This window comes from Rhodothermales bacterium (genome assembly GCA_040221055.1).
Taxonomy (GTDB): Bacteria; Bacteroidota; Rhodothermia; order Rhodothermales; family UBA10348; genus 1-14-0-65-60-17.
Window position 1 is genome coordinate 115,001 of record JAVJVN010000014.1, and the last position, 115,343, is coordinate 230,343.

The window sequence follows — 115,343 nt, forward strand, 5'->3', positions numbered from 1 at the left end:
AGTTCCGACCTGCACGAATGGTGTAACGACTTGAGCACTGTCTCAACCGCGAGCTCGGTGAAATTGTGGTACCGGTGAAGACGCCGGTTACCCGCAGCGGGACGGAAAGACCCCGTGCACCTTTACTGCAGCTTGACATTGACTTCGTCCAAGGAGTGTGTAGGATAGGCGGGAGACTGCGAAGCATAGGCGCCAGCTTGTGTGGAGTCACCCTTGAAATACCGCCCTCTTCTTGGTTGAAGCCTAACCTTCTACCGTTATCCGGTAGAGGAACAGTGTCAGGTGGGTAGTTTGACTGGGGCGGTCGCCTCCTAAAGAGTAACGGAGGCTCCCAAAGGTGTCCTCAGCATGGTCGGTAATCATGCGTAGAGCGTAAAGGCATAAGGACGCTTAACTGCGAGACATACAGGTCGAGCAGGTGCGAAAGCAGGGCTTAGTGATCCGGCGGTTCCGAATGGAAGGGCCGTCGCTCAAAGGATAAAAGGTACGCCGGGGATAACAGGCTAATCTCCCCCAAGAGTTCACATCGACGGGGAGGTTTGGCACCTCGATGTCGGCTCGTCGCATCCTGGGGCTGGAGAAGGTCCCAAGGGTTGGGCTGTTCGCCCATTAAAGCGGCACGCGAGCTGGGTTCAGAACGTCGTGAGACAGTTCGGTCCCTATCTGCTGCGGGCGCAGGAAACTTGCGCAAATCTATTCCTAGTACGAGAGGACCGGAATGGACAAACCTCTAGTGTACCTGTTGTGGCGCCAGCTGCATCGCAGGGTAGCTATGTTTGGAAGGGATAAGCGCTGAAGGCATCTAAGCACGAAGCCCATTGCAAGATTAGGTTTCCCTTACGGGTCGTTATAGATGATGACGTTGATAGGCGGTAGGTGTAATCATGGTGACATGTTCAGCCGAGCCGTACTAATTACCCGTTAGTCTTGAATCCCACTTTTTTACATGTAACGCCTCATGTCGAGGCGCTCGAACGGCCGATATAGGCACAATAGCGCTGCGCTACGGAACGAACATCACGTCAATGACGGGTAACCGTCAACATATTGATCTCGGTGATTATTGCGCAGGGGGTCCACCTCTTCCCATTCCGAACAGAGAAGTTAAGCCCTGCCGCGCCGATGGTACTGCCCTTAGGTGGAAGAGTAGGTCGTCGCCGAGATCTTTTTATTGAGCCCCGCACTCGTCAGAGTGTGGGGCTCTTTTTATTTCAGCGACGCTGGAATACCAGTACGGTTTCTGCGTTGGAGAGGGTCAAGCGTCCCTGCACGAGTGACCAGGAAACGACTTCATCCGTGGGTTCGGCCGAATCGTTCAGTACCAGCTCGGTGCCCTGGGCAGCCCACGTACCGGTGGCGTTGTCTGTTACCGTTTCATTGGATCCGTCAAACTGCGTCTGGATCGTAATGTCGAAGGAGTAGGCTGTGGACGTGAAGACGACGGATCCCACGACAACAAACGTTACGGTTACGGGCTGTCCGCTACCGAAATTGACGGTCACGGGATTGGGCACGCCGGCCAACAAGGTCCTGTCCGGCTGGGATGTGATGTCTCCCGTGATATCCCTGATGGACACCAGGTCGTAGCTGCCAACAAGTTGGGAGCGCCCGGAGGTAGCTCCCGAGTCTGTGTCATCACTGGAAATGTCACACGCAGACAGGAATACTACGGAGACGAGCAGGATCAGAACCGCCAGAGGTTGAGACGGATGGAAGCGGGGCGTCGGCGTCATGTTCTCGGCATCGGTTCGTTTGATTCTTTACGAAGGTGCTGCCGGGGTAGCCGTATATTGGGGATCATCCCAAACACAGACGGAGCAGCCCGTGCACCAAGAGCCTGAAGTTACGCTTGAACTCGCACGCGATCACGGATTGACGGACGAAGAGTATGGATGGATCCTGGAAAAGCTGGGACGGACACCCACGTTCGTGGAGTTGGGCATCTACTCGGTGATGTGGAGTGAGCATTGCTCGTACAAGAATTCCATTGCTGAGTTGAAGAAGCTCCCCCGTGAAGGCAAGACCCTTCTGGTCGAGGCTGGTGAAGAGAATGCCGGCCTGGTGGATATCGGTGACGGACTGGCTGTAGCGTTCAAGATTGAATCGCACAACCACCCATCGGCCGTTGAGCCGTATCAGGGCGCGGCTACCGGCGTGGGCGGCATCCAGCGCGACATATTTACGATGGGTGCGCGACCCATCTGCTCCTTGAACTCCCTGCGATTCGGCTCTCTCGAGAATCCGCGCGTCCGGTACCTGTTCGACGGCGTCGTGCGTGGAATCGGCGACTACGGCAATTCGTTCGGCGTGCCCACCGTTGCAGGCGAGGTGTGTTTTGACCCCTCGTACGAAGGCAACCCGCTTGTCAACGCCATGAGTGTGGGAATCGTGAAAGTCGGGGAGACGGCGTCGGCCATTGCCACGGGTGCAGGCAACAAGGTGTATATCGTGGGGTCTGCGACCGGAAGGGACGGCATCCATGGAGCAACGTTCGCCTCCGAGGAGATTTCCGAGGCCAGCGAAGCCAAGCGGCCGAGTGTACAGGTCGGGGATCCCTTCACGGAAAAACTGCTGCTCGAAGCCACCCTGGAAGTCATTGCCAGCGGAGCCGTCGTGGGCATCCAGGACATGGGAGCCGCAGGCATTACCTGCTCGACGTGCGAAATGAGCGCAAAGGGTGAGTCGGGAATGATTGTCCATGCCGACCGGGTGCCCATGCGCGAAGAAGGGATGACACCCTACGAAGTGCTCCTTTCAGAGAGCCAGGAGCGCATGTTGATTGTATGCAAGCCGGGCCGGGAGGCCGAGCTGGAGTCGATTTTCGACAAGTGGGACCTGCATGCCGTCGCCATCGGAGAGGTGACGGATGAGCCGCGGGTCCGGATCTTCTGGCACGGGGAGGAAGTCGCCAACGTGCCTGCGGAACACCTGGTGCTGGGCGGCGGAGCCCCGGTCTATATCCGGGAGACGAAACGTCCCGCGTATCTGGACGAAACCTTCGCAACAGACCTGAATGCATTGCCTGACCTGACTGCTGACATGGCAGAGGCTGCGTTGCTCGATCTGCTCGCATCACCCAACATTGCCTCGAAACGATGGGTGTTCGAGCAGTACGACACGATGGTCCGAACGAATACGGTCGTGGGCCCGGGACCCTCGGATGCTGCGGTAGTCCGCATCAAGGACACGAACCGGGGTTTGGCGGTGAAAACGGATTGCAACGGTCGATACGTCTACCTGAATCCCCGGAAAGGTGGACAGATCGCCGTGGCTGAGGCCGCCCGGAATGTTGTTTGCGCCGGCGGACTTCCTGTTGCCGTGACCAACTGCCTCAATTTCGGCAACCCGTACAAGCCCGAGCAATACTGGGTGTTCAAGGAAGCCGTGGGCGGCATGGGGGATGCCTGCCGGGTATTGACGACCCCCGTGACCGGCGGCAACGTATCATTCTACAATGAAAATCCGACGGGCGCCGTATTTCCGACGCCAACCATCGGTATGCTCGGCATCGTGGACGATGTCGAAGCCCATGCCACGACGTTTGATTTCAAGCAGGAGGGCGACGTGGTTGTGCTGCTGAGTCCGACCGGACAGCCCCCGGGTGGTATAGAAGCGAGTGAGCACCTCTCCGTCCGGCATGGCATGACGGCAGGAGACGCACCCGTATTCGATCTGGCCAGCGAGTTGGCCGTGCAAAAGGCCTGTCTTTCCATGATCCGGACGGGTCGTGTCCACAGCGCCCACGACGCTTCGGACGGAGGACTGGCCGTATGTCTTGCGGAGTCGGTACTGGCATCCCGTGGCCCGGAAGGGGACACGCTGGGCGTGGAAGTCGAACTGTCCGGCTTGGCGCATGATCGGCTCGATGCATTGCTCTTCGGAGAGGCGCAGTCGCGCATTGTGGTATCCTGTCGACCAGCCCATGCAGAAGTTCTCCGTGAAATCGCGGTCCGGGAAGGCGTGGAGTGGACCCGACTCGGAACCGTGAAGGGGGACCGGCTCGTTGTTGACGGGTGGATATCCCTTTCCGGCCACCGCCTCAAGGAGGTGTATGAGAATGCCATTCCGGCGCTTATGGGCCGATCGTAACATTTTCAAGAGCAGGGTCACCAAAAGACCATTATCAACATCAAAGGAGAAAGTCATGGCACATGACGCCAAATACGTAACGCTGACGGACGCAAACTTCAAGTCGGAGGTCGTCGATTCGGACGTGCCCGTCCTGGTCGATTTCTGGGCAGCCTGGTGCGGTCCCTGCCGGATCATTGCACCGATCATCGAGGAACTCGCGGCCGAATTCGAAGGTCGGGCCAAGGTTGCCAAGATGGATGTCGATCACAATCCGCAGATTCCGATGTCCTTCGGCATCCGCTCCATCCCGACGCTGTTGTTCTTCAAGGATGGCCAGGTCGTGGACCAGCTTGTGGGTACGGCCCCCAAGAAAGTCCTTGCAGAACGACTGGAAAACCTTGCCAAACAGACGGTCTGACCGGATTCGGTCAAGAACGAGGGTGCATCATGGAAAACGTGGACTTCTCTGCCGCCGAACACCGGCGCGTGGTGATCATAGGAACAGGGCCGGCGGGGTTGACCGCGGCCCTCTATACGGCCCGGGCGAACCTCGAACCGCTGGTCCTGCAGGGGCCGGAACCGGGTGGACAGCTCATTACGACCACTGATGTCGAGAATTTTCCGGGGTTTCCGGACGGCATCATGGGTCCGGAAATGATGCAGAAGTTCGAGCAGCAGGCCACCCGTTTCGGAGCCGAGCTCCGTTGGGGCACGGTGACGGCCGTCGATTTCAGCCAACGTCCTTTCCGGATGCTGGTTGACGACGACAAGCCATTGCTCGCCGACGCCGTTATCATCTCCACGGGTGCATCGGCGAAATACCTCGGGTTGGAAAGCGAGCGGCGTTTGCTGGGCCATGGTGTATCGGCCTGTGCCACGTGTGACGGAGCCTTTTTCCGGAACCAGGATGTGGCCATTGTCGGGGGCGGGGACACGGCGATGGAAGAGGCGCTCTTCCTCACACGGTTTGCGAACAAGGTGTATCTCATCCACCGGCGTGATTCATTCCGGGCCTCGCAGATCATGCAGGACCGGGTCATGGCCCATGACAAGATCGAAATCATCTGGAATACGGTCGTGGAAGACATCCACGGGGAAAAGGAGGTGGAGTCCATCACCATCCGCAACGTGGACACCGGAGACGTGCGTAACGTGCCCGTGCAAGGGTTCTTCGTGGCCATTGGGCACAAGCCGAACACCGACATTTTCGCCGGACAGATTGACCGGGATGAAACGGGCTATATCCAGACGAAGCCCGATTCGACCTACACGAACATTGAAGGGGTTTATGCCTGTGGCGATGCCCAGGATCACGTCTACCGCCAGGCGGTGACGGCAGCAGGAACCGGGTGTATGGCGGCCATAGATGCTGAGCGGTGGTTGGCCGAACAGGAGGCCATGGTCGGCGCGTAAAAGGATCAGCGCTTGAACAGGTTCTTCAGGATGAACCACACGTTTTCCTTGCGCTCCCGGAGTCGCCGGGAAAAGTACGGCACCCATTTTGTCCCGAACGGCACATACACCCGCATGTTGTACCCTTCGTTCATGATGGCCAACTGGGTTTCCGGACGGATGCCGTAGAGCATCTGGAATTCGAAGTCCGATGCAGGGATGTTGTTTTCCTGGACGAACGTTTTCGTCTCGGCCATCAGGATGTCATCATGCGTCGCAATGCCCGGGTATCGCCCATGCGTGATCAATTGCTGCATGTAGGCCAGGTAGTGCTCGCGGATGGTCGGCATGTCCTGCCAAGCGAGTGAGGCCGGTTCCTTGTACGCTCCTTTGCACAAGCGGACGCGCGCGTTCAGCTCGCACATGCGGGTCACGTCCTCGGCGGTTCGTTTCAGGTAAGCCTGAAGTACGACGCCCACGTTGTCCCGGTAATCCGGATAGACCTTTTCGAACATATCCAGCGTCAGGTCCGTGACGTCCGTGCCTTCCATGTCCAGCCGGACAAAGGTGCCGGTCTCCTTGGCCACCGACAACAACTCCAGCAGGTTGTCCATGCAGAATGACGGGTCGATTTTCTGACCCAGCATGGAAAGCTTGATTGAGATGTTCCGGTCGATGGCCAGATCGGTCTCGTCGACGGCCCGGATGAGATCGATGTAGGACTTCTTGGCTTCGAGCGCGAGTTTCGGGTCCTTGATGTATTCGCCGAGCAGATCGAGTGTGACCAGCAGGCCTTGCTGTTTCAAATCGGCGGCAACGGGCAGCATACCGCCTATGGTTTCGGCGGCGACGAACCGTTTTGCGAGGAAGAAAGGCAGGCGCATGCACGTCTCGGAAATTGATCCGGCGAAGTTAAAACGCCTGCCGGCGGGCAGCAAGGTCAAGCCAGTATGCGATCGAGATCTTCACGGAGATCGTCCACGTGCTCCAGTCCGATGGATAAGCGGATGAGGTCGGCCGGCGTGCGCGAACCTTCACCCTCCACGGACCTTCGGTGTTCAATCAGACTCTCGGTTCCACCGAGGCTCGTGGCGCGCGTAAAGACACGCGCACGCCCGACCCTCGCGAGCGTTTCGTCACCGCTCCGGCCCGTACGAATGGACAGCATGGCTCCGAAGCCGGTCATCTGTCGTGCCGCAACAGCATGCCCCGGGTGATGCGCGAGTCCGGGATAGTGCACGGCCGAAACCCTCGGATCGTCTGAAAGCCAGTCGGCCAGGATCCCGGCCGATTCGGTCTGCACACGCATGCGGGCCGGGAGGGAGCGCAGACCACGCAGGGTCAGCCAGCAGGAAAACGGATCCAGAATGGCACCTGCGGACTGCTGGATGGCGTGAACGGCATGGGTCAGTTCATTGTCGGTCCGGAAGACGAGCGCACCGCCGAGTACGTCGGAGTGTCCGCTCAGATACTTGGTGACGGAATGCAGAACCACATCGGCGCCGAGTTCGAGCGGTCGTTGCAAAAGAGGGGTTGTCCAGGTGCCGTCGACAACGAGGGCAGCGCCGTGCTCCTGGCAGCACGCTGCGACCGCCGCGATGTCGGTAATACGCAACAGGGGGTTGGAGGGGGTCTCAATCCAGACAAGCTTCGTGGCGGGTACCAGGGCAGCGCGAATGGCCTGGACAGCCGCAGATTCGGCACCGGAGTCGGTATCCGCACAGGACGTGTCCACCTCCGAATACGTAAGCAAGCCCCGGCCCGCCATGCCGTGGACCAGGTTGCGCACACCGAAATACAGGTCGTCACCCAGGATGACATGGTCTCCGGCATGCAAGGTCTGCAGAAGCGCGTTGGCCGCGGCCATACCGGTGGCGAATACCCGTGCCGAAGCCGCCCCTTCCAGTCGGGCCAGCGTGTCTTCCAACCGGTCCCGGGTGGGATTGGCGAGGCGACCGTATACGTATCCCGATTCGTACGTCCCATCCTCACTCCGTTCGAACGTACTGGCCATGTGCACCGGAGGCGTGGCGCCGCCAAGATCCGAATCGGGCTGGCAGCCGGCTTTTGCGAGCAGGGTTTCGGGATGGATGTGGGATCGCTGGGGCATGGCGGAACGAGGGAATAGGGGTATGATCACGGGCATGCCTGCATTTGTGCCCTGCCTGCAGCGCAACGAATGCCAGGAAATCCCATCTACCTGTAACTATCGAAAGAAGGCATCCGTAGTGCACCGTGCGTCTTCCGATGAATGGCCATGGGGACATCGATCCGGAGCAGTTCCTGCTTCAAGTCGGTGTCCCCTGGTCATTTTCGTATCTTAAGGAATGCGTCGCTCTTCCCCACAGTCCCTTGGCGAAATTCTGAAGTCCGTCACGAAATCGATGGGACTGGACTCCCGTATGGCGGAAGGACAGGTCATTGCCGCTTGGGAAGACATGCAGGGGGAGCAAATGCGACGCCAGATCAAGCGTACCTGGCTCCAGAAGGATGTGCTGTTCGTCGAGATTGCTTCGCCAGCCTGGCGACACGAACTGCATTTGAACCGAAAAGCGTGGCGTGATCGCCTGAACAATGAGTTGGGCCGTGAGGCGGTCCGGGAAATCGTGTTCAGGTAGCGCCTATCCGGCGTACTCGCCGAACACCACGCTGGTATTGTGACCGCCGAAGCCGAACGCGTTGCTGACCGCAATCTTGACGTCGCGATCAATCGGCTCGTTGAACGTGTAGTTCAAGTCACACTCCTCGTCGGCATGGGCAAAATTGATGGTCGGAGGAATCCTCTTGTGCACAATGGCCCCGATGGCAGCGATGGCTTCCACGGCACCGGCCGCACCCAGAAGGTGTCCGGTCATGCTCTTGGTGGACGACACGTTCATCCGATAGGCGTGATCCCCGAATACCTTCTTGATGGCATTGGTTTCGGCAATATCACCGAGCCCCGTGGATGTACCATGCATGTTCAGGTAGTCGACGTCCGTCGGCTGAAGGCCTGCATCGCGTAGCGACGCCTTCATGGCATTGCGGGCACCCAGACCTTCCGGGTCAGGCGCCGTGATGTGATACGCGTCTCCGCTCATACCGATGCCCAGCAGTTCCGCATAGATCCGGGCGCCACGGGCCTTGGCATGCTCCAATTCTTCGAGGTAAAGCGCACCTGCGCCCTCCCCGAGAACGAATCCGTCCCGCGTCTTGTCGAAAGGACGGGATGCCGTGGCCGGCTCGTCGTTGCGGGTGGACAGGGCCTTGAGGGCATTGAATCCACCGATTCCGAGTTCCGTCACACTGGCTTCTGAACCACCTGTGATCGCAGCATCCATGTGACCTAGCTTGATCAGCATGAAGGCATCGCCAATGTTGTTGTTGCCTGTCGCACACGCAGAGACCACCGAGTAATTCGGCCCACGCAGGCCGTACTTGATGGAAATCTGGCCGGCCGCAATGTCCGGAATGAGCATGGGAATGAAGAACGGGGAAATCCGGCGCGGACCGTGCTGGATGAGCACCTCCGTCTGCTTGTGGAATTCCTGCATGCCTCCGATGCCGCTTCCGAATATGACGCCTATCCGTTCCTGCTCCTCCGTGGAGAGCTTGTCGGGATCAATACCGGCATCGGCCAGGGCTTGCCCGGCAACGACCATGGCGTACTGGCAGAACGGATCCATCCGACGCGCCTCCTTCTTCTCGAGGAAGTCGTGGATGTCGAATCCTTTCAGTTCACAAGCGAACGTGGTCGAATACGGCTCCGTATCGAAATACGTAATGGGTGCAGCGCCGCTCTGGCAGGCCATCATGCCCTGCCAGAACGACTCATGATCCAGGCCGATGGGGGTCAATGCCCCCATTCCGGTAACTACTACTCTGCGTCCGCTCATGGGGAACCGGTTCAGCCGGCCTTTTCGGTCAGGTAGGTGACGGCGTCTCCGACAGTCGCGATCTTTTCGGCATCCTCATCCGGGATGGTCAGATCGAATTCCTTTTCGAACTCCATGATGAGTTCCACGGTGTCCAGGGAATCGGCGCCGAGATCGTTGGTAAACGAAGCATCGTCCGTGATGTCGCTTTCATCCACTCCGAGCTTTTCGACGATGATCGATTTTACCTTGGCTGCGAGATCGGACATATGGGTTCCTTCAGGGTAATTGTAAAGTGACAGGCTAAATTACGTCGACAGGCAGGGGAAATCAATTTCTGCACGATTGTTTGATGAACGGGAGTATGTCGTGTCTGCCAGTGCCGAATCATTCAGCAGGAACGGTCGTTCGTATCCGCTGACCATTTCGAGTTTTCAATCTTCATATCCCATGCCTTACCTCTTCACGTCCGAGTCCGTTTCTGAGGGCCACCCGGACAAAGTTGCCGATCAGATTTCCGACGCAGTCCTGGACGCCATGCTGGCCCAGGATCCCCACAGCCGCGTAGCCGTGGAGACGCTGGTCACCACCGGTCTCGTGGTCCTGTCGGGCGAAGTCACCACCAATGCCTACGTGGACGTGCAGGAGATTGCCCGCAACGTCATCCGCGAAATCGGCTACACGAACCCGGATCTCCGGTTCGACGCCGATTCGTGCGGGGTGCTCAGCGCCATCCACGAGCAGAGCCCGGACATTGCCCAGGGCGTGGACGAGAAGGATGGAGAGCAAGGCGCGGGAGATCAGGGCATGATGTTCGGTTATGCCTGCCGGGAGACGGAACACTACATGCCGATGGCCCTGGCGTACTCTCACGGATTGGTCCGCGAATTGGCCGATATCCGGAAGAATTCGGACATCATGCCGTACCTCCGTCCGGATTCCAAGAGTCAGGTCACGGTGGAGTACAATGAGGATGGGAAGACCGTGAAGCGTATCCACACCATCGTGGTATCGACGCAGCACGACGAAGACGTGTCGCTGGAGAAGATCAAGGCGGATATCCGGACGCATCTTCTTCCGCGCGTCATTGATTCGGCCCTTCTGGATGATGATCTCATCCTGCACGTGAACCCGACCGGGAAATTCGTGATTGGCGGACCACATGGAGACACCGGGCTCACCGGCCGGAAGATCATTGTCGATACGTACGGCGGCAAAGGAGCCCATGGAGGCGGCGCCTTTTCCGGCAAGGATGCGTCGAAAGTGGACCGCAGCGCGGCCTATGCAGCCCGCCACGTGGCCAAGAACCTGGTTGCTGCAGGCGCCGCCGATGAAGTACTGGTGCAAGTGGCGTACGCCATTGGCGTAGCCCACCCGTTGTCGGTTTTTGTGGACAGTTTCGGGACCGGTCGTGTATCCGATACGGTGCTCGTTGACATCGTGAAACAGTTGTTCGACCTGCGTCCCAAAGCGATTGTCCGGGACCTGGACCTGCTTTCGCCCGGTTTCCGGAAGACAGCGGCATACGGCCACTTCGGCCGTGACGAATTCACGTGGGAACGATTGGACAAGGTGCAGGAAATCCAGGAAGCATTGGCGGCACTCCCGGCTTGACCATGCGCTGGATATTCCGTGCTCTTGTCGTCCTGGTTCTTTTCGGCGTCGCTGCAACACCGGTGCTTGGACAACAGGAGCGTGGACCCATTGAAAACGCGCTGTTTCCGGATGTGAAGCCCCGGAAGGGGCCTGCTTCGGCTGCGGCTTCGGCTTCGGCTGCGGCTGCCCGGAGCCTGGCACTGGACGACGAGCACCGAGTGGTGGCGGGCCGGGTGCAAACACTGCGCACGTCCCATACGACGTACCGGCAGGTTTATGCCGGTTTGCCGGTGGTCGGTCGCTGGGCGAGGGTAAGCACGGATCTGAGGGGCCGGATCCGGTTCGTATCCAGTGGTTTCGCCAAGCCGTCGAAGGACGACGACACGTTCGATGCCTTCCCGGTTGTTTCGGGGGCTGAGGCTGAACAGTCCGCCCGTATGCACATCTCGCCGGGTGGAGCAACGACAGGGACGGCGGTCTTGTCCGTATTCCTGCCTGGGACGGGCGGTGCCGCAGGTGCATCCGGTGAACCCGTGTTGGTGTGGGACGTGCTGGTCTGGCCGGATCATGAACCGGCGGAGTGGCAGGTCCTGGTCGATGCACGCACGGGTCGCGTCCTCCTGGCCGAGGACCGGGCGCTCCGGCACAAATCGACGGACCACGGTTCCACCACAAGTCGGTCGACGGCCGATGGCGTCGGGACGGTTTTTGATCCCAACCCGCTCGTAACATCCGGAGCCTCCTACGGCGCGCCCTGGGTGGATGCGTCCGATGCGGCAAATCCGTTCCTGGACGGCGAATTGCGGGAGGTTGTCCTGAGGGATCTGTCCACCAATGCGGAGGGCAAATACGTTCTGGAAGGCCCGTACGTACGAATCGACGGTTCGCAGACGGGCGGCGGTATGGCCTACACGCCTCCGGCGCTGAGCAACCCGACGGGATTCCGGTATACGCGTTCGGACGAGCACTTTGAAGCCGTCATGGCCTACTACCACCTGGATGCGAATCAGCGCTATCTGCAGTCGCTGGGGTTCATGGATCGGCAGAATGCCCCCCTTTCCGTTCATCCGCGTGCCGTAACACGGGACGACTCCTTTTATTTGCCATCACTCAACAGGTTGATGTTCGGGCTCGGCGGTGTGGACGACGCCGAGGATGCGACGGTTATCTGGCACGAGTACGGACACGCCCTGCTCGAGGCGGCCGCACCGGGTCTCAGCGCGACGCTGGAAGGCATTGCGGTCCATGAGGGCTGGTCGGACTACTGGACGGCCTCCCAGGCCCGCGCACTGGTGGAAAGTGGTGCCGCGGCACGCCAGGATTGGCGACGGTTGTTCAAATGGGACAGTGGAGACGGCACCATCTGGTCCGGCCGGACCATGGACCACGCCGGTACCTATCCGGCCGATACGTGTTCAGACAACGTGTCCCCCGGCTCATGCAGCCCGCACAACGACGGACGCCTGCTGGCTACGACACTCATGGAGGTCCAGGACGTGCTCGGGCGCGATGTCACCGATCGACTGGTATTGCATTCGCACGCCTATCTGACCGCACCGCTCACGTTTGCCCAGGCTGCGGAAGCCATTCTGCAGGCGGATGTGGATTTTTTCGATGCGGCGCACGTGGGTGTCCTTCTTTCGATTTTTGACCCCAGAGGTCTCGTGGATGCGTCGTCGTGGGGCCCGGTGTTGCAACACGAGGCGGTTCCGAATACCGAGGTGGGGACACCGTCTGTTGACGTGGTCCTGGATGTGATTACGGGGGCCAGCGCGCCACAGTCTGTGGTACTCATGGCTTCGGGCACACGGCTCGGCGAGCAGCAGCTGGATATGGGGTCCGACGGCACCGGATCGTACCGCGTCGAACTGGGCCTGCCCACCGAATCGGATACCATCCAGTATTGGTTCCGGGTAACCGATGCCGCAGGGGGTGTTTCCACGCTGCCCGCCTCGGCGCCAAGCGAGCAGTTCTCGTTCCTGGTGGGTGTTGATACGACTCCACCGACATTGCAGCACACGCCGCTCACGTCGGGCAATCTGGTGTCCTGGCCTGAGGTCGTGAACGTTTCGGCCAGCGACCTTTTCGGAGTGGATCGGGTTGAAGTGGAATACACCATCGCAGCGGCAGAGGGAACGCCGCTGGCGGAGGGCAGCTTCCTTCTCGTCGAAGACGGTGTCCATTGGTCCGCTGCTTTTCCGGTGCCCTTCTCTGTCATGCGCAAGGATGCCGTCGTCTCCTACCGTGTCACGGCGTGGGACCGGGCGGCCAGTCCGAACAAGTCCGAGACTCCGTGGCACTCGTTCTCCATCAGTGCGTCGGGCCTCTTGCGCCGTATTGGACTCGTCGCCCCGACCGTGACGACCACAGGTGCATGGACCCTTGAATCGGCGAATGCGGTACCGTTTGTTGTTCCGGAAGAAGGGACAGTTGGCTCATGGACGTATGGGATACCGTCGACCGACGTGGCCGGGTTGCATGCATTGACCCTTCCATCCATCCGGCTGGACCGTGTTGAGGAGGCTTGGCTTACGTACTGGTACAGGGTCGATGCCGAAGCGTCGGGCCCGATTGACCCCCTCACGGGTGGCCCCGGACAAGCCTTCGATGGGCTGCAGGTGCAGGCAGCCCGTGGCGACGGGCCATGGGAGACGTCGACCCCGGCCGAAGGCTACCCCACCGTGGTTGCATCGGGAACGGGAAATCCGCTGGGCGGCCAGCCATCCTTCGGGGGTTCCACCCATGGTTGGCGGTTTGCGGCGCATCCGGTTCCGACCGGTTCCGACGTCCGGGTAAAGTTCGTGGTCGGAACCGACAACGGGAATTCGGAACCGGTCCCTGATGGATTCCGGGTGACCGACGTCCGGTTCTGGTCGGAACTCCCCGCAGATGCCGTCCCTCCCGAAGTGACCACCTGGTCCGTGCCCGAACGGATTGGATTGATGGATGGGGCCCTCATTACGCCCATCATCACGCTGGTCGCGCGCGACGACGCAGGTGTCACGGATGCCTATATGGATGTTCGGCAGGGTGGGGCCCTGACCTCCCACCGATTGTGGCAGGATCCCGCATCCCTCGTCGGTTTCTCGGCCCCGCTGGTCCTGGCAACAACGCCTGAGCCTGGAGAGCGGGTGGATATCCGTTTGCGTCTGCAGGATCCCTGGGGGAACGAGACCGTCATCCCATCGGTGGATTCCTGGATTACTTCAACCGTGGTGTTGCAGCAGGAGCGGCCACTCCTGGCGGCTGCAGCGGCATTCTCCGGATGGTCAGAGGCGGAAAACGGTACATGGGTCGTCCGCGGACGAGACGTGGCCGGAGATCGGGCCTCGCTGAACATCATGCCCATTCTGGTTCCGTCCAACAGTGGCGCATCGGAACTGCGGCTGGAGCACGCCCATGACTTCCCGGCGGGTTCGGGTGGCGTGGTACAGGTATCGCTGGATGACGGAATGACGTGGACACCGCTGGTACCGGAAGGGGGATATCCCGGGCCCATGCGTCTGTCCGAGGCCCATCCTCTGTCCGGTATGTCCGGTTATCGGGGCATCCGCCCCAGCAGCGAAGATCGGTTTGATATGACACAGTATCCGGGACAGCGGGTCTGGATCCGGTTCCTGTATGTTGAGGACGCGCAGGACGCTCCTTCGACGTCGGAGTGGTACGTACGCGCACTGACGCTGGTGGCCGAAACGGAAGAGGCTGAGTTCGAGCTTCCAACTGCATTCGCACTGGACACGGCGTACCCGAATCCGTTCAGGACCGCAGCGGAAATCACCTGGTCCCTGGACACGGATGTCGATACCAGGGTTGCCGTTTATGACATGCTGGGCCGGCGGGTCATGATCCTTGCGGACGGCCCGTTTCCGGCGGGGACGCACCGGGCCACGCTGGATGGCAGTCGCCTGGCGTCCGGCGTTTATGTTGTCCGTTTGGAGGCCGAAGGCCGATTCCTGACCCGGACCATCGTCCGTCAATGACCGGCTTATGTGGAGGGGTCGGGAACGTCAGGACCGCAAATCCCGTACAATCATATGTTTAGGTTGTACCAGAATACGGAGGAACGGTCAGATGGCCTTATATCAGCACCAGGACGCACAACTCGGGGACATTGAAGGGACAGGATATCTGTTCCGGAAAAGGACGGCTTTCGGCGATCAATACCAAGGTGTATTTTTCGCGGCAGAGGATGCGTCTGAGAAGCTGGAAGAGCTCCACGCCGCCGATTCAGTCACATTCAGCGGAACGGCATACAAGAAGAACCGGTCCGGGAAGGTTTCGGCGAACGAAGTGGAGTTCGAGGTCGATGTCAAAAGCCTGACCTCGGTCGCCATGGGCGAGCGCGCACTGCTCGAAGTGGTCGACGAAGATTGATCAGTCGTCGGATTCCCACGTCAGGATATCCTGCTCCGACTTCTCACGTGTGGCCCACTCTTCGGCATCGGGGAGTGGGTCTTTCTTTTCCGTGATATTCTTGCCGAGATCGGCCCATTGTTTAGAGAGGTAGGCGTTCCACTCCGTGTAGTGGCTCATTTCCTCTGGAAGCTCATCGTCCGCGTAAATAGCCTCGACCGGACAGACCGGTACGCACGCATTGCAGTCAATGCACTCATCCGGGTGGATGACGAGGAAGTTCGGTCCCTCGTAAAAACAATCCACCGGGCAGACTTCAACACAATCCGTGTGTTTGCAGTTGATGCAGGCTTCAGTTACGACGTAAGGCATGTGCGTGGGCGTTTACGGTGACAGGATGCGGTGCAATATAGGAAGCATGTTCGGGTCCGCCAACACGACGGGCAACCGTGTGTCGGTGCAGGACCGCTTGAATGAGCGGCTGTTCTGTTGTTTCTTCCTTTCATGAAAACACGTACCGAACGAGGTCAGATCCTGGAGGCAGGCCTGTGGCTGGCAGGACTGACCCTCATGGCAGCTTCCGACCCATGGGCACCGGCGTGGTTGGACCTGTGCCTGATCGATGCCCTCGGATTCCCGTTCTGTCCAGGTGAGGGGCTCGGTCATGCCATCGGTTTCCTTGCCCGCGGCGAGTGGCTGCTGGCAATCGCTTCGCACTGGGCATCGCCTTTCGTGGTTTCCGGGTTGCTGGTCCGGAGTGGTTCACTCATTCACAATGTATACCGAACGACATGTCCAAAGTAATCAAGTATCTGCCCGAGTTGGATGGGGATGAGCAGGTTACCGTGGCACGGCTCCTGACCGACATGACAGAAGAGCAGGCCGAACACTTTGCCCACGTGTATCGGCAACGCAGGAAGGACGAATCGACGACCCTGCTGTTGACTGCCGTGGCCTTCATTGGTGTGGCGGGCCTCAACCGGTTCTATCTCGGGCAGATCGGAATGGGCTTTCTGTACCTGGTGACCGTCGGGTTCTGTTTGATTGGCCCCATCATCGATATTTTCAATTACAAATCGCTGGTTGGCAAGCACAACAGTGCAAAAGCCTTCGAGACGGCCGAACTCATCCGGGGCGCGTTTCCTGAACTGGCGCCGGCAAAACCCGGCGTGCTCGAGTCACGGACACCCAGGACGGATTGACGTCACCATGCCTCTGCCTTCGGTGCGTCTTCAGCGCAGGACGGTAATCCGACGCGTGGTCTGGTAGTCGGGTCCGGAAATACGAATGAACCAGGTTCCGGTCGACCAGGAGCCACCGTGGATGGTGGCGATGTTCCGTCCGGCTTCCAGGTACCCCAGTGAGGACCGGTCGTGGACACGGCCCAGGATATCGACCAGGTCGACGCGGTAAACACCGGGCGATTGAACGGGCAGGCTGATGTTGATGGAGGCCCCTGCCGACACGGGATTCGGCCAAATGGCCAGGTCGGACGGTGGCACCGGGGTATGTTCCACGTCTGTCACGATGGTGGACGGACGGGTCCAGAGGGCTTCGAATTCGATCTGGTCACCCGGGACGGCTTCCGGGTTCAAGTGCGAAAAAATGGCGGTAACGGACGCGTACACGCCGGGGAAATCCTGGAAGCCCGTGCCCGGCATGACATCCTGGAACGCCAGCGGACCGCCATCCATGGGTTCGAAAACGAGCCGCACGCGATTCCTTGCATAAAGGGTTTCACGTTGCTGCTGTTGGAACGGCCCCGGAAAACCACGCCAGCCCGGGGTTTCGAACGTGAATGAAAAGTCGGCCACGTCTGCCCACCTGAAATAACGGACGGCTCCCGAGTTGACGGACTGACCGCTGCTTACGGTGCCCGGAGCCCCTTCGCCGTTCACGATGTTGGGATTCTCACCGTCAATGACCTGGTCGGCCAATGAAATCCGGAGGGCCGATCGGCCCGGCTCGGCGTATCCGAAGCGCTCCCCCAGGGAGCGGTCGTTGAACAGATTGGCGGCGTGGTAATCCTGGAGGGCATTGGCAAACGAATCGCCGTGCATCGTGAGGACAGAATCAATGCCTTTCGGTCCCTTCATGTTGGGACCCTTCAGCATCTGGCCGACCCCGTCCGGACCCACCAGGTTGGCCAGGTAGGTAACGAACAGCCCGGCCCGCTCGTAGTCCACGGCGCCCGGACCGCCTCCGTCGCGCCAGTCCATGAGCGTCCGTTGGTATTCCGTTTGCTGGTTCAGAAACGTGATGTTGCGCCAGAAATACCCGTTCATGACCATGGCATACTCGGCGTATCCCTCGTTCAGGAACGTGGTGTCCCAGCCGTAGGAAAGATGGACAAGATGCGTGTACTCATGGGCGGCAATGGCGGCGAGGGTGGTCAGGTTGGCCGTTCCCCGGTCGGAATCCAGATACAGGATATCCCGGCCGTTTCCCACGCCCGGTGGGGCATCCGGATTAACGTCGGCGCTGTGGACATATCCCAGCGTATTGGAGGGGCCCCGCCCGATGTCGTACACCAAAATATCCACCAGGCCGTCACCGTCCACATTCGGCGGAAGCCCGAACCGACTGTGGATGTTCTCCAAAATGCCCTGCCCGGGCTCGACACTTCCGGACGGCGTCGACTCCAACAGGTGGCCGCGCAGCGCCACGATTTCCTCATTCGTGACGTTCCCGTTGTCGAGTTCCTCCGTCTCCACCCACAGCACGTACGCGGCCGTGATGTCGACGGCCTGGAAGGTGAGGGACATCCAGTTGTCCGACTCGAATACGCGGAAGTCCTGCTCCGCCCCAACGTCAGGAGGCGATCCCGACTTGAAGAGCGGCACGGACGGGCCACGGACTGCCCGCGCCGTCAGGAACGACCGGACGTGCGCGTGAGCGGCGTCCGAGTGGGAGTCGGTGCCGCAGAAGTGGTCCTGCGCAGCGACGATGGCGGGCAGGGTAGACAACTGAACGGAGGCGGCCTGCACCGACCAGGTTGACACAAACCCGAGCACAAGCAGGGCTGCCGTACGGAACGCCCGGCCGGATACGGCACGGAACGCCCGGTTGAACACCGGACGGAGCTCTACGTTGGATGCACTACACTTCTTCGTGACCCGTATCATGCGTGGGTTGTCCTTTTTATCCATCCTTCCGACCATGAATCGCTTCTACACGATACCGATCCTGATGGTTCTTCTGGCAACAGGCGTGTTCTTCCAGTCCGGCTGCGTTCAATCCAGATCCGCATCGGGAGCGCAGGGCTCAAGTCAGCACTCCGGTCCTGAAATCACCGTGGAGGGGATGGTCAACTCGTTCGGAGCAGAACCGTTCGCAGCGGTCATACTGAACTCGGACGAACGCAACTCCTGGGTGCTTGAACTGTCCGCGGAGGACCGCGACCGGTTGATGATGCCCGCGCGTGTCCGGGCAACGGGCACGGTTTACGCCGCCGACTGGCAGGGACGCCTCCGGGCCCACATGCGGGTCCGGGAGCTGATCCTACTTGACCAATAACATCCGGCGCGTCTGGCGGGACGTCGGGGTTTCCAGCGTGTAGAGATACAGGCCACTCGCTTCAGCCGATGCGTCGAAGCGGACCTGATGGAGCCCGGCCGGGCGGACACCATCCACCAGGACGGCCACTTCGCGGCCCAGCAGATCGTGTACGGTCAATCGGACGGGCCCGCTCTGTGCGAGCTCAAAGGAGATGGCCGTTGTGGGATTGAACGGGTTGGGCCAGTTCTGATCCAGGACGGCCGTGGACGGCAGTTCGGACGGCGAATGGTCGGTGGATACCGAGAAGGGTCGGTCCGAGAACCGGGCGCGGATGGGGGCCACCAAGTGGCCCAGCGTCTGCCCATTACCGATGTTGATGTCCTGGAATCGGGACCAAGCGTATGGATTCTCCGGACCGTTGAACGGGAAGAATAGCACGCCGGGGTTGTCGTCACCGGAATAGCTGCTCATCCCCACGTAGATGTCATTGTCATCCGTACCGGCATTCTCGATTCCTACGAAAAACGTCGCCCCCAGGTCTTTCAGCGCGACTTCGTACTGTTCGTCCGACAGGGTGACCCGGTGGAACGTAAAGGTGGTGGATTCCGGTACGGACGTATCGGTCACATCCAGGGACAACACTTCGTCACCCGGGTAAATACGCCCGTCCACGGGCGGCCGGGCCTTGAACAGGCGAAGCCTGAAATTCCGGATTGTTGAAGACGTTGCTTCAAACATGTCCTTGTACCAAACCCCGACGTCCACACTTTCCAGGCGCATATCGGCTGGCGTTTCGAAGCGATTGGCAATCCGTGAATCGACCGGAAACGTGGTTCCGAGGGTGAAGTACCCCACGTCAGTGGTCCTCGATCCCGTATCGTACAGGCTTTCCGTGAACGAAAACTCGCTGGACATGTCCTGCCAGGATGCGTTCACCGTCCAATCCACTGAAGCGCTTGACGTGAGGTCGACATGGGGAAGCACGAGCAGCACCTCGGAGAAATTCCCGGCCTCGAAAATTCCCTCGCTGTTGGCTTCGGTCTCGGCAATACGGGTGGAGCCGTCCTGGTCCAGGAAGAGGACCAAGGGTGCCAGTCGGGTGGCCTGACTGCCGGTCGCGGCCTGGACTTCAAGGGTGAAATCGCCCACGTCGGTCCAGCGGAAGTAACGAACGCCACCCGGATTCAGGGAACCCGTCAAGCCGGTCGAACTGTTCGTGGTCTGTCCGTCCACGGTCTGGATTCCGTCGGCACGGACGGCCGCATACTGGGTTTCAGCATGGCCGTAATCCGGGGAGATCGTCAGATCGTTGACCGCGTTCGCAACGTGGAAGCCCTGCACGAACAGTCGCAACGTCTGTGCACCTGCACCGCCTGTCAGTGCATTCAACTCGGTGACGTACTTGCCCACGCCCTGCCCGGACGAACGGGAGAACCGGCCGGTGGCCGTGACGCCAATGCGTTCGCTCAGGTAGTTGGTAAACAGTCCGGCCCGTTGGTAATCGTTCTGGTTGGGCCCCCCACCCGGCAAGCGCCAGTTCAGCATGGACTGGTTCCATTCCGTGGCGGTGGACAGATAGGTAATGGAACGGGCAGTGTACCCGTTCTGGACCTCGGCCCATTCGGCGAGCCCCTCGTCGATGAACGTCTCATTTGCCGAGGTCTGGGCGCTGTAGAAAATCAGGTGCTGGAATTCGTGGGCGAGGGTTTGCTGGACCTGCGTCTGGGGTCGGGGGGCGCCGGTAGCCGAGTACATGGCCGGCATGACATCCAGGTGGACGATGTCACGGAAATTGTATCTGGACAGATCATTCGGGTCGAAATACCCGAAAACAGCGCTGGATCCGCTCACGTTCGGATCGTAGCTGTCCAGAACGTCGTGGAGCAGGATATCCGTCTTTCCGTCGCCGTCTACATTCGGCGGCAAGCCGAAAATGGCCTGGTTGTTGGTCATGATGCCTGCGTCGGGATTGAACGATCCCGCTGGCGTTTCAGAGCCGATGGCGCGTGCAAGTGCATCCAGGTCGGTCTGCTGGACGGGGCCTGAGGGTGCCAGCTGGGCGGTTTCCACCCACAGGTTGAACAGCGCCTCCGCGTGCGTGAGTGTAAAATCAACCGAAACCGTCTGGTTGTCCGTGAGTCGTCTGACAATGAACGTCTGGACCTGACCCACAGAGGCGGACGAGCCGCCGGACTTGCGGAGCGTCTGGAATCCCGACTCCTGCATGTCCCGGAATGCCTGCAGGGCCGCCTGGCCCTCCGGCGACCGGATGAGAGCATCGGTGACGTGCAGGGGGGTCGGTTGCGACTGTGCCTGGGCAGGAATGGCGATCGCAAAGCTGATGGTCAGCAGGACAAGAGATAGAAATCGATGCATTCGGGACTCAAATTGATAGAGGCAGAGCGAAATTCCGAGTGTGGTGTTCCCTGCGGGTTCCAGCAAGAACCGATCCAATTCCGGACCATTCCGTGTGATGGGGCTGATCTGGTTGGGGCTGACCGAGGTGGAGAACTATGCGGTCAGGAATCCTTCGTTCCCCGAACGGGTTTGCATTCCACGCCAACGAACAAGAGCGGCCATGAGCAAAAACGACTGGAATGCACTGAACGCAGAGGAAGAACGCGTCATCGTTCATGCGGGAACGGAGCGGCCCTATTCCGGCCGGTTCTACGAGCACAGGGACGCCGGGACATACGTATGTCGCCGGTGCAATGCCGCGCTGTACCGGTCACAGGACAAGTTTGACTCCGGCTGTGGATGGCCCAGCTTCGATGACGAAGTGCCTGGTGCCATCGTCCACCGGGCCGATCCCGATGGACGACGCACCGAAATCGTGTGTGCCGGTTGTGGCGGGCACCTCGGGCATGTTTTCAAAGGAGAACGGTTCACCCCGAAGAACGTCCGGCACTGCGTCAATTCCGTCTCCCTGGATTTCGCACCGGCCGACCATGCTCACGATACGAAGACGCCTCCTGACGCCGAATGAACCATCAACGCGCCATTTTTGCCTCCGGCTGTTTCTGGGGCACTGAATTTTACATGATGCAACACCCGGGCGTCCTTCGGACGACGGTCGGGTATACGGGTGGGTCGGTGCCGAACCCTTCGTACCGGGAAGTGTGTGGCGGTCGGACCGGTCATGCCGAAGCCGTCGAGGTGGTGTACGATCCGTCAAGAACGTCGTATGAAGCACTGGCCCGCCTGTTTTTCGAGACGCATGACCCAACGCAGGTGAATCGGCAGGGGCCCGACATCGGAACGCAGTACCGATCCGAGATTTTCTGGCTGGATGAGGAGCAGCGCGAAACGGCCGAGCGGTTGATCCGCGAACTGCGGGTGAACGGACTCGACGTGGCCACGCGGGTTACCGAGGCAGGGCCCTTCTGGGAAGCCGAGGCGTATCATCAGGATTACTATGCCAAGTCCGGCGGTACGCCGTATTGCCACGTCTATACGAAGCGGTTCTGACCCCCTGGCTCAGCGGATCTGCGCGACCCATACCTGCCCCGGGAGATCATCGGAGGTCTGGCCCAGGAAAATGATGCGGCCTTCCATTTCCACGGCGGTCGCGAAGGAGGAGCGGCCCACATCGATGACCTGGCTCTGCGTCCAGTCCCTCTCCTGTGTCTCCGTGAACACGTACGCGATGCGGTCAATATTGACATCCAACTCGAGCTGTTCATCGTAGCCGACGGCTACCAGGCGTTGCTCGCCCAACTGGACCAGCGTTCCGAATGCGCCATGCGGGAACGGCGTGCGGGGCAGCACGGTCGATTGCACGTACCAGGTACTGTCCGGGCGTCGCTGCAGGATCCGGACGCGCCCCGATCCATTCGGGCCACCCCGGTTTTCGCCGATCGCCAACCGGTCACCGTGCAGGTCGATGGAGGGAAAAAACGCATCGACCCCCCGGATGACCCCGGATTCCTCCCACGTGCCGGTGGCCGAGCGCTCGTAGAGGCTCACGATTCCTGGACGATCTCCGGCATAGGACGATCCTGCGATGGCCATGTGGTCACCATCCAGGGCGACTTCCGATCCTGAAATGGCCACACTCGGCGGAACGCGGGGACGTACGGTATGGGCCAGGCGGAAATCTCCTGTGGCGTCTTCCTCGTACACATGAACGACACCGCTGTATGCACCGGTGGACGTGTCGCCGGATGTCGAGACAACCAGTCGGCCGGCGTCCAATGCGAGCGACGTGCCGAAGACGCCCGACCCGTCTCCGTCGGGCTGCCGGATGTGCTGGACAGGTCGCCAATAGCCGTCCGGTCCGGGACGGAATACATGCACCGTATTCGAGGTGGCCGCGCTGAAGAAGGGGCGGTAGGATACCACGACTGCGACGCTGTCGGAAATGGCCACACGCTTGCCGAAGAAATGTCCGGGCTGGCATTCGGAAGGCGCGAGTGCCTGCAGCAGGGTCCATGTACCGTCCGATTGGCGCGAATACAGATAGGCCGCGCCGGAATTCTCACCGCAAACGGCACTCCCCGGGGCTCCGATGACCGCCAGCGACCCGTCGAGACCGATGGACGAACCGAAATGGTTGGCGCGCGACGTATCGGGTGGCGCCAGGCGGCTCATCTGGGCTTGGGTGACAGCCGGGCAGAGGGCCAGGACCGCGAGCATGGCCGCGAGCCGGGGCACAGAGCGCATCATCCCCTGAAGAGAACGATCGTCACGACGACACGGCCCGCGCTGAAATTTCCTCTGCCACATCTTCCCAAACCTCGTACAATGGTTTCAACTCAGCCTGGACCCGCTCATAGGTCGCCATGAGCGACTTGCCTTTCGCGGCATCGGCGAACAGGGAGGGATCGGCCAGTGCTGCCTCCAATTCCTCCTTGCGCGCTTCGAGGGCCATGATCTGTTTTTCGAGTTCGTCGTGGCGTTTCTGGAGTTGATAGTCGTTGAGGCCGGCCGACTTCGAGCCCTTCCGCTTGCGTGCATCGGCTTCGCGCTGTCGGGCTTCGGCTTCCAACCGCTTCTGCTCCTTGGTCTTCGGGCCTCCGCCGGTTGATGCGGGTTTTCCCGAGCCCGGGGATCCCGATTGGGCGGCCGTTCGGGATGCCGCCTGGGCTGCGGCACGGTTCCGATCGGCCTGGTCCTGCGTCCTGTCCGCTGCCGCGGCGAGGGCACGCCGCTGCTCCATTTTCCATTCGAAATCGGCATACGATCCGTCGTATTGTTCGATGTGGCCGTCTTCCACGCGCCAGACGGTGGATGCTACGGCGTCAAGGAAGTGACGGTCGTGCGAAATGAGCACGAACGTGCCGGAATATTGCCGAAGTGCCTCGATCAGGACCTGGATGGACTGGAGGTCAAGGTGGTTGGTGGGCTCATCGAGCACCAGCAGGTTGGCGGGTGATGTGAGCGTGCGGGCCAGTGCAATCCGGCTCCGTTCGCCTCCCGAAAGCACGCGGACGGGCTTGAACACGTCGTCCCCGCGGAACAGGAAGGCGCCGAGGATGGAGCGCAGTTCCGTCTCGCTCCGATCGTAGGCGATTTCCCGCAGGGAATCGAGCGCCGACAGGGACGGATTCAGGGACTCGGCCTGGTGCTGCGCGAAGAAGGTGGTTTCCACGTTGTGTCCGACCGTGCGCTCGCCATCGAACGGCTCCTTCCCGAGGATCATGCGGGCCAGCGTGGATTTTCCGGCTCCGTTGCGGCCTATGAGGGCAATCTTCTGTCCCCGCTCGATCGCGAAGCCCTCGGCGTTGCGGAAGACCTCCACGGCGCCCTGATCGGATTGGTAGGTCTTCGAGAAACGGGACAGCGTAAGTACGATCTTGCCGGAACGGGGGGCCGTCGGAAACCGGAACTGGATGTGTGCCTCGTCGGGTGGCGGTGGCGGAATCCGTTCCAGTTTTTCCAGTGACTTGACCCGGCTCTGGACCTGCGTTGCCTTGCTGGCCTTTGACCGGAAGCGCTCAATGAACCGCTCCGTGTCCTGGATGAATTTCTGTTGGTTCTCGTACGCCGCCCGCTGGTGCTCCCGCCGGATGGCGCGCTCGCCCAGGTAGTACGTGTAATTGCCGGCGTATTCGGTGAGGTGCCCCTGCGACAATTCCACGGTCCAGTCCGTCATCCGGTCCAGGAACCGACGGTCGTGGGAAACCAGGATGACTGTGCCCGGATAGGTTTTCAGGTAGACTTCGAGCCAGGCGATGCTCTCGATGTCCAGGTGGTTCGTGGGTTCGTCCAGCAGCAGCACGTCGGGCTGGTCCAGGAGCAGTCGGGCCAGGGCCACGCGCATGCGCCACCCGCCGGAGAACGTATTCAGCGGCCGGTCGAAATCCTCCTCGGAGAATCCCAGACCCGACAGCACCGATTCCGTGCGGGGTCGGATCATGTGGACATCCCGGGCGACCAATTCCTCATGGACGCGATTGAAGGCCTCCATGGCGCGGATGTAGGCGTCGCTGGTGTGGTCGGACAGGTCTTCCAGACGCTGAAGCAGACGGTGCTCCTCATCCTCCAGCTTCTGGATGGCCTGGAAGGCCTGGAGTGCTTCCTCAATGACCGTGCGCTCGGCCGGGCGCTCCTCGGTGTCCTGGCGGAGATACCCCACTCGCCAGCCACCGTACGACAGGGAGCCGCCATCGGGCGCGATTTCCCCCGAAATCAGACGGAGCAATGTGGTCTTGCCGGCACCATTGGGGCCGACGAGGCCAATCAGGCGTCGCTCCCGGACCGACCAGGACACTTCATCGAGGATGGTGCGGCCGCCGAAGGCCAGGAATATGTTCTGGAGCTGGATCAATATGCGTTCTCGTGGACAAAGCCCTTCCAGACGGTCATCAGCATGATTTTGATGTCGAGCCGGAGGGACCAGTGCTGGATGTAGTACAGATCGAATTCAATGCGCTTCTCGATGGACGTGTCGCCCCGCCATCCGTTCACCTGGGCCCAACCCGTGATGCCGGCCTTCATCTTGTGTCGGAGCATGTACCGCGGAACCTGGTCCCGGAACTCGTTGATGAACACCGGGCGTTCCGGGCGCGGCCCGACCACCGACATGTCTCCTTTGAGCACGTTGATGAACTGGGGGAGTTCGTCCAACGATGTCCGACGGAGGAAGGCTCCGACCGGTGTGGCCCGCTTTTCACCGGGGGAGGCCCAGACCGCCCCGGTTTTCTGCTCGGCGTCGACGGGCATGGAGCGGAATTTCAGCATGTTGAAGGTCTTCCCGTTCAGCCCCATGCGTTCCTGGCGGTAGAATACGGGACCCGGTGAGGTCAACTTCACGGCCAGGGCAATCAGGATGAGCAGGGGCGACAGGAGCACGAGGACCAACAGCGAAAACGCCATGTCGATCATGCGCTTGACCGCACGACGGAATTCCATCGGGCCCTCGTCCATCAGGTGGATGACCGGCATGCCATGGATGTCGGTCACACGGCTGTTCAGGATGTCGAATTCGAAGATGTCCGGCACCAGGCAGACATGGGAAAGCCGCGTCGACGTGTGGTTGAGGACATCCTCGATCTTTTCTGTCGCCGTAAGCGGAAGGGCTACATACACATACTGGATGGGTGCGCCGGCGGTCTCGGCGTCGTCCAACAGGCGGGGCAGGTCGGCGACCGTGCCGGCGATGTCCGGCCCCGTTTTCTCGTCGTCCAGGTACCCTACGGTCTCGAAGCCCATCCACGGGTACTGTTCGAACGCATCCCGGAGGCGCCGTCCTACGCGCCCGGCACCGACGATCAACACCCGTCGCAGGTATTTGCCGTGACGCCGACCGGAGCGCAGGACCAGGTACAGGGTAAGGCGGATGCCCACGACGAACAGGGGAACGTACAGGCCGAAAAGCGCGAGCGTCAGCCGCGAGAAGTAGAGTTCACGATAGAACGAGAGCGTGGCCGCCACGGCCAGGACGCCCAGGATGATGGCCTTCACGACCGAGTAGATGAGCGTCGTCGCCCGTTGGGCCCGGTCCGGCACATACAGTCCCGATGCCCAGAACACGCTCATGGTCACGATGAGCACCCAGGGGATGAAGCTCATGTACCTGCCGGGCGGTAACCACTCCGGAAGCGGAAAGATATCCAGCATCGGAAAGAGCTCGAACCGGGTGTAATACGCCAACACCCAGCTCGCCGTCACGAGGACCGCGTCCGCAAAGAACAGCAGGCGTTGGAACAGACGGCTTTGCTCCTGGAGCATGGAGGTATCGGTTGGATCTCGGAAGGGCTCGTGGTATTGCAGCTCACGGCACAGGAACAGATGTGTACGATGCTCCCGGCCGGCGGTTCATGCAGCGCGTGTCAACTCTCTGTGGACGCCGTTCGGGTTCGCAGCAGGAGCGATATGTCCAGGGCACGCACGGAGTGGGTCAGCGCACCCACCGAAATGAAGTCCACGCCGGTCTCCGCGATCGGGCGGACCGTGTCCAGATCCACATTGCCGGAAGCCTCCGTCTCGGGGCGCGGGCCGCCGTGTCGTTCAGCGTACCGGTCCATCCAAGCAATGGCTTCGCGGAGCCGGGCGGTGTCGACACCATCCGGGGTTCGGGTCGCAAAATTGTCCAGCATGATGCGATCGGCACCGCCATGCTCCAGGACCTCGGTCAGTTCGTCGAGGGACGTGACTTCGATTTCGATGGCGGGTGCAGACATGGCGCCAGCCGATGCGTTGGCGACGGCCTGCCGCGCCGCCTGCGCGCGGTCCAGGGCGGGACCTATGCCCCCGGCCGCCAGGATGTGGTTCTCCTTGATGAGGAACATGTCGAACAGACCGACCCGGTGATTTTGTCCACCGCCAAGGAGGACGGCCCATTTGTCCAGTTTCCGGAGTCCCGGTACTGTTTTCCGCGTGTCGAGCAGCGCCGCACCCGTCCCGGCTATCCGGTCCACGAAGCGGCCCGTCGCGGTGGCCGTGCCGCTCATGCGCTGCAGGATGTTGAGGACGAGCCGTTCGCCCTCGAGGATGGGAATGGCCGGGCCTTCAATCCGGCCGAACGGCGTACCTGGAAGCGTGTCACCGTCAGCAACGGGCTGGCCTGTCGGGGTCTCCCAGACGATATGGATGTCCGGGGAGAGGTGGGTGAACACGCGCTCCGCCACGGCCAGGCCGGCCAACGTACCGGGCTCCTTGGCGACGAATTGTCCGGTCGCACGGGTGCCCGGGGGCACGGTGGCGCGCGTGGTGATATCACCGCTGCCCACGTCCTCCGCCAGCGCGCGACCAATCAGGTCATCGATTTCTTCGATGGACAGGTACGGGGGCAGATTCATGGCGTCGCGACGAGGTCGACGAGTTCCTGAGGGGCGCGGACGGGACGTCCGCGCCCCGCATCCACGAAACACAGCGTGACGTGACCGCCAATGCAGATGGTTTCGTCGCCTGACCGTCGGACGCGGTAGTCGAAACGGATGCGCGTACGGGAATCATTCAGCGTCCACATTACATCCACTTCTATGAGATCGTCGTAGTACAACGGCCGGAGATAGGATGCACCCAGGTCCAGGACCGGCATGCTGGTGCCGCCGTCCTGCATTTCCCGGTAGGTCCGGCCCAACGTGCGCAACCCCTCGGTGCGGGCGGCCTCGAACCAGTCAATGCAATGCGCATGATAGACCACGCCCATGGGATCACATTCCCGGAAGCGCACGCGGTGTTGGTGGGTATGATCCACACGCGCCAGTGGAGCGCTGAGTGGATTTGCAGGCGGACGGTCAGCGGGCATGGCAGGCACAGGTCAAGCGGGCTTGTACACGCCCATGGCATCGAACTTTGCCAGTCGGTCCCCGATCAACTCGGACGGATCCTTCCCGGACAGATGCGCCAGGTTGGCCGCAATGGCCGTACCGACGGACTGGAACGTGGCGGCCGGGTCGCGATGCGCACCGCCGCGGGGTTCCTTGATGATCTCATCGATCACCCCGACCTGGATGAGGTCGGCCGCGGTCAGCTTGAGCGCTCGGGCGGCCTCTTCCTTGTAGTCCCACGACCGCCACAGGATGGATGAACAGCTCTCGGGGGAAATGACGGAATACCAGGCGTTCTCGAGCATGAGGATCCGGTTTCCGACACCAATGCCCAATGCGCCGCCCGACGCACCCTCGCCGATGACGACGACGACGACGGGGACCGGCAAGCGGGCCATTTCCAGGAGATTCCGGGCGATGGCTTCGGCCTGTCCGCGTTCCTCGGCCTCCATGCCCGGGAAGGCACCCGGCGTATCGAGCAGCGTGATGACCGGCTTGTTGAACTTGGCCGCCATTTTCATGAGCCGGAGCGCCTTGCGGTAGCCTTCCGGATTCGGCATGCCGAATCGGCGGTATTTGCGGCTCTTCGTATCCCGACCCTTCTGGTGGCCCAGGATGACCACGGATTGGTCCTCCCCCTGGTATCGACTGCCCTTGAATGTGGCGAATCCGCCGACGAGTGCGGGATCGTCACCGAACAACCGGTCCCCGTGGAGTTCAACGAATCCGTCCGTGAGGGCTTCAATGTAGTCCAGGGTATAGGGACGTTCCGGATGCCGGGCGATCTGCACCCGCTGCCAGCGGGTCAGGTTCTCGTAGATGGAGGTGCGGAGCTCGTCCACGCGTGCTTCCAGCGCCGAGATGGTTGCGGCCAGGTCTGCCGGCGCATCCTCGTTGCGCAGCATGCGCATTTCCTGGAGTTTCTGTTCCAGTTCGGCGAGCGGCTTCTCGAAATCGAGGAGGACGGTATCCTTCTTGGATTTGGGCATGGTCAAGCAGTGGGTGGGTGATATCGCAGGTGCGAGCCGATGATCTCCAGATCGAGGGCAATGGATGCGTGGGTCACATAATACCAGTACGCACGCAAGCGTTCGTCCGGTTCCAACTCCCGGCTTGCGCTCGTGTTCATGACGGGAAACAGGGCGCAGGCCACGTCCCAGTTCCGGGGGATGCGATCGGCGTCAATCGGGGCGCACCCGACCAGCGCCAGACGGCCCCGGACCACATCCACCAATCCGGACCGGAGGCCGACCAGGCGGCGCAGCGGGGACGAGCGGGGGGCGAGGCGGGCGACCGGCCACAACAGCGGCCAGACGGCCAACACGCCGAGCCCCATCAGCCGGTGGCGGAGTCGCCGCGCGCGCGCCGACGGCAGGGATACCACTTCCGGCATGGTGCCCTGGAGGGAGGCGAGGGAGACGTGTGCGACCGAGGACTTGCCGACGACATGTTCGTCGCCCTCATTCAACATGCGCACGTGGACCCGCAGGTCATGGAGGTTGCGCATGGCCGTGAAAATGGCCTGGTTGGAGGTGTCCCGGGCCGCGAACACGATGTCCGTATATCCGCGCAGCCGGACCAGGTCCCGGAGTTGGGACATCCCGCCCAGCAGGGGCAGCGCCGGGGACACGGGACGCGTTTCCTCCAGGTCCGTTTCTCCCGAACGGTCATCGGACACATACCCTTCCAACCGGAAGGGCGGGCTCGGGTGGCTGGCCAGCATGCGCCGCAAACGTTCCGCCTCGCCCGCCCCACCCACCAAAAGGGCCTTTCGCGATCCACGTTGTCGGGCGGCCCGGACCACCCGGCCGGCCACCAGGATGGCGGCGGCGACCGGAAGGGACAGGGCCACGACCCACCGGGAGAACGCGATGTCCTGGATGAAGAACGAGAGCGTACCCACAATCAGGAAGCCGAGTACGGTTCCGAGGAACGCGGCCCGCAGGTGGTTCCGGCTGCGCGCGTCGTATCCGCCAAGCAGCAGGATACCGGCGACCGTCGCCAATGCGTAGGCCGGCGCAATCGTCAGGAAGAAGCGGACGGCAAACGACGTATCGGTCATCCAGAACCGGAGGGCGCCGACCGCCGACACGATCACGATCACCAGGGCGGCGTCGGCCAATGGAGCGGAAAGTCGCCGCATGGTATTGCCGCACAACGTCATGCCGGCGCGGATCATGATGCCGGCCTTCAGCAGCAGGGCCAGGGGCCGGGATCCGCGCCCGGTCATGTGCTTGTCCATGAACAGGAGCATGGCCCCGTAGAACAGCCTCACATAGCGGAAGTCCCCCTTCTTGGTGCTCTCGCCCTTGTAATGGATGATCTGGGTGTCGGGCGTATAGACAATGCGCCAACCGGCTTTCTGGATGCGGAAACACAGATCCAGGTCTTCCCCGTACATGAAAAAGTCCTCGTCGAACGCACCGGCCTGCCGGATGGCCTCCCGGCGCACCATCATGCAACTGCCGCTGAGTGCATCGACGTCCGTGACCTGATCCCGGGGAACGTGCGTCAGGTTGTATCGCCCGAATCGCGGACTGCGCGGAAAAAGCCGGCTCAGCCCGGTCATCCTGTAGAAGGCGGTCGCCGGGGTGGGGAAGGAGCGGCGGCTTTCCGGGGCGAAGGTCCCGTCCGGATTCAGGATCTGGCAGCCTGCCGCGCCGGTCTCCGGATGCGCGTCCATGAAGGCAACCAGAGCGGTCAGGGTATCCTCCTGCAGGATGGTGTCCGGATTCAGGATGAGGATATAGCGGCCCGCGGAGGCATGGATGGCCTGGTTGTTTGCGGCGCCGAATCCCACGTTTTCCCGGTTGGCAATGACGTGCACCCGCGGGAAATCCTCGCGAAGCATGTCGACACTGCCGTCAATGGAGTTGTTGTCCACTACCCAGGTCTCGACGGACAGGTCCCGGCTGGCCGTCTGCACGGACCGTACGGCCTGCGACAGGAAGTCCCGGACGTTGTAATTGACAATGACAACGGATACATCCGGATCGGGCACGTCCGGTGGCAGGGAATCAGGGATGGGTCCGGCGCTCATGCAGGCAGGGCAGGCTCATGAAGACAGGGTGGATGTCGCGTCGCAAGATACGGCGCGGTCGGTCGTAGGCTCCGCATGCCGTATTATCCGTGCCATGCGTCGTCTGTCCCCCTACCGAAAGGAAATCCCGGCCACATTGGCCCTGGCCATCCCCATCGTGGTCACGCAGCTGGCCCACATTTCCATGAGTTTCGTGGATACGGTGATGGTGGGGCGCCTGGGGGCCGAGGCGCTCGCGGGCGTGGCGCTCGGCAATACGGTGTTCTTCAACATCATGATTTTCTGCATGGGCATCCTGATGGCGGTCGGTCCCATGGTTTCCCAGGCGTTTGGCGCCGACGACGCGGATCCCATCGGGCGGAGCGTCCGGCAGGGACTGTGGTTGGCCGGAATCCTGGGTGTGGTGTCCTCTTTCATCATCTGGCATGCTGATGTCCTGCTGGGATGGCTGGGGCAGTCGCCGGAGAACATTGGTCGCGCCATCTCCTATCTGCGGGCCATCATGTGGGGCATTTTCCCGTTCCTGGGGTTCGTTGCCCTGCGGAGTTTCATGGAGGCGGTGTCCCGGCCCCGGACCGTGACCGTCATCGCCCTCGTCGGCGTCGTGCTCAACGTCGGGCTCAACATGGTGCTCATGTACGGTCACCTCGGGTTTCCGGCCATGGGCCTGGTCGGAACCGGATGGGCCTCCACCGGCGTCTTCTGGATCAATTTTCTGGTCCTGCTCGGTGTGGTCGCCCGGGAAAAGGGGTTTGCATCCTACCGGATTTTCTCGCGGCTCGGCCGCCCCGATCCGTCTTATTTCAAGGAATTGTTCCGGATTGGCTGGCCGATCGGCGCGTCCATGGGGGTAGAAACAAGCCTCTTCATGGCCACGGTCATGATGATGGGATGGATATCCACAACGGCGTTGGCCGCCCATCAGGTGGCCATCCAGTGTGCGGCCTTCACCTTCATGGTCCCTCTGGGCATTGGAATGGCCTCGTCCGTCCGCGTGGGCCAGGCGGTGGGGCGCCGGGATCGGGACGGCATGGTCCGGGCCGGCCTGACGGGCATGGTGCTCAGTACGGTGTTCATGAGCGGAGCCGCCCTCGTGTTCTGGATCATTCCCCGTCCCGTGGTCGGGCTGTACCTGGATCTCTCGGCTCCCGCCAATTTCGACGTGGTGACCGTGGCCGTTTCGCTGCTGGCCGTGGCTGCGGTCTTCCAGGTGGTCGACGGCATCCAGGTCTCGGCCATGGGGGCCCTGCGGGGATTGAAGGACACGCGGATGCCCATGATCATTTCCGTCATATCGTATTGGGGCATCGGCTTGACGTCCGGATATGTGCTCGCTTTTCCCATGGGATACGGCGAGCAGGGGCTGTGGGTCGGGCTCGTCCTCGGCCTGGCCAGCGCTGCCATCCTGTTGACCTTCCGTTTTTTCCGACACGCGCGTGTCGCTCCCGAGCCCATCGCGGGCATCCGCGACACCTTTTAGATGAAATTCAATCTTTCAGTCGTCGCGTCGTTTCCATTTATTTGGTAGGTTAGCCAGACTGAAGATCCTCGTACCCCGAGTAACCCCACCCATCGTACCTGCATGGCGCAGATTTTCAACCGCAAGGCAAACGTATTGCCGACCCTGTCACTCGTTGGCGCGCTCGGCGGTGGCGTATTCGCCATTCTTGCAATCTGGTATTTCTTTTCCCCTGAGTACACGGACGTCGGCTACGCGCCGGAGCAGCCCGTTGCATTCAGTCATCGCTTGCACGCCGGGCAGGTCGGGCTGGATTGCCAATACTGTCATACGCAGGTCAAGGATGCTGCGCATGCCAACGTGCCGGCCACCCAGACCTGCATGAACTGTCACAGCCAGATCCGCACGGAGTCGCCCAAGCTGCTTCCGGTCCGCGAAAGCTGGGCCACCGGAAACAGCATTGAGTGGGTCAAGGTGCACCAACTGCCTGACTACGCCCGGTTCAGTCACGCCATCCACACGAACAACGGTGTCGGGTGCGAGTCGTGCCATGGCCGGATTGATCAGATGGAGGTTGTATCGCTGCAAGAACCCCTGTCCATGAGCTGGTGTCTGGAGTGCCATCGTCAGCCGGAGCTGTTCCTGCGCCCCGACTCGGAAATCACCACGATGGGGTACGAGTACCCGGATGATTACGTCCAGAAGAACCTGCAGCGGGTATTGGATGAGAACATCGTGCCGCCGACCAACTGCTCCGCCTGTCACTATTAATGTCCCGTACCATGATTGAGCTACCTGTTGTAGATGCGTCCGCGACCGGGGATGCCGGAGACCATGCACCCCGCGCGCGGTTCTGGCGCAGTGTCAGCCAACTCGAGAAAACGTCCGATTTCAAGGAAATCGCGGCCAACGAGTTCGTGCCCGGAGCGTCCGAGACGCCAGGCGGTGCCTCCCGTCGTCAGTTCCTGCAGGTCATGGGCGCTTCCATGGCACTGGCCGGCCTGACGGCGTGCCGCAAACCGGTCGAGACCATTGTGCCGTTTGCCCGTCGGCCCGAGGACATGATCCCCGGGGTGCCGGTGAACTACGCGACCTCCATGCCCTTCCGGGGTTCGATTCGGCCGTTGTTGGTGGAGAGCACGGACGGTCGCCCCACGAAAGTTGAAGGCAATCCGGACCACCCGGAAGTCATGGGCGCCTCATCGGTTTTCGAGCAGGCATCCTTGCTCGGGCTGTACGACCCGGACCGCTCGCAGGTTGTTTTGAAGGACGGCGCGGTCTCTTCCTGGACGGAGTTCAAGCGCCACCTCGGCAGCCTTCCCACCTCAACGCGCATTGCCGTTGTGGCGGAGCCCACGTCCTCCATGACGTTTGCCTCCCTGCGGCGTCAGATCGAAGGCCGTTTTGCTCAGGTCCGGTTCGTGAACTACGAACACCTGACAGCCAACCGCGCGACGCGCGGATACCAGGCCGCATTCGGCCGAACGGTGCGACCCTCCTGGAACATGGAGGAAGCCCAGGTCATCCTCTCCCTGGATGCAGACTTCCTGTCGGCTGCGGCCGACGACACGATTGCCAACACGCGGGGATTTGCCCGCAGCCGCCGGATTGAAGAGACGGGCTCCATGAGTCGCCTCTATGCCGTTGAAAGCGGCTATTCCATTACGGGTGGCATGGCGGACCATCGGCTCCGTTTGAAGTCGGGCGCCGTCGGAGCATTTGCAGCGTCCCTAGCGGGTGCCTTGGGTCTCCATTCCTCATCCGTGCCTGCATTCGACGGCCATGTCTGGATCCAGGCGCTCGCGGACGATCTGACCCGCGCGGGTTCGCGGGCTTTGGTCATAGCGGGCGACAACCAACCGGAAGCCGTCCATACCCTGGCCGCCGCCATCAACGCCTCGTTGGGAGCCATCGGTACCACGGTGTCGCTTATGGATGTACCGGGCGAGTCGGTGAATGATATCCAGGCGGATGTCCGGGCACTGGTCGCTGATCTGCAGTCCGGGTCTGTGGATGTCCTCGTCACGCTGGGTGTGAACCCCGTGTATGACCACCCCGGCCTGGCGGATGCGTTCGCCCGCGCTGGAGAACGGATCCACGTCGGCATGTACGTGGATGAGACGGCGCGTGGTGCCTCTTGGCACGTGCCTCAGGCCCACTATCTGGAAGCTTGGGGCGACGGGCGCTCCCGCACCGGGCATGCGGCCATCATCCAGCCCCTGATTTCGCCTCTTTATGACGACGCCCACTCCGACCTGGAGGTGCTGGGTCTGCTGGCAACAGGGCAGGAGCAATTCGGATACGACCTGGTCCGCGATACGTGGCGGGGCATGCTACCGGGATCCTTTGAAGACGCCTGGCGGAAGGTGGTTCACGATGGATTCCTGGCCGACAGCAGCTATCCGACTGTCAGTGCCGGCGTGTCCGGCGCGGCCGTATCCGCAGCTGTGTCGACGGTGTCGGAAGGGGGCGTTGCCGAGCTCGAAGTGGTCATCAACCTGGACGGCAAGGTTCTGGACGGTCGCTACGCCAACAACGCGTGGCTCCAGGAACTGCCCGATGCGACCACAAAGGTGGTCTGGGACAACGTGGCAGCCATGAATCCGGCCACGGCCGAGCGCCTGGGACTCCAGTCCCGACTGGATGGCGGCAAGTATCTCACGGATACGGTCACCATCACGGTGGGTGAGGCATCGGTCGATCTGCCGGTGTGGATCCAGCCTGGCATGGCCGACGATTCCATCCATGTCACGACCGGTTACGGGCGGGACATCCAATCGAATCGTCCGTTCCGGGAAACGAATCTGTTCGATCTGGACGACTACACGGACGTGTACGGATCGGGCGCTGTTTCATCCGGTGTCGGTACCAGCGTCTCGATGCTCATGCAGCGCGGTTCACGGATTGTGTCAGCCGCTTCGGTGACCAAGTCCGGATCGGACTACATGGTGGCCTCCACCCAGGATCACGGCGCCATGGAAGAGGAGGGCCAGGAGGTCCAGAAACGAGGCCTGTTCCGGATGGCCACGGTGGCGGAGTACCAGGCCAACCCGGATTTCGTAAAAGGCGGCGAGCCGGCACCACTCCGGGAAGACTGGGGGGACTATCCGAGCCTGTGGGAGGACAGCCACCCCAAGAATGCCGAGGAAATCACAACGAGCCGCTACAACGTGAACCAGTGGGGCATGGTCATTGACCTGAACACCTGCACCGGTTGCAACGCATGTGTGGTGGCCTGCCAGTCCGAAAACAACATCCAGGTGGTCGGCAAGGAGGAAGTCTCCCGTGGTCGGGAAATGCACTGGATCCGGATGGACCGGTATTTCGTGAGCGGGGATGGGGCCAGTTTCGAAGAACCGCAGATGGTGCTTCAGCCCATTCCGTGCATGCACTGCGAGAACGCACCTTGCGAGCAGGTCTGTCCCGTGGCCGCAACCGTCCACTCACCGGACGGCACCAACCAGATGATCTACAACCGGTGCATCGGGACCCGGTACTGCGCCAACAACTGCCCGTACAAGGTGCGTCGGTTCAATTTCTTCAATTGGACGAAGCATCTTCCGACGTCGGTCCGGATGGCGCAGAATCCGAACGTCACGGTCCGCTCACGCGGTGTGATGGAAAAGTGCTCCTACTGCATCCAGCGCATCCGCGAGGTCAACAAGACCACGAACATCGAAAACCGCCCCATCCGGGACGGAGAAGTCGTTACGGCATGTCAGCAGGCCTGTCCTGCCCAGGCCATCACGTTCGGTGACCTGGCGCTGGCCGACAGTGCCGTTTCCAAGAAGCGCCAATCCAACCGGCGTTACGAATTGCTGGCCGAGCTCTCGGTCAAGCCCCGTACCAGTTATCTGGGACGGATCCGCAATCCGAATCCATCTCTGCAACCAAACGATAACGCGTGACGCCCGTGAGTACGGACAACAGGGAAAAGACACTTTCGGGTACGGCAGATTTCCACGGCGAGGAACCCCTCGTCAAGGGAAACCTGACGTTTCACGACATCACCGATATCGTGTCGGCCCACACTGAAAAAAAGACCCCACTGGCCTGGTGGGGCGCGTTCTCGCTCGCCAATGCCGGCCTGCTGCTGCTGGTCGTCATGATCGCCTACCTGTTCTGGAACGGGACGGGCGTGTGGGGACTCAACAACCCGGTCGGTTGGGGGTATGCCATCGTGAACTTCGTGTTCTGGGTCGGCATCGGTCATGCCGGAACACTGATTTCGGCCATCCTCTTCCTGTTCCGGCAGCAATGGCGTACAGCCATCAACCGGTCGGCTGAGGCCATGACCATTTTTGCTGTCATGTGCGCCCTGGTCTTTCCGACCATCCACGTGGGTCGGGTCTGGGCCATCTATTGGACGCTTCCGCTGCCGAACCAGATGGGCATGTGGCCCCAGTTCAAGAGCCCGCTGCTGTGGGATGTGTTCGCCGTGTCGGTGTACTTCACGGTTTCCCTGGTTTTCTGGTACGTAGGTCTCATTCCGGACATCGCCACGTTGCGCGACCGCGCTACGACGAAGGTCCGCCGCATGGTGACGGGTATCCTGTCCATGGGCTGGACCGGGGCAAACCGCCACTGGCGCAACTACGAGAAAGCGTACCTGTTGCTGGCCGCCCTGGCCACGCCGCTCGTGCTGTCGGTCCACTCGGTCGTGTCCTTCGACTTCGCCGTGTCCATCGTGCCGGGTTGGCATACCACCATCTTCCCGCCGTACTTCGTGGCCGGTGCCATTTTCTCCGGGTTTGCCATGGTGGTCACACTGCTCGTGATTGCCCGGAAGATCTACGGCATCGAGAACATCATCACCATCAACCACCTCGAGAAGATGAACATCATCATTCTCCTGACCGGTACGATGGTGGGATTCGCCTACATCACGGAGTTCTTCATTGCGTGGTACTCGGGCGTCCAGTATGAGCAATACGCCTTCCTGAACCGGGCCTTCGGTCCGTATGCGTGGGCCTACTGGATCATGATGTCGTGCAACCTCTTCTTCCCGCAATTCTTCTGGTTCAAGAAGCTGCGCCGCTCCATCCCGTTCATGTTCGTGGTGTCCATCACGACCAACATCGGCATGTGGTTCGAGCGGTTCGTGATCACGGTCACATCGTTGCACCGGGACTACCTGCCGAGCTCGTGGGACTACTACACGCCGACGTTCGTGGACGTCCTGACGTTCGTGGGCACGTTCGGCCTGTTCTTCACGCTGTTCCTCCTGTTCCTCCGGTTCATCCCCATGGTGGCGATTTCCGAGGTGAAGGGGGTCATGCCGGAAGCCGACCCGCATTTTTACGACCACGAGGGTGACGGACATGGTGCAGCGCACGATGTCGTCGTACCCGATTCGAAGCACAACGCATAAGGTCGAGTCCATGCTCAAACAACTTGCGACGGAAATCAAGGCGACCATGGGGATCTATGAGCCCCGGACGGATGCCACATACGGGATGCTGGCCGAGTTTGCGCACCCGGGTGAGCTCGTGAAGGCGGCGAAGGCAGCCCGCGACGCCGGCTACAAGCAGTTCGATACCCACAGCCCCTTCCCCATCCACGGAATGGACAAGGCCATGGGTCTTCCAAACTCGAAGGTGGGTTTCATTACGCTTGGCGGTGGCATTGCCGGCCTCTCGCTGGCCATTTGGCTGCAGTGGTGGACGAGTGCGGTCGAATACCCCATCAACATCTCCGGGAAGCCGTTCTTCGCGTGGGAACCGTCCATTCCGATCATGTTCGAGTTGACGGTATTGTTCGCCGCCCTTGCAACCGTAGGAGGCATGTTGGCCATGAACGGCCTGCCACGCCCGTACAATCCCCTGTTCTATTCGGATAATTTCGCGCGCGTTACGGACGACGCCTTCTTTCTCCACATTGCCGCCAACGACTCCAAATTCGACCTGGAGGGAACCGAGCGTTTCCTGAAGCAGATCGGTGCCAGTCGGGTTGAGGTGGTTCACGACCGCGGAGACGCAGAATAATGATGAGACTTTTCGGCATATCGCTCATGCTCGTTCTGGTCCTGGCAGGTTGCCAAGGGGCCATTTCGGAAAAGCCTCCGGTTCACTTGAACCAGAACATGGATTTCCAGGAGAAATTCGAGGCCCAGGAAGCCAATGCGTTCTTCGCGGACGGCAGGGCCATGCGTCCGCCGGTTCCGGGTACCGTGGCTCGTGGTTTCCTGAAGGAAGACACGGCCTGGTGGACCGGCAAGGATGCCTCCGGAGATTATGTGGAGACGCCCGTCGAATTGACCATGCAGGTCATGGAGCGGGGACAGGACCGGTACAATATCTATTGCTCCGTGTGCCACGGTCTGGCGGGTGATGGAAACGGCATCATCATGACTGGCCGCTACGGATACGTGCCTGCTCCCACCTTTCATTCAGAGCTGCTCCGCGCCCGCGAAGACGGCTATTACTTTGATGTCATATCGCATGGAGTGCGCAGCATGCCCGCCTACGGGCAGCAGGTAGCCGTCGCGGACCGGTGGGCCATTGTCGCCTATGTCCGGGCCCTGCAACGCAGCCAGTACGCATCCAGTGCAGATGTCCCCGAAAATCAGCGATAGTATGGGTATCAAGAGAAGCAATCCATTGGTCTGGCTGGTTGACCCGCTTGCACCGACGTCTGCCGATGCGAAGGAAGCCTATCGGTTCTCCTGGTCCCAGATGGCCTGGCTCGTTCCGCTTGCCATCGGCATTGCCGGGCTGGCCGTGTCTGCCGTCGGTTGGGCTACCGATCCGAAGCAATTCTACTTCTCCTACCTGGTAGGATGGGTATTCTGCCTCTCTCTGGCGCTCGGGGGGCTCTTTTTCGTGCTCATCCAGCACCTTACCAAGGCCCGTTGGAGTGTCGTCGTGCGACGCATCCCCGAGGCGCTGTTGTGGTCCTTTCCCATGTTGGCCATTCTGGGTATCCCGGTCATCCTGGGCATGCACGACCTGTATCATTGGACGCACGCTGAGTTGTTCGACCCGACCAACCCGGCCTACGACAAGGTCATCGCCGGCAAGGAGCCGTACCTGAACACGCCATTCTTCCTGGGTCGCCTGGCATTCTACTTCATCGTATGGAGCATCGTGTCCTACAAGCTCTATACGCGGAGCATTGCCCAGGACCAGGACGCCGATCCGTCCATTCCCGCCAAGCAGCGGTTCACGGCCGCCTGGGGCCTGGCGCTGACGGCAATCACGGTGGCCTTCGGGTCGTTTGACATCCTGATGTCGCTCGATCCCCACTGGTTTTCCACCATCTTCGGCATCTATTTCTTCGCCGGTGCCTTCATGAGCATCATGGCGGTCACGGCATTCACGGCCATGATGCTCCAGCGCAAGGGCATGCTGAAGGGCGTGGTGACAGTGGAGCACTACCAGGACCTCGGTAAATTCCTGTTCGGGTTCGTGGTGTTCTGGGCCTATATCGCCTTCAGCCAGTACATGCTCATCTGGTACGCCAACCTGCCTGAGGAGACCCTGTTTTTCCGGCACCGGCTGGAGCACGGATGGGAATACCACAGTGCGGCACTGCTGCTCATGCACTTCATCCTCCCGTTCATGATCCTGATCGGGCGCTGGGCCAAGCGCTCATTGCCCATTCTCGGTTTCATGTGCATCTGGCTGCTCGTCATGCAGTGGTTCGATCTCCACTGGATTGCCATGCCCATCCTGCATGACCATCATGCCATGATCAGCCTGTACGATGTCGCTGCCTGGTTTGGCCTGACCGGTGTGTTTGTTGCCGCATTCATGTACCGGCTCAGTCGCCACGCGCTGGTTCCGCAAAACGATCCAAACCTTGGCGCATCCATCGCCTTCAAGAACTCCTGATATCATGTCTGAACATCATCATGAAGTCGGCGTCGAGCCCGAGGGCATAAGCGCAAGTGTCATCTTCGGAACCGTCATCCTGTCGGTGGTCGTCATTCTGGCACTCGTGATTTTCGGGTTCGCGTATTCGGGTCTGCACTTCAATGAGGCGGAACTGGCCTCGACCGAGTTCACCGGCTACCCCCTGAAGGCGGAAACCGCCATGAACGGAGCGGCACTGTTGGACGGATATGAGCAGGTGGATGCGGAGTCGAATATCTATCGAATCCCGATTGAGCGGGCCATGGAGCTCGTTGTAGCGGAATCCAATCAATAGCGTGTCGGTTCACCGGAATCCCCAATCATCTTTCCAACCCGGAATGCGCGGTCTGTTCGTCCTGCTGGTGCTCGCGATTGCGCTCCTGCCCGTGGCTTTCTCCGCCCGTGCCCAAACGGCTGCACCAAGTGCGCTGAAGGGTGTCGGGATCCAGGAGCAGCTTGGGTCTGTGCTTCCAATGGACGCAACGTTCCAGGATGAATCGGGGGAGACGGTGCCGCTGGCTTCGTTCTTTGGTTCGGGTCGCCCCGTCATCCTGAACTTCGTCTATCACGACTGCCCCATGCTCTGCAGTGTCCTGCTGGAGAGTTTCACGCAGACGATGAAGGAAATGGAGTTCACCGCCGGAATGGATTTCGATATCCTGACCGTCAGTTTTTCGGCGCTGGAGACACCGGACCTGGCGGCGCGACAGAAAGAGCGCTACCTGGGCTTGCTCGGGCGACCGGAAGCTGAGGACGGATGGCATTTCCTGACGGGCACGGAGGAGCAGATCGCTCAACTGACGGACGCCACGGGCTTCGACTTCAAGTGGGTCGCGTCGCGGAGCGAATTCGCCCACGCCGCCGCCCTGATTTTCGTCTCGCCGGACGGAACGATCACACGATATCTGCACGGTCTCTATTTTGAGCCCTCCAACGTGCGAAAGGCACTCGTGGAGGCCTCCGATGGCAAGGTCGGGTCGACCGTGGACCAGATCCTGTTGTACTGTTTCCAGTACGACCCGACGGCAAACTCGTATGTCCTCCATGCCACCAATCTCATGAAGCTGGGAGCGCTGCTCACCATCCTTTGTATTGGTTTCGGGATTTGGATGCTGCGTCGTCGCGAGCGCAGCAAGGTGGCTGCGCGACTCTCACATGTAAACTCTTAACCCCACTCCTATGGGCGAGAATGGAATTTGGCTGCCGGACGCATCATCCACCCTTGCGGGTGAGGTCGATGCGTTGTTCTGGTTCGTGTTCTGGGTGAGCACGATCATATTCGCAGCTGTCGTACTCACGAAACTCTGGTTCGTCTACACGCACAAGCGGAAATCCCAGTCCGAGGTCCCGCAGCCTGTTCATGAGAGCAAGTTACTGGAGGCCGTCTGGATCGTGCTGCCGACCATCCTGGTCCTCATCGTATTCACGTGGGGATTCAAGGTCTACGTGAAGCTTTACCAGGCCCCACCGGACTCCTATGAGATCACGGTCCGGGGCAAGCAGTGGGTATGGGAATATGAATATGCGGAAGGCGTATTGACCGCCGGGGATCTGTACGTTCCCGCGAACCGTCCCGTCAAACTGAACATGAGTTCCGTGGATGTCCTGCACAGTTTCTTTGTCCCGGCCTTCCGGGTCAAGATGGACGTTCTTCCCAACCGGTATACGTCGGTCTGGTTTGAGGCCAACGAGCCCGGGGAGTATCAGATCTATTGCACGGAGTATTGCGGAACGGCCCATTCCGGCATGCTGGGCAAGGTGATCGCCCTGAATGAGGAAGATTTCCAGGCCTGGATCCAGGAGCAGAGCCAGGATCTGCCGCCGGTTGAATTGGGCGCGCAGGTGTTCGGCGTCCAGTGCGCGGTCTGTCATGCCATTGACGGTACGCAGAAAATCGGCCCGGCCCTGAACGGCTTGTTCGAAAAAGAGCGGCGGTTCACGGACGGATCCACGGCCATTGCCGACGAAAACTACATCCGGAACTCGATTGTGAATCCGGCCAGCCAGGTGGTGGAGGGCTTCAACCCTGTCATGCCGCCGTTCAACACGCTCAGTGCGAAGCAGGTCGATGGTCTGGTCGCGTACATCAAGACGCTCGAATAACCTATGTCAGTCAACTACCTGAATCACGACAAGTCCATCAAGTCGTGGCTTCTGTCGCTCGATCACAAGCGCATTGGCATCATGTACCTGGTGGCCGTTGCCTTGTCGTTCCTGGGCGGTGGCATCCTGGCCATTCTGGTTCGTACGGAACTGTTGGCGCCGGGGCAGACCATCATGAGCGCCGATGCGTACAACCAGTCGTTCACGCTGCATGCCGTACTGATGATCTTTGCGTTCATCATTCCGGCGGTCCCGGCGGTCATGGGCAACTTCGTGCTGCCCATCCAACTCGGGGCCAAGGACGTGGCCTTCCCGCGACTGAACCTGGCCAGCTTCTACATCTACCTGGCCGGAGCCGCCATTGTGCTCTCCGCCCTGGCCGTTGGTCGGATTGACGGGGGATGGACGTTCTACGCGCCCTATTCCATGACCATCGGGGACAGCATCCTGTTCATAACGGCCGGTGTGTTCGTGATGGGCTTCTCGTCCATCCTGACGGGTTTGAACTTCATTGTGACCATCCACAAGATGCGGGCGCCAGGGCTCACCTGGAATCGCCTGCCCCTCTTCATCTGGTCCATTTACGCCACGTCGATCGTCCAGGTGCTGGCCACGCCGGTCATCGGTATCACCATGGTGCTGCTTTTCCTGGAGCGCCTGCTCGGCATCGGTATTTTTGACCCGGCTTTGGGTGGAGACCCGGTCCTGTTCCAGCACTTCTTCTGGTTCTACTCCCATCCGGCCGTGTACATCATGATCCTGCCCGCTTTCGGGATCATTTCCGACCTCATGGGGACGTTTTCCCGTCAGCAGGTTTCCGGATACAAATTCGTGGCTTTGTCTTCCGTCGCCATTGCGTTCCTCGGGTTCCTGGTCTGGGGTCATCACATGTTCGTGTCCGGCCAGTCGGCTGTCTCTTCGGTGGTGTTTTCATTGATTACGTACCTGATCGGCATTCCGACCGGTGTGAAGGTCATCAACTGGGTCCAGACCATGCACCGCGGCTCGGTATGGCTCCAGACGCCCATGTTGTATGCGCTCATGTTCCTGTTCACCTTTTCCATTGGTGGATTCACGGGCGTGATGCTGGGTGTGTTGGCCGTGGACGTTCATTTGCATGACACCTATTTCGTCGTGGCGCACTTCCATTACGTGATGATGGGCGGCAACGTGATTGCGGCTCTTGGCGGATTGCACTACTGGTGGCCGAAGATGACGGGCAAGATGTTCAACGAGACGCTTGGACGGATTGGTGCCGCCCTGGTATTCATCGGGTTCAATACCACGTTCTTCCCGCAGTTCATCATGGGCACCCAGGGCATGCCGCGGCGCTACTATGACTACCTTGAGCAGTTCACGAACCTGCATGTCCTGTCGACGATCGGTTCGTACATCCTGGCCGTCGGTCTTTTCCTGATTGCCGGATATCTGCTCCATTCGCTGTTCCGTGGTCGGAAGGCACCCGCCAATCCGTGGGGTGGCTTGACGCTGGAGTGGACGCATACGACCACGCCACCGCACCCCCACAACTTCGAGGAGACGCCTATTGTGACCCGTGGCCCGTACGACTATCATCTGGCTCCCGAGCTCTTCCAGAAGGGTGAGGGGGATGGATTCGGCAGTGAAGTCGTTTCCGTGACCCCTTCGTCCACCCACTCCGACTGACCAGACATCGCCGCCGGAAATCATCCTTACGCAGAACATGGCTTCACACGCTGACCATCCAGCCCACCTGCAGCACCATTTTGTGTCGTCCGAACAACAGTTCGACTCGGCCAAGATGGGAATGTGGTTGTTCCTGATCACGGAAATCCTGCTTTTCAGCGGAATGTTCGTGGCCTACACCGTTTACCGGGTATGGTACCCGGAAATGTTCGCTGGCATGGCGGAGTTGCTGGACTGGCGACTGGGCGGTCTCAACACGCTGGTGCTGCTCGCGTCGTCCTTCACGGTTGCGCTGGGCATCCACTACGCCCAGGTGGACAACAAGAAGGGACTGGTCACGAACCTGATCCTGACGTTCGTCTTTGCCTGTATCTTCCTCGTGGTCAAGTATTTCGAGTACTCGGCCAAGATTGAACACGGAATCGTGCTGGGAGACGGATTCGCTCCTCACGGTGTGTCCCACGGGGTGGACTATGCGTCGTTCGATGTCCCCATGGCCCAGCAATTCTTTTCCATCTACTACGTGATGACGGGCATCCATGGATTCCACGTGCTGGTCGGAATGGGCCTGTTTGCGTGGATTACGGTGCGTGCCATCAAGGGGGAGTTCTCCAGTGCGTATTACACACCGGTAGAGCTCTGCGGTCTCTACTGGCACCTTGTTGACATCATCTGGATCTTCCTTTTCCCACTTCTCTATCTCATTTGAGCGCCATGTCCCACGCAGAACATCACATTACACCCATCAAGACGCTCGTCCAGGTTATCCTGGCCCTGTTTGCGTTGACGGTGCTGACGGTTGTGACATCACGAATGGAGCTTGGCGCCCTGGATGTCCCGGTGGCCCTGGCCATTGCCCTGTTCAAGGCAGGACTGGTTGTCACGATCTTCATGGCGCTCAAATATGACAACAAGGTCAACTCGGTGGTTTTCGGCGTAGGTGCCTTGTTCGTGATCGTCTTTCTTTCGTTCACGTTGTTCGACACCATGTTCCGGGGCGATCTGTCCAATACGACCAAAGGGACCATCCTTGAACAGCAGGCTGCCGAAGAGGCCCTTCAGGCCCGCGAGCCCGACCCGTCTGCACTCCAGTTCAACCGGGTTATTGAATAGGGTTGGTAACCAAACGAAGGGCTTCGTCGTCTTACAGGTGTCCCTGAACACCAATCTGTCGATACGTCCCGGATGTGGACCCTATTCATTGTTACAGGCGCTTCCGTACTCTTCCTGATGATCGTTTGGGTGGTCGTCACGGCCATCCGGATCGTCAAGCCGGAGTCCGAAGTCCTGCATGACGACGATCGGCTTCGTTTCGTCCGTCTGCGCACCCGGTCCGGAGCCCGGGTTTCCGTTCGCTTCAGTGACATCCGCGCGCTGGAACGGGAGCGAGAACGGGCCCACGCAGGCACCCATGGGGAAGAGCATGCCTACACGTGGCTCGAAGGCGCATCCATGGGAATCCCCGTGGACTGGTATGCCGATCTGGAGGTGAGGAGGAACTGACCACGGTTCAACGCGAGACTTGGGTATGGCCTGGGTCCGCGTCAGTCGTTCGCTTTCAGCAACGCGGGCAGGCGTTCGTTCAGGAACTTCGAAAGTCCCTGGTACGAGGCATTGAGGGTCTTCCGCAGATTGGCATCCTCGACGCCCATGTGGCCTGAGACCACCTTCAGGATCTGGCACGGCGTGCCGTGAGTTGCCGCCACGTAGGCAACCGCATAGCCGGTCATATCGCTCATGTCGGCAATCCGCTGCCAGTAGCTGAGCTCGGACGCGCCCTGGACAGTGTGGTCCTGCGTTACCAGTGTGCCTTGCGCGAGGTGTTCGAAGGGCACCGAAAGCGGCATTCTGGGATACGTCGGGGCCGACAGCTCAATACGATCACCCTCAAAGACCTGGGAAACGGAAACCAGATCTCCTACGTTCAACTCGTTCGAGAGAGCCGTACACGTGCCGGCGTGGAGGATTTTGGATAACTTCGTGGACCGCAACAGGCGTTCCGTCCGGAGGGCCCCCTTGATTTTCCCGATGCCCGCTATGGCCACAAGGATGTCATCGTCATGGAAATGCTCTCCTTCCGAGAGGCCGTCGAAACGGCCGCGCTGCCAGGAGGCCAGGAAAGGTTGGGCTTCTTCAACCGTGGAAAAAACGATGCCTATCATTGAACAGCACTGCTGCTGGGAAGTACGCTTGGGAAAGGTTGTAAGAAACGAATATTCAGGCCGGTATGAAAGTCACGGAGCTGCTGGAAAAGGCCCAGGCGCCACAAATATCCTACGAGATCGTCCCTCCGCGCCGTGGGGGAACCGTAGCTGAAATACTGGAAATCGTGGATGGACTCAAGGAGTTCAATCCGCCATTCATAGACGTCACGTCCCATTCGGCCCAGGTGTACTACGAAGAACAGCCGGATGGCTCGTGGCGGCGGCATGTGAAACGCAAGCGGCCTGGCACGTTGGGTCTGTGTGCAGCCATCAAGGGACGGTTCGGGATCGAAACGGTGCCCCATCTGCTGTGCCGTGGATTCACCAGGGAGGAGAGTGAGGATGCGCTCATCGAACTGAACTACCTCGGGATCCACAATGTGATGGCACTGCGTGGGGATGACAGTGGCTTTCGCAAGCCCATCAGTGGGGACCGCACCCGGAATGAGTATGCGATTGAGCTGGTCAGTCAGATCATGGACATGAACCGTGGGGTCTATCTGGAAGAGCTCATCGGGGCGTCACCCACGGAGTTCTGTGTGGGTGTGGCGGGCTACCCGGAGAAGCATTTCGAAGCGCCCAACCTGTCCTGGGACATCCAGAATTTGAAAGCCAAGGTGGAAGCCGGCGCCGATTATGTGGTGTCACAGATGTTCTTCGACAACGCCGCCTTCCTGGAGTTCAACACCAAGTGTGATGAGGCCGGAATCCGCGTGCCCGTTGTGCCCGGGCTCAAGATCCTGACGAGCAAGCGCCAACTGAAATCCCTGCCGTCCACCTTCCACGTCCATATTCCGGAAGAGCTGGCTGCCGAAGTCATGGAGGCCAAGGATGAGCATGTCGCAGAAATCGGCATCCAGTGGGCGCTGCGGCAATCCGTCGAATTGTTGGAGGCCGGTGTGCCCTATCTGCACTTCTATATCATCCAGACGCCGGAACATGTCCGGAGAGTGGCGCAGGAATTGCATCGCCTGGCGTGAGGTAGCGATTCTCCAGGGCGGTCATCAGGCGGGAGCCCTCGGCCGTTGCATCGTCATGTCCGGCCAGGTGGAGCAGGCCGTGGACAATGTACCGGGCGACTTCCTGCCTGACCGTGGTGTTGAATTCTACACAGCGTTCCCGAGCAGTCTCCACATCCACGTAGACTTCGCCCTCCAACCCGGCCTCACTCTCTTCGACCACGAAGGACAGGACGTCGGTATCGTAGTCGTGGGACAGCCATATATTGTTCAGTTCCGTGACCAGTTCGTGCCCGGCGAGAATGATTCCTATGGACGCCCAGCGGACAGATTCACCGGCCATGACCCGTTCGACCAGCAGGAGGGTCTCCTCCTCGGTGGGCAGATCGTCCTGGTTCGGAACAACCACGTCGAAAAGGAACACCATCAGCCGAGATCCCCGAAAAGGTCTTCCGTTACCGACAGGGCCACCGTACTCATGATGAGTTCAGGGGGCAGTTGGGTAAAGTCGGTGGAGAACAGGGCCGTATCCACGTTCGCATACAACGAGCAGCCGGCCTCCCGTTCCACGACGAGGCCATTCGCGGTATCCCCGCTCCGGGCCACGAAGATCACTTCTCCCAATTCCTGGCTGGCCTTGAAACCCGTGCATCCCTGGATCTGGAGAAAAGAACTGGCTGCGTAGACGGAAACCAGGCTGGTGACCTCGCCATCCGGCAATACCACCGGATCGTGGATTTCAAGCGTGATCCGTCGTCCGCTCGAAGCGTCCGACAACTCGAAACGGGCCATATCATCCGTGCGCTTGCACGTGACGCCCAGCACCTGCTCAATCCGCTCGATGTCGGAGTTGGAAAACGAGTAAGCCATGATGGAATGGGGTCCCTTTTGGGTACAAATCAGAAGATAGACGCGGTCCGGCCCAAAAACAATGCGAAGCCGATTCGTGGCAGGACCCGTCGGGGAGCATGTCCGTATGGTACGCTTTCCACCCGACAGGTTGCAGACCGATGATGAACAACCGATTGAAAGCCATCCGCTGGGGCATGACCGGGGCGTTGCTGGCAGGCGCAGGCGTGGCATTGGGAGCGTTCGGCGCGCATACGCTGGCCGACGTCCTTTCCGTGGAACGCCTGGAAACCTATGGTACCGGTATCAGCTACCTCCAGTATCACGCACTGGCCATCCTGGTTGTGGCATGGCTTGCCGGGAGACAGGATCTCGCGGAGGCGTCCGTCCGGTTGCTCTTCCGTGCGGCCCAAGCATTCGCCCTGGGCATCCTGTTTTTCACGGGCAGTCTGGTCACCCTTTCCGTCACCGGCATCACCTGGCTGGGTGCGGTCGCACCTGTGGGTGGCGTCGCATTCATGACCGGGTGGGTGCTGACGGCCGTCGGGATCAGCCGATCTCGTCTTCTTCGAACAGAAGCGTGATGCTCGGGGACAGGTTGTGCTCCTCCGCCAGTTCCAGCAGGACGCGGGCCACCTTTTCGGGGTGGTCATACGTTCCGACTTCACGGCTGTCCACAGCAAGGGCATATCCGATATCATCGGCCGAGCCGGCTTCGTAGTCTTCCCATTCCGTGGCTTCTTCCAGCACGAACAGGCCGTCTTCCGGCGCGAACGAGGCCACGTAGCGCTCCTTGTGGGCGTGGGTATCGACCAGGCTCAGGTTTCCGAGCGCTTCATATTCCTCGTCGTAGAACAGGGTTTCGCCAATGAGGCGAAGGGCGAAGGCATTCAGATTGAATGTGGACATGGTCGTATACGGGCAAGAGTAGGGTGCGGTCGGTCAGCCAAGATACGCCGCCAGATACGCGTTCGCATCGCCGGGCTCCAGAATGCGCATGTCTGACGCGAAAATTGCACCAAAATGACGCGTAATCGCATCTTCCACGTCGGGCATGGCGATGGAATGGCCCAGTTCCGCAGCGAGGGAGGAGACGCCACGGTCTGTTATTCCGCACGGAACGATCATGTTGAAGTGCGCCAGGTTGGTGTTCACATTCAGGGCGAATCCGTGCATGGTCACCCAGCGGCTGCACCGGATGCCCATGGCGCAGAGCTTGCGTTCGTTGCCGGGAGGCTCCGTCATCCAGACACCGGTACGGCCTTCGACGCGGCCCGCCGTCAGGCCGAAGTCCGCGCAGGTACGGATGATCACGTCCTCGAGATCACGGAGATAGCGGTGGATGTCCGTGTAGTACCGGTCCAGGTCCAGGATGGGGTATCCGACGAGCTGTCCCGGCCCGTGATAGGTGATGTCGCCCCCCCGGTCAATGGGGACGAACGTCGCGCCCTCCGCGCTGAGCTCGTCGTCGGTTGCCAGCAGGTTGGCACGATCGCCACTCTTGCCCAGCGTGAAAACGGGGGGATGCTCCACAAGGAGCATGACATGATCGGGCCGGGTCGGTCGCGCCGACCGCTTGTCCGCGACGAGGTGGTTCTGGATGCGTCGCTGGAGATCCCACGCCGGTTCGTAGTCCATGCGGCCCATCCGGCAAACGACAATGCGCTCAGTTGGCGATGCTGACACGGATGTTGAATGTTCCGTTGATGTTGACGGAGGAGGGCTGGCGGGAGTCCTGGGAGTCGAACTTCTCGTACTTGAGCGTGAAGTTGGCCGAGATCCGGTTGGAGAATTGGTACCCGAGCGTGGGTGTGATGGTCGTGCGCGTGTGGGCGGTGACCAGGGAAATGTTATCCCCGGACAGGGCATCCTCCAGGACGAACTCCGGATCGGTAACGGCCTGCTCGAGTGCGCGCCGCAAGCGGAGCCGTTGGTCCGTGGTTTGCGAGCGAGCCAGGGACAGGCTGACATTGACCCGGTTTTCCAGACGTCTCCCTCGCATGAAGGGCAGTCGCAGCCCCGTTTTCTGGTACGAGAAGTTGACACTCAACTCATTCGTCCGGTTCTCACTGACCTCGAAGTTGGCCGTGGAGAGCGAGTAGGAGTTGCTCTTGTTCCATGCCATGTTCGTCTGGAACTGTTTCTTCCAGGTCAAATCCACGCCCACGAGCGGCGAAAACCGTTCGTTTATCCGCACGTTGCCGGTCTGGAACGGCGACGTCACGGCCTGGATGCGCTGTCCTCCGAGGTCGATGGTGGTCAACGAGTCCCCGCCGACGAATGCCGAGTTCGTGCGGTATTCGGACGAATAGTCCGAGCTGTAGCCGTGCCGTATGGATGCGTTCTGGACAAGCTTGCGGATGAGCGGCCACTTGCCGAACCCGCTGTACGTGACGGACCAACTCGGGCGGGGGAACGGCAGCAGGTCCCGGCTGTCCACCGTGTTCTTGTTGCGTACGAACGCATTCCGGAAATCCTGGACGACCGACGCATTGGTCAAGACGACGCGTCCGTTGCCGTCCGCGTCAGGCACGACCAGCGGGTTTTCCTCGCCGGTGGCCGCAAAGTCGCTGGCGAACGTGGACAACTGGGATGAGAACAGGTCCAGGTAATCGGCGCCGAAGGACCAGACGGTGGCCTTGTTGCTGCCCTGCTCGGAGAAGGTCGTATCCACGCCCAGGAAGGCGCCGGTCACGTCGTCGATCGACGGACGGAACGTGAACGTTTCCCCATTCTGGAATTCCAGGCTCCAGTTCAGGTTTATGGTCAGTGCCTGGGACGGGTTGAGCGTTGTACGCCCCTGGAAGCGATCCTGGTCACTGAGTTGGTCCGATACCTGCAGGGACGGGTCGATGATCCGGTTGGCAATGTCCAGCTGCCTGTCCAGACCCAATCGGTAAGCCATGGACGGCCCGTTTCCGCGGAAGGCGTCCAGAAGGCTGTATTTCGTGGCCACATCAATGACATTCCCGCCCTCATCCAGGACCGGGGTACCGACATTCGAAGACTGGGAAGACCGCGTGCCGGTGTATGTGACGTTGAAATCCCGCACGCCGGTTACGGCGAGGACGGTCTGGCGACCGAGGGAGGCCATGCGCGCGCCGAATCCACCGGGCCCGTCGTCCGCTGTCTCGGCGGCGGGTTCGTCCCGTCGATTACCCACTTCTTCCGGCATCTCGACGCCGGCTTCTTCGGCCTTCCTGCGTGCTTCCCGGGCTGCCTGTGCCTGCTCCCGTTCCCGTTGGCGTCGGGTCCGCTCGGCTGTTTTGGCCTGGATATAGGCTTTCTGTGCATTTTCCAGGTTCTCGTAGAACCCGAATTTCCGGAACAGCTCCTGGAATTTCAGCGAAATGCCACTGCGCAACGTCACATTGTTTCTGACCGACGCGCCCGTATTCCGTCCCATGGGACCGTTCTGCCAGTCGAATTGGGAGCCATAACTGATGTCCTGCAGCTGGATCCAGTTCAACATACCAATGCGTTGGAGGCGCGGGCGGAGCGAGACCGTGACGCTCTGACTGTGTCGTTCGGCCCGAGGATCGATGGCCCCCGAGAGGTAATCGCCGACGACGGTCGGGCCACTCAGCGGGGACAGGTTCGATACCTGGAATGCACTCAGGGCCTGGGTCGAATCGATGAGTCCGGCGGCCAAGGCCTGGTCAATGGTGAATCCGGCGAAGGAGGTATCGGACAGGACGACCGTGAACAGTGTATCGACTCCTGCCGCGTTCAGATTCTCATCCGTGGACAGGTCGAAACCGAGGTTCAGGAACGGGAACGGGTTGTATTGCAGTCCGAAGTCCCGTTTGGCGGTGAACGCGTGTTTTTCCCGGTCCGGGAATCGCACACGAAGCGGGGTGGACGAGGTGTCTGAGGCTGACAGCAGGGCGCGTTCGCGTGATTCGGTGAAGTTGCGACTGAACGTTGTCGATGCGGTCAGGGAGTTGGGGACGTAGTTGAACGCCAGCCCGCCCAGCTTGTTGAGGACCGGAATGGGATCCAGGAAGAAAAGGGGGCGGACCGTCCGCGGGCGGTTGGATCGGAACTGGTAAGATGCAGAACTGGCCCACCGCCACGCATCGTTTTTCACCTGCGTCGGTCCCCGGGCTTCTGCATCCGACTGGGAATAGGTCAAGGAAATCCCGTCCAGGGTATTCCTGAGCAACTTGTTGTCCGAGTTGGACTTGCTGAGCCGGGTGGAAATTGATTTGGTGAACGAGTGCGTCTGGGCCGACTCGATGGCGTTCCGCTTCTGGGATTCCTTTTCTTCTTCGGAGAGGTCTTCCCGGTCCTCGATCTGCGTCACGATTTCCTCGAGGCGCACGTCGCCGCGGGTGGGGGAGAACCGCGGCGTGGAGGTGTTGGACTGGACCTGGATGTTGACCGGTAACGTCCATCCGAACCGGTCCGGAATGACCTTGTTGGCGTTCAACTCCGTGGTCACGGTCCAATTGTCAATGTTGTTCTGTTCCCGCTCACCCAGTGTGGACGAGAGCGAGCCGAACCCGTCCGTCTGCCGATTGATACTGGCCTTGATCCGGCCCACGTCAGCCAGTTTGATGTCGGCGTTGGCCAGCGAGGCCCATCCGTTCGTTTCGTCGTATCCGGCCACACGCAATTCGTTCACCCAGACGGTGATGTCCTCCAGGATGTCCTCGTAGGCCGTGCTCGTCGAGTCGGCCGGATTCCGGATACCGATGACGATGGAGTTGATCTTGCCCAGGGAGGGTGTTCCCTTGATGCCAAGGCGGGTCCCGGGAGGAGCAAATTCGCTCGCATCCGGGACTTCCGCTGATCGGGGTTGCCCGTCCACGACGCTGTAAAAAATACTGTCAGGGGGGAACGCCAGGTTGTCACGCGCCACCTTCAATTGATTGAAGGCACTCAGGACGATGTTCATGGAGCCGAGATCCCTGAACTCGCCGTTGTAATCTACATTGGTCTGCCACAGGATGTCGGGCGAGCCGGCGGTCTCCGAACTCGGGGTCAGGGGCTGCTCGTACTCATAGTAGTCATTGGATTCGTTCGCACCCAGACGGACGAAGAGACGTGCCTTCGAACGTCCTTCCTCCAGCGGCAGTGTGGACAGGTCCCTGCCGTCCGCGAGCTGCCCGTGCATATGCACGAACATACGCAAGTTGGCGTATTTGAGCAGGTCCAATCCCTGGGCCTGCGTTTTGAAGATGCCCCGCTGGCTTCCGGGTTGCAGGTCTTCGACACGCAGCACAAGGGACTGCTCACGCGCATTCTGCACGCGTCCGCTGGCCATGCGCGACTGGCTGACGACCGCGCCGATGGGAGGCGTATAGATGTCCGCGTTCTCTTCGTTGTTGATGCTGGAAATGGTCAACCGTGTTTCAGAAAACGTCGTGTCGAATGGCGTATCGTGCTCCAGGGCAATCCGTTCGGACTTCTGCCACTGGCTGCCCACGAATTCCAGCGACGCCATCCGCATGGTAATCGGGACTTCGTGGCCCGTTGTCCACAGTCGGATGGATTCGATCAGCGAGAAGTCCTGGATGGATCCGACCTTCCGTGTGAACTGCTGGACCGGAATCCGGACCTGGTACCAGCCGGTGCCCTGACCGTCGGCTCCCGTGATTTCACCGACCACATAATCGTCCACGTTGGTCGGAGTGGCCAGGGAGTCCAGCGAGCGCTTGCTCAGCGGGATTTCATACTGGAAATAGCTGTTGTCGGTATCGACCGTGGAGTTCAGGTTCCGGTCTTCCGAGTCCGGAAAACGGGAGTTGCCACGGCGCACAGACGTGTTGTCAGCAAGCTTGGTCTGGGCTTCGAACGCGTTCAGCTCCTGGCCAGCGAAGTATCGGGTGAATCGCTGCTGGAACGTGGCTCCACCCGGGAAAAACTCGAGGTTGTCGAAGTATTGGCCGTTTCCGAAGTAGTGGTAATCGTCGCCGGACGGATCGGCCAGGGCCTTGGCCACCTCGGCCTTATACCTGGGATCACTGTCGCCCGTCGTGAGGCTGTTCAGGAAGTCCGAGAAATGGGACTGCTCGGTGGCGAATTCAGGGTAATCCGTTTCGTTCACGGAAGCCAGGCCGTCCAAACCCAAGTCCTCGGTGCGTCGCGTCGCATCGTCCAGGTCGACCACGCTGTTCTGTGTACCGTTGGGAATGCGGGCCCACTGCAGGATGCCGCCCAGGGAGATGTCGGACGTGGACAGTCCGTCCTCCGTGTTCAATTTCTCATCGGGGAGGACGTCCTCCGAGATGGATCCGAGGTCCACGTACAGTTTGGCGTCGCGTCCGGCATCCTCAGCACTGTTTTCGGCAAACGGACGGAAAATGAACTCGACGAAATCAATGTTCTTGAGACTGAAGTCGGTGAATCCCTCCGGTACCCGCTGGGTCATCCCGCCCCACGCATCCTTCGGGTTGTCGAGGAAGCCGCGGAGGTCGCGCGTGTAGTTGTAGGGCCCGCGTGACCGGGGATCGAAGTACAGGTCGAACGTCTCGAGGGACGGATCGATTTCTGCACGTGTGTCCCTGTTCGGAAATACCTCGTCAATCCGGAAAATCTTGACGGCGTCCGGGTTGAAGACCAGGATGGGTACTTCCTGCAGGATGTTCGCGTTAATGCGATACCACGCGAAGGAGCCCCTCCAGTTGGTCCGCAGGGAGTCGGCCCGGCTTCCGCTGGCAACGCCCATCCGGTCAACTGCGCCGACGGAGTCGGGCGCTGAGGACATACCCCACGAACCGGGCTGCATGAGCGAAAAGGTGTTCCGGAAGCCCTCGAAGTCGTCGATGTACGACGTTCCGGCGAGTTCGTCGCTGGCAAAATCACGACCGGCATCCCGCAGGTCCCGGCGCGTCCGTTCGAAAGCGATCGTTTCGGTGTGATTGGGGCGCAACTGGGCAAACTCACCTTTCAGGGATACCGAAGAGGGCTCCCGGGTCTGGAGCAGGGGGACCTTGTCAATAAAGCGGGTCATCCACCGGGGCTCAAGCTGGACGGCCCCATCGACACCCCAGATGGTGTTGGAAATGGGCTCTTCCCCGATCCGGAACTTGTCGATGGGAGACTTCTGGTTCAACCTCATGACCGTCGATCCGAACGAGAAGCGATCGTCCATGACGTAGTCCATCCGCAGGCCCAACAGCGTCTTCTTCTGCACATTGAAGAACGAGTTCTGCTCGAAGTCGATGCTGATATCGCGTCCGGCGGTAAGGAAGGCCGGATTCACGATGGTCACCGATCCCGTTCCGGAGTAGTCAGCGACGAAGTCCGTGCCCTCGGCCAGCGGCGTGCCTCCCGATTCGACGCGGATGGAGCCGGGAACGAGCCCCGAGAATGCCCGCAGGTCATAGAACGACTGTACGGCACCTTTATAGGATCCGCGTACCCGATACACGTCGTGCTGACTGTCGCGCTGGGCGTTCGCCTTTTTCTCGTTGTACAGGGAACGGAACACCAACAGGTCCTCGATCTGGGCCTTGGCATCGGGCGAACCCGGTCCGTTCTGGATGACGTTTCGGAGGCGGCTGCCGAACGGCTCCAGATAGGGGAAGATGAGCGTACCCTCGCCTGGATCGATGGTGTAGTTCACCAGGAAGTCGAACAAGTCGTCCGGCGTGAGGGCCTGGTTCTCATTGACCCGGTCAAGACCCAGGATCTGCAGTACGGTCTGGGTGCCTCCCACGCCCGGCAGCGTCTTGGACGCGGTCTGCCCCGGAGGCTCGTAGTAGATCTGCAGATCGAAGTCTGTCGGCTGGATACCCCGACCGGGCAGACGGTAGATGTTCCGCATTTCCAGGTACCATGCCGGCGGGTTGAAATTCGATTCCGGTGCGGGCTGGCGAAGCTGAACAGGGCGCAGCAGCTTCAGGACAATCTTTTCTTCGTTCTGCCCACCCGTCGACCCGCCCGTGTCGGTCGCGAAATCCCCGACCTGGAAGGTCTGCCCGTTGGCCCGGTAGCGGAAGGCGACGGCAAGCGCCTCGCTTTCCTGGACCCGCTGACGCATGGTGATGTAGCCCAGCACCTCGTCCACGTCGTAATCCCGGCCCCGTTCCAGACGCTTGAACTTGCCCACCTGGAAGTCAGACGAGGACAGATCCTTCACGGTCTCCAGGTAGGACCCCGGGGCGGCATCGCCATCCCGGAGCTCCGTATCGAGTTCTCCACCGGGGCTGTCGTCGTATTGGTCCCGATTGGCATTCGGAAGGACCTGGGCCGCATATTCGTCGGCTTGTTGCAGGATGTCTGCGGACTCTGCCAGGTCGACAACGGCAACCGCCTGACGCACGTTCTCCTCTTCCGGCCGTGTCGGCATGAGCTTCCAGACTTCGATTTCGGCGATCCGTTCGAATCCGTTGGCCACCCGGATGTTCGGAGGATCGGCAAGGGCATCCTCCCATCGGTTCCGGAAGTAGTAGCCGAGGAAGAAGTGGGTGGCTTCGTCGTAGTCGGTCGGGCGCAGGTCGAACTCCGTGGACTCCGAGCCACCTTCGATGTTCAGGTTGCTCGCCTGGCCCTCCTGTTGGGACATGACGGTAGTGAGCCGTACACCACCGACCTGCATTTCGGACTTGATGCCGAACAGGCTCTGACCGCCCCGGATGAGGGACGATGGGGTCTGCAAGTTTACGTTTCCGGCCTCGATTTTCTGGATGATCTCGTCCTCGTAACCGGTGTACTCCAGGCGGAGTTGGTTTTCGAAGTCGAACTGGTTCCGGGAGTCGTACTGCACATTGATCTGCAGCTTGTCCCCGATGGTGCCGGTAATGCCGAGGCTCAGGTCCTGCTTGAACTGGGGATCAAGCTGTGACGGCCGGCCGGTGACCGATACCTGTTGATCGCTCTTCCGGTAATCGAAGCCGGCGCTGATGTCGGCCGTGCCATTCACCCGAAGATCCACCGAGGGCTTGCCGAAGATGGTCGTGAACGCACTCTGCCGACCACCGGGAACCACCACATTGAAACCGAGACCACCGCGACTGGCCCGTTGCTGTGCTTGCTGCTGTCGAAGGATGAGCTCGGTCCACGTTTCATCCAGATCGCGATCCAGACGCGCATCCCGATAGGACTCGAAATCCAGCGTAACCGGGAAACGGGTTTCCGTCAGGCCGATTTTTTCCAGGGAGGTGTAATTGAGCGCCGTCGTGTCAAACACGATCTCGTGCTGCCACGAGCGCGGCAGCGGAGTGAAGAACGGCCGCGTCTTGCGCGGAAAGACCGACGCATACGGTTTGTCTTTCCGGCTCTGGATGTAATTGTAGACGCGTGCCGACTCGGGCCAGATAAGCACGATCGAGTCGGCGAGCAGGCTGTCCGCGAGCAGGCTGTCCAGGGTCACATGGACCGTGTCCGTGTCGGCGCGCGCAATCCGCATGCCACCTTCCCGCCAGTCCGAAACGTCCGCGTCGGTGGACGCTTGGCTGACCAGTACCATCGAAACGACGAATACGGCAACGACGCCGCCCAACAGGCGGCGAAGAGCGCGGGGTGAGTCAGAATGGACGCGAGGACCGTGCGGCGTATCGGACACAGGAAAGGGGATACCGCTGATGGCGAGCGGTTGGCTCCCCACCAGTCATTACTGGTTCAAATAACGTGGAATCCGTAACAAAAAAGACGATACGCGCTGAATTTGTTCGTGACAGACGGGACGTACACGGAAGATACCCCTTTGTTCTGAATGGAATACAGGGATGCACCGCGAGGTACCCAACCGGATTCAGGGCACAAATTCACGACTGTCGAATACGATCGGTCTCGTTCCCCACGGAAAACCACCTGTTTCCATGCTGTCATCCCGTGCCGATTCATCGCCCATCGTGGTCATAACCGGAGCCGACGGTCGGCTCGGACATCGATTGGTCGAGGGGTACCTGCGGCACGGGTATCGCGTGGTGGCGTTCACGCGGGGTGCCGCGGTCGATGGCGCTCATCAGATAACCGTCGACGTCACCGACGAGGCGTCCGTTGAGCGGGCCTTTGCCGAGGTCATCGACACCTTCGGCCGTGTGGATGTCTTCATCCAGACGGTCGGTGGATGGGGCATGGCCCCGTTCCGGGAGACATCGCTGGCGGTCTGGCGGTCCATGATGGAACTGAACCTGACCAGCACCTTCCTGTGCTTCCGGGAGGCGGCCCGTCACATGACCGAGGGCGCGGGGCGTCTGATAGCCATTGCGTCCCGGCAAGGGGCCGAGCGCGGCGTGGCCCAGCAGGCGGCCTACTCGGCCTCCAAAGCCGGGGTTGTCCGACTGATTGAAGCAGTGGCGGCCGAATTCGCACCGAACGGCCCAACGGCCCATGCCCTGGCGCCGTCTACCATCCTGTTCGACGACGACCGCGCGTCGGGAGATGGCGTCCCGGTGGCCGATCTCGTCGACACCTGTCTCTTCCTGTCCTCGGCGGCCGGGGCGTCCTTCAATGGAGCTACGCTGACGGCGTTCGGGCGGGGCGGGTGAGCGCCCTGCCCCGGGTTCAGCTCCACGTTTCCCGGATGGGAAGCCCTGCCTTGACGACGGCATTGTAGAACGCATCGATCGGTACAATCCGTTCTGGTGACGATACACCGCCCTTCTTGACGGCACCGGAGGCCAGCAACATGGCAATCGTGGCGGCTGTGATGCTGGTGCTGCGGCGCACCGCCGTCATTTCCCGGGTTTGGTCATACGTATCGATCATTTCATGGGTCAGACGCGCCCGTTTGCCGTCCTTCTCGCCTTCCATTTCAATGCGCAGGAGCACCGCATCCTCATAATCCCCGCCCAGCCGCTGCTTCATCCGGCGGGCGAGGATGTCCCGGTAGGTGAGATGGGTCTGGACATCGATGTTGCGGTCCTCGGCGAATCCGAGCGCCAGGAGGAACTGCATCTGCTCCGCATGACCCTTCCACCGGATGCTCTTGTGATCGAGCGTCTGCAGGGACGGGCCGGCAATTTCCCGGATGGGGGCGAGGACGCTGGCCGTGTGGAAGGCCTCCATCGCACCGAACGGCTTCGGGAATACGATTTCTTCGAGCCCGGTCAGTGGCTCGGCTTCGCAAGCCTCGCCGTCCACCACGCATTCCACAGGCATGGTGTAGTCATCCAGCAGTTTCTCGGCGGACCAGGAAATCCGGAAATTGAACGGAGGCTCCGGATGCAGGGGGACATAACCCACGCGGATCCGCGCTGAGAGGGGCACGTCGAATTGGCGCAGGCCGTTCAGGCAGAGCATGTTCACAAGGCCCGGGTCCAGGCCGCAGTTCGGAACGATCCAGAGGGCCTGGGCGACCGCCTCCTTGACCAGGCCGGAGCGGTTCCGGAGCAGATCGTTTCCACTTCCCAGGTCACAGAAATGGCTGCCCACGTGCAAGGCCGTACGGGCCAGCACCGGGTTCAGGGATGGGGACGAAGCCCCCACAATGCATTCGCTCCCGTCCAGGATGGAAGAAATGGCGCGTTCGTCCCGGGCATCCACCTGGAACGTGCGCAGTTTCGGGCTGTCGATGGTCGCTTCCAGTCGCTGGAGGGTCCGCGTGTGGGCATCGCAGATCTTGACCGTGGAAACGGCGTCGTGCTCCATGAGAACCTGGGCGATGGCCGAGCCCATGTGGCCGGCACCGACAATGGAAATGTTCATCAGTAGGTGGTTCGGTATTTCGCGGTAAGGAACGTCGCGGCGCCAATGAGGAGCATGAGGAAGACACTGTATGCGGCAGCCGCACCGAAGTCATACAGGCGCAATTGAGAAAGGATCTCGACGGAAATGGGACGATTGTCGAAAACGTAAAGCAAAATGGACGATACGAATTCCCCGAGCGCCGTGACGAAGGTGAGCAGCGTTCCTGCGACGATGCCAGGGGCGATGACAGGCAGGACGACCCGCCGGACGGTCGTGGCCGTCGATGCGCCGAGATCGGTGGATGCGTCCGTCAGACGGTCGTCAAACGATTCGAGGGCGGCCGTCGTGGAACGAACCACGAGCGGAATGTGCCGGATGAAATACGCGAGCGGAAGCAGCCACACCGTTCCGACCAGAACGCTTCCGCCCGTCAGCGCGGACGGCTCGGAGAACGTCACGATCAGGTTGATGGCAATCACGGTGCCTGGAATGGCGAACGGCAACGTTGCCAGGACCCGCACCAGGGTCCGCCCCGGGATGGTGCCTTTCACGATGAACAGCGCGGCGGTGACGCCGAAAATCAGGTTGGCGATCGTGGCGAGCGTGGCCATCCGGACAGAGTTCAGGACGGGGGCCAGGACATCCGGGTCCGCGAACAGACCGGTATAATTGGACACGGTGTACGCCTGGGGCAGGATCTGGTAGGTCCAGCTGCCTTCCTGGACGAACGAAATCAACACCACGGTGGCTACCGGGAGCAGGAGGAAGGTGAGCATGAGCAGGGCCCCGGACAGGGCCGCGTACCGCGCCCATACCGAGGTGACCGGGCGGGCCGGCACCGGGGTGCCCTTGCCGCTGCCCGGTCGGCTGCGGCGATTGCCGAATTCAATCAGGAACAGGAACAGCAGGCAGATGGCCGTCAGGAGCACGGACACCGCCGCCGACATGTCCAGGTTGCCGTTCATCTTGTAGTTGTAGATCTGCAGCGTCAGGAACTGCTCCGTACCGGCAAAAAGCAGGGGCGCCGTGAACGAGGCCATCGAAATCATGAACACGAGCAGTGCCGCACTGGTCATGGAGGGCCGAAGATGGGGCAGGATCACCGTCCGCAGAACGCCCCAACCGCCCGCGCCCAGGTCCTCCGCGGCTTCCACCTGGCTGCGGTCCAGGCTCTTGAGGGCCGATGCCGCGAACAGATAGAAGAACACGTACATCGAATAGACGTGCACGAGCCAGACAGCCCACAATCCCGAAAAGGCGAACGGGACGTTCTCCAATCCGAGGAGCGCTTGCAGACCACGCGGCAGGATGCCGCTCTCGCCGTACAGGAACAGGAAGGCCAACACCCCAACGAGCGGAGGCAGCGCCAGGGGCAGCGCCGCAACACCCACCAGCACGCGCCGCCCGGGGAAGTCGAACCGGTGCAGGAGGTACGCCAATGACGTACCCAGGACGCCCGCCCCGACCACGGTCCAGAGGGAAATCCATACGGAGTTGAACAGGGCCCGGCTGTTGGCGGAGGACGAACCCGGAAACAAGTTCTTCAGATTCGTGGGAGACAGACCGGTCCGGAAGACTTCCAGCGTCGGCCACAGGACGTACGCACCCAGGACGGCCAATACAATGACCAGCAGCAGGACATTGGCCCGTTTGGAGAACAGCATGGCTCAGGCCGATACGCGGGCTTCGAGGGCCCGGGCCAGCGTCGCTTCGTCCGTGAACTCCAGGTCACTTCCCATGGGCATACCGCGCGCCAGCCGGGACACCCGTACGTCGAAGGCCGAAAGGAGGCGTGTTACGTAGAAGGCCGTCGTATCGCCTTCCACCGTCGGGTTTACCGCCAGGATGACTTCGGTCACCGGCGTATCGCCCGCCGGCTCCGCCACACGGCCCACCAGTTCGCGGATTTTCAGGTCGTCGGGGCCCACACCATCCAACGGGGAAATCACCCCTCCAAGTACATGGTATACGCCATTGAACCCCTGGGTGCGCTCCAGTGCCATGACGTCATTGGGCTCTTCCACCACGCAGATCACGCTACGGTCGCGTTTCGCCGACGAGCAGATGGGGCACGGATCGCGGTCCGTCACATTGGAGCAGATCGTGCAGAAGCGCACCTTGTCCTTGACCGCCAGCAGGGCATCCGCCAGTTCCTGGACCTCCGGGCGCGGCATCTTCAGCACGTATGCAGCCAGGCGGCGGGCCGTTTTCCGGCCGATGGACGGCAGTTTTGAAAACTGCTCGACCAGATCCTCTACCGACTCGGACGTAAGGATCATGCTCAGAGTCCGAACTTGGACATGTCCATTCCCGGTGGAATGAGTCCGCCCGTCAATTTGGTCATTTCATTCTTGGCCAGCGCAGCCGCCTCTTCGAGCGCCTTGTTGACCCCGGCGATGACCAGGTCTTCCAGGAGTTCGACATCCTCCGGATCCACGACTTCCTTCTCGATCTTGATCGCCGTTACGCGCTGCTGACCGTTGGCCGTGACCTGCACCATGCCGCCTCCGGCCTCCGCAATTACCGTCTTGGCGGCCAACTGCTCCTGGACCTCAGCCATCTTGCGCTGCATGTCCATCACCTTGCCGAACATGTCGGCCATATTCATCCCGTCACTCATGGTGTCGCTCCTTGCTTGAAAAATCTACCATACGATCTCGCCGCCGAAACGCTCCACGAGGGACTGCACCGCCGGATTCTTTTCACACTGTTCCTTCAGGAAGGCACGGGCATCCTGTTCAGGGTCTTCTTCCTGCGCCTCCGGGGTCCGGTCGGCCACGACCCGGAAGGAAATGGCATCGATATGGATGTCCGAGGCGTCCGTCAGGCGGTGGGCCAGGCGCGCCCGGTCGGCGCGGAGGGTCTGTTCGTGGAAGGCATCGGGCACGATGATGGTGACCGTACGATCCTGGAATAATGCGATCTCGGTGTGCGTGAGCAGCGACCCCAGTTGCTTCTCGGTTTCCATGATGGACGATACGACGTCCGGCCATGCCGCCCGGAGACGGGCCATTTCGCCGGCCGGGGCTTCAGGCTCGTCGGCCACCAGCACATCATCCGCCACCATGACGGCAGCGGATGCGTCGCCGGACGGCTTCGGACGCCGCTTGATGGCGGGCGCCGGCTGGAACAGCGCCATCGGGGACTCCTGCTGCGGCGCCCCCCCAGAGGGACGGGATGGCGTTCCGGCGGGCGGAGTATGTGGGGTGGGCTCAGGTTCGCGCGCTACGACCGGTTCAGGCTCAGGCTCAGGTTGTGAAGCGGACTCTGCTTTGGACTCGGGCTTCGGCGGAGCGGCCGGGGCCGGGGCCGGGGCCGAGGGCGCCGCCGGGGTCTGACCCTGAGCCGGAGCCGCCGGTGCCTGCAACGTGAACGAAACGCTTCCCTTCGCCGCCATTTTCTCAATCCTGTCCAGCGTGGCCAGCGCCTCGCGGACATCCACGGACCGGGGCGTCGTAGCCATCCGGATGAGGGCCATTTCCAGCTTCAATCGAGGCTGGCGGCTGTTCCTGAGTGTATCGGCCACCTGACCGGCCTGATGGACCAGAGCCATGAGCGTCGATTCCGACAGACCCGCAGCGTGCTCCAGATAGCGTTTCCGCATGGCATCCGTGGCCTCGATCAATGCGGTATCGTTCAGGGTGGCGGCGACCAGCAGGTTACGGATGTGTTCGGTCAGGCCGTCCACGAACTCCTGCAGGTCATATCCGGATTTGACCACGCCATCCACGATCTGCACCATCCGGGCCGGGCTGGACTCCACAACGGCCCGGGTGACGTCGAAAAAAACGTCATCGTCCACCACGCCAAGGGCCTTGATGAGCTCCGGGTGGGTAATGGTCGTCCCGCACAACGATACGGCCTGGTCGAATACCGAGAGCGCATCGCGCAGCGCACCGTCCCCTTTGCGGGCAATGAGCACGAGCGACGCATCGTCCGCCGAAATCTGCTCCGTCTCGCAGATTTCCTTCAAGCGCACCACGATCTCCTCCACGGCAATCCGTCGGTAATCGAAACGCTGGCACCGGGACTGGATGGTGGGCAGGACTTTGTGGGGCTCCGTCGTCGCAAAAATGAACAGGGCGTGCGGCGGGGGTTCCTCGAGCGTCTTGAGCAGCGCGTTGAAGGCCGCGTTGGACAGCATGTGGACTTCATCGATGATGTAGACCTTCATGCGATTGCCCTGCGGAGGCACCCGGACCGTTTCGCGCAGGTCCCGGACGTCATCCACCTTGTTGTTGGATGCCGCGTCGATCTCGATGATGTTCATGTTGCGGCCCTCCTCGAAGGACCGGCATGAATCGCACGTGCGGCAGGGCTCTGCACCGTCCACGCGTTCGGAGAGCGGGGTCGTGCAGTTGATGGCCTTGGCCAGGATCCGCGCGCCCGTGGTTTTTCCGACGCCGCGCGGTCCCGTGAACAGATAGGCGTGTGCCAACCGGTCCAACCGGAGCGCGTTTTTCAGCGTGCCGGTCACGTGCTCCTGGGCGACGACATCGCCAAAGGTCTGGGGACGGTACTTGCGGGCGGTGACGAGGTACGTCGTGCTGGACATGTCGCGGGGCAGTTTCGTTCAGGTGTGGTATTCGCGGATGCCCCCGAGGATCCGCGCTACCTTTCCACACTCGCGGCAGGGAGCAGCGCGCCCACCAGATTGCCCAGCACGCGCATGCGGAGTTCGTCAAACCGGGCCAGCGTCAGTCCGGAGTGTTCCAGCGCCTGCATCCGCACCACATCCATGCGCGCGGCCGCCAGCCACTGCAGCTCCTCGCCCGTCAACTGGCCGGCAGACGCGAGGGTACCCCATCGGGCCACGTCGTCCTTGAGCGTGCCCAGCAAGGTGCGCGCGGCGTCAAGCCCGGCGGTGGACAGTTCGGGCATTTCGGCCTTCAGGGTGGCCACGACGGCATTGAGGAGCGTTTCAGACATGGGTTGTGGTAGTATACAGCTGATATACAGGTAATATATCAGGCCGCTGATGGGTGGTTCAGGGTTGGATCTTGCCGGACTCAAGACCGATGATGGCGTCGAAGGCCAGACCGGTCAGGCGTTTGGATTCTGCTATGAAGACGGGAGACAGTTGGCCGCGACGACGCCACTCGGCCAGGAATCCACCGAGCAGGTGGTGGTCGGGACTCCGCATGAGTGCCCACTGCCGCGTACTGTGTTCGTTGGCGGGACGGCCCTGGGCAAATTCCCAGGCGCGATCCAGGTCGCGTTCTACCGATTCAATGCGCCGGGCGTGCTCGGCGGCCGGGAATTCCGCGAGGTCCATCAGGCGGAGGGCGTCCACCTTCAGGTCGACGGCCAATTCATAGGCGGCAGGACTGTACGGGGCAATGCTCGGGGCGCAGCCGGAGGTGGCGACGACGAGCACGAACACGGTCCAGGGAAGAAGCCGCAGAACGTACTCGGTCAGGGTGAAGTGCGCGGGAATCCGGAATTCAAGCATTCAGGCAGACAGGTTGCACATATTGCATCTGTCTGCGTAAACGCAGAACATCGGTACCAAGCGTCACGCTCGGACTGTTCAGGCTCCGGCGTGGTCAGGGCATGAGCCAGGCGAGGGCCGGACTGACCTCCGCGGTCGAACCGCCTGCAAGCAGATTCACTGTAACCATGACCACGGCAACCGCGGCCAATACCAGAACGATGATGCAACCCAGGTACACGGAGACGAGCAGGATGAATTCCATCATGGGACGGATGAAGCGGGGCATGTCGTCGAGTGACGACGATCGGAGTGCCGGATCTTCAGGATTCCGTGGCACGGACTTCGGTGATTCAGACATGGGCAGGTGGGGGTGGGGTGGGATGCCTGCTGATCATGCAGATTTAGTGAAGAGCCTGGACCTATGCAAATGAATTCCGACATCCCGCGTGCCGCACGGAAAATCATCCATGTGGACATGGATGCGTTCTATGCGTCGGTGGAGCAGCGGGATTTCCCGGAGCTCCGCGGCAAGCCCGTGGCCGTTGGCGGGTCATCGGCCCGCGGCGTGGTGGCGGCGGCCAGCTATGAGGCTCGTGCGTACGGTGTGCATTCAGCCATGCCCTCCGTGACGGCGGCTCGGCGGTGCCCCGGGCTGGTGTTCGTACGGGCCCGGTTCGACGTCTATAAGGAGGTGTCCCGCCAGATCCGGGCCATTTTCCGTCGCTATACCTCCATTCTGGAGCCCCTTTCCCTCGACGAGGCGTATCTGGATGTGACGCATCCCCTGATTGGGCCGCCATCCGCCACGTTGATTGCCCGGGCCATCCGGGCGGCCATACGGGAGGAAACCGGGTTGACGGCCTCGGCTGGCGTATCGTTCAACAAATTCCTGGCGAAAGCCGGCTCGGCGCATCGGAAGCCGGACGGGCTGACCATCATCACCCCCGAGAAGGCCATGGCGTTCGTGGCGGCGTTGCCGGTCGAGAAGTTCTTCGGGGTCGGACCGGTGACCGCAGCGCGGATGCACGATCTGGGCTGGAGGACGGGAGCGCATCTTCAGGAAATATCGGAAGACGACCTCGTCGCACGCTTCGGCAAGGCCGGACGCTACTATTTCCGGATGGCGCGCTGCCTGGACGACCGGCCGGTGCGACCGTCCAGGACCCGGAAATCCCTGGGTGCCGAGCGCACGTTCGATCACGATCTGGACGATGTGGAGGCCATGAGGGACCGGCTGGCCGATATTGCCGGAACGGTGGCCGAGCGCGCGTCGAACGCAGGAATCGTGGGGCACACGGTCACGCTGAAGATCAAATACCACGACTTCGAGCAGACCACCCGCCAGACCACCACGGACGGGTGCGTTCGGGAGCCGGGCGAAATCCTGGAAATGGCCGATCTCCTGCTCCGGCACGGCCCGGAGCCGCCCGCCAAGCCGGTGCGACTCCTGGGCATTACGCTGTCCAACTTGCGGCAGATCGGAGAGGGCCCGGTCCCTGAGCAGTTGACGATGTCGTTCAGGCCGCCTGGGCCCGGGTCGGAGCCGGACGGCGACGTGCCCGGTTCGGACGGATGAGATTGGCCGGGTTGCCCATGCGTTCCAGGTGGCGACTCACGTAGTTCAGGGTGGCGCGGTGGACGTCGGCATCCTCGTCGCTGAAGAGCATGGCCTTGACGTACTGGTTGTGCGCCATGTCCTTCAGGCGCAGGAGCTCGGTCGGGGACAGGCGCGCGAGGTCCACGCGGATGCCCCGCTCGCGGGAAACGAGAACGGGGTGGTTGCCGGAAATGTCGACGTGGAAGGCTTCGCCGGTGAGCAGATTGAGGTGATTCTGTGTCATGATTCGGGTGGCGTGTTGGTTACTGCATGCAAGTTCGCATACCCCTGTGACACTGTTGTGTCATAGGGCGGAAACAACGGGATTCCAGGGATCAGACACGATGGGGCGGCTCGGCTAACCGGTCAGCCGGCCGTTGTGGAAAAGTCAGGGGCGGACCGATTCCGTTTCGCGGATGATGATGCCGCGGTCCTGCAGGTAGGCGGTCACCCGATTGTAGCAGTCCGCAGTCCGTCCGATGAATTCGGGAGGGCTTATGCCGGGCTCGTCATAGGCGCCCTGAAGGACCAGGTGGACGGCGGCTGTGCACGTGTATCCGGTGGTGCGGGCCATGGAATGGACGCCGGATTCAGCGTCGTACCGGTCCAGCAGGTCGTACGTGCGGCGGAGACAGGCCCCGTCCCGGATGCCGTCGACTTCGACGCGCATGACGGTATAGTCCTGCTCGCCCGGCTGCAGTTTCCAGGAGTCGAACAGGAGTTTCGTGGTCAGGTCGATGGGCCGCACGGTTACGCCGTCCACGTCCAGGGGCTCGGTGGAAAGGAAGCCTGAATCCCGGAATACCCGCATGAGCGAGGCGTGCCCCGGGTGACGCAGGGTTTTCTCCTTCATGTCGGGTGCCCGCATGGTACGCATGAGGGAGCGCAAGCCGTCGGTGTTGAACGCTTCGAGCGTTCCCACGCCCGGCAAATCCACCAGCTCGATGTCGGTCAGGGCCTCCCGTACCACGACACTCCCATGCTGCACGTAGCGCGCCGGACGGGTGTATTCCTCAATGACATCGATGGGGGAAAACACGGCTTTGTACTCGTACGGCCAGCGCCGCTCCACGGGCAACCCGCCGACGTAGCACAGGTAGCGTTCCATGGACTCGAACGACTGCTCCGCGTGGCCCGCCTGCATGTTGCACAGACCGGGCGCGACGCCGCAGTCCACGATGGCCGTGACACCGGCCGCTCGGGCCTTGTCGTCCAGCGCGAACGCATCCTCGGGGAAGAAGGAAATGTCCACGATGGGCTTGCCGAGGCCAATCAGTCGGTCGAGTGTATCGTATCCCATGAATCCCGGGACGGCGTTCACGACGAGGTCGCTGCTTTCGACGGCCTGTTCCAGCGCCCCGGGGGCGGTGATGTCAGCCGGTGTGGTGCGCACGCCGGCCAGGCGATCGAGTTTGCGGAGCGCGGTTTCGGAGCGGTCCACGGCATGGACCAGCAGGTTGCCGTCCGCGGCCAGGTCCTGGATGATGGCGCTGCCGACGAGACCGGCTCCGAGAACGGTGATGGTTTTCTGCATGATGCGGGAGGGATGCGGGCTGTGCGGTTTGTGGCTTTGGGATGCGTTTCGTTCGGCGTATGGGGTGAAATGTAGGGCGTATACAGGAGGTCGTCGTACGGAAATTGTCCACACATGTTTTATATATGATACGCTCAAGGTATCCTCATGTGTGTGAAGCATGTGTATTGCATATATATTCCGGAATTCGCCGCATGGGCCATGGAAAGGGCGCTTTCGGTGGATGGTGGCGTTGGGGGTGGCAGCCTTGCGGGTGGCGCCGGGCGGCCGGTCGTGGTCGTTTCGGGCGGCGTGGTGATTGCGCGGCAACGCGTACAGGCGCTTCGGCAGATCATGCACGGGGATTCGGCGGACCGGGTCGCGCGGATGTGCCCCGATGCCGTGGTGCGGGTGCGCGACGTGCATGTGGAGCGGGCAGGCTGGGAAGCCCTGCTGCGGGCGCTGCACGGGGTGACGCCGTTCATCCATGCCGTCCAGCCGCCGTTCGTGTTTGCAACCGATGTGGAGAAGGAGGTGCTCGGGCCGTGGGCCGCGCGGTGGAGGGTGCAGGTGGGGGCCGCCCGCCAGCGGACGATTGCCCAGTTTGCGGCCATCCGCTCGGCGGTGGGGCATGTGGTCCACGTGGAGCATGGCCGGGAGCAGGCGTTCCTGGACCGGTTCGAGGTGCGGCGACTGGCGGACCTGGGAACACCCCCCGACATGATGGAGCAGATGGAATTGTTCGGGTACCGGACGCTCGGGACCCTGCGCCGGCTGACGGCCCGGCAGATGGCGGCGCAGTTCGGGCCGGATGGCGAGTACATCCACGCCATGATCCACCCGGGAGCCGATGCCCGCATTCCCCCGTGGGTGCCGCCGCCGTCGGTAACGGCCGAGCATGTCTGGACCTGTCCGGCTCCGGCGGCCGAACGCCTGCTCCGGGCCGTCCTGGAGAAACTGGTGGCCAGGGCAGTGGCGGAGCTCGGCGATCGGCGAAGTCAGTACGTACGGCTGGAGATGGAGCCCACCGGAGTCGCAGGGGTGCTGGAGCGCGGGCGCATGCTGCAGGCCCCGTGTCATTCCGCCAGGGCCTTCATGGGCCTGGCCTGGACACTGGTCGAGCAGATGGTGTCACGGCACCTGGAACTGGACCGGATGACGCTGCATCTGGAGGCGCTGCGCATGCCGGCCGTGCATCAGGAGGATCTGTTCGACCAGCGTCCGGTCGTGGACGGAGCCATCCGGACCATCCACCGGCGGTATCCCGGGGCCATCCGGAAAGCGGAATTGCGTCCCCACGCCGTGTTCGATGAGGACCGCATCGAGTTGGGTCCCGTCGGTGTGCCGGACGGGGAGTCAGGGCCGGTTGATACGCCCGATTTCGGCCGCGGTCGTCGGTAAATCCGACGTCAGGATCTCGGCACCGTCGGGCGTAATCAGGATCATGTCCTCCAGGTAATAGGCGTCGGGGCCGTGGATGAACATGGGCTCGTAAGCGATGACGGTGCCCGCTTCCAGCACGGGAAGCGGGGTTTCGGCCGACTCGATGCCGATGCCGTGGACATGCCAGTCGACCCCTGACGTGAGGTGGGCCATGGCACGCGCGAGGGCGGTGCCATGCGAGGCGTCAGCCGCCGCCAACAGATACGCCCGACTGGTCGCACGGACGCTGTCCAACGGCACACCGGGGCCCATGACCGCGATGCCCGCCCGGTAGGCCTCGACCAACAGGTCCCAGACGACGGCTTGTTCGGGGGAGAACTGCCCTGAAACCGGCACCGTCCGGCCGACGTCACCACCGTATTGCCCGGCCTGACAGCCGATGTCGGCCCGCAGCAACTCTCCTTCCTGGACGCGGCGGTCCAGCCCGGAGTAGGACAGGAACGATGTTACCAAGCGGTGGATGTGTGCATTTGCGCCCGCCATCATCCACGGCCAGAAGGACGGGGCCGTGGCTCCAGCTTCCAGGCAGGCCGCGACGACCGTGCCTTCGAGCACACGTTGCCGCACGTCCGGCCGGACAGCGCGCATGCCCTCGAGGAGGGCATGCGCGCTCATGGCCGCGTTCAGGCGCAACTGGGCGACTTCGTCGGGCGACTTGATCCAGCGGAGCCGCAATAGCGCGGGCCGGGCCGATGCCACGACCGCTTCCGGGAAGCGCTGTTCGAGGGCGTTCGCCCAGACGGCGTGACGACCAGCGACCGCGCGCATGTCCGCAGGGGCGCCCGGGTCGTCGGGGCGGCGAGGCGCCGACGTATAGAGGGTATCCACACCGTCCCGAAGCCGCCCCTCGACGTACGGGCCGAAGTGGGACCAGTCGAGGATGCTGGGAATACCGGTCCGGGAGGTGATGGAAGAATCGGTGCGGACGTCGCGATCCTCGAGCGGCAGTCCGAAGGAATGTGGTGCCGGAGGTGCGAAGAGCACTGCCCGACGGGCAGGGCCATCCAGGACCAGGATGGCGGAAGGGAGTTCAGCGAGACCGGTGAGATAGAGGAAATCCGGATCCTGGATCCAGGACGGTTGCTCCATTTCCTTCAGGCGCTCATTGGCCTTGAGGATGACGATCCCGCGCGGGAAGGCGTCGAGCACACGCGCCTGGCGTTCGGCCAGCAGGTGGGGGCGGAACGGATTCGGCTCAGCATCAACGTAGGCCTGGGCAGGTTGGGCCGCAGCGGCCGACGGCCCAGCGGCGGCCCAGCAGAAACCGAGGAAGAAACAGAGTTCCAGGGCGGAGATGGCCAAAGACCCCGCCGGAAACCGGGACCGGAGCCCGTCGCGCGGCTTCATGACTCTTCGTCGTCCTTTGGTTTCTCGATGAGCCCCATGGGGTTGCCCTCGGGGTCCATGATCATGGCGAATCGCATGGTGCCGGTGTTCATGGCCGGAATGCGGACGGTGCCGCCCAGGGACATGGCATGCTCCAGCACTTCCTCGAGGTCGTCCACTTGCACGTAGGCCACGACTTCCGGTACGCCCTCGGGTTCGTGGCGGATGCCTACACCGGTGGGGCCGGCCGAGCCGTCCTGTACGAACCCGTACTGGGTTGCGCCTGCACCACGATGTTCAATGTCCCAGTCGAAGAGCGACCGGTAGAAGTGTTCCAGTTCGGGGCCGTCCTTGCCGGCCAGTTCGATGTGGATGACGGGGTTTCCCATGGCGTTCCGTATTGGGGGTAGACTGGACCGCAAGGTACGGGACGCCGACGGAATGCGCGCCAGGCACTATTCCATTTCCACCGTGAACGCGCGTGCATCCTCCGAGAAATAGAACGACCAGGTCTTCTCCGACGGGAAGTGCTGCAGCTGTACGATGTTCTTCTGGTCGTCGAACGTGTCGAGCAGCAATTCATTGACAAGGGTCAATTCCCGGATGGGAGCCCGGGCCCGGTACTCCAGGAGATACCACCACATGGGCTCCTGACCGGACAGGTCTTCTCCGGATGCCGTGACGACGGCCTGGAGCGTATCGCCGGCGGTTACGGTACGTAACCGCCGGCTGATGTACGCAAGTGCCGTGGAGTCGGCCGCGGGCGTGGAGGCCAGGCGGAATGCCGGCGGTGCTCCATGCCCCGTGAGGGCCTTTTCCAGGTCATCCTGGAAGAACCGGAGTTGCAGGACAGCCACTTCGTTCTCCACCGCCATCCGCCCGTACGATACATGGAAATCGTGCTGGAGCCCGAGCACCAGCAGCCACGCGGGCAGCATCCACAATTGAACGGACAACATGATATCAGTTCTCAGACTTCTGTGACTCTACGTCCGGCGCCGTCCAGGTGTTGTCGTCCATGTCGATGTCGGCGAACGCGGCGTTTGGATCGAGTTCTACTTTCAAGACCTTGCGGTCGGAGAAGAACCCTTTCGTGAACGTCAACTCGTTGGCGCGCCAGACATCGGCCGGAAGGGCCATGAAATCGTCGGTACCATCGTCGTACGTGACTTTGAGGTGCACCGGCATCATCAACTGGCCTTCATTCTGGACCTCAATCCGGTAATAATGGGCACCACGCTCGGACGTGCCGATGAGTGAATCGGCAGGCTGCTCCGTGACCGCGGCCAACTTCTGGTCATTCGCCCACGTCGTGTAGAACCACCCGCGCCAGAACCAATTCAGGTTCTCGCCCGCCGCCTCTTCCATGGACCGGAAAAAGTCAGCCGGTTGCGGATGCTTGAATGCCCAGCGTGCGGAGTACTCCCGGAACGCATCGTCAAACACGTCCGGCCCCAGGATGTGCTCACGCAGCATGAGGAGACCGGCGGCCGGCTTCGCGTATCCATTGTTTCCGAAATTATTCTGGATGAGATCCGATTCGGTCATGATGGGGACCTGCGCCGGATTCTTCATGTAGTCGACAATCAGCGGGGCCGGGCCGCGCCGCGACGGATACGTTCCGTCGGTCGTCTGCGTCCAGATGTCCGTGCCGTTGAACTTCTCGGCATACCGCTGTTCGGCGTAGTACTGCAGGAATGTGTTCAGCCCCTCGTCCATCCAGGTCCATTTCCGCTCATCCGATGCGATGATCATGGGCACCCAGTTGTGGCCGACTTCGTGGATGGTGACCCCGATCAGGGCCCGCTCAACGCCGTCGGTATAGGATCCATCGGGCGCCGGACGCGCACCGCAGAACGCCACCATCGGATATTCCATGCCGCCGACCGGACCGTTCACGTTCACACTCTTCGGATACGGATACGCGAGCGACATCTCCCCATAGGACTCCAGGGTCACGATGGATGCGCGTGTGGAGACCTTGTCCCACAGCGGCATGGCGTTGCGGGGATACAAGGAGTGCACTTTGATGATGCGCTCCTCACCCGGATACTGATAGCCGGCCGCATCCCACACGAATGCGCGGGACGATGCGAACGCGAAATCCCGGACGTCGTCTGCCTTGAAGTGCCAGGTCAGCATGCCGCGGTTCACCGGACGCGAGCCCGGCGTGAGGACCTCATCCGGCCCTACGATGAACAGGGGTTCTTCGGACTGGTAGGCGCGGTCCAATCGACGGATTTGCTCGCGCGTGAGCACCTGTTCCGGATTCTGCAGCTCGCCGGTGGCATCCACGATGTGATCCCACGGCACGGTGAGCTTGACGTCGTAGGAGCCGAAGTTCAGGTAGAACTCGCCCCGGCCGAAGAATTGCTCGGTCTGCCAGCCGTTCACGTCATCGTAGACGGCCATGCGGGGAAACCATTGGGCGATGAGGTACAGCCATCCATCCTCCACCCGCTCCTTGGCTCCACGGGCATTGTCGGGGATGCGGAATGACCAATCGATGTCGAAAGCGACCTGTTCGCCCGGGTTCAGGGCCCGGTCCAGGTTGATGCGCATGATGGTGTCCCGGATGCGGTATTCGGCATTGACCAGCTGTCCGGAGGCATTCACCAGTTGGACGCGGGTGATGTCGTATCCCCCGTCAAACTGTTCTACGCCAACGAATTGCCGGAACGCGGGACTGATGTTCTCGGGCAGGGCCGCCTCCATCTTGTAGGTGCGGCTGTTCTCGAGGGAGCGTACGTTCTGATCGAGCTGCACCCACAGGAAGGTGAGCGCATCCGGGGAATTGTTGTGGTAGGTAATCCGCTCGGATCCGTGGAGCCGGTGCTCGTCCGTGTCGAGACGGGCCTCGATGACGTAATCGGCCCGCTGCTGCCAGTAGGCCTGGCCGGGCGCACCGGATGCAGCGCGGTACTGGTTGGGATCCGGCCACGAATCGATGGGGCGGAAGGAGGAGTGGTTGCCGCTGGCAATATCCCCTTCAATGTTCCGCCAGTTCTGGCCGGATACGGGAAGGGCGATCAGTACAGCGACGAAAAGGGCAAATAATGATTTCATGACGGGCGTCAGGCTCGTTGGGCAGAATGGGAGGACGCCGCTCAGAAAATCATGGTCAGGGTAGCAAGGGCAACGCAGCCGGAAACAAAAAGTCCCCAGGTCCGGCTGGTGAGCGGAGACAGGCGCGTAATGAGGCTTCCAGCGACGATTACGACGCCCAGGATGACGATCTGGCCGATTTCCAGACCCACGTTGAAGGACAGGAGCGGCAGGAAGAGACTCTGCTCTCCGCCGAGGACTGCACGGAGGAAGTTGGAGAATCCCAGACCGTGGATGAGTCCGAAGAAGGCGGCGAGCAGGTACTTGATGCGCCACGTCCGGTGGTGGAACGGGTGGGCCGGGTCGGGGTGGTTTGGGTTCCCGGCTGAAAGGATGCCCTCGCCGATGTTGTAGAGGGCCGTCGCCAGGATGGTCAGGGGGATCAGGAATTCGACGAGGTCCGAGTCGACCGTTACCAGGCCCAGTGTGGCGAGGGCGAGCGTCAGCGAGTGCCCGAGGGTGAAGGCGGTCACCAGGATGAGCAGCTGGCGCCATTCCTTCAGCCCGTACATGGCGGCCAGGGCGACCACGAACAGGATATGGTCGTAACCCGCCAGGTCCAGGATGTGCTCAAGGCCCAGCTGGAAGTAGACGGAGAACGCGGTGTTACCGAACAAAAACCACCTGTTTCATTTCGGGGGAGCTGCCAATGTCGACGAGGACAAAGTACGTTCCGCTGGCTACGTCCTGCCCGGTCTTGTCCTTGCCATTCCACGTGAACGTGTAGGATCCGGCGGGTTGCATTTGCATGGCGCCTTCGTACGCCAGTCGTCCAGTCACATCGATGACGGAGAATCGGACCTGGGCGGGTTCATCCAGGGTGTAGGGCAGGTTCACCTGATCCGTGAACGGATTCGGGTAGCTGGTGCCCAACGTGAAGCGATCGGGCACGGCTTCGCCGAGTTGGATGTCCGTTCCCACGGAGCCATAGCCGGAAATCCGGTAGGTGCGCTGGCCGATCGCGTAGGCGAGCGACTCGTTGACCATATGGAACCGGTTGATGGCGCCGTCCAATTGTCCGGTGTCCGTGGTCTGGTTATAGTGCTGGAGTTGCTGCCATGTGGCACCGCCGTCCGTGGTCAGGGATGTGACACCACGTCCGCTGGCCCAGCCGATGTCCGGCGTGATGAATCCGATGCCCTGTAATCCGGCACTGCTGACACTGCCCGTGACATTCAACGGGGCCCAGGTGCGGCCTCCGTCCACGGTTTTGAGGACTTTGGCGTCCAGCTGGGACGGGTTGTTGATGGTTTCTACGGAGATATAGCCGACTTCAGGGGTAGGGAATGAAATCTTCCATCCCCATTCACCGGAGACGGACGGCCCGCGCGTACTCCGGTAGACGCGGGTCCAGGTCTGGCCGCCATCCTCGGTCCGGATGACCACGGCGTCGCCGTCGAGGCTCGAACCGGTGCCACCGGTGGCAATCCCCGTGTTCTCGTCGAAGAAATGGAGGTCAACCAAGGTGGATGCGACGTCGGCCACCGATCGTCCGGTCCACGTGATCCCTCCGTTCACGGTTTTCACGACCGTGGGCGCACCGTGGAATGCACCTACACCGTACGCGACATCGGCTGAAACGGCTACCATGCCACAGATTCCGTCCGGAAGCTGCCCTTCAATCCGGTGGGAGATGTTGGTCCAGTGTTCGCCGCCGTCCCGGGTTTCCCAAAGGACACTTCCCGGGGTGAAGACGGAGCCCGCCCATCCCACGCGTTCGTCAATGAAGGCCGTGGACCGGAACGCTACGGACGTCTCCTTGAGCTGCAGCATCCAGGAAAATCCAGCGTCCGGGGTATGCCAGATTTCACCCCGGGTGTTGACCATCCATCCCTTTTCCGGATTCACGAACTTGATGTCGTCGAACCGGCCGTCCGCTACGGGCGCGAAGCGCACGCGTTCCCAGGTGGGCACGGTTGTTGGGACGCTCTGCGCCAGAATGGGCAGCGGGGTGAGGACGGCTGCTCCAGCGGAAAGTCCGGTCACGGCAATCAGTACATAAGAACAGAGTCGACAAACAGGGCGGATCGTATCGGTCAGGCGCATGGACGCACGGGAAAAGATTGGATGGATCGGCAAGCCGGATTCAATCCTTCAAATTACTGTGTTTCCCGCCGGAAAGAAGGGCAAAAATCACGGCCTCTGTCAGGTATGCTACCCGCCCTCGATCCTAGCGTCTGATGGCAAATCCGGCACCGATCAGGAAGTCCGGCATCGTATCGGTCAGCCCGAAACCCGTGTATACATCCAGTTGGAAGGCGGGACGGATGAGGCTGGTCACGCCGAGGTTGAGCTGCAGACCCGTATCGATCCCGTCCTGGAAGCGGGCCAGGGCTTCCACGAAGCCGTTCAAGCCGGCAGTGAGGCCGAACCCCGTGGACAGGGACGACTCCAGGATGCTGTCATTGCCCCGGCCGACAATGGCGCCGCGGATTTGTCCGCTCATGGATACCCGCTCGTTCACGGCGCGGCCGGCGGTTACGAGGGCAGATGGATCCAGGCGGTCCGATGTGAACGCGGCATCGCCTGTGGGCAGCGAAAGGGCGCCGATGACGGCAATGTCCCATCCGGACAGGGTGGGGCCCAGTTGGTATTTCACGCCGACGGACGCATCCGAAAAGCCGTTGGTATCCCCGGGATCATCCATGGACAGGAAGGACGGGACACCCAGGCGGAGTTCCAACCGGTCCATCAGGCCGTAGCGGACCAGGAGTTCGCCGGCGGCAAGGGTATTGAACGCGGAGGTGGTGGCGTACGAGAGGCCGCCCTCCAGTTGAAGCATGCCGGCCGGGACGGAGACCGGGCTTTCGGTGAAATCCGGACGATCCGTAATGAGGGGGGTGGTTGGCGGCGCAACCTGTGCCGTGGCCTGGGGTGTGGCGAGGAAGGCCGGGAGGGCCAGGAGCAGCGTCAACAGTCCGCGGAAGTACGTCCGGGACCATGGCGTCGTAGAAAACAGCGTTGGTTTCATGGGAGAAGCGAGGACTGGATGAAAAGGGCACTGGATGAAAAGGAGGCTGCAACGGACGTGAGGCGCGTCCGTTTTAGTCAAGGCTAAACCGGGGTAAGGGGCGGGATGTTCCGAGGGGGCACGCGCCGTTGGTGCCGAGAAGGAAGTCAGATGTAGGAGTCGGTTCCGGATGCGGCGGCGATGTCCAGCATGATTCCCACGTTGGCATGGCCTTCCGTGGTTCCGACTTCCGGCGGATGTTTGCCCTCGATGGCTTCCACGAAGTCGTTGAACAATCCGTCGAACGGGCGACGGGTGTCGTGGTCAAACGGACCCGTGTGGGTTACGATGCGGCCTCCGCCGTGCCGGCCCATGGTGTCTTCGCAGGTGGCCCATCCGGCATCGCCGTAGAGTTCCACGCGGGAAAGGGACGCGAACTGGACCGATACGCAGAGTTCGGCGGTCGCGCCGGAGGCGAACTGAAGGATGGCCACCGTGGTCTCGTCATGCGCGCTCCCGAATTTGGCGTGGCTGTACACGGACCGGATGGACGTGATGTCGCCGCAGGTCGGGGCCATGAACCACCGGATCTGGTCAATACAGTGGGTGCCGTTGGCCGCCAGGCTCCACCACCGTCCGGTCTCCGGTGCGCCCCGCCAGTTCGAACCGTCGGCGGCGGCGAAGGTCCACTGGATGCGCATGTGCCGCAGGGTCCCCAGTGCCCCGTCCTGGACGTGCCACTGGAGCGCCCGGTGACCGGTATGCCACCGCATGTGATACGCCATGGCCAGCATGACGTCGTTTTCCCGGCAGGCATCCGCAATCGCCCGGCACTCCTCCAGGCTCGTGGCCATGGGCTTCTCCAGCAGGATGTGTTTGCCGGCGCGGGCGGCCGCCACGGCCTGGGCGCGATGCAGGCGGTCGGGCGTGGCGATAATGACCGCATGCAGGTCGGGATCCGCCAGCATCGCGCCCAGGTCCGTATGGACGGGCTGCTCCGCAGCCAGTCCATGTCGCTTCGCGAAGGCGGCCGCCCGCCCCGCGTCGCGGCTGAGCACACTCCAGAGGCGCGCCCGGTCGTGGGCACGGACGGCCGGGGCATGCTGGTCGTCCGCAATGCCGCCCGGGCCGAGGATTCCGACGTTGATCATGATGCGTTAACGGGATGGTAATGATGAGGTCCAACGCGCGCACCAAGTTACGGTCGCACCAACAAGCGAGCGAACGTGCGCGTACGAACCATCTGGATTTCCGACCTGCATCTGGGCAGCCGGTACGCCCGGGCGGCCGACGTCCTGGACTTCATCCGTACCTGGGAGTGTGAACACCTGTATCTGGTCGGGGACATCTTCGACGGCTGGGCGCTGACCCGCAGCTGGTTCTGGCCACAGGAGCACAACGATGTGGTCCAGAAAATCCTCCGATACAGCCGCAAAGGCACGCCCATCACCTACATTCCCGGCAACCACGATGCGTTCGCCCGGGAATTCCTGGACCTCCAACTGGGCAACATCCGCGTGGAGCCCTCCGCCGTCCACACCCTCATGGACGGCAGGCGGCTTCTGGTCCTGCATGGCGACGAGTTCGATGGCATCATCCGGTTCGCGCCCTGGTTGCAACGCGTGGGTGCGGTGGCGTACGGCATCGCACTCGGATTGAATGAGGTACTGAATCGCATCCGCACGATGCTCGACAAGCCGTATTGGTCCCTGTCCGCCTACCTGAAGCATCGCACAAAAAAAGCCCTGCAGTACATTGACCAATTCGAAGAACTGGTAGCCGAAAAAGCCCGCACACACGGCGTGGACGGCGTGGTCTGCGGGCACATCCACCACGCCGAAATGCGGGACATCGACGGCGTGTCGTACATGAATTGCGGCGACTGGGTGGAGAGTTGCACGGCGCTGGTTGAGCACCTGGATGGCCGCCTGGAGATCGTCCGGCACATGGCCGAACCCACCACCGGGACATCCCGTTCAATCGAGCGCGACCCGAACCAGATCGAGATGTTCTACGAAGGCGACGGCCTTCCGGCGAACGTGGCCAAACCCATCCCCACCCCTTGACCCGCCCCATCATGCGCGTATTGTTCTGTATACAGGGAGAGGGACGGGGCCATATGACGCAGGCCATCGCGCTTGCGGAATGGCTCCGGGATGCCGGGCATGAGGTGGTCGCAGCGCTGGTCGGCAATGCGGACGGGCGGACGCCACCGCGCTTCCTGTCCGATGCCCTTGCCTGCCCGGTGGAAGCACACGCCAGTCCGGTCATCAAGCTGGACCGGGATTCCCGCTCCCTCGACGTGTGGAAAACGACTACGTTCGCCCTGCGTCGGCTCTGGACGTACCGGAGGAGCGTGGCGCATCTGGAAGAGCGGATTGCCGCATGGCATCCGGATGTCGTCGTGAATTTCTACGAGCCCCTACTGGGTCTGGCACGGCACGTCCGAGTGCCCATCGTGGCCATTGCGCATCAATACATGTTCCACCACCCGCGGTATCCGTTCGCCGAGGGAACGTGGTTCCAGCGTCGGTCCATGCTCACGTTCACGCGGCTCACGTCGGCCACCGCCACGCGACTCCTGGCACTCAGCCTGTATCCGGGCGAGGACCTGCCCGGGCACAACCTGCGTGTGGTCCCGCCGCTGCTCCGCAAGGAGTTGTTCGCATTGACCCCCCGGCGCGTGGAGCCGGACTATCTGCTGGTGTACCTGTGGCGCCCCGAACTCCTGCCGGAAATCCGCGAGTGGTGTGACGATTGGCCGCGGTTCCGGGTCCATTGCTTCCTGGAGCATCCCGAGAAAGCCAAGGATGACCCCATCCGGCCCAACCTGACGCTGCATCATCTGGATGCGGACCGGTTCCTGCAGATGATGGCGACGTGTTCGGGTGTGGCCACCACGGCCGGATTCGAGACCACCGCCGAGGCCATGTACCTCGGGAAGCCGCTCCTCATGGTTCCGACCCACATCGAACAACAGTGCAACGCCCGCGATGCGGCGGACATGGGTGCAGCCATTGCCTGCCCCTCATTCGACCTGGAACGCCTGGAGCACATCACGCCATCCGATCAGACGGCGTTCAGGGCATGGGTCGCTTCTGCTTCCGAGGTCTTCATCCAGGAGTTGGAGCAGGTGGCTGGCCTGCCGACGCGTCCTGATCCCGGAAAACGCCCGCAATCACGCGCCGTCGGTGTGCAAAAATTCGCCCCAGTTGCCAGCTGACGGCGGGATAGACGAGGTCGCCCAGGGGTGAAAGCGGCAGCTTCCAGCGCACCCGGTCGGTAATGAGCGTCCGCCCCTCTTCCTCGCGGAACGAATGGGTATGGATCCACTGCGCGTACGGGCCCTTCAACTGGGTATCCTCGAACGAATGAGGAGGATTCCAGGCTGTGATTTCGGTCCGCCAATTGAACGGAATGCCGGCCAGACGCAACCGGTAATCGATCAGCGCGCCGACTTTCATGTCGATGGGTTGGGGCGAAAGGATGCTGAATTTGAGTTCGTTCGGCGTAATCCGCTCCAGGTTCGATGCGTCGGCGAAAAAGGCAAATACCTCATCCAGCGGCCGGTCAATCCACTGTTCGGACTCCAATACGTGTTCAATCATGTGCGTACGCGAGATGCGAGCTTGCGGGCCCGCTCTTCATTGGATTCAGGTTCGTACACGTCGGGATCGTCGAGCGCGACCTGGGGGTCTATTTTCGGAAGCGCATCCCACGACTGGCTCGTGACGATGGCCTCGAGGTTGCGGATGCGCTCCACGAGCCGCTCGTTTTCTTCCGAGAGCGTTTTGAATTCGTGTTCCAGACTGGAGGTGGAATCGCCCAGTTGCAGCTGTTTTTCCCTGAACTTGAGCCATTCGGAAAAAGCGCCGACCAGGATGGCAGCAAGAGGAATAAGGACCCAGATCATGTGGTGCAGGGGGACGCGTGGAGACGAAGCTTTGTAAAAAATATACGCCGGAATTCGCGCCGGGTTGTACCATACGGAAACACAAACCCTTCCTGCCATGACACTCCGGTCTTCATTCGCGCTCCTCCTTGTCCTTGCCATGTCCACGTCGGCGTGCGCACAGGCCCCTGACGCCCGCCTCATTGCCGAGGCCTTGTCTGCAGCTCCTGCCTCCTTCCATGACGTGGCCACCATCTATGGTTACAACGATGACGGCACGTATCGCGTCATTCGCGAAGGCACTTCCGAGTTCTATTGTGTCGGCGACGATCCTGCGCGGGAAGGGTTCGAGGCCTCCTGCTGGCAGGGTGCCTTGAATCCGTATCTGGTCCGCGGACGGGTGTTGCGTGCGGACGGCATGGCCGGGATGGAAACGGTGAACGCCCGGGAAGCGGAAATCGAGGCCGGTACGCTGGCCTGGTTCGAGGGCTCGGCGACCCAGTACATCCGGTACGGGGACGAAGCCTACTACGACGAGACGGCGGGTGAGGTCGTGGGGTCGGAGCTCCGGTACGTGGTATACGTGCCCTATGCCACGCCCGAATCGACCGGCCTGCCGCTCGAACCCATGACACCCGGTGGACCGTGGTTGATGACGCCCGGTTCGTTCCGGGCCCACATCATGGTGCTGCCTGTTTCCGCTCCATGAGGACGCGGGCCTCGTGTCCGATGTGTGCCTCGCCGCGTTCTTCGGCCAATTGGATTTGTCTCTGACGCTCCCGGAGCCGTTCGCGGTCGGACTCGCTCCGTTCGTGCGAGCAATGGCGGCAACTTACACCTTCCTCGAACGATTCGAGTGAACGGTCTTCTTCCGTAATGGGCATGCGACAGGCGTGGCACATGTCGAACCGGCCGGGCTCGAGATCATGATTCACGGTCACACGACCGTCAAACACGAAGCACTCGCCGTTCCACCGCGTACGTTCTGCCGGAACCTCTTCCAGGTATTTCAGGATACCCCCCTGCAGGTGGTACACCTTTTCGAATCCCTGAGCCCGCAGATAGGACGTCGCCTTCTCACAGCGGATGCCTCCCGTGCAGAACATGGCCACCGGCCGGTCCTTGCGCCCCGCCAGCTCCTTCTCGACGAACGCCGGAAACTCCCGGAAGGACTTGGTGCGGGGGTTGACCGCACCTTCGAACGTGCCCACGGTGACTTCGTAGTCGTTGCGCGTATCGACCAGAAGCACATCCGGGTCGGATATCAGTTCGTTCCACTCGGACGGCGGCACATACGTGCCCACGATCAGGTTCGGGTCCACGCCCTCCACGCCCAATGTGACGATTTCTTTCTTGAGGCGCACCTTGGGGCGCAGGAACGGCATGTCGTCGGAAACGGACTCCTTGTGGACGAGATCGGCAAATCCGTCGACGGCCCGCACCGCAGCGAGCACGTGGTCCACGCCTGCCTTCGGGCCCGCAATCGTGCCGTTCAATCCCTCGTGTGCGACCAGAATGGTTCCCCGGACCTTCGCGGACTCCAAGACGGTCTGCAGGTGTTCGCGGACCGCATCCGGGTCGTCAATGGAATGGAATTTGTAAAACGCAGCTACGGTGACGGGCTCAGTCATGCATCTTGGCCACTTCGCGGGCCACTTCGTTCGGAATCAACATGGTCAGGTTGTACTGCGCGACCTTCCATCCGGATTCCGTGAGCAGCAGGACGCCCGAACCCCGCGTATTGCCCAGGTTTTCGTTGTAGAGCCGTTCGTCGAACCAGGCGACGTCGCCTTTCACGACCACGTGCCGCTCCTTCATTTCATACGTCCACCCGGTCCCCGTGGCGAAGCGTGCCCGGGTATACTCCTTGAAATCGGCGATCGGCCAACGCTCGCTGGCGTCCGTTCCCAGGAAGACGGCATCATCCGTGTACAGCGCGAAATACGCATCGAAATCGGCGCGGGAGGCCTGTTCGTGGATCTGGTCCAGAACGTGGTTCACCGCATCCTCAGGCGACTGGGCCTGCGCCGGTATGGCAGAAGCAAACCAGAACGTGGTGGCCGTCAACAGGGCAACGCCCAGTCGGCGGGCGGGAGAGAAGCTGAAAGAGCGCATCATCAGGAAAAATCCTCCGCTTCAAAGCCCGCGTCACGGTGCGAACCGTCACAGAAGGGCTTGTTTTTTGAGTTTCCGCAGCGACAAAGGGCTGTCTTGGTGCCTTTCCATCGGATTTTGCCGCTGGCAGCGCGAATGGCCAGGTTGCCCTGGACCAGGAGCGGGCCGTTCCGGGACGGGGTGACCTTGAGCGGGCCACCCAGGGATTCCAGACCGGGGCCACATTCACCAACGGCCCCGGGATCGTCGAATGCGATTTCCTTGTGACTGTTGTCACAGAACGGCTTGTTCTTCGACTGGCCACACCGGCACAGCGCGGCCCGATAGGCTACACCGGGCATATCGGGTTGGGCCCCCGCCACGTCCAGTTCACCCTCCACGTACAGCGGGCCGTTCGGAGCGACCGTGACGGTATTCTCCGGGGCCGGGGATTCCTGGATCGTGCCGTTCTTGTCCATGGTCGCCAGTGCACCGGACGGGCAGCGACGCACGATTTCGTCCACGTCGTCAACGGCCACCAGGTCCGGTTGCCCCCAGGGCTTGCGACCGTACTCGAACAGCGGACTGTTGGCCCGGACACATTCACTGGCATGGATGCAAAGCCGGCCGTCCCAGGTCACTTTGCGTTCTTTTCCTTCAAATTCGAGTATGGGATTGCGGGGCATGATGCGGGGTTGGAAGTAAAAGTTGGCAATTCGTACAATCTAAGCCCAAGCTCGAACGATGCAAACCCATGCCCATCGACCCTATTCCGTTCACACTGGTCCTTGAGGGCCTGATCTTTCTCGTTGCCGCGTGGATTTCCGCGCGGTTTCCGGCCCGGAAAATCAATCTGACGTACGGGTACCGGACGAAAGCCTCCATGGCCAGCCAGGAACGGTGGGATTTTGCCCAGGCCTATGCGCGCCGAGAGATGACCCGCGGCGGACTGTACCTCATTGCCGGTGGGTTGGTGCTTGCGACGCTGCCCATCCCCGGTCAGATCGTGCTGGACCTGATCGTTGTACTTGGCGGGACCGTCTGGGTGTGTGTATGGCTGTACCGCAAGACCGAGGCGGCCATATCGGCCCGGTTCGACAGCGGGCACGCGTCCTAGAAGGCTGTTGAAGAAGTGGAGGGCCCCTCGAGCGAGGGTCTTACGAGGCGCAGCGGGCCGACATCGGCCCGGGGAAGGGCGACGACGCGATGCAATTGTATCGTGGAGGAGCCATGACAAAGTATCCGCCCGTAACCCCCTCGCTCCCAGAGGGTTCGGGCGGCATGACATCATCTTCGGTGTTGTTCCTCCTATGAGTAGCTATGGCTACGCAAACGTCGGAACGCCTTGAATCAGATGTCATGGCGCTCCGAACGAGGGGTCCTCAACTTTTTCAACAGCCTTCTAGCGGGCCGCGTCAACGGCCCTGCGGCTCCTCCCGGTTCAACTGGATGATGTCCGCGTTCCAGTTCGTCTCGCCCAGGAGGTGCTCGACGAAATACTCGGCCCGCAGCCAGAACCAGTAGTCGGACATGTTGCCGTAGCCGTGGCGCTGGCCAGGGAACAGGAAGAAGTCGAACCGCTTGTTCGCCTTTATGAGCGCATCGGCCATGCGAATGGTGGCGGCCGGGTGCACGTTGTTGTCCTCGTCGCTCGTGACCAGGAGTAGACGCCCTTTCAGGTTCTTGGCCAATTCCTGATTCGTATCGATATCGTACTTGAAGCTCACATCACCCGAATCGCTCACCACTTCCTCGACGCCGTGGTGGTGCTCCGACCAGTTCCGGTTGTAGATGGTGTTGTCGTGGTTGCCCGACGATGATACCGCCACCTTGAAGAAGTCCGGATAGACGAGCATGGCTGCCGTCGACATGAAACCGCCACCGGAGTGGCCGTAAATACCCACGCGGTCCAGGTCGATCCAGTCGTGCCGGTCGGCCAGTTGTTCAGCGGCCGCCTTCTTGTCGGCCAGCCCGTAGTCGCGGAGGTTGCCATAGCCGTAGGTGTGGTACCACTTGGAGCGATCGGGATGCCCGCCCCGGTTGCCCACCGTGACCACGATCATCCCGAACTGCGCCAGGGCCGTCTCGTAGGGCGCGGTCGTGAACATTTTGGCCACGGCTTCCGTCTGGGGGCCGGGGTACACGTATTCCACAATGGGATACGTGCGCGTGGAGTCGAAATCAAACGGCTTGTACATGACGCCGTACAGGTCGGTAATGCCGTCGGCGGCCTTCACCGTGTAGGGTTCCGGGAAGCGGAATCCGGCCGCGAACAGGCTCGAGAAGTCGGCGGTCTCCAGGTCGACAACCGTGCGACCGCTGGCGTCCAGAACGGTGGACCGTGGGACCTGGTCCACACGGGAGAAATTGGTGACGAAATAACGCCCTGATTCAGAGGCCGATGAGCGGTGATCCCGATCACCCGGATTCAACAGGCGCAGGTCCGATCCGTCAAGCCCCACGCGGTACAGATGTTGGTAGTACGGGTCTTCGCCAGACTCCCGCGCATTGGCCTGGAAGAAGACATGTCCCCGGTCTTCGTCCACACGCTGGACACCCCGGACCGACCAGGGTCCCCTCGTGAGCCGGTTCCGCAGCGTTCCGTCGGCGGCGTAGCGGTACAGATGGGCCCATCCGTCGCGTTCCGACCACCAGATGAAGTCGCCATTGGAGAGCAGGTCCGGGGTTCGAACGTCGATGTAGGTATTGAAGCGTTCCTCAAGGACCACGTCAACCTGTCCGGACGCCGCGTCCGCGCGCAACAGGTCCACGCGCTTGTGGTCCCGGCTCATCCGGTACAAGAGGAACGAGCCCGGGTCGTTGGTCAGCCACTGCGCGGAGAACGGACGCTCGTCGCCAGCATAGCGGAACTGGGGCGCTGAGAACACGGAGACTTCCTGATCGACCCACAGGCTGTCCTGAAGCGCCCAGACCGAGTCGGCCACCACACTGCCCACTTCGAGGTGATACTGGGCCACGTTCTCCTCACCCGGCAGTCCGTACTTGTAGGTCTCAAGCTCAGGGCGCTCGTTCCCGACCGAATGGATGATCCAGAGGTCGCCCACCTTCCGGACGTCCATGCGCATGACGGTGAAATACTCCGATCCAGGCGACCATACAATCGGCGCGCGCTTGCGGTCATCCTTCTTCTTCTCCACCTCCTGCGCCGTGTCGCCGTGGTGCTGCCCCAGCCGCCACGTGCTGGCCACGTAGGAGAAGAACTCCTCGCCGTCATGGGTGAGCTGGATTTCTTCCACTTCTACCTTCTTTTCGGCTTCATCCGCCTTGTCCCCGGTCTTTCCGCGTCGGGCATCGAGGATGCGGACGTAATCCTCGCCGCTCATCTTGTACAGATTCTCGTGCCGCGCGAACAGCACCCACGCGCCGTCGGGTGACACGGAGGCCCACGACGGGTGGTTGTCCGGCTTTTCCGGATCGGTCAATTCGCGGAGGACCTGTGCGCGACGGTCATACTCGAAGTAGAAGACCTTGTCGCGCATCTCCTTTTTCTCGGTGACCGTGGAATCCTGCTGGGTATTGCCGCGCTCTGCTTCCTCCGACGGAACCTCTTCCTTCTGCGACGACGTCACTTCGAAACGGATGGTGTTTGCATCCACGAATTTCAGATTCCGGATAGGGAGATGCCGGGCTTCGAACGGGTCCCGTACGATCCGGGTGATTTCCGCCGCCATCCAATCGCGGTCGAAGAGTTCCGACTTGGTACCGCGAACCGGATCCACCAGGCGCCAGTGCGTTCCGGTAGCATCGTCCCACTCATACCAGAACGACTCGCCGCCCTCTATCCAGCGCGGATTCACGCTGGTCGAGTGGACGAGGTCGCTCATCCGGTAGGGGGCGAACCGGGCAGCCAGGTCCCAATTGACGGTCTGGGCGGTGACGGGCGTTGAAAGGGCCAGCAGGATACCGGCAAGCAGGAGGCGGCGCATGGGGATCGGGTATGTATCTTTGAGAGCAATGGATAATAAGACCCGCGAACGCTTCCGGAAACTTTCGCGTCTTCGGAAGTGACGCGGCGCTCGGAGTGAATGAAAAACAGGGTATTGATTTTTACCCTGTCCCATACGTGATTTAACCAAGGCTAAATAGTACGTTGCATCTGTTTGTTGATCAGTCAATTATTACCATGAAGGCCACGCCACTTCTGTTGCTCCTGTTCATGCTGGCTGCCTGCTCCAGTGAGACCATCGACAATACGGGACTCACGGACCCGGACCCTGATCCGGATCCGGAACCGGTCCAGGTATCCTATGCGCAGGACATCCAACCCCTGTTCAACGCATCGTGTGGCGGGGTCGGGTGCCACATCGGTCAGGCCACGAACGGCGTATCATTGGGATCCCATGAACAAGTGACCACGTCCGTGGGTTTCCAGTACGGGACGCCAGTGGTCATCCCGGGAGATGCAGCCGGCAGCCCGATCATCGACAAAATCTCCGTGAACCCCCGATTCGGCTCCCGCATGCCGCTCGGAAGGGCACCGTTGGAAGCCGCCGACATCAATCGTGTACGAGTATGGATAGAACATGGCGCGCCGAATAATTGAATTTGCTGTCCGGGTCCAGCTGCTGGCCCTGCTGATGACGTGTCTGGCCCCTGACGTGGCTGCACAGACGTTCATTACGCGGGAAGGAACCGCCACCTTCGTATCGGAAGTGCCGCTTCACGAATTCGAGGGCACGTCCTCGGCGCTGAATGGCATGGTTGCCCTGGAAGATTCCACCGTCGATTTCTACCTGGACCTGGAAACCCTGGAGACGGGCATCGGCAAGCGGGATCGGGACATGCGGCTGACGCTGAATACCGATGAGCACCCCTTCGGTGAGTTCACCGGGAAACTCGTGTCTCCATTGGATGTGGGTCGGGAAGTGCCACAGGATGCGGTTGTGCGGGGCACGTTCACCATTAATGGGGTCTCCCGGGAGGTGGAAATCACCGGACAGTTGGAGCCTGTCGGGGAAGCGCTCCGGCTCACCGCCGCGTGGACGCTCCGACTGGAGGACTACGACATTGAACCGCCGAGCCTTCTTTTCATGAAAGTGGACTCGGAGCAGGATATCCGAATTGACGCGGTATTGCACACCCGGGACCCATGATGACCATGCATTCCATCTCCATTCGATTCATTGCGATTTGCGCATGCGCCTTGTTGGTCGTGCCCGCGCAGGCCCAGTTGACCCGGGAGCGCGCCAATCCGGGCGCGCCGGTCGAAGATGTGTTCCGCGCAGGCACGCTCGTGGTCCTGCCGACCGTCACGAACATTCCCGAGGGGAACTGGAATTTCACCATCCAGCATTCCTTCGGTCTGGTTTCAAGCGGAGTGGATGAACTCTTCGGGTTGGATGGGACCGCGAATGTCCGATTCGGCCTGGATGTCGGGTTGACCGATGCCGTGTCCGTGGGAGTCGGGCGTTCGCGTTTCGACAAGGTCTACGACGGCCGTCTGAAATGGAACGTGTTGCGGCAATCCCGGGACGGAAGGATGCCGGTGGGCCTGGCCGTCGCGGCGGGCGCCGGAATCACGACGCTGAAGAACGGGTTTTCGCTGGGAGACCGGATGAATTACCACGCAACGGTCATGCTGGCCCGGAAATGGAATGATGCGCTGTCGCTCCAGATCGCACCCGTCATGTCCCACTTCAACGTGGTCTACAAGGATCTGGATCGTTTCGGAGAAGTCGTAGAGGAACGGAATACGCACGTCGCTCTCGGACTGAGTGGACGTTATGCTTTGAATCCCCGTGTGTCTGTTGCCGTAGAGTACCTGCCTGTCCTGGGGACACGGTCCGACGGAACGGTGGACAACGTGTCCGTTGCGCTGAACCTCGACACGGGCGGTCATGTCTTCCAGTTGTTCTTTACGTCGTCCGATTGGCTGACCCTGCAGCATGCCGTGGCCCGCAATACAACCCGGTTCCTGGACGGGGACTTCCGCTGGGGGTTCATCGTGAACCGGGTGTTCTGAGCGTCTGGATGGGAATTCATTCCGGGGATCGGGCAATAATCGGATTTTCACCGTCGTTCTGTCCCCAAACAATCCAATCCTTCTTCCCATGAAACGACTCTTTTTCTCCGCCATGCTGGTCGTGTTGCTTTCCGGCATGGACGCGCTTGCACAGGACGGCGGCCGCATCATTTACGACCAGGTCGTGAAGATTGACATCCAGTTGCCGCCGGAAATGGAAAGCATGCGTGACCAGATCCCGAAGGAGCGGTCCACGAAGCGAATGCTGCTGTTCACGGAGACGGAGTCCCTCATGCGGGATGCGCCGGAGGATGAGAATGCGGAGGAACCGGTCTCGCGGACCATGCGGAGCGGTCAGGGCATGGTGGAAATCCGGATGGCAGGCAGGGGAGCGAATGCGGTCGAACGAATGCTGCTCACCTCCATGGACTCCGGAGAAACGATAGAACAGCGGGATTTCATGGGACGGACCTTCCTGGTGGAAGGTGAACAGCCCGCCGTTCCGTGGCGATTGACCGCCGAGCAGGGCGAGTACAAGGGGTTCCTCACGCACAAAGCCGTGGCTACCATGGACTCGACGGAAATCGTGGCCTGGTTCTCACCGGAAATACCGGTCCCGGTCGGACCGGACGGATACGGTGGCCTGCCCGGTGCCATCCTGCTGTTGGACCTGAACGGGGGCAAAACGACCTATACGGCGAATGTGATTGAACCGGAGACGACGTTCGCCAAGGATGAGTTCGAGCGACCCGACAAGGGACGCAAGGTTTCGCAGGAGGAGTTTGACGGGATCGTTGCCGAGAAAATGAAGGAAATGCAGGCGCAGGGCCGCGGTGGCAACCGCGTCATGTTCCGAGCAAACTAGGCCGCACGCAATCTGCTGCTCCGAGCCCATCCCTCGTCATTCGCGGGGACATTCATCTTTTCCCAATCCGTGTATCCCATGACCTCAATCCGCGTGGCGGTCTTTCTTGCTGCCCTGTTTCTTTTCCTGCCTGGCATCGTGCTGGGCCAGTCCCGCCATGACGTTACCGGAGTCGTGGCCGATTCCGCGGACGTGGGGTTGCAGGGGGCGACGGTGGTTCTGCTGGCACCGTCAGACTCTGCCCTCGTGAAGTTCGCCATTTCCGGGAAAGACGGCGTGTTTGCGCTCAAGCGGGTCGATCCCGGTCCGTACGTCCTGCAGGTCACGTTTGTCGGGTTCGAGACCTGGTCCGGAAACGTGGAAGTAGGGTCGGAGGACCTGGATGTCGGCCGGATTGCCCTCAGTGAACGCGTGTCCGAGCTGGACGAACTGGTCGTTACGTCGGAGCATATTCCCATCATTGTCCGATCCGATACCTTGGATTACAACGCCAATGCGTTCGCCACGCGTCCGAATGCCACCGTGGAAGACTTGCTCAGGCAGCTTCCGGGCGTCGAAGTCGACTCCGACGGGGCGATCAAAGCCCAGGGCGAGGATGTCCAGAAGGTATTGGTGGACGGGAAGGAATTCTTCGGCAATGACCCGAAGATTGCTACCCGAAACCTGCCGGCCAATGCCGTCGACCGGGTCCAGGTGTATGACGACCGGTCCGACCGTGCCGAGTTCACCGGTGTCGACGACGGGGAACGCGAGAAGACCATCAACCTGGCGCTGAAGGAAGATGCCAAGAAAGGCTATTTCGGGAACGTGAGCGGCGGCATTGGCGATGCGGAACGGTACGATTCCCGTGTCTCCGTGAACCGGTTCTCGGGCGACACCCAGTTTTCCTTGCTCGGCAACCTCAACAATGTGAACGAGCAGGGCTTCTCCGTCGGTGATTACATCAGCTTCATGGGGGGCATGGGTGCATTCATGGGGGGTGGTGCACGGTTCGTGGTGGGCGGCGGTGGTGGCGGCCCGTCCATTGGCACAAGCCTGAGTGACGGCTTTTCCGAGACGCTTTCCGGTGGGCTGAACTTCAATCACGATTTCAGTGACCGGACCTCCTTGCGCTCGTCCTACTTCATCAATTCGCTGGAGAATCAGCAGAACCGGACGCTGAACCAGGAGCAGGTCCTTGGTACCGGACGGAGTTCCGTGGTCGATGAGGCCGGCAATCAATTGAACGACAACTGGAATCATCGCGTGAACGTGAACCTGTTCCACGAACTCGCCGATGGTCACGACCTGCGTCTTCGTGCAGATGCCACGTCGTCCCATTCGGTGCTGGACAACAACCGGTTCCGTCAGACGGCCGACGGCTCGGATGTCCTGCAGAACAGCAATACGTCCACCTACGGTTCGACCGGGGACCAGCTGGGTGCCAGTGTTGGATTGACATATCGCAAGCGTTTGAACGACAATGGGTTGAGCCTGGTGGCCGAGTCGCGGATGAATGTGCGCGACAACGATACGGGCGCCGATCTGGAATCCCTGACGCGGTTCTACCAGGACGGGAATGTGGTCAGTGACGAGGAGATCCTGCAGTTCCAGGAGACGCTCGGGGATCAGTTCACGACCCAGCAGGAGGTCTCACTGTCCCAGTCGTTCGGCAAGGGACTCCTGGCAGAATTGACGGGTGAATACCGTCGGGTGGGCGACGATGAAGAGCGTTCGTTTTACGATATCGTGGACGGCTCCCGCGTCCTCAACACGTTGTTGAGTACGGGATCGGAGCGGACGTACTCTTATGCACAGGCAGGTGCCAGTCTCCGGAGGGCGGTTGAAGGCTTCACAACGGGAATCGGGGTCAACGTGCAACGGTCCTCACTGGAGGGTACGCTGCGTGGCGTCACGGATCCCATCACGCAGGGCTATACCCACGTGTTGCCGAACGCCGATGCGCGCTATGACATACGGCAGGGCATGAGTATCAATGCGCGTTACAATACGTCGACGCGTGAGCCTTCCATGCGCGAGCTGCAGCCGTTCGCCGACAACAGCGATCCGCTGAACGTCTACGTGGGCAATCCGGCCCTGCAACCGGAATACACGCATCGCTTTTCGCTCGGGTATCATTTCTTCGATCAGTTCACCTTTACGAGCATGTTCGCATTCATCAATGCGAGCTACACGGACAACAAGATCGCACGCTCACGCACGATAGACGATCAGTTCCGGCAGACCAGTACAAGTGTCAATACGGACGGAGACTGGTCGTTCAACGGGAATGTCAATTTTTCGACACCCATCCGTCCCCTGGGCGTCAAGATCACCCTCGGCAATTCGACCATGTTCAGTCGGGGACTGGAGATCCTTAACGGCGAGGAGAACGCCACGCGCATCCTGCGGAACAGCATCGATACGCGTCTGGAAAATCGGGACAAGGACATTTTCGACGTGTCGGCCGGAATCCGGTTCGACATCAACCGGACGGCCTACTCCCTCAACCCGGATCAGGACCAGGCGTACGTCAACAAGACCATCACCGGTCGCGGTACCCTCTATCTCGGCAAGGCGTGGCAGGTGGCCAGCGAACTGAACTACCGGATCTATTCGAAGGAAATCTCCGGCTCGCAGACGAACGTTCCACTCTGGGAAGCATCGATTTCTCGGTTCTTCATGGATGAGCGTCTGGAGCTCCAGCTGTCCGGCAAGGACCTGTTGAACCGGAATGTCGGCGTCAACTTCACCAACACATCCACGTTCGTGCAGGAAGAGCGGATTGAGTCGCTCGGGCGGTACGTGATGTTCCGACTCATCTACAAGTTGTCCGGCGTGGGTGGGCCCGGGGGCCGCGGTATCCGGATTGGGTGATGTTCGGCCGGCCGGCCAAAATCAAACGCGGGAAGGTGTGTATCTTGGCGGTTCGTCCAACCCGAACGTCCATGACCCAACTTTCCCGCTTGCTGGCCGTGTTGCTTATGAGCCTTCCGACCGTTGCCAACGCCCAGACCAACCTGTCCGATACTGAAAAGGCCATGGCGACCTTCATTGACGGTCGCTACGAGGATGCCATCGCGTACCTGGAGCGGGTGGTGAACATCAACAGTGGTTCCATGAACTTCGACGGTGTCAAGGCCGTCGGAGCCGTGTTCGACCAGACGTTCATGGAGATGGGATTCCGCACCTGGTGGGTGGATGGCTCGGCGTTCGAGCGGGCCGGCCACCTTTTTGCCCAGCGCGGCACGCAGGGACCGCACATCCTGATGATCGGTCATCTGGATACGGTATTCGAGGACGACAGCGAATTCCAGACGTTTACCCGCCTGGATGAGCATACGGCCATGGGGCCGGGGGTCATCGACATGAAGGGCGGCGACGTGGTGATCGTGGAAGTGCTCCGGGCACTCCAGCACATGGGCGTACTGGACGAGTTCACCATTACGGTTGCACTGATTGGCGACGAGGAATCGTCGGGCGATCCGCTGGAAGTCGGGCGTGCGTCGCTCGTGCAGGCGGCCAAGGACGCCGACATCGCACTGGCATTCGAGCCGGGGGACGGACGCCCGGAAACCGCTGTGGTGGCGCGCCGGGGGTTTACGGGCTGGGAGCTCCGGACGACCGGTACCCGTGCCCATTCCTCGACGGTGTTCACGCCGAAATCGGGGTACGGAGCCATCTATGAAGCCTCCCGGATCCTGGTCGGGTTCTATGAAACCATGGTCGGCGAGGAGCACCTGACGTTCAATCCGGGCGCCATCCTGGGCGGCACGACGCTGTCGTGGGACGATGAGAACGAAGAGGGGGAAGCCTTCGGAAAATCGAATGTGATTGCCGGGCAGGCGCTCGTATCGGGTGATCTGCGGACGCTTTCACTGGAGCAACGGGCACGCGCCAAGGAGCGCATGATGGCGGTCGTGGAGGAGCATTTGCCGGGTACGGGGGCCACACTGACGTTCCGGGACAGTTATCCGCCCATGGGGCCGACCGACGGCAATCACCGCTTGCTGGAGCAACTCAGCGCCGTCAGCCAGGACCTGGGGCTGGGCCCGGTCGGTCCGGTGGATCCGGGCGAGGCGGGGGCCGCCGATATTTCTTTCGCGGCCGGTCATGTGGAGATGGCGCTGGACGGCCTGGGAATCCTCGGCGAGGGTACCCACACCACGCACGAGACGGCCGATCTGCGCACGCTTCCCATGCAGGTCAAGCGGGTGGCGCTGTTGCTTTACCGGATGAGCCGGTGACGGACCGGTCAGCACAGGCCAAACAAACGGCCATTGCATTGCTGCGCACGGCATCGGTCGTCCGGCGGCAGTACGAGGCCCTCATGAACCGGCACGGCATTACCCTGCAGCAGTTCAATGTGCTGCGCATCCTGCGCGGAGCGGGTTCGCCGCTCCCGACCATGACGATTGCAGATCGCATGATCGAACCTGAACCCGGGATTACGCGATTGATCGGTCGCTTGGAGGCGAAAAGCCTGGTGGAGCGGCATCGGTGCCCGGAGGACAGCCGCCGGATGCTTTGCGGCATTACGGAACAAGGGCTTTCGACCTTGCGTGAACTCGATGCGCCCGTCATCGAACTGGACGGGAGCATGTTTCCCGGCCTTCCGGACACGGATCTGGCCCGTCTCAGGGCCCTGCTGGAGCAGTCATCATGAAACGCCGTTTTGAACCCATAGAAGTCGAGGTCACGCGCGGCTTGCCCGTGCTTGTGCATCGGGCCAGCCGCGCGTACCGGGTCCAGTCCCTGCTGGACGCCTGGGTCGTGCAGGGCCGGTGGTGGGCCGACGAGGAGCGCCGGGTGTGTTTCCGGGTGGCCACCTCGGGCGGCATCATGGAACTCTATCGCTCCGGCGACCAGTGGACCCTGGCGCGGGTGGAAGACTGACCTTCGGGCCCGCTCAGGTGGACGACCCGGCTCCGTAGGCTTGGTCGTGAACGCCTGACACCGCCCGGCCGGACGGGTCGGCCATGCGGCTGAAGGAGGCATCCCAGGCCAACGCCTCGGGCGTGCTGCATGCCACCGATTTGCCTCCGGGAACGGTCCGGGCCGCCGATTCAAGCGGGAAATGCTCCTCGAAGATGGTGCGGTACAGGAAGCCTTCCTTCGTATCGGGTGTGTTGATGGGAAAGCGGAACGCGGCCCGCTCCAGGTCGGCGTCGGACACTTCGGCGGCGGCGTGGTCGCGAAGCGCATCTATCCAGCCGTAGCCCACGCCATCGGAAAACTGCTCTTTCTGTCGGCGGTAGATGGCGTCGGGCAGCAGGTCGCGGCACGCATCCCGCAGGATCTGCTTTTCAATGCGGCCGTCCCGGATGAGCTTGAGCTCGGGGTTCAGCGACATGGCTACGTCCAGGAATTCGAGGTCCAGGAACGGGACCCGCGCTTCAATGCCCCAGGCGGCCATGGACTTGTTCGCGCGGTTGCAGTCGAACAGGTGCAGCCGATCCAGCTTGCGCACGGTCTCCTCGTGGAATTCCCGGGCATCCGGGGCCTTGTGGAAGTAGAGATATCCGCCGAAAATCTCATCGGCTCCCTCGCCCGAAAGCACCATCTTGATGCCCATGGCGCGGATGCGTCGGGCCATCAGGAACATGGGGGTCGATGCGCGGATGGTCGTGACGTCGTACGTCTCGAGGTGGTAGACCACGTCCCGGAGCGCATCGAGACCTTCCTGTATGGTGAAGATGAGCCCGTGGTGCACCGTCCCGATGTGTTCGGCCACGCGTTCGGCGGCGGCCAGGTCGGGGGATCCCTCGAGGCCGATGGCAAAGGAGTGCAGGCGGGGCCACCAGGCCGGCGACGCATCGTTGTCATCCACGCGATTGGCTGCAAATTGGGCCGCCAGGGCGGCCGTGATCGAGGAGTCGAGACCGCCCGATAGCAGCACGCCGTAGGGGACATCGCCCATCAGTTGGCGGTGCACGGCATCCTCCAATGCCCTTCGCAGGCGTCGGGCAGCGAGGGCCGGGTCGGTGTCGGCGTGCCGGACGTGCTCCCATTCCCGCCATTCCGGGTTCCAGTACCGGGTGGGGGTGGATTCTGTGGGCGACACCAGCACGTGACCGGGCATGAACAGATCCACCTGCCGGCAGACCGGTGTGAGGGCCTTCAATTCCGATGCCACCAGGAACTGGCCATCCGCGTCGAACCCCGTGTAGAGCGGAATGACGCCCAGCGGATCGCGGGCAATGACCGCGGTGTCCTGCTGCGTATCGTACAGGATGAATGCGAAAATGCCGTTCAGCCGCGCAACACCCATGGGGCCCTCGGCGGCGAGGAGGGGAATGATGACTTCGCAGTCCGATTGCGTGCGGAAGGCATAGTCCGGGAATTCCCGGCGCAAGGCCACGTGATTGTAGATTTCTCCGTTGACGGCTAGTACATACCGTCCGTCCGGGCTCACCAGGGGTTGGGCACCGTGGGCCACGTCCACGATGGACAGGCGCTCATGCGCGAGCACGGCCCGGTCGTTGGCAAAAATGCCCGACCAGTCCGGTCCGCGATGACGCTGCAGTTTGGAAAGTTCAAGCGCCTGGCTGCGGACGTCAGCCGGGTCGGTACGAAGTTGGAGGATGCCGAGGATGGAGCACATGTCGGGTGTGGAGACAGAAACGGGAAAGCGTGTCTGTCATGTACCCCACAAACGTCCTGAGGATTCAATCACCGCTGCAATTCCGTCGTCACCCCGGACATGATTTCGTTGACCAGCCAATCCATGTCGTAAACGGCACGCAAGGCTTCCAGCATGCCACGCGAATCGACGGCCACGGAACGGCCGTGCTCGGTCTGGTAAATGAAGGCCGACGGCAGGAATTCAATGTTGCCGTCGAAAATCAATCCTACGACTTCCAGATCCTTGTTCAGAAGCGGAGAACCGGAGTTTCCCCCCACGATGTCGCTGGTCGTGACCAGGTTCATGGGCGTGGAACGGTCGAAGTCCGGCCCGGCGTCCAGCCAGCGGGCCGGCAGATCCCATTCACCCGTGCCATTGGCATCGAGGGCATGGCTGAAATAGCGGTCGTAGAGACCGTGGAAGGTCGTGAATGCCGGAGCATGGGTCCCGTTGTACATGTAGGACGCGACGACGCCATCGGCCAGGCGCAGCGAAAACGTGGCATCCGGCGGCCGGGCCGTTCCGTAGATGTCGTATCGGATGCGTCCGTGCAGGGCGTTCAACTCGGCTTCCCGTGCACCGAGGCCCGAAGCTGCGCTCCGGAATGCGCGCCAGCGTTCCATGTACGGGGCGACTGCAGCCACGGCTGGATCGTCGAAGGTCAGGTCGGACAGGTCCATCTCCGCCCCGGGGGCCAGCATGGATCCCTCAAATACGGCCTGGCTGACGGCCTCGGACGTCGCGGTCGCATCCGTTCCCAGGAGGGTCCAGAAGGCCGTCAAACGCTGCTCGAAGAACCGCCGATCAATGTCCGGGTCGCCATCGGGAATGGCCTTCAGGGCGGCTTCCAGGCGCTCCGTATCGGCGCCTGTGGCCTTCAAGGTCAGGTATTCCCAGGCGAGCGCCGCACGCTGCATGGTGGCGGACGCCAGGCTGGACTGGGGCGTAAAGGACAGGAATGCCTCGTATTCGGCGGCCAGCTCGCGTTTTTCGGCCTGGATGGCGGCCAACTCCGCGACGACGGTGCTCTCAGGGGCATCCTGGAGGAACGTCCTCTCGGTATCGCGGCGTTTGGCCATCACAACGGGGTCATTCAGTCCCTTTACCCTTCCGGTGTACAGCTTTTCGGAATTCTTGAGGCTGAAAAACCGGTTCAGGAGCGCATCGGATGGATTCGCTTCATAAACACGCGAGAGCGCATTTATCCGCATCCTGAGCAGATCCAGGAGGGCCCGCTCCTGCACGTCGCGCCGCCATTCCAATTGCGCCACCGTCTCCAGGCGCAGCGTGGAACCGGGATTCCCGATCACGAATACCGCGTCGCCCTCGGCCGCACCGTCCGCACTCCACGCGAAATAGTGTTCCGGCGCGTAGGGCTGGCCGTTTTCGTAGACCCGGAAGAACGTCATGTCGAGCGCATACCGCGGGTACGTGAAGTTGTCGGTGTCCCCGCCGAAATAGCCCAGGTTCAGTTCGGGGGCCATGACCAGGCGGATGTCGGTATAGCGTCGGAACGTGTAGGCGGAGTACATGCCTCCACTGTAGAGGCTGATGATCTGGATGTGGTGGCCATCGGGCACGTCCTGCTCCATGCGCTCCTGCACAGCTGCGATGGCTTCCTGGCGGGCGACCGCCTTTTCAGCCGGCGTTTCGGCACGCTCCACGGCCTGCTGGATCTCCACCGTGACGTCGGTCAAGGCCACGAGCTGGTCCACGTACAGGCCCGGTACCGGACGTTCTGCGGCCCGATCCTCTGCCATGAACCCATCTTCGAGCAGGGATTCACCGGGCCCGGAGACCTGGGCCACGGAGCCACGGCCGCAATGGTGGTTGGTCATGACCAATCCGAGAGGAGACACGAAACTGGCCGAACAGTTCGGCAGCCGGAGTGCGCCAAGACGCGCCTTCTCGAACCAGGCTTCGTCGGGCGTGAAGCCATACGTGTCGGCGATATGTTCAACGGGAGGAGCGTCGAAGGTCCACATCTTTCCGTTGTCGAAGGTACCGGCGCGGACGGTGTCCTGGGCCGTACCCGGGACGGATCCCGCCATCAGGGCCAACCCGAGAAGGAAGGGGGTGATGCGCTGCAGGGTGGCGCGGATGGGGAGGATGCGTCTGTGGGGGTTGCTCATGGCCATGTGGGGTTCTGTTCAACCTGCAATTGACGAAGCCCCGCATTGTCCAGCCGTCAGGCAACTCCGCCCGCCTGCGTAGTGGAAAATCGGACAGGATCAAAGCGGTCCTTCATTCCGTGTCATACACACGAAAATCCATCAACGACTCCCTGTAGAACCCCATGTCCTACTACTTTGCCAAGACCCTCCCGGGATCCATGACCGACGTGGAAGAGCGGACGACTGCCGCGCTGAAGGAAAAAGGCTTCGGCGTGCTGACTGAAATCGATATCCAGGCCACCATGAAGAAGAAGCTGGACAAGGATATGGCCGGGTACAAAATCCTGGGTGCGTGCAACCCGCCCCTGGCGTTCCAGGCCTTGACCGCCGAGCCACACATCGGTCTCATGCTGCCGTGCAATGTCATCCTGAGGGACGTGGGGAACGGCCAGGTTGAAGTCGCTGCCGTGGATCCTGTGGCATCCATGGCGGCGGTTCAGAATGACGACCTTGGCGGAGTGGCCACGGATGTCCGCGACCGCCTCCGCCAGGTCATCGAGGGGTTATAGGACACGCCCTGCCAGGTCCTATTGTCCCTGACGGCCGTGTTGGTGGCCCTGCATTCCGCCTTGCATTCCGCCGCCTTGCATCGGTTTGGCCTCCAGCGTCATGATGTAGTCGACAATGTGGCCCAACTGCTCGTCAGTCAGTTGCGGCTGCGCTGGCATGAGCCCGAATCGTTCAATTGCATGCGCGGGCAGGAGCGATGCTTCAGCCGACGGTTTGCGGACGTATGTCATGATGGCCGTGCGCACGGAGTCTTCGGTGGAGAGGGCCTGGCGATAATGTCGTACGACCATGGCCATGGGCGGAGCCGCCAGCACTGGAGGCTGTTCGGAGTGGCACATGGCGCAGACGAGCCCGAAGAGTTGCTTGCCCGGGTTTTCCATGTCCAGGACGGCGGTTTCTTGCGACAAGGCATCTTTCGGCGATCCGGCCAAGAGGAGCAACAGCGCGAGCCCCGTTGCGGCGAGGGTGGTCGGCAGTGTGGATTTTGAATGATGGATGGTCGTATGCATGATGGGTACCGGATTGATGTCAACGGACAGTATCGGGGATGACATGTCGTCCCGGAATCGGGTCAAACGCCTACCGGAGACCGGGGAATCCACTACGCCATCCGTGCTTGCCAGGTGCGGTAGCCGACCACCGAAAGCACCCAGTACACGCCGTACAATCCCGCCGTCAGCCACAGGCCTCTGTCCACGTAGACACCCACGGCCACCAGGTTGATGATGAACCAGAACGCCCAGTGCTGCATGTACTTGCGGGCCATGAGGTACTGGGCAGCGAAGCTGGCTGTGGTCGTGAAGGCATCCGCCCAGGGCAGTGCGGCGTCCGTCCACGAGGCCATGGCCCATCCCCAGAGCGCCGAGCCGACCAACGTGGCTGCGACCCAGAGCAGGAGGGGGCGCCGGGCGAGGTGCGTGATGGCAAGATGGCCGTGACCGGCGCCCCCACGCAACCATGTCCACCATCCATACAGCTGCATGCCGACGTAGAACACATGCAGGATGACGTCGGAATACAGCTGCGCGTCGAAGAAAATGAACACGTACAACCCCACCGACAGGAGCCCCACGGGCCACGTGGCCACATGCTCCCGCGTGGCCAGGAAAACGGCCACGATTCCGGAAACAACCGCGATGACTTCGAGCATGACAAACGACGTTCAGCGAACGATTCACGGGGAAGGTTTCCGGAAAAGCGGCCCGGACGTGTGGCAGGACGCGAACCAACGGGGGCCGGTCACCGTGCAACGCCCATGAATGAACCTGCCCGCGGTGCAACGCGCATGAACGACCCTGTCCAGACCCGGATCCCCCGCGAAGATTTCATCGCGCTGCACCGTGTATCCAAATCCTACGGTGACAGCGGGGCGGTCCGCGACGTGCTGAAGTCCCTGGACTTCACGATTGCGGAGGGTGCCTTCGTGGCCCTGCTCGGCCGCAGCGGCGCGGGAAAGAGCACACTCCTGAACCTTCTGGGCGGTCTGGATGTCCCCACATCGGGCGAAATCCACATTGCCGGGACGCGGTTGGATGTCCTTGATGACGACGCCCGGACCCTGTATCGTCGCCGGCACATCGGGTTTGTTTTCCAGTCCTACAACCTCGTACCAACACTGAACGTGTTGGACAATGTCATGCTGCCCATGGAGTTGGCAGGGACCAAAAAAGGTGACGACTCCGGCCCTCGAAGCCAGGCACGGGCACTGTTGGCAGAGGTGGGGCTCGGCGACCGCCATGCAGAATGGCCCGACCGGTTGTCGGGCGGCGAACAGCAGCGGGTGGCCATAGCCCGGGCGCTGGCCCACCAGCCCATGCTGCTCCTGGCCGACGAGCCCACCGGCAATCTGGATTACTCCACCGGGCGGACGGTCATGGACCTGCTCCACCGGCTCGTCCGGGAAACCCGCACGACCATGCTGGTGGTGACCCACGACCGGGACTTCCTGCAAGCATCGGACCGCATTGTACGCATGCACGATGGCCGGATGGTCGACATTTCGTACGACGAAGCGGTGGCATCGTGAGCATGCCGGGCCGTCTGCTCCGCCGTTCCAGCCTGCGCTGGCTGGCCACGCATCCCTGGATGCTTTTCCTGTCCGTCCTCGGCGTGGCCGTGGGGGTCAGTGTCGTCGTGGGCATCGATCTGGCCAACACCAGCGCCGAGCGGGCCTTTCGCGCATCGACCGAATCGGTGGCCGGACGCGCCACGCACGCCGTCACGGGCGGCCCCACCGGCGTCCCCGATTCCGTGTTTGTCCGGTTCGCCCGCGAACACCCGGATATTCCGGCCGCGCCCATCCTGGAATTCTGGGCGGTGACGGCCCGTGCGTCTGCAGAAACCACCGCACAATCCACGGCGGAAACCATCCACGTGCTGGGGGTGGATGTGTTCTCCGAACCCCCTTTCCGCCCGTTCACGGCCACCATCGGGAGGAGCCCGGGCGGGACACAGGGCGCTCAGGAAGCGAATGTTGATGCGCCGTTCGACCTCGCCGCGTTCCTTTCCGGGCGTGGCGGCGGATGGCTGGCTCCGCAGACGGCCACCCGGTTGGGCCTCGCGCCCAACGATACGCTCCGGCTGAACCTGGACGGTCGCCGTGTCGATGTACCTGTGGCCGGGCTCATTCCGACCTCGTCCGCAGACGGGCCGGAGGCGTCCCTGGATGGATTGTTCGTGGTGGACGTGTCCACGGCCAAACGCCTGCTCGGGTATCCATCGGGCCTGACGCGGGTGGATCTGATCCTGGAACCGGGCAATCCGGATATGGCCGAACAGATACGGGCCGGACTGCCGGCCGGACTTCAACTGGATCGTTCCGAGTCGCGCACGGAAACCCTCGCGCAGATGACGGCCGCCTTCGAACTGAACCTCACCGCGCTCAGTCTGCTGGCCCTCGTCGTCGGCATGTTCCTGACGTGGAATACCATTTCCTTTTCGGTTGTACAGCGCCGGGCGCTCATCGGTCGGCTCCGGGCCATGGGGGTCCGCCGCCACGAAATCCTGCAGCTCATCCTGGGTGAGGCGGTCGTCATCGGCCTGGCGGGGACCGCGCTTGGCCTGCTGCTGGGCGTATTCCTGGGACAGGGCCTCGTCCAACTCGTCACGCGTACCATCAACGATCTGTACTTCGTGGTGTCGGTGCGGGATCTGCACCTGGCTCCCCTCACGCTGGCCAAGGGCATTGGTCTCGGCCTCGGTGCGACGCTCGTGGCGGCCTGGTTGCCGGGCCGGCAGGCCGCATCGGAGGCGCCCACCACGCTGTTGGCGCGTTCTTCGGACGAATCCCGCATGACGGGGCGCATCCCCCGGTTGACCGGCGTGGGACTCCTTCTCCTCGGACTCGGCGCTACCATCCTGCTCGTGTCGGGTCGGAGCATTGCGCTGGCCTACGGCGGCATCTTCAGCATCATCATGGGATGGGCGCTCGTATCCCCCGCACTCATCTCGCTGGCGGTCCGGGTCGGCGTCGGGCCGGCCGCACGCGTGGGCGGGGTCATCGGAAGGATGGCCGTGGGCAGCATCCGGGCCAATTTGAGCCGGACCTCCGTTGCCATTGCCGCCCTGAGCATTGCCATTGCCAGCGTCATCGGGGTCGGTGTCATGGTGGGCAGTTTCCGGACCACGGTGGTGACATGGCTCGAGGGCGCCCTGCAGGCCGACATCTACATCCAGGCGCCCGGATCCTCGGTCCGGAGCGGGGGCGCGGGACTCGACGCGGCCGTCGTGGCCGACATCCGCACGACACCCGGCGTCCAATCCTCTCATGGCATCCGGCACGCCGAAGTCGAATCGTCCGTGGGCCGCGTCCACGTGGCAGCCATCGAGACCGGTCCCCATTCGGAAGGGGCGCTGGCCATGAAAGACGGTGTGGCCGCTGAACTCCTGCCCACGTTCGAATCCTTGCCGTCGGCACTGATCTCGGAGCCGTTCGCATTCCGGTACGGGACGGCCCGGGGCGATACGCTCGTCCTGGAGACGCCTTCCGGGCCCGTGCGGGTGCCCGTTCTTGGCGTGTACCACGACTATGCTTCGGACCGGGGTACCGTCATGATGCACAGGCGTCACTACGAAGCTTTGTTCAACGATCCGGGCCTCTCTGGACTGGCGCTGTTCGTAGAGGACACGGATGCGCTGGCCGCTGTCATGGATGCCGTGCGTGCCCGTGCGGCCGGTCGGCAAGAACTCGTCATCCGGTCGAACCGGGAGCTGCGCGCGTGGTCGCTGGAAATCTTCGACCGGACGTTCACCGTAACGCGGGTCCTGCAACTCCTGGCGGTCATCGTGGCCTTCATCGGCATCCTGAGCGCACTCATGGCCTTGCAACTCGAACGTGCCCGGGAGTATGCCGTACTCCGGGCCACGGGCATGACGGGTCGACAACTGGGCCGGTTCGTGGCGTGGCAATGCGGATTCATGGGCCTGCTCGCTGGCCTGTTGGCCATTCCGCTGGGCCTCGTGCTGTCCTTCGCCCTGATCTTCGTGATCAATCTCCGCTCGTTCGGCTGGACGCTGCAACTGGAAGCCGATCCCGTCCTGCTTATCCAGGGCCTCGTGATTGCCGTGGGGGCGGCATTGGTGGCCGGGTGGTGGCCCGTCCGGCTCATGCGCCGGATGGAGACCGCTGCGGCCCTTCGCTCAGTCATGACGCTCGTGGTTGGCGTCGCGCTTTCGGCGCTCCTGCTCGCAGGATGCGGGCCGGCCCGTCCCGACGAGCAGAGCGAAGGGTTGTCCCTCTCGGATGCATTGTCCGTGGACATCGAGGGGTACGACCGCGCCTGGGGGCCACGACCCCTGGAATTCCCGCGCGATCACGCGGCCCACGATGACTTCAAGCTGGAGTGGTGGTACCTGACCGGGAATCTGGAAGATGCGGGCGGCAACCGCTTCGGCTATCAGGTCACGGTGTTCCGGAACGCGCTGGCACCGCCGGACAGCGCGGGAGGGGTGGAAGGGGATTGGACCACCCGCCAGCTGTACCTCACCCACGTCGCGATAACCGATGCGTCGACGGGTCGACATCTTTCCGAAGAACGTTTCGTGCGGGGAAGCGCCGGACTCGCCGGTACCACCGCCGAGCCGTTCCGGGTCTGGGCCGGCGCGGTGGACATCCGGGCCGGTGCCCCGAACGCCGGAATAGACACCCTCACGGTGCGTGCCCCCGTGGGTGGTGGCCTGCTTGAGTTGGATCTGTCCGCCCGGAAACCCATCGTGTTGCAGGGGGAGAACGGGTTCAGTCCCAAAGGGGACGAGCCGGGGAACGCCTCCTATTACTATTCGCTGACGCGGTACGCTGCTGCCGGAACGTGGACGGAAAACGGAGAAGCGACGGGGCTGACAGGAACCGGGTGGATGGACCGGGAATGGAGTACATCGCTTCTGGGACGGACGCAGACCGGGTGGGACTGGTTTTCCATCCAGTTGGACGACGGCCGCGACCTGATGTATTTCCGGCTCCGGGAGTCGGATGCCACCGCCGAGCCTTACACCGACGGTCTGCTCGTGGACGTGAACGGAAGTACCAAGCGGCTGAAGGCCGGGGATGTCGAAATCGAGCCGGTCCGGACCTGGACCAGTCCGACTTCCGGCGCGACGTATCCGGTGGCGTGGACCCTGCGCATTCCGCGGGAGGGGATCGCGCTGGACCTGGAGCCGTTGCTGGACGACCAGGAGTTCGACGCATCCATCCACTACTGGGAAGGGGCCATGAGGATTGCAGGATCGCACGCCGGATTTGGTTACCTTGAAATGACCGGCTACGACAACGAATCCCGGTAACCCGGGTCTGCAGCATGCCATTGAGAACGGCCCTGACCATCTGCATCCTGGCCTATTGTGCTCCGGGCACGGCTTTTTCCCAAACGCCCCCGGATCCTGTTGAAGCCCGGGTATCCGGAGACCATTCGGTGGCCCGGCTCTGGAACGAGGCCCTCCTGCAGTCCATCCGCGAGGATTTTGCGCGCCCCACCGTCCATGCCCGCAACCTGTTCCACACGTCGGCGGTCATGTGGGACGCCTGGGCCGCCTACGACACACAGGCCCAGCCATGGCTGTTGGGGCGCACGGTTGCCGGCTTCACGTGTCCGTTCACGGGGATCCCGGTCTCATCGACCCCGGATGCCGATCGGCGGAAAGCCATCAGTCATGCGGCCTACACGGTGCTGTCCCATCGCTTCGCGAAATCGCCGGGCCGCGTGAATGCGGCGTTGCGGTATGCGGACCTGATGGCTGAATTGGGATACGATCCCGGCGACGTGTCCATGGACTATGGATCGGGCAATCCGGCTGCGTTGGGCAATTACATCGGCGACTGCATGATCCGATTCGGACTCCAGGATGGGGCGAATGAGGAGGGCGGTTATGCCAACCGGTACTATCGCCCGGCCAACCCGGCGTTCAATCCGGAGTTGCCCGGCAATCCCTGGCTGATTGCCCCGAACAACTGGCAGCCCCTTTCTTTCGATCTGTTCATTGACCAATCCGGCAATCCGATACCGGCCAGCACACCGGAGTTCGTAGGCCCCGAGTGGGGCGAAGTCGTGCCGTTTGCCCTCAGTGCGGACGACCTCACGCTGCACGTGCGCGGCGGATACGAGTATCACATGTACCACGATCCCGGGCCGCCGCCGCGGCTTTCCGGAGATGGCCTGGACGCGGAATCCATGGCCTACAAGTGGGGGTTTGCCCTGGTAGCGGTCTGGTCCGGTCATTTGGACCCGGCGGACGGTGTATTCTGGGAGACGTCGCCGGCCTCCATCGGCAATCAGCGGACGCTTCCGACCGACATCCGGGACTACCCGGCGTTCTATGACCTGACCGGGGGCGGCGACCCGAGCAAAGGGCATATCCTGAACGACGTGACCGGACAGCCCTATGAAGCCCAACTCGTCCCCCGCGGCGACTATGCCCGCGTGCTGGCCGAATTCTGGGCCGATGGCCCCGACTCCGAGACGCCGCCGGGCCATTGGTTCACCATCCTGAACGAGGTCAGCGACCACCCGGAGCTCGTCAAGCGGATTGGCGGGGAAGGTCCGGTCGTGGACGACCTGGAGTGGGACGTCAAGGCCTACCTGACCCTGGGCGGCACCCTGCATGATGTTGCGGTAGCCGTTTGGGGCATAAAGGGCTGGTACGACTATGTGCGCCCCGTATCGGCCATCCGGTGGATGGCCGGCAATGGACAGAGCAGCGACCCGGACGGGCCCTCCTACAGCCCGTACGGCCTGCCGCTCGTGCCGGATTACATTGACGTCGTGTTGGAGGGTGACCCGCTGGCCGGTCCCGATGGCGAACACATCGGCAAGATCAAGATCAACGGGTGGCGGGGGCCGGAGCATATTGCCGATCCCGAGCGGGACGAGGCGGGCACGGGTTGGATCCTGGCTGAAAACTGGTGGCCGTATCAGCGCCCCACGTTCATCACGCCGCCCTTCGCCGGATACGTGTCCGGGCACAGCACCTTCTCCCGGGCCGCCGCCGAGGTCATGACGCTGCTCACGGGTGACGATCATTTTCCCGGAGGCATGGGCGTATTCCCGACGCCGTGGCGAGAGTTCCTGGTCTTCGAGGATGGGCCCAGCGTCGACATGGAATTGCAGTGGGCCACGTACCGCGACGCGAGTGACCAGTGCAGTCTGTCCCGGATATGGGGCGGCATCCACCCACCGGCCGACGACATTCCCGGGCGCCTGATTGGCATTGAAATCGGGGTTGAATCCTGGGCCCGCGCGCAACAGTACATCAATCCCGTGGCCACGCACGTCCGGGATCCGTTTGCCGTTCTTCCCGAAGAGGCTACCGTCCACGTGTACCCGAATCCCGTGCCGGAGGGCGGCTGGTTGCGGGTGGATGCATCGCGCCCGCTGGCACGCGTCTCGGTGATCGATGCGCTCGGTCGTCGGATGACCGCGGCGGGCACGTCGGCCGATGGGCGCGTGCGGTTGGAAACGGCGGCGTGGCCGGCAGGCGTCTATCTCGTAGTGGCGGAAACCGACGACGGGCAGCGTACGGTGCGCCCGATCACGGTGCGGTGATCAGGCGCCGTTGTTCTTGTTGTTCTTCATTTCCATGCCGCGCGTAATGACATACGCAATCAGCGCGAAGATGAAGAACACCAGCAGCATCCAGGCAATGCTCTGCAGGGTACCGATGATCGTACGGTAGACTTCCAGCACCCAGCGGGCCCCGTTCAGTTCAAGGACCATGTCCGGCTGTGGGGAAATGTATTTCTCCAGGTCCCAGATCCGGACGCCTCCGGAGAGGCCGGTCACGAGGATGGCGAACGTCAGGTACCGGGTCCAGACGTAGGCCAGTCCTTCTTCCACGATCCGGGCCAGGATGGACTCCACGGGATTGCGGAACAGGCGGACGACAACGAAACACACCGCCAGACTGACGGCGAAGGTAGCAACGAGCAAGCCTATGAACATGGGGGTTTACCGGTTTTTGGGCGAGGCGGATGGGTGTTGGACGGGGGTCAGGATGCGCGGAACGCCTCAATGACTTCGGAAGGGATGGCGCGCGGCCGGCCGGAGGTCGCATCCACGAATACCCACATGGTCCGGCCGCGCGCAACCACCTTTCCGGTGGACGCCTGTTTGAACTCGTAGTTGCGGGTGGAGCGTACGGCCTGGGCATCTTCTATCCAGGTCCGGAGCTCCACTTCATCATCCACGAACAACGGGCGAAGGTATTCCACCGTGTGCTCGCGAACAACCCAGGTCCCTCCCAACGCCTGTGCAAGCGCCGTGGAGCCGGTTCGGTCGGAGTGGGCAATGGCCACGTCCTGCATCCACGATACATACATGACGTTGTTGACGTGACCGTTGGCATCGATGGCTGACGGGGGTACGGTGAAGCGGTGTATGTAGGGCGATCCGATCAATCGACCGAGGGGATGAGTCCGTTGGCGTGGGCGAAGTTCACGAGGCCAACCAGGCTGTTGGCGCCGGTCTTGCGGAATATGTTCTTGCGATGCGTTTCGACCGTGAACTCGGAAATGAAGAGCGTCTCGGCAATCTGCTGGTTCGTGTACTCCTTCACGATGAGCCCCAGGATTTCCTTTTCGCGCCGCGACAGGGTCTGGGTGCCGTCCGGCTCCGAAGCGGCCTTCCGGATGACCGGTCGGAGGGCCGGTGAAATGTAACCTGACAGGTTACGAATTGCCTGGATGGCCTCCAGGAGCTCAATCTGGCTGTCTTTCTTCAGAACGTAGCCGTCCACACCCACTTTTTCCATTTCCAGGTACAGGTGCAGTTCATCGTGCATGGTGAGCACGATGATGCGGGTATCGGGGTAGCGTTTCCGGACCGTCTTGACCAGTTCCAGACCGGACATGCCCGGCATGCTGTGGTCGGTGATCAGCAGATGCGTCCGGGGATGCCGCTCCAGCAGCGCGAGCGCCTCCGTACCGTTCGACGCCGTCCCGATGACCTGCAGGTCCTCCTGCCGGTCCACCAGCGCGGCCAGGCCATCCAGCAGGATGGCATGATCGTCAGCCATGATGACATCCCACGTACTCATGCCTCGGCGGGGATCGTTTCGGGCACCATCGGAATCCGGATGACGAATGTGGTGCCAGGGCGACCCTCCTGGCTGTCCACGTGCAGGATGCCGTCCATGGCCTGTACGCGGGAGGTCATGTTCATCCATCCGTGACCGGTGCTCCGGGCCAGCTTCGACGTATTGAATCCACGACCATCGTCCTCGATCATGACCACCAACTCGTCGTCATGTTGCACGAACTGGATGTCCACGCGCGTGGCACCCGCATATTTCGACACATTGTTCAACCACTCCTGGACAATCCGGAAGAGCCCGACTTCCACGTTTTCCGCCGGACGCGTGACATCGAAGGCCGAAACGTCGACCTCGTAGAATCCTTCGGCCGACAGCCGGTATCCCAGCTCCTCGACGGCGGCTGTGACCCCTTGACGCATGAGCGTTTCGGGCATGAGATTGAACGAGATATTCCGGATTTCCGAGTGCATCTCGTCCAACGTGGAGCCGGCCGATTCCGCGGCGTGGAGCCGGACGGACGAGATGAGCTGGCCCAACCCGTCGTGCAGGTCCCGGGCAATCCGCTTCCGTTCGGCCTCTTGCGATGCAATGGATGCCCGCATCTGGGCCTTCTTCAGTCGCAATTCCTCGCGCGTCCGTCGCCAGTACACCAGGACGGCCAACAGCGTTACAGCGAGCAGCAGCAGCGCAATCAGCACGTAATTCCGCTGCAACTGGGCCTCCCGCTCGGCCAGGTCGGCGGCCTGAAGCGCGATGGTTTGCTCCTTCTTCTCCGTCTCGTACCGGGTCTGGAGTTCCTGCAGTTGGCGGCTGCGCTCCTCATTGAACAGGCTGTCCTTGAGGACGGTCATGGCTTCGTAGGCGGACAGTGCCCGCTCGAAATCCCCGATATCCCGATAGATGGTGGCACGCACCCCATAGAGGTGCCGGCGGAAATCGTGGAACGCGGTTGCATAGGCCGATTCGATGGCGGTGTCCAGGTAGGAGAGGGCGGCGTTCCGGTCGCCTTTCATGAGCATGAGTTCAGCCAGGTTGCCCATGATGACGCCATATCCCCGATAATTCCCCTGCTCCTCCCGCAATTCCGCGGAGCGCAGGAAATAGCCTTCCGCAGCCTCGAACTGCCCCATTCGGGCCGACGTGATGCCCATGTTGTCCAGATTGTACGTCAGACCGTCCAGATCGCCCATGGCTTCCTTCATGTCGGCCGATTCCTCGAACAGTTCCATGGCGCGTTCGAGTTCCCCCCGGTTGTCGTACACGATGCCGAGGTTGTTCAGGCTGTTTGCCTCCTGGAAGTCACTCGTGGCCTCTCGGCTGCGCGCGAGCGCATCCTCAAAAATCTCCTGGGCCTTGTCCAGATCGCCCTGCTTCCTGAAGAGTGTTCCGATCTCGTTCAGGACACGGGCCTGCTGCGTGCGGTCCTCCACCGCATCGGCCAGTCGGAGGCCATCCTGGAAGGCCGCGAGCGCGGGTTCATAGTCGCCCCGCCCGTACCGGTATTGCCCGTTTATGAGCGCATACTCCGACGCCAACAGGGAATCCCCGGCCGCCAGGGCAGCACTCCGTGCCTCCCCGATCACCTCAACAGCCCGATCGAAGTCCGATTCGGTCAACGCCCGGGACAATTCGAACAGCGCGACGGCGCGATCCCGCCCCGTGGCGGTTTCAAGGACGGCCTCCAGCGAATCCACCGGAGCGGTTGACGGCAGGAGGGTCTGTGCGGACGCGGGGTCCGGCGTGGCCATGCCCAACAGCACGGCCAACACGGCGCCCCCGAGGAGGGCCAATGGGTTTTCCTGTCTCATGATGAATGCGGAGTGCGGTTCAGGTCTCGTCCCGGCGTTGTCCCAATCCGTCGTCAGGGCTCTTCCCGTCGGCGGAAGAGACCGTACAGGCTGATGGCGGCCCATGCCGTTTCCATCACGATCGCCGACAGGTTGAAATCGACCGTCAGCGATACCAGGATGAGCAGGGCGCCAGCGAGGTTCAGCAGCGAATATAGTCGATTCGAGGCCTCCATGCGCTTGAATTGGATGGCGGCGTAGGCTATCAGGATGAGGGCAACGCCCAGGAGGCCGAGGACGTCAGCGAGCAGGTTCATGGGTTCAGGTTCAGGGATTCAAGACGGCCAGGATGGCTGCAAGCAGCGGCTCCGAGGCCGCCGATACGAGGGAGGGCGCGTGGATGAGGTCCGTTCGCTGCCCGAGAGCAGTCGACACGGCTCCCCCTGCTTCACGGATGCAGGGGATGATGGCCGCATTGTCCCACGGATGCATTTCGGGATCGATGGCGCCGTGCAGGAATCCACGGGCCACGAGGGCGTGCTGCGTACAATCCCCCACGAAGCGGAATCGGCCGGCGCGGCGGATGGCCGCCCCGAGGTCAATGGGATGCGACGCGCGGCGCGGGTCAATGAGCGTGTCGTACACCCCCGTCGCCGAGAGGTAGGCGTCCTCCACGGTGTTGACCGATGCGTCGCAGTGGACCTGCGTCGCATGCCCGTCATTTGTCCGGTACCAACAGCCCATGCCGGTCGCGGCGTAGACGGTCTCTCCGGTACCGGGAAAGTGGATGACGCCGACAATCGGTTCACCGTCTTCCTCCAGTGCAATCAACGTCCCGAAGGTCGGCAGGCCGAGCGTGAAGGCGGCCGTGCCGTCAATCGGGTCCAGTATCCAGCGGCGTCCGGGGCTGGGGCGCGGGTCTTCGGTTGAACCTGTTTGGCCCGCGTCTGTGGGAGTGTGCACGCTGGTTTGCCCAAATGATTCGCCGTACTCCTCGCCCAGAATGCCGTCGTCGGGGAATTCCAGGCCAATGATTTCCCGCATGAGCCGCTCGGCGGCCCGGTCCGCCTCGGTGACCACCGTTCCATCGGGTTTCAGCAGCACATCCACGTTGCGGAATCGGGACAGGATTTCCTTTTCGGCCCGCAGGGCGAGTTCAAGGGCAAATTCGAGCATTGGAGTGGGGGTGGGGAGTGTTCAGTCGAGGCGGGCCGCGCATTCATGCAACACGTCGACCATCGTATTGATATCAGCCTGGTGGGTGCGATGACAAACGGCGGCCATCCGGAGTGTGAACCGACCGTCCAGAACGGTGGAACTCAGGAAGATACGCCCGTCGGCATGCAGGTCCGCCACCAGCCGCCTGTTCCGGTCGTCGGATCCGGGCAGCCGGAAGGTAACCACCGACAGGTCGGGTTCCGGGCCGACCTCGAACACGCCGCGTTCCAACAGGGCCTTCCGGAAGTAGCGCGCCAGCAACAGTTTCTCCTCGAGGGCGGCCCGGAACGGGGCCACACCGAGGACCTGGAGGGGCAGCCACATGCGCAGCCCGCGGAAGTGCTTGGTCAGCTCCGGAGAGAGTTCGGCCGGCGATGCGGTACCGAACGGGTCGAGATCGAAAGCGTCAGGATTTTCTCCGGTCCGGGTGTCCTGCATGTAGTCGGCACCGGCCGCGTGGGATGCATGGAGTTTCCGGCCATCCCGGACCAGCAGCGCGCCAATGCCATAGGGCAGGAACAGGGTCTTGTGGGGATCCATGACCACGGAATCGGCCATTTCTATTCCACGAAGGCGTTCCTGTCCGTATTCGGTGAGCAGGAAGAATCCGCCGTAGGCCGCATCCACGTGGAACCAGAGCGATTCTGCCCCGGCAATGTCGCCGATCGCATGGAGCGGATCGATCGAACCCGTGTTCGTGGTCCCGGCCGATGCAATGACCATCCAGGGCACAAGTCCCTGGTCAGAGTCCGACCGGATGGCCGCCTGGAGCGCCTCCGGGCGCATGCGGTGCCCGTCGTCCACGGCAACGCGGCGGACCGTCACGCGGTTCAGCCCGGCAATGTGCAGGGCCTTGTCCACGCAATGATGGGTGTGTTCGGTAGCGTAGAGGACGACGCGGGGCACCGCCCGGCCTTCAATGCGCATGGCGTCCCGCGCCGTCACCACGGCCGTCAGATTGGCCCCACTGCCCCCGGCGGCAAGGTAGCCTGCGGCCTCCGCCGGGAATCCCACCAGATCAGCCATCCACCGAACCAACAGGTTCTCCATCCGGACGGCGCCCGGGCTGGCGAAGAACACACCCGCATATTTGTTGGTGATGGCGGCCAGGAAGTCTCCAAGGGCCGCGTGGAAGAGCCCGCCGCCGGGAATGTAGCCCCCGAACCGGCCTGACGTGGTCGACAGCCCCTCGGTATCCACGAAATCATGCAGCAGTCCGAGTGCCCGATCCAGGCCAATGCCGTCTTCCGACAGTGGCGTGTCCAGCAGGCCGCGTGCGACGTCTTCGCTTCTTCGGTAGGCGGGGGCGGTCCGGGCATCGTCCAGGAATCGCACGGCGTGGGCCACTACCTGATCGGCATCCGAGTGGCGGTTTTCGGGTCCGGGATCGAGCCGGCGGGCGGCCCGTTCAAGCGCGCGGATCGTTTCAAGGTCGAGGTTTGTGTCCCCGGCCTGGTTTTTCGAATCATTCATGCCACCAAAATAACGGCACCCGAGTGAACCTGAACCCCGTCATCCTGGCAATTCCGGTCTATTTCACGCTGATGGGTCTGGAATTGGTCTTCGAGTCCATTTCCAGACGGAAGACGTATCGTCTCAGCGATGCGGTGACCAACATCAACCTGGGCGCGCTCGACCAGTTGACCGGTACGTTCACCTATGTCATCAAGGTCGGGATCTACACCATTGTGTACGAGCAATTCCGGTTTCTTGAGATTCCGCCCACGTGGGTGTCATTCGTCGTCCTGTTCGTCCTGTGGGACCTCTGCTACTACTGGAGCCACCGGATGGCCCACGAGGTGAGCCTGTTCTGGGGAGGGCATGTGGTGCATCATCAATCGGAGGACTTCAATCTGTCCGTGGCGCTGCGTCAAAGCTCCACGGCATTCATATGGAGCATGCCGTTCTATTTGCCGCTGGCGCTCATGGGATTCTCGCCGACCCAGTTCCTGCTGGTGGGCGGCTTCAATCTGCTGTACCAGTTCTGGATCCACACGGAGCACATTGACCGCCTGGGGCCGCTGGAGTGGGTCATGAATACGCCTTCGCATCATCGGGTGCATCACGGCAGGAATCCTGAGTACATTGACAAGAATTACGCCGGGGTATTCATTGTCTGGGATCGGATGTTCGGCACCTTCCAGCAGGAACAGCAGCGACCGACGTACGGGATAACGAAGCCGCTGGCGTCCTGGAACCCGTTGTACGCCAATGTGGCCCACTACATCGACCTGTTCCGGACCGTCCGGCAGACGCGCTCCTTCGGGGATGCCGTGCGTACGTTGTTCCACCGTCCGGGATGGCGTCCGGACTACCTGGGGGGATACGAAGCGCCGTCTGACGTGCCGCCGGACTACCGGAAATATGCGTCAAGCGTGGCCGACCTGCGCGCGAACGTCTACCTGTTGACGCAATTCGCGGTACTCATGATTCCCGTCGCGTTCTACCTGTTCCGGTTCACGGAAATGGATGCGCTCCTGAAGGGTACGTACGCCGTCTGGATTGCCGCTTCCACACTCGTCATCGGGCTGCTGTTCGATGCGCGCCAATGGGCGGTCCGGGCGGCCGAGATCGTTCGTCTCCTGTGCCTTCCTGTCGGGATGTGGTGGCTGCAGAAGCAGGGTCTGGTACCCGGCCACTGGGCGTGGACAGCCGTGGCTGCGACGTTCAGCGTGGTAAGCCTGATCTGGTTCGTTCGCCTGGTCCACTCCGGACGCGTTGCCCCGACGTCCGTCAGTACCGGGCCGGAACAGAGGCGGCGTCCAGCGCCTGGCGCATGAAGACGCGGATGTCCTCGTTGGAGGTTACCAGGTCCTCGGCGCGCAGGTACATCATGTGGCCGCTGCGATACCCGATGAATTGCATGCGGTCCTGGAAGCGGCCGCGCTCGTCCAGATTCCACATGGTGTACTTGGCATTGAAGTAGTCCGTGCCGCCGTCATAGTAGCCCGATTGCACCAGGACGTGCAGCCAGGGATTCTGGGCCATGGCCTGGCGCAGGTTCTCCCCGGTACGGTCACTGCTCCGGTTCCATGGCGAGACGGGGCCGAACAGGTTGTATCGCAGGTCGGTCTTGAACCCGATTTCCGTATGGATGTAGTGGTTGATGGCCGGTGCGAACGCGTGATTCCACG

General features: G+C 61.7%; 105 protein-coding genes and 2 rRNA genes (2 of these 107 running past the window's edge). 50 read left to right on the forward strand and 57 right to left on the reverse strand.

The genetic code is table 11. The features are described 5' to 3' along the window. Positions 1-935: ribosomal RNA gene (locus tag RIE53_08140) — 23S ribosomal RNA — on the forward strand (it extends 1,990 nt beyond the left edge of the window). Between the two features lie 117 nt (positions 936-1,052). Continuing rightward, positions 1,053-1,163, forward strand: a 5S ribosomal RNA gene (rrf, locus tag RIE53_08145). 48 nt (positions 1,164-1,211) lie between these two features. On the opposite strand, the gene RIE53_08150 is transcribed toward rrf, so the two are convergent. After that, the gene (locus tag RIE53_08150; protein ID MEQ9104653.1) at positions 1,212-1,733 is read right to left on the reverse strand and encodes a hypothetical protein; all 522 of its coding nucleotides are present in this window, start codon (positions 1,731-1,733) and stop codon (positions 1,212-1,214) included. A 91-nt stretch (positions 1,734-1,824) separates the two neighbouring features. Between RIE53_08150 and purL the strand changes: the two genes are divergently transcribed. The 3 genes from purL to trxB are packed head-to-tail and all read left to right on the forward strand — an operon-like array spanning position 1,825 to position 5,484. Next, on the forward strand, positions 1,825-4,089 hold the full coding sequence (purL, locus tag RIE53_08155; GenBank protein MEQ9104654.1) for a phosphoribosylformylglycinamidine synthase subunit PurL: 2,265 nt from the start codon (positions 1,825-1,827) through the stop codon (positions 4,087-4,089). A gap of 55 nt (positions 4,090-4,144) precedes the next feature. Beyond that, positions 4,145-4,489 carry a thioredoxin gene (gene trxA, locus RIE53_08160; protein ID MEQ9104655.1) on the forward strand — a complete coding sequence of 115 codons (345 nt, stop codon included), beginning with the start codon at positions 4,145-4,147 and terminating at the stop codon, positions 4,487-4,489. Between the two features lie 29 nt (positions 4,490-4,518). Next, entirely contained in the window at positions 4,519-5,484 is a 966-nt protein-coding gene (gene trxB, locus RIE53_08165; GenBank protein ID MEQ9104656.1) for a thioredoxin-disulfide reductase, read from the forward strand. Between the two features lie 5 nt (positions 5,485-5,489). Here the strand turns inward: trxB and RIE53_08170 are convergent, their stop codons facing one another. After that, positions 5,490-6,347, reverse strand: coding sequence for a proline dehydrogenase family protein (locus RIE53_08170; GenBank protein ID MEQ9104657.1), 858 nt, complete (start codon positions 6,345-6,347; stop codon positions 5,490-5,492). A gap of 56 nt (positions 6,348-6,403) precedes the next feature. Beyond that, positions 6,404-7,573, reverse strand: coding sequence for an aminotransferase class I/II-fold pyridoxal phosphate-dependent enzyme (locus tag RIE53_08175; GenBank protein MEQ9104658.1), 1,170 nt, complete (start codon positions 7,571-7,573; stop codon positions 6,404-6,406). A gap of 217 nt (positions 7,574-7,790) precedes the next feature. On the opposite strand from RIE53_08175, the gene RIE53_08180 reads away from it, so the two are divergent. Beyond that, on the forward strand, positions 7,791-8,081 hold the full coding sequence (locus RIE53_08180; GenBank protein ID MEQ9104659.1) for a DUF721 domain-containing protein: 291 nt from the start codon (positions 7,791-7,793) through the stop codon (positions 8,079-8,081). 3 nt (positions 8,082-8,084) lie between these two features. Here RIE53_08180 and fabF read toward each other — a convergent pair whose 3' ends face one another. Next, positions 8,085-9,338: a beta-ketoacyl-ACP synthase II gene (fabF, locus tag RIE53_08185; GenBank protein ID MEQ9104660.1), complete on the reverse strand. Its 1,254-nt coding sequence runs from the start codon at positions 9,336-9,338 to the stop codon at positions 8,085-8,087. Between the two features lie 11 nt (positions 9,339-9,349). Beyond that, entirely contained in the window at positions 9,350-9,586 is a 237-nt protein-coding gene (locus tag RIE53_08190) for an acyl carrier protein (GenBank protein ID MEQ9104661.1), read from the reverse strand. A 181-nt stretch (positions 9,587-9,767) separates the two neighbouring features. Here RIE53_08190 and metK point away from each other — a divergent pair, with 181 nt between their 5' ends. From metK to RIE53_08205, 3 genes are all read left to right on the forward strand, one after another. Continuing rightward, on the forward strand, positions 9,768-10,931 hold the full coding sequence (gene metK, locus RIE53_08195; GenBank protein ID MEQ9104662.1) for a methionine adenosyltransferase: 1,164 nt from the start codon (positions 9,768-9,770) through the stop codon (positions 10,929-10,931). A gap of 2 nt (positions 10,932-10,933) precedes the next feature. Further along, the gene (locus RIE53_08200; protein ID MEQ9104663.1) at positions 10,934-14,893 is read left to right on the forward strand and encodes a T9SS type A sorting domain-containing protein; all 3,960 of its coding nucleotides are present in this window, start codon (positions 10,934-10,936) and stop codon (positions 14,891-14,893) included. Between the two features lie 91 nt (positions 14,894-14,984). Continuing rightward, positions 14,985-15,287 (forward strand): hypothetical protein, encoded by a 303-nt coding sequence (locus tag RIE53_08205; GenBank protein MEQ9104664.1) that lies wholly within the window; start codon positions 14,985-14,987, stop codon positions 15,285-15,287. Here the strand turns inward: RIE53_08205 and RIE53_08210 are convergent, their stop codons facing one another. Then, positions 15,288-15,638, reverse strand: a complete 351-nt coding sequence (locus tag RIE53_08210; protein MEQ9104665.1) for a ferredoxin family protein — start codon at positions 15,636-15,638, stop codon at positions 15,288-15,290. It lies immediately after the preceding gene. 132 nt (positions 15,639-15,770) lie between these two features. Between RIE53_08210 and RIE53_08215 the strand changes: the two genes are divergently transcribed. Further along, positions 15,771-16,070, forward strand: coding sequence for a DUF2752 domain-containing protein (locus RIE53_08215; protein ID MEQ9104666.1), 300 nt, complete (start codon positions 15,771-15,773; stop codon positions 16,068-16,070). Then, positions 16,058-16,468, forward strand: a complete 411-nt coding sequence (locus RIE53_08220) for a TM2 domain-containing protein (protein MEQ9104667.1) — start codon at positions 16,058-16,060, stop codon at positions 16,466-16,468. The genes RIE53_08215 and RIE53_08220 overlap by 13 nt, the downstream gene beginning before the upstream one ends. Before the next feature lie 30 nt (positions 16,469-16,498). Here RIE53_08220 and RIE53_08225 read toward each other — a convergent pair whose 3' ends face one another. After that, on the reverse strand, positions 16,499-18,391 hold the full coding sequence (locus RIE53_08225; GenBank protein ID MEQ9104668.1) for a T9SS type A sorting domain-containing protein: 1,893 nt from the start codon (positions 18,389-18,391) through the stop codon (positions 16,499-16,501). 34 nt (positions 18,392-18,425) lie between these two features. Here RIE53_08225 and RIE53_08230 point away from each other — a divergent pair, with 34 nt between their 5' ends. Further along, the gene (locus tag RIE53_08230) at positions 18,426-18,782 is read left to right on the forward strand and encodes a hypothetical protein (protein MEQ9104669.1); all 357 of its coding nucleotides are present in this window, start codon (positions 18,426-18,428) and stop codon (positions 18,780-18,782) included. On the opposite strand, the gene RIE53_08235 is transcribed toward RIE53_08230, so the two are convergent. Next, positions 18,768-21,140 carry a T9SS type A sorting domain-containing protein gene (locus tag RIE53_08235; GenBank protein ID MEQ9104670.1) on the reverse strand — a complete coding sequence of 791 codons (2,373 nt, stop codon included), beginning with the start codon at positions 21,138-21,140 and terminating at the stop codon, positions 18,768-18,770. The genes RIE53_08230 and RIE53_08235 overlap by 15 nt on opposite strands. Before the next feature lie 202 nt (positions 21,141-21,342). Between RIE53_08235 and RIE53_08240 the strand changes: the two genes are divergently transcribed. After that, positions 21,343-21,750: a methionine-R-sulfoxide reductase gene (locus tag RIE53_08240; GenBank protein MEQ9104671.1), complete on the forward strand. Its 408-nt coding sequence runs from the start codon at positions 21,343-21,345 to the stop codon at positions 21,748-21,750. Then, complete coding sequence (gene msrA, locus RIE53_08245; GenBank protein ID MEQ9104672.1) at positions 21,747-22,232, forward strand: peptide-methionine (S)-S-oxide reductase MsrA; 486 nt, start codon at positions 21,747-21,749, stop codon at positions 22,230-22,232. The genes RIE53_08240 and msrA overlap by 4 nt, the downstream gene beginning before the upstream one ends. A gap of 9 nt (positions 22,233-22,241) precedes the next feature. On the opposite strand, the gene RIE53_08250 is transcribed toward msrA, so the two are convergent. From RIE53_08250 to RIE53_08280, 7 genes are all read right to left on the reverse strand, one after another. Next, on the reverse strand, positions 22,242-23,399 hold the full coding sequence (locus tag RIE53_08250; GenBank protein ID MEQ9104673.1) for a hypothetical protein: 1,158 nt from the start codon (positions 23,397-23,399) through the stop codon (positions 22,242-22,244). A 49-nt stretch (positions 23,400-23,448) separates the two neighbouring features. Continuing rightward, positions 23,449-25,533 (reverse strand): ABC-F family ATP-binding cassette domain-containing protein, encoded by a 2,085-nt coding sequence (locus RIE53_08255; protein MEQ9104674.1) that lies wholly within the window; start codon positions 25,531-25,533, stop codon positions 23,449-23,451. Then, positions 25,530-26,936 carry an undecaprenyl-phosphate glucose phosphotransferase gene (locus RIE53_08260; protein ID MEQ9104675.1) on the reverse strand — a complete coding sequence of 469 codons (1,407 nt, stop codon included), beginning with the start codon at positions 26,934-26,936 and terminating at the stop codon, positions 25,530-25,532. Before RIE53_08260 ends, RIE53_08255 begins: the two co-directional genes overlap by 4 nt. A 101-nt stretch (positions 26,937-27,037) precedes the next feature. Next, complete coding sequence (nadC, locus tag RIE53_08265) at positions 27,038-28,006, reverse strand: carboxylating nicotinate-nucleotide diphosphorylase (GenBank protein MEQ9104676.1); 969 nt, start codon at positions 28,004-28,006, stop codon at positions 27,038-27,040. Beyond that, complete coding sequence (locus tag RIE53_08270; protein ID MEQ9104677.1) at positions 28,003-28,458, reverse strand: thioesterase family protein; 456 nt, start codon at positions 28,456-28,458, stop codon at positions 28,003-28,005. Before RIE53_08270 ends, nadC begins: the two co-directional genes overlap by 4 nt. Before the next feature lie 12 nt (positions 28,459-28,470). Continuing rightward, positions 28,471-29,469, reverse strand: a complete 999-nt coding sequence (locus RIE53_08275) for an acetyl-CoA carboxylase carboxyltransferase subunit alpha (GenBank protein ID MEQ9104678.1) — start codon at positions 29,467-29,469, stop codon at positions 28,471-28,473. 2 nt (positions 29,470-29,471) lie between these two features. Beyond that, positions 29,472-31,520, reverse strand: a complete 2,049-nt coding sequence (locus RIE53_08280; protein ID MEQ9104679.1) for a glycosyltransferase — start codon at positions 31,518-31,520, stop codon at positions 29,472-29,474. A 94-nt stretch (positions 31,521-31,614) separates the two neighbouring features. Between RIE53_08280 and RIE53_08285 the strand changes: the two genes are divergently transcribed. The 14 genes from RIE53_08285 to RIE53_08350 all read left to right on the forward strand — a co-directional run bounded on the left by RIE53_08285 (position 31,615) and on the right by RIE53_08350 (position 46,103). Beyond that, a complete protein-coding gene (locus RIE53_08285) occupies positions 31,615-33,000 on the forward strand; it encodes an MATE family efflux transporter (protein ID MEQ9104680.1) in 1,386 nt (461 codons plus the stop codon). Between the two features lie 102 nt (positions 33,001-33,102). Beyond that, a complete protein-coding gene (locus tag RIE53_08290; protein ID MEQ9104681.1) occupies positions 33,103-33,750 on the forward strand; it encodes a cytochrome c3 family protein in 648 nt (215 codons plus the stop codon). 11 nt (positions 33,751-33,761) lie between these two features. Next, positions 33,762-36,887 (forward strand): TAT-variant-translocated molybdopterin oxidoreductase, encoded by a 3,126-nt coding sequence (locus RIE53_08295; protein MEQ9104682.1) that lies wholly within the window; start codon positions 33,762-33,764, stop codon positions 36,885-36,887. A gap of 5 nt (positions 36,888-36,892) precedes the next feature. Beyond that, positions 36,893-38,350: an NrfD/PsrC family molybdoenzyme membrane anchor subunit gene (nrfD, locus tag RIE53_08300; protein MEQ9104683.1), complete on the forward strand. Its 1,458-nt coding sequence runs from the start codon at positions 36,893-36,895 to the stop codon at positions 38,348-38,350. Positions 38,351-38,360: 10 nt separating this feature from the next. Beyond that, positions 38,361-38,963 (forward strand): DUF3341 domain-containing protein, encoded by a 603-nt coding sequence (locus RIE53_08305; protein ID MEQ9104684.1) that lies wholly within the window; start codon positions 38,361-38,363, stop codon positions 38,961-38,963. Beyond that, positions 38,963-39,553, forward strand: coding sequence for a cytochrome c (locus RIE53_08310; GenBank protein MEQ9104685.1), 591 nt, complete (start codon positions 38,963-38,965; stop codon positions 39,551-39,553). Before RIE53_08305 ends, RIE53_08310 begins: the two co-directional genes overlap by 1 nt. 1 nt (position 39,554) lies before the next feature. Further along, positions 39,555-40,811 carry a hypothetical protein gene (locus RIE53_08315; protein MEQ9104686.1) on the forward strand — a complete coding sequence of 419 codons (1,257 nt, stop codon included), beginning with the start codon at positions 39,555-39,557 and terminating at the stop codon, positions 40,809-40,811. 4 nt (positions 40,812-40,815) lie between these two features. Then, positions 40,816-41,127: a hypothetical protein gene (locus tag RIE53_08320; GenBank protein ID MEQ9104687.1), complete on the forward strand. Its 312-nt coding sequence runs from the start codon at positions 40,816-40,818 to the stop codon at positions 41,125-41,127. 43 nt (positions 41,128-41,170) lie between these two features. Next, on the forward strand, positions 41,171-42,001 hold the full coding sequence (locus RIE53_08325) for an SCO family protein (GenBank protein MEQ9104688.1): 831 nt from the start codon (positions 41,171-41,173) through the stop codon (positions 41,999-42,001). 10 nt (positions 42,002-42,011) lie between these two features. Beyond that, positions 42,012-42,935: a cytochrome c oxidase subunit II gene (gene coxB / locus RIE53_08330; GenBank protein ID MEQ9104689.1), complete on the forward strand. Its 924-nt coding sequence runs from the start codon at positions 42,012-42,014 to the stop codon at positions 42,933-42,935. Positions 42,936-42,938: 3 nt separating this feature from the next. Beyond that, on the forward strand, positions 42,939-44,600 hold the full coding sequence (ctaD, locus tag RIE53_08335; protein ID MEQ9104690.1) for a cytochrome c oxidase subunit I: 1,662 nt from the start codon (positions 42,939-42,941) through the stop codon (positions 44,598-44,600). A 37-nt stretch (positions 44,601-44,637) separates the two neighbouring features. Continuing rightward, positions 44,638-45,309 carry a cytochrome c oxidase subunit 3 family protein gene (locus RIE53_08340; GenBank protein ID MEQ9104691.1) on the forward strand — a complete coding sequence of 224 codons (672 nt, stop codon included), beginning with the start codon at positions 44,638-44,640 and terminating at the stop codon, positions 45,307-45,309. 5 nt (positions 45,310-45,314) lie between these two features. Continuing rightward, positions 45,315-45,713, forward strand: coding sequence for a cytochrome C oxidase subunit IV family protein (locus RIE53_08345; protein ID MEQ9104692.1), 399 nt, complete (start codon positions 45,315-45,317; stop codon positions 45,711-45,713). A 72-nt stretch (positions 45,714-45,785) separates the two neighbouring features. After that, positions 45,786-46,103 (forward strand): hypothetical protein, encoded by a 318-nt coding sequence (locus RIE53_08350; GenBank protein MEQ9104693.1) that lies wholly within the window; start codon positions 45,786-45,788, stop codon positions 46,101-46,103. A gap of 41 nt (positions 46,104-46,144) precedes the next feature. Here the strand turns inward: RIE53_08350 and RIE53_08355 are convergent, their stop codons facing one another. Next, entirely contained in the window at positions 46,145-46,762 is a 618-nt protein-coding gene (locus RIE53_08355) for a 5'-methylthioadenosine nucleosidase (GenBank protein MEQ9104694.1), read from the reverse strand. 65 nt (positions 46,763-46,827) lie between these two features. Here RIE53_08355 and RIE53_08360 point away from each other — a divergent pair, with 65 nt between their 5' ends. Then, positions 46,828-47,784 carry a methylenetetrahydrofolate reductase gene (locus tag RIE53_08360; protein ID MEQ9104695.1) on the forward strand — a complete coding sequence of 319 codons (957 nt, stop codon included), beginning with the start codon at positions 46,828-46,830 and terminating at the stop codon, positions 47,782-47,784. On the opposite strand, the gene ybeY is transcribed toward RIE53_08360, so the two are convergent. Beyond that, positions 47,726-48,190: an rRNA maturation RNase YbeY gene (ybeY, locus tag RIE53_08365; protein ID MEQ9104696.1), complete on the reverse strand. Its 465-nt coding sequence runs from the start codon at positions 48,188-48,190 to the stop codon at positions 47,726-47,728. The genes RIE53_08360 and ybeY overlap by 59 nt on opposite strands. Next, positions 48,190-48,633, reverse strand: a complete 444-nt coding sequence (locus RIE53_08370) for a hypothetical protein (GenBank protein ID MEQ9104697.1) — start codon at positions 48,631-48,633, stop codon at positions 48,190-48,192. The genes ybeY and RIE53_08370 overlap by 1 nt, the downstream gene beginning before the upstream one ends. 140 nt (positions 48,634-48,773) lie before the next feature. Between RIE53_08370 and RIE53_08375 the strand changes: the two genes are divergently transcribed. Continuing rightward, positions 48,774-49,196, forward strand: a complete 423-nt coding sequence (locus tag RIE53_08375; GenBank protein ID MEQ9104698.1) for a DUF423 domain-containing protein — start codon at positions 48,774-48,776, stop codon at positions 49,194-49,196. Here RIE53_08375 and RIE53_08380 read toward each other — a convergent pair. From RIE53_08380 to sprA, 3 genes are read right to left on the reverse strand one after another with little or no spacing between them, the layout of a single operon-like run. Continuing rightward, a complete protein-coding gene (locus tag RIE53_08380; GenBank protein MEQ9104699.1) occupies positions 49,162-49,521 on the reverse strand; it encodes a hypothetical protein in 360 nt (119 codons plus the stop codon). The two genes, RIE53_08375 and RIE53_08380, sit on opposite strands and share 35 nt — an antisense overlap. 33 nt (positions 49,522-49,554) lie before the next feature. Then, positions 49,555-50,298, reverse strand: coding sequence for a lipoyl(octanoyl) transferase LipB (gene lipB, locus RIE53_08385; protein MEQ9104700.1), 744 nt, complete (start codon positions 50,296-50,298; stop codon positions 49,555-49,557). After that, complete coding sequence (sprA, locus tag RIE53_08390; GenBank protein MEQ9104701.1) at positions 50,279-58,126, reverse strand: cell surface protein SprA; 7,848 nt, start codon at positions 58,124-58,126, stop codon at positions 50,279-50,281. Before sprA ends, lipB begins: the two co-directional genes overlap by 20 nt. A 256-nt stretch (positions 58,127-58,382) precedes the next feature. On the opposite strand from sprA, the gene RIE53_08395 reads away from it, so the two are divergent. After that, positions 58,383-59,054: an SDR family NAD(P)-dependent oxidoreductase gene (locus RIE53_08395; protein ID MEQ9104702.1), complete on the forward strand. Its 672-nt coding sequence runs from the start codon at positions 58,383-58,385 to the stop codon at positions 59,052-59,054. 16 nt (positions 59,055-59,070) lie between these two features. On the opposite strand, the gene RIE53_08400 is transcribed toward RIE53_08395, so the two are convergent. From RIE53_08400 to RIE53_08435, 8 genes are all read right to left on the reverse strand, one after another. Continuing rightward, a complete protein-coding gene (locus RIE53_08400) occupies positions 59,071-60,213 on the reverse strand; it encodes a saccharopine dehydrogenase C-terminal domain-containing protein (protein ID MEQ9104703.1) in 1,143 nt (380 codons plus the stop codon). Further along, positions 60,213-61,859: an iron ABC transporter permease gene (locus tag RIE53_08405; protein MEQ9104704.1), complete on the reverse strand. Its 1,647-nt coding sequence runs from the start codon at positions 61,857-61,859 to the stop codon at positions 60,213-60,215. The genes RIE53_08400 and RIE53_08405 overlap by 1 nt, the downstream gene beginning before the upstream one ends. A 3-nt stretch (positions 61,860-61,862) precedes the next feature. Next, positions 61,863-62,474, reverse strand: a complete 612-nt coding sequence (gene recR / locus RIE53_08410) for a recombination mediator RecR (protein ID MEQ9104705.1) — start codon at positions 62,472-62,474, stop codon at positions 61,863-61,865. Positions 62,475-62,476: 2 nt separating this feature from the next. After that, complete coding sequence (locus RIE53_08415) at positions 62,477-62,815, reverse strand: YbaB/EbfC family nucleoid-associated protein (protein ID MEQ9104706.1); 339 nt, start codon at positions 62,813-62,815, stop codon at positions 62,477-62,479. A gap of 24 nt (positions 62,816-62,839) precedes the next feature. Next, a complete protein-coding gene (dnaX, locus tag RIE53_08420) occupies positions 62,840-64,750 on the reverse strand; it encodes a DNA polymerase III subunit gamma/tau (protein MEQ9104707.1) in 1,911 nt (636 codons plus the stop codon). 56 nt (positions 64,751-64,806) lie between these two features. Beyond that, complete coding sequence (locus RIE53_08425) at positions 64,807-65,124, reverse strand: hypothetical protein (protein ID MEQ9104708.1); 318 nt, start codon at positions 65,122-65,124, stop codon at positions 64,807-64,809. A gap of 58 nt (positions 65,125-65,182) precedes the next feature. Further along, a complete protein-coding gene (locus tag RIE53_08430; protein MEQ9104709.1) occupies positions 65,183-65,647 on the reverse strand; it encodes a hypothetical protein in 465 nt (154 codons plus the stop codon). Between the two features lie 94 nt (positions 65,648-65,741). Beyond that, positions 65,742-65,987, reverse strand: coding sequence for a hypothetical protein (locus tag RIE53_08435; GenBank protein ID MEQ9104710.1), 246 nt, complete (start codon positions 65,985-65,987; stop codon positions 65,742-65,744). A gap of 69 nt (positions 65,988-66,056) precedes the next feature. Between RIE53_08435 and dinB the strand changes: the two genes are divergently transcribed. Continuing rightward, on the forward strand, positions 66,057-67,205 hold the full coding sequence (gene dinB, locus RIE53_08440) for a DNA polymerase IV (protein ID MEQ9104711.1): 1,149 nt from the start codon (positions 66,057-66,059) through the stop codon (positions 67,203-67,205). On the opposite strand, the gene RIE53_08445 is transcribed toward dinB, so the two are convergent. Both RIE53_08445 and RIE53_08450 read right to left on the reverse strand, forming a co-directional pair. Further along, positions 67,147-67,470 (reverse strand): hypothetical protein, encoded by a 324-nt coding sequence (locus RIE53_08445; protein MEQ9104712.1) that lies wholly within the window; start codon positions 67,468-67,470, stop codon positions 67,147-67,149. The two genes, dinB and RIE53_08445, sit on opposite strands and share 59 nt — an antisense overlap. Before the next feature lie 144 nt (positions 67,471-67,614). Continuing rightward, a complete protein-coding gene (locus tag RIE53_08450) occupies positions 67,615-68,760 on the reverse strand; it encodes a saccharopine dehydrogenase C-terminal domain-containing protein (protein MEQ9104713.1) in 1,146 nt (381 codons plus the stop codon). 201 nt (positions 68,761-68,961) lie between these two features. Here RIE53_08450 and RIE53_08455 point away from each other — a divergent pair, with 201 nt between their 5' ends. After that, positions 68,962-70,140, forward strand: a complete 1,179-nt coding sequence (locus RIE53_08455) for a hypothetical protein (protein MEQ9104714.1) — start codon at positions 68,962-68,964, stop codon at positions 70,138-70,140. Here the strand turns inward: RIE53_08455 and RIE53_08460 are convergent. The 8 genes from RIE53_08460 to RIE53_08495 form a co-directional block, all read right to left on the reverse strand. Further along, positions 70,096-71,529, reverse strand: a complete 1,434-nt coding sequence (locus RIE53_08460; GenBank protein ID MEQ9104715.1) for an aminopeptidase P N-terminal domain-containing protein — start codon at positions 71,527-71,529, stop codon at positions 70,096-70,098. The genes RIE53_08455 and RIE53_08460 overlap by 45 nt on opposite strands. After that, positions 71,526-71,897, reverse strand: coding sequence for a VOC family protein (locus RIE53_08465; protein MEQ9104716.1), 372 nt, complete (start codon positions 71,895-71,897; stop codon positions 71,526-71,528). Before RIE53_08465 ends, RIE53_08460 begins: the two co-directional genes overlap by 4 nt. 66 nt (positions 71,898-71,963) lie before the next feature. Beyond that, positions 71,964-72,467, reverse strand: a complete 504-nt coding sequence (locus RIE53_08470) for a hypothetical protein (GenBank protein ID MEQ9104717.1) — start codon at positions 72,465-72,467, stop codon at positions 71,964-71,966. Between the two features lie 4 nt (positions 72,468-72,471). Beyond that, on the reverse strand, positions 72,472-74,574 hold the full coding sequence (locus RIE53_08475; protein MEQ9104718.1) for a M1 family metallopeptidase: 2,103 nt from the start codon (positions 74,572-74,574) through the stop codon (positions 72,472-72,474). A 41-nt stretch (positions 74,575-74,615) separates the two neighbouring features. Then, positions 74,616-75,230 (reverse strand): HupE/UreJ family protein, encoded by a 615-nt coding sequence (locus RIE53_08480; GenBank protein MEQ9104719.1) that lies wholly within the window; start codon positions 75,228-75,230, stop codon positions 74,616-74,618. Then, entirely contained in the window at positions 75,220-76,599 is a 1,380-nt protein-coding gene (locus RIE53_08485; protein MEQ9104720.1) for a YCF48-related protein, read from the reverse strand. The genes RIE53_08480 and RIE53_08485 overlap by 11 nt, the downstream gene beginning before the upstream one ends. A gap of 184 nt (positions 76,600-76,783) precedes the next feature. Then, complete coding sequence (locus tag RIE53_08490) at positions 76,784-77,584, reverse strand: transporter (GenBank protein MEQ9104721.1); 801 nt, start codon at positions 77,582-77,584, stop codon at positions 76,784-76,786. Positions 77,585-77,730: 146 nt separating this feature from the next. Then, positions 77,731-78,714, reverse strand: a complete 984-nt coding sequence (locus RIE53_08495) for a Gfo/Idh/MocA family oxidoreductase (GenBank protein ID MEQ9104722.1) — start codon at positions 78,712-78,714, stop codon at positions 77,731-77,733. Positions 78,715-78,789: 75 nt separating this feature from the next. On the opposite strand from RIE53_08495, the gene RIE53_08500 reads away from it, so the two are divergent. Both RIE53_08500 and RIE53_08505 read left to right on the forward strand, forming a co-directional pair. Next, complete coding sequence (locus RIE53_08500) at positions 78,790-79,629, forward strand: UDP-2,3-diacylglucosamine diphosphatase (GenBank protein MEQ9104723.1); 840 nt, start codon at positions 78,790-78,792, stop codon at positions 79,627-79,629. A gap of 11 nt (positions 79,630-79,640) precedes the next feature. After that, the gene (locus RIE53_08505) at positions 79,641-80,786 is read left to right on the forward strand and encodes a glycosyltransferase family protein (GenBank protein ID MEQ9104724.1); all 1,146 of its coding nucleotides are present in this window, start codon (positions 79,641-79,643) and stop codon (positions 80,784-80,786) included. On the opposite strand, the gene RIE53_08510 is transcribed toward RIE53_08505, so the two are convergent. Both RIE53_08510 and RIE53_08515 read right to left on the reverse strand, forming a co-directional pair. Next, a complete protein-coding gene (locus RIE53_08510; GenBank protein MEQ9104725.1) occupies positions 80,677-81,171 on the reverse strand; it encodes an SRPBCC family protein in 495 nt (164 codons plus the stop codon). The genes RIE53_08505 and RIE53_08510 overlap by 110 nt on opposite strands. Further along, the gene (locus tag RIE53_08515; GenBank protein MEQ9104726.1) at positions 81,168-81,476 is read right to left on the reverse strand and encodes a hypothetical protein; all 309 of its coding nucleotides are present in this window, start codon (positions 81,474-81,476) and stop codon (positions 81,168-81,170) included. The genes RIE53_08510 and RIE53_08515 overlap by 4 nt, the downstream gene beginning before the upstream one ends. Before the next feature lie 97 nt (positions 81,477-81,573). Between RIE53_08515 and RIE53_08520 the strand changes: the two genes are divergently transcribed. After that, positions 81,574-82,164: a hypothetical protein gene (locus RIE53_08520; protein ID MEQ9104727.1), complete on the forward strand. Its 591-nt coding sequence runs from the start codon at positions 81,574-81,576 to the stop codon at positions 82,162-82,164. Here the strand turns inward: RIE53_08520 and RIE53_08525 are convergent. From RIE53_08525 to RIE53_08535, 3 genes are read right to left on the reverse strand one after another with little or no spacing between them, the layout of a single operon-like run. Then, positions 82,136-83,086, reverse strand: coding sequence for a rhodanese-related sulfurtransferase (locus tag RIE53_08525; protein MEQ9104728.1), 951 nt, complete (start codon positions 83,084-83,086; stop codon positions 82,136-82,138). The genes RIE53_08520 and RIE53_08525 overlap by 29 nt on opposite strands. Further along, positions 83,079-83,573 carry a nuclear transport factor 2 family protein gene (locus RIE53_08530; GenBank protein MEQ9104729.1) on the reverse strand — a complete coding sequence of 165 codons (495 nt, stop codon included), beginning with the start codon at positions 83,571-83,573 and terminating at the stop codon, positions 83,079-83,081. Before RIE53_08530 ends, RIE53_08525 begins: the two co-directional genes overlap by 8 nt. Next, positions 83,573-84,235 carry a CDGSH iron-sulfur domain-containing protein gene (locus tag RIE53_08535; protein MEQ9104730.1) on the reverse strand — a complete coding sequence of 221 codons (663 nt, stop codon included), beginning with the start codon at positions 84,233-84,235 and terminating at the stop codon, positions 83,573-83,575. Before RIE53_08535 ends, RIE53_08530 begins: the two co-directional genes overlap by 1 nt. 68 nt (positions 84,236-84,303) lie before the next feature. Here RIE53_08535 and RIE53_08540 point away from each other — a divergent pair, with 68 nt between their 5' ends. After that, positions 84,304-84,666, forward strand: a complete 363-nt coding sequence (locus RIE53_08540) for an SdpI family protein (GenBank protein ID MEQ9104731.1) — start codon at positions 84,304-84,306, stop codon at positions 84,664-84,666. Positions 84,667-84,964: 298 nt separating this feature from the next. On the opposite strand, the gene RIE53_08545 is transcribed toward RIE53_08540, so the two are convergent. Beyond that, positions 84,965-87,496 carry a DPP IV N-terminal domain-containing protein gene (locus RIE53_08545; GenBank protein MEQ9104732.1) on the reverse strand — a complete coding sequence of 844 codons (2,532 nt, stop codon included), beginning with the start codon at positions 87,494-87,496 and terminating at the stop codon, positions 84,965-84,967. A 197-nt stretch (positions 87,497-87,693) separates the two neighbouring features. Between RIE53_08545 and RIE53_08550 the strand changes: the two genes are divergently transcribed. The 8 genes from RIE53_08550 (at position 87,694) to RIE53_08585 (ending at position 95,272) form a co-directional block, all read left to right on the forward strand. Beyond that, on the forward strand, positions 87,694-88,113 hold the full coding sequence (locus RIE53_08550) for a hypothetical protein (GenBank protein MEQ9104733.1): 420 nt from the start codon (positions 87,694-87,696) through the stop codon (positions 88,111-88,113). Further along, complete coding sequence (locus RIE53_08555) at positions 88,094-88,663, forward strand: YceI family protein (GenBank protein ID MEQ9104734.1); 570 nt, start codon at positions 88,094-88,096, stop codon at positions 88,661-88,663. The genes RIE53_08550 and RIE53_08555 overlap by 20 nt, the downstream gene beginning before the upstream one ends. A 5-nt stretch (positions 88,664-88,668) precedes the next feature. After that, on the forward strand, positions 88,669-89,532 hold the full coding sequence (locus tag RIE53_08560) for a DUF5777 family beta-barrel protein (protein MEQ9104735.1): 864 nt from the start codon (positions 88,669-88,671) through the stop codon (positions 89,530-89,532). Positions 89,533-89,620: 88 nt separating this feature from the next. Next, positions 89,621-90,397, forward strand: coding sequence for a GLPGLI family protein (locus RIE53_08565; GenBank protein ID MEQ9104736.1), 777 nt, complete (start codon positions 89,621-89,623; stop codon positions 90,395-90,397). Positions 90,398-90,475: 78 nt separating this feature from the next. Then, positions 90,476-93,253: a TonB-dependent receptor gene (locus RIE53_08570; protein ID MEQ9104737.1), complete on the forward strand. Its 2,778-nt coding sequence runs from the start codon at positions 90,476-90,478 to the stop codon at positions 93,251-93,253. A gap of 71 nt (positions 93,254-93,324) precedes the next feature. Next, positions 93,325-94,623: a M20/M25/M40 family metallo-hydrolase gene (locus RIE53_08575; GenBank protein ID MEQ9104738.1), complete on the forward strand. Its 1,299-nt coding sequence runs from the start codon at positions 93,325-93,327 to the stop codon at positions 94,621-94,623. Further along, positions 94,620-95,042, forward strand: coding sequence for a MarR family transcriptional regulator (locus RIE53_08580; GenBank protein ID MEQ9104739.1), 423 nt, complete (start codon positions 94,620-94,622; stop codon positions 95,040-95,042). The genes RIE53_08575 and RIE53_08580 overlap by 4 nt, the downstream gene beginning before the upstream one ends. Next, on the forward strand, positions 95,039-95,272 hold the full coding sequence (locus tag RIE53_08585; protein MEQ9104740.1) for a hypothetical protein: 234 nt from the start codon (positions 95,039-95,041) through the stop codon (positions 95,270-95,272). The genes RIE53_08580 and RIE53_08585 overlap by 4 nt, the downstream gene beginning before the upstream one ends. 13 nt (positions 95,273-95,285) lie before the next feature. Here the strand turns inward: RIE53_08585 and asnB are convergent, their stop codons facing one another. Next, a complete protein-coding gene (asnB, locus tag RIE53_08590; GenBank protein ID MEQ9104741.1) occupies positions 95,286-96,980 on the reverse strand; it encodes an asparagine synthase B in 1,695 nt (564 codons plus the stop codon). Positions 96,981-97,048: 68 nt separating this feature from the next. Then, positions 97,049-99,133, reverse strand: coding sequence for a S46 family peptidase (locus tag RIE53_08595; protein ID MEQ9104742.1), 2,085 nt, complete (start codon positions 99,131-99,133; stop codon positions 97,049-97,051). Positions 99,134-99,297: 164 nt separating this feature from the next. Between RIE53_08595 and RIE53_08600 the strand changes: the two genes are divergently transcribed. Next, positions 99,298-99,684, forward strand: a complete 387-nt coding sequence (locus RIE53_08600; GenBank protein ID MEQ9104743.1) for a DUF302 domain-containing protein — start codon at positions 99,298-99,300, stop codon at positions 99,682-99,684. 18 nt (positions 99,685-99,702) lie between these two features. On the opposite strand, the gene RIE53_08605 is transcribed toward RIE53_08600, so the two are convergent. After that, a complete protein-coding gene (locus RIE53_08605; protein ID MEQ9104744.1) occupies positions 99,703-100,239 on the reverse strand; it encodes a cytochrome c in 537 nt (178 codons plus the stop codon). 47 nt (positions 100,240-100,286) lie between these two features. Next, positions 100,287-100,835, reverse strand: coding sequence for a nicotinamide riboside transporter PnuC (gene pnuC, locus RIE53_08610; GenBank protein ID MEQ9104745.1), 549 nt, complete (start codon positions 100,833-100,835; stop codon positions 100,287-100,289). Positions 100,836-100,940: 105 nt separating this feature from the next. Here pnuC and RIE53_08615 point away from each other — a divergent pair, with 105 nt between their 5' ends. Genes RIE53_08615 through RIE53_08625 form a run of 3 tightly spaced genes read left to right on the forward strand, consistent with a single transcriptional unit; the run spans position 100,941 to position 107,718 of the window. After that, a complete protein-coding gene (locus RIE53_08615; GenBank protein MEQ9104746.1) occupies positions 100,941-101,711 on the forward strand; it encodes an ABC transporter ATP-binding protein in 771 nt (256 codons plus the stop codon). Positions 101,712-101,713: 2 nt separating this feature from the next. Continuing rightward, positions 101,714-105,463 carry a lipocalin-like domain-containing protein gene (locus RIE53_08620; GenBank protein MEQ9104747.1) on the forward strand — a complete coding sequence of 1,250 codons (3,750 nt, stop codon included), beginning with the start codon at positions 101,714-101,716 and terminating at the stop codon, positions 105,461-105,463. A 14-nt stretch (positions 105,464-105,477) separates the two neighbouring features. Continuing rightward, on the forward strand, positions 105,478-107,718 hold the full coding sequence (locus RIE53_08625; protein ID MEQ9104748.1) for a T9SS type A sorting domain-containing protein: 2,241 nt from the start codon (positions 105,478-105,480) through the stop codon (positions 107,716-107,718). Here RIE53_08625 and RIE53_08630 read toward each other — a convergent pair whose 3' ends face one another. From RIE53_08630 to RIE53_08660, 7 genes are read right to left on the reverse strand one after another with little or no spacing between them, the layout of a single operon-like run. Beyond that, complete coding sequence (locus RIE53_08630; GenBank protein ID MEQ9104749.1) at positions 107,719-108,114, reverse strand: hypothetical protein; 396 nt, start codon at positions 108,112-108,114, stop codon at positions 107,719-107,721. 47 nt (positions 108,115-108,161) lie between these two features. Next, entirely contained in the window at positions 108,162-108,569 is a 408-nt protein-coding gene (locus RIE53_08635; protein MEQ9104750.1) for a thioesterase family protein, read from the reverse strand. Beyond that, a complete protein-coding gene (locus tag RIE53_08640) occupies positions 108,566-109,207 on the reverse strand; it encodes a response regulator transcription factor (protein ID MEQ9104751.1) in 642 nt (213 codons plus the stop codon). Before RIE53_08640 ends, RIE53_08635 begins: the two co-directional genes overlap by 4 nt. Beyond that, positions 109,204-111,012 carry a tetratricopeptide repeat protein gene (locus RIE53_08645; GenBank protein MEQ9104752.1) on the reverse strand — a complete coding sequence of 603 codons (1,809 nt, stop codon included), beginning with the start codon at positions 111,010-111,012 and terminating at the stop codon, positions 109,204-109,206. Before RIE53_08645 ends, RIE53_08640 begins: the two co-directional genes overlap by 4 nt. A 53-nt stretch (positions 111,013-111,065) precedes the next feature. Beyond that, a complete protein-coding gene (locus tag RIE53_08650) occupies positions 111,066-111,308 on the reverse strand; it encodes a hypothetical protein (protein MEQ9104753.1) in 243 nt (80 codons plus the stop codon). Between the two features lie 10 nt (positions 111,309-111,318). Continuing rightward, complete coding sequence (locus RIE53_08655) at positions 111,319-112,167, reverse strand: inositol monophosphatase family protein (protein ID MEQ9104754.1); 849 nt, start codon at positions 112,165-112,167, stop codon at positions 111,319-111,321. Between the two features lie 21 nt (positions 112,168-112,188). Then, positions 112,189-113,682 carry an aminotransferase class V-fold PLP-dependent enzyme gene (locus RIE53_08660; protein MEQ9104755.1) on the reverse strand — a complete coding sequence of 498 codons (1,494 nt, stop codon included), beginning with the start codon at positions 113,680-113,682 and terminating at the stop codon, positions 112,189-112,191. A gap of 23 nt (positions 113,683-113,705) precedes the next feature. Between RIE53_08660 and RIE53_08665 the strand changes: the two genes are divergently transcribed. After that, complete coding sequence (locus RIE53_08665; GenBank protein MEQ9104756.1) at positions 113,706-114,989, forward strand: sterol desaturase family protein; 1,284 nt, start codon at positions 113,706-113,708, stop codon at positions 114,987-114,989. Here RIE53_08665 and RIE53_08670 read toward each other — a convergent pair. Then, positions 114,943-115,343: the 3' end of a carboxypeptidase gene (locus tag RIE53_08670; GenBank protein ID MEQ9104757.1), read on the reverse strand. Its footprint extends 1,075 nt past the window's final position; only the last 401 of its 1,476 coding nucleotides appear in the window; its start codon lies off the right edge, out of view — the gene reads right to left on this strand; its stop codon occupies positions 114,943-114,945. The genes RIE53_08665 and RIE53_08670 overlap by 47 nt on opposite strands.

Excerpts from the sequence above, each read along its gene's own strand:
- RIE53_08150 (MEQ9104653.1), bottom strand. The coding sequence starts at position 1,733 with ATGACGCCGACGCCCCGCTTCCATCCGTCTCAACCTCTGGCGGTTCTG.
- trxA (MEQ9104655.1), top strand. The coding sequence starts at position 4,145 with ATGGCACATGACGCCAAATACGTAACGCTGACGGACGCAAACTTCAAG.
- trxB (MEQ9104656.1), top strand. The coding sequence starts at position 4,519 with ATGGAAAACGTGGACTTCTCTGCCGCCGAACACCGGCGCGTGGTGATC.
- RIE53_08170 (MEQ9104657.1), bottom strand. The coding sequence starts at position 6,347 with ATGCGCCTGCCTTTCTTCCTCGCAAAACGGTTCGTCGCCGCCGAAACC.
- RIE53_08175 (MEQ9104658.1), bottom strand. The coding sequence starts at position 7,573 with ATGCCCCAGCGATCCCACATCCATCCCGAAACCCTGCTCGCAAAAGCC.
- RIE53_08180 (MEQ9104659.1), top strand. The coding sequence starts at position 7,791 with ATGCGTCGCTCTTCCCCACAGTCCCTTGGCGAAATTCTGAAGTCCGTC.
- fabF (MEQ9104660.1), bottom strand. The coding sequence starts at position 9,338 with ATGAGCGGACGCAGAGTAGTAGTTACCGGAATGGGGGCATTGACCCCC.
- RIE53_08190 (MEQ9104661.1), bottom strand. The coding sequence starts at position 9,586 with ATGTCCGATCTCGCAGCCAAGGTAAAATCGATCATCGTCGAAAAGCTC.
- metK (MEQ9104662.1), top strand. The coding sequence starts at position 9,768 with ATGCCTTACCTCTTCACGTCCGAGTCCGTTTCTGAGGGCCACCCGGAC.
- RIE53_08200 (MEQ9104663.1), top strand. The coding sequence starts at position 10,934 with ATGCGCTGGATATTCCGTGCTCTTGTCGTCCTGGTTCTTTTCGGCGTC.
- RIE53_08205 (MEQ9104664.1), top strand. The coding sequence starts at position 14,985 with ATGGCCTTATATCAGCACCAGGACGCACAACTCGGGGACATTGAAGGG.
- RIE53_08210 (MEQ9104665.1), bottom strand. The coding sequence starts at position 15,638 with ATGCCTTACGTCGTAACTGAAGCCTGCATCAACTGCAAACACACGGAT.
- RIE53_08215 (MEQ9104666.1), top strand. The coding sequence starts at position 15,771 with ATGAAAACACGTACCGAACGAGGTCAGATCCTGGAGGCAGGCCTGTGG.
- RIE53_08220 (MEQ9104667.1), top strand. The coding sequence starts at position 16,058 with ATGTCCAAAGTAATCAAGTATCTGCCCGAGTTGGATGGGGATGAGCAG.
- RIE53_08225 (MEQ9104668.1), bottom strand. The coding sequence starts at position 18,391 with ATGATACGGGTCACGAAGAAGTGTAGTGCATCCAACGTAGAGCTCCGT.
- RIE53_08230 (MEQ9104669.1), top strand. The coding sequence starts at position 18,426 with ATGAATCGCTTCTACACGATACCGATCCTGATGGTTCTTCTGGCAACA.
- RIE53_08235 (MEQ9104670.1), bottom strand. The coding sequence starts at position 21,140 with ATGCATCGATTTCTATCTCTTGTCCTGCTGACCATCAGCTTTGCGATC.
- RIE53_08240 (MEQ9104671.1), top strand. The coding sequence starts at position 21,343 with ATGAGCAAAAACGACTGGAATGCACTGAACGCAGAGGAAGAACGCGTC.
- msrA (MEQ9104672.1), top strand. The coding sequence starts at position 21,747 with ATGAACCATCAACGCGCCATTTTTGCCTCCGGCTGTTTCTGGGGCACT.
- RIE53_08250 (MEQ9104673.1), bottom strand. The coding sequence starts at position 23,399 with ATGCTCGCGGTCCTGGCCCTCTGCCCGGCTGTCACCCAAGCCCAGATG.
- RIE53_08260 (MEQ9104675.1), bottom strand. The coding sequence starts at position 26,936 with ATGCTCCAGGAGCAAAGCCGTCTGTTCCAACGCCTGCTGTTCTTTGCG.
- nadC (MEQ9104676.1), bottom strand. The coding sequence starts at position 28,006 with ATGAATCTGCCCCCGTACCTGTCCATCGAAGAAATCGATGACCTGATT.
- RIE53_08270 (MEQ9104677.1), bottom strand. The coding sequence starts at position 28,458 with ATGCCCGCTGACCGTCCGCCTGCAAATCCACTCAGCGCTCCACTGGCG.
- RIE53_08275 (MEQ9104678.1), bottom strand. The coding sequence starts at position 29,469 with ATGCCCAAATCCAAGAAGGATACCGTCCTCCTCGATTTCGAGAAGCCG.
- RIE53_08280 (MEQ9104679.1), bottom strand. The coding sequence starts at position 31,520 with ATGAGCGCCGGACCCATCCCTGATTCCCTGCCACCGGACGTGCCCGAT.
- RIE53_08285 (MEQ9104680.1), top strand. The coding sequence starts at position 31,615 with ATGCGTCGTCTGTCCCCCTACCGAAAGGAAATCCCGGCCACATTGGCC.
- RIE53_08290 (MEQ9104681.1), top strand. The coding sequence starts at position 33,103 with ATGGCGCAGATTTTCAACCGCAAGGCAAACGTATTGCCGACCCTGTCA.
- RIE53_08295 (MEQ9104682.1), top strand. The coding sequence starts at position 33,762 with ATGATTGAGCTACCTGTTGTAGATGCGTCCGCGACCGGGGATGCCGGA.
- RIE53_08305 (MEQ9104684.1), top strand. The coding sequence starts at position 38,361 with ATGCTCAAACAACTTGCGACGGAAATCAAGGCGACCATGGGGATCTAT.
- RIE53_08310 (MEQ9104685.1), top strand. The coding sequence starts at position 38,963 with ATGATGAGACTTTTCGGCATATCGCTCATGCTCGTTCTGGTCCTGGCA.
- RIE53_08315 (MEQ9104686.1), top strand. The coding sequence starts at position 39,555 with ATGGGTATCAAGAGAAGCAATCCATTGGTCTGGCTGGTTGACCCGCTT.
- RIE53_08320 (MEQ9104687.1), top strand. The coding sequence starts at position 40,816 with ATGTCTGAACATCATCATGAAGTCGGCGTCGAGCCCGAGGGCATAAGC.
- RIE53_08325 (MEQ9104688.1), top strand. The coding sequence starts at position 41,171 with ATGCGCGGTCTGTTCGTCCTGCTGGTGCTCGCGATTGCGCTCCTGCCC.
- coxB (MEQ9104689.1), top strand. The coding sequence starts at position 42,012 with ATGGGCGAGAATGGAATTTGGCTGCCGGACGCATCATCCACCCTTGCG.
- ctaD (MEQ9104690.1), top strand. The coding sequence starts at position 42,939 with ATGTCAGTCAACTACCTGAATCACGACAAGTCCATCAAGTCGTGGCTT.
- RIE53_08340 (MEQ9104691.1), top strand. The coding sequence starts at position 44,638 with ATGGCTTCACACGCTGACCATCCAGCCCACCTGCAGCACCATTTTGTG.
- RIE53_08345 (MEQ9104692.1), top strand. The coding sequence starts at position 45,315 with ATGTCCCACGCAGAACATCACATTACACCCATCAAGACGCTCGTCCAG.
- RIE53_08350 (MEQ9104693.1), top strand. The coding sequence starts at position 45,786 with ATGTGGACCCTATTCATTGTTACAGGCGCTTCCGTACTCTTCCTGATG.
- RIE53_08355 (MEQ9104694.1), bottom strand. The coding sequence starts at position 46,762 with ATGATAGGCATCGTTTTTTCCACGGTTGAAGAAGCCCAACCTTTCCTG.
- RIE53_08360 (MEQ9104695.1), top strand. The coding sequence starts at position 46,828 with ATGAAAGTCACGGAGCTGCTGGAAAAGGCCCAGGCGCCACAAATATCC.
- ybeY (MEQ9104696.1), bottom strand. The coding sequence starts at position 48,190 with ATGGTGTTCCTTTTCGACGTGGTTGTTCCGAACCAGGACGATCTGCCC.
- RIE53_08370 (MEQ9104697.1), bottom strand. The coding sequence starts at position 48,633 with ATGGCTTACTCGTTTTCCAACTCCGACATCGAGCGGATTGAGCAGGTG.
- RIE53_08375 (MEQ9104698.1), top strand. The coding sequence starts at position 48,774 with ATGATGAACAACCGATTGAAAGCCATCCGCTGGGGCATGACCGGGGCG.
- RIE53_08380 (MEQ9104699.1), bottom strand. The coding sequence starts at position 49,521 with ATGTCCACATTCAATCTGAATGCCTTCGCCCTTCGCCTCATTGGCGAA.
- RIE53_08395 (MEQ9104702.1), top strand. The coding sequence starts at position 58,383 with ATGCTGTCATCCCGTGCCGATTCATCGCCCATCGTGGTCATAACCGGA.
- RIE53_08400 (MEQ9104703.1), bottom strand. The coding sequence starts at position 60,213 with ATGAACATTTCCATTGTCGGTGCCGGCCACATGGGCTCGGCCATCGCC.
- RIE53_08405 (MEQ9104704.1), bottom strand. The coding sequence starts at position 61,859 with ATGCTGTTCTCCAAACGGGCCAATGTCCTGCTGCTGGTCATTGTATTG.
- recR (MEQ9104705.1), bottom strand. The coding sequence starts at position 62,474 with ATGATCCTTACGTCCGAGTCGGTAGAGGATCTGGTCGAGCAGTTTTCA.
- RIE53_08415 (MEQ9104706.1), bottom strand. The coding sequence starts at position 62,815 with ATGAGTGACGGGATGAATATGGCCGACATGTTCGGCAAGGTGATGGAC.
- dnaX (MEQ9104707.1), bottom strand. The coding sequence starts at position 64,750 with ATGTCCAGCACGACGTACCTCGTCACCGCCCGCAAGTACCGTCCCCAG.
- RIE53_08425 (MEQ9104708.1), bottom strand. The coding sequence starts at position 65,124 with ATGTCTGAAACGCTCCTCAATGCCGTCGTGGCCACCCTGAAGGCCGAA.
- RIE53_08430 (MEQ9104709.1), bottom strand. The coding sequence starts at position 65,647 with ATGCTTGAATTCCGGATTCCCGCGCACTTCACCCTGACCGAGTACGTT.
- RIE53_08435 (MEQ9104710.1), bottom strand. The coding sequence starts at position 65,987 with ATGTCTGAATCACCGAAGTCCGTGCCACGGAATCCTGAAGATCCGGCA.
- dinB (MEQ9104711.1), top strand. The coding sequence starts at position 66,057 with ATGAATTCCGACATCCCGCGTGCCGCACGGAAAATCATCCATGTGGAC.
- RIE53_08445 (MEQ9104712.1), bottom strand. The coding sequence starts at position 67,470 with ATGACACAGAATCACCTCAATCTGCTCACCGGCGAAGCCTTCCACGTC.
- RIE53_08450 (MEQ9104713.1), bottom strand. The coding sequence starts at position 68,760 with ATGCAGAAAACCATCACCGTTCTCGGAGCCGGTCTCGTCGGCAGCGCC.
- RIE53_08455 (MEQ9104714.1), top strand. The coding sequence starts at position 68,962 with ATGGAAAGGGCGCTTTCGGTGGATGGTGGCGTTGGGGGTGGCAGCCTT.
- RIE53_08460 (MEQ9104715.1), bottom strand. The coding sequence starts at position 71,529 with ATGAAGCCGCGCGACGGGCTCCGGTCCCGGTTTCCGGCGGGGTCTTTG.
- RIE53_08465 (MEQ9104716.1), bottom strand. The coding sequence starts at position 71,897 with ATGGGAAACCCCGTCATCCACATCGAACTGGCCGGCAAGGACGGCCCC.
- RIE53_08470 (MEQ9104717.1), bottom strand. The coding sequence starts at position 72,467 with ATGTTGTCCGTTCAATTGTGGATGCTGCCCGCGTGGCTGCTGGTGCTC.
- RIE53_08475 (MEQ9104718.1), bottom strand. The coding sequence starts at position 74,574 with ATGAAATCATTATTTGCCCTTTTCGTCGCTGTACTGATCGCCCTTCCC.
- RIE53_08490 (MEQ9104721.1), bottom strand. The coding sequence starts at position 77,584 with ATGAAACCAACGCTGTTTTCTACGACGCCATGGTCCCGGACGTACTTC.
- RIE53_08495 (MEQ9104722.1), bottom strand. The coding sequence starts at position 78,714 with ATGATCAACGTCGGAATCCTCGGCCCGGGCGGCATTGCGGACGACCAG.
- RIE53_08505 (MEQ9104724.1), top strand. The coding sequence starts at position 79,641 with ATGCGCGTATTGTTCTGTATACAGGGAGAGGGACGGGGCCATATGACG.
- RIE53_08510 (MEQ9104725.1), bottom strand. The coding sequence starts at position 81,171 with ATGATTGAACACGTATTGGAGTCCGAACAGTGGATTGACCGGCCGCTG.
- RIE53_08515 (MEQ9104726.1), bottom strand. The coding sequence starts at position 81,476 with ATGATCTGGGTCCTTATTCCTCTTGCTGCCATCCTGGTCGGCGCTTTT.
- RIE53_08520 (MEQ9104727.1), top strand. The coding sequence starts at position 81,574 with ATGACACTCCGGTCTTCATTCGCGCTCCTCCTTGTCCTTGCCATGTCC.
- RIE53_08525 (MEQ9104728.1), bottom strand. The coding sequence starts at position 83,086 with ATGACTGAGCCCGTCACCGTAGCTGCGTTTTACAAATTCCATTCCATT.
- RIE53_08530 (MEQ9104729.1), bottom strand. The coding sequence starts at position 83,573 with ATGATGCGCTCTTTCAGCTTCTCTCCCGCCCGCCGACTGGGCGTTGCC.
- RIE53_08535 (MEQ9104730.1), bottom strand. The coding sequence starts at position 84,235 with ATGCCCCGCAATCCCATACTCGAATTTGAAGGAAAAGAACGCAAAGTG.
- RIE53_08540 (MEQ9104731.1), top strand. The coding sequence starts at position 84,304 with ATGCCCATCGACCCTATTCCGTTCACACTGGTCCTTGAGGGCCTGATC.
- RIE53_08545 (MEQ9104732.1), bottom strand. The coding sequence starts at position 87,496 with ATGCGCCGCCTCCTGCTTGCCGGTATCCTGCTGGCCCTTTCAACGCCC.
- RIE53_08550 (MEQ9104733.1), top strand. The coding sequence starts at position 87,694 with ATGAAGGCCACGCCACTTCTGTTGCTCCTGTTCATGCTGGCTGCCTGC.
- RIE53_08555 (MEQ9104734.1), top strand. The coding sequence starts at position 88,094 with ATGGCGCGCCGAATAATTGAATTTGCTGTCCGGGTCCAGCTGCTGGCC.
- RIE53_08560 (MEQ9104735.1), top strand. The coding sequence starts at position 88,669 with ATGCATTCCATCTCCATTCGATTCATTGCGATTTGCGCATGCGCCTTG.
- RIE53_08565 (MEQ9104736.1), top strand. The coding sequence starts at position 89,621 with ATGAAACGACTCTTTTTCTCCGCCATGCTGGTCGTGTTGCTTTCCGGC.
- RIE53_08570 (MEQ9104737.1), top strand. The coding sequence starts at position 90,476 with ATGACCTCAATCCGCGTGGCGGTCTTTCTTGCTGCCCTGTTTCTTTTC.
- RIE53_08575 (MEQ9104738.1), top strand. The coding sequence starts at position 93,325 with ATGACCCAACTTTCCCGCTTGCTGGCCGTGTTGCTTATGAGCCTTCCG.
- RIE53_08585 (MEQ9104740.1), top strand. The coding sequence starts at position 95,039 with ATGAAACGCCGTTTTGAACCCATAGAAGTCGAGGTCACGCGCGGCTTG.
- asnB (MEQ9104741.1), bottom strand. The coding sequence starts at position 96,980 with ATGTGCTCCATCCTCGGCATCCTCCAACTTCGTACCGACCCGGCTGAC.
- RIE53_08595 (MEQ9104742.1), bottom strand. The coding sequence starts at position 99,133 with ATGAGCAACCCCCACAGACGCATCCTCCCCATCCGCGCCACCCTGCAG.
- RIE53_08600 (MEQ9104743.1), top strand. The coding sequence starts at position 99,298 with ATGTCCTACTACTTTGCCAAGACCCTCCCGGGATCCATGACCGACGTG.
- RIE53_08605 (MEQ9104744.1), bottom strand. The coding sequence starts at position 100,239 with ATGTCATCCCCGATACTGTCCGTTGACATCAATCCGGTACCCATCATG.
- pnuC (MEQ9104745.1), bottom strand. The coding sequence starts at position 100,835 with ATGCTCGAAGTCATCGCGGTTGTTTCCGGAATCGTGGCCGTTTTCCTG.
- RIE53_08615 (MEQ9104746.1), top strand. The coding sequence starts at position 100,941 with ATGAATGAACCTGCCCGCGGTGCAACGCGCATGAACGACCCTGTCCAG.
- RIE53_08620 (MEQ9104747.1), top strand. The coding sequence starts at position 101,714 with ATGCCGGGCCGTCTGCTCCGCCGTTCCAGCCTGCGCTGGCTGGCCACG.
- RIE53_08625 (MEQ9104748.1), top strand. The coding sequence starts at position 105,478 with ATGCCATTGAGAACGGCCCTGACCATCTGCATCCTGGCCTATTGTGCT.
- RIE53_08630 (MEQ9104749.1), bottom strand. The coding sequence starts at position 108,114 with ATGTTCATAGGCTTGCTCGTTGCTACCTTCGCCGTCAGTCTGGCGGTG.
- RIE53_08640 (MEQ9104751.1), bottom strand. The coding sequence starts at position 109,207 with ATGAGTACGTGGGATGTCATCATGGCTGACGATCATGCCATCCTGCTG.
- RIE53_08645 (MEQ9104752.1), bottom strand. The coding sequence starts at position 111,012 with ATGAGACAGGAAAACCCATTGGCCCTCCTCGGGGGCGCCGTGTTGGCC.
- RIE53_08650 (MEQ9104753.1), bottom strand. The coding sequence starts at position 111,308 with ATGAACCTGCTCGCTGACGTCCTCGGCCTCCTGGGCGTTGCCCTCATC.
- RIE53_08655 (MEQ9104754.1), bottom strand. The coding sequence starts at position 112,167 with ATGCTCGAATTTGCCCTTGAACTCGCCCTGCGGGCCGAAAAGGAAATC.
- RIE53_08660 (MEQ9104755.1), bottom strand. The coding sequence starts at position 113,682 with ATGAATGATTCGAAAAACCAGGCCGGGGACACAAACCTCGACCTTGAA.